At 51.3% G+C, this 115343-nt stretch carries 104 protein-coding genes, 3 tRNA genes, 1 other RNA gene and 1 other annotated feature (2 of these 109 running past the window's edge); of the genes, 97 read left to right on the top strand and 11 right to left on the bottom strand.

Going from position 1 to position 115343, the window contains the following annotated elements; all coding sequences use genetic code 11:
- The 5 genes from dnaG to rnpB all read left to right on the top strand — a co-directional run.
- Nucleotides 1-1053, top strand: the 3' portion of a protein-coding gene (gene dnaG / locus L6H98_RS16240) for a DNA primase (protein WP_236416674.1). Its footprint begins 768 nt before the window's first position; the window shows 1053 of its 1821 coding nt (coding positions 769-1821); its start codon lies beyond the left edge, outside the window; the stop codon is at nucleotides 1051-1053.
- A 44-nt stretch (nucleotides 1054-1097) separates the two neighbouring features.
- Complete coding sequence (gene rpoD, locus L6H98_RS16235; protein ID WP_236416673.1) at nucleotides 1098-2225, top strand: RNA polymerase sigma factor RpoD; 1128 nt, start codon at nucleotides 1098-1100, stop codon at nucleotides 2223-2225.
- Between the two features lie 180 nt (nucleotides 2226-2405).
- Nucleotides 2406-3173: a class I SAM-dependent methyltransferase gene (locus L6H98_RS16230; RefSeq protein ID WP_236416672.1), complete on the top strand. Its 768-nt coding sequence runs from the start codon at nucleotides 2406-2408 to the stop codon at nucleotides 3171-3173.
- Nucleotides 3140-4255 (top strand): Nif3-like dinuclear metal center hexameric protein, encoded by a 1116-nt coding sequence (locus L6H98_RS16225; protein WP_236416671.1) that lies wholly within the window; start codon nucleotides 3140-3142, stop codon nucleotides 4253-4255. Before L6H98_RS16230 ends, L6H98_RS16225 begins: the two co-directional genes overlap by 34 nt.
- Before the next feature lie 86 nt (nucleotides 4256-4341).
- An RNA gene (gene rnpB, locus L6H98_RS16220) (RNase P RNA component class A) lies at nucleotides 4342-4750 on the top strand.
- Between the two features lie 225 nt (nucleotides 4751-4975).
- Here the strand turns inward: rnpB and L6H98_RS16215 are convergent.
- Complete coding sequence (locus L6H98_RS16215) at nucleotides 4976-6205, bottom strand: PLP-dependent aminotransferase family protein (RefSeq protein WP_236416670.1); 1230 nt, start codon at nucleotides 6203-6205, stop codon at nucleotides 4976-4978.
- Nucleotides 6206-6307: 102 nt separating this feature from the next.
- On the opposite strand from L6H98_RS16215, the gene L6H98_RS16210 reads away from it, so the two are divergent.
- The gene (locus L6H98_RS16210) at nucleotides 6308-7846 is read left to right on the top strand and encodes a PLP-dependent aminotransferase family protein (protein ID WP_236416669.1); all 1539 of its coding nucleotides are present in this window, start codon (nucleotides 6308-6310) and stop codon (nucleotides 7844-7846) included.
- A gap of 86 nt (nucleotides 7847-7932) precedes the next feature.
- The gene (locus L6H98_RS16205; RefSeq protein ID WP_236416668.1) at nucleotides 7933-8187 is read left to right on the top strand and encodes a hypothetical protein; all 255 of its coding nucleotides are present in this window, start codon (nucleotides 7933-7935) and stop codon (nucleotides 8185-8187) included.
- Between the two features lie 83 nt (nucleotides 8188-8270).
- On the opposite strand, the gene L6H98_RS16200 is transcribed toward L6H98_RS16205, so the two are convergent.
- Nucleotides 8271-10166 (bottom strand): S8 family peptidase, encoded by a 1896-nt coding sequence (locus L6H98_RS16200; protein ID WP_236416666.1) that lies wholly within the window; start codon nucleotides 10164-10166, stop codon nucleotides 8271-8273.
- A 288-nt stretch (nucleotides 10167-10454) separates the two neighbouring features.
- Here L6H98_RS16200 and L6H98_RS16195 point away from each other — a divergent pair, with 288 nt between their 5' ends.
- The 6 genes from L6H98_RS16195 to thiI all read left to right on the top strand — a co-directional run bounded on the left by L6H98_RS16195 (nucleotide 10455) and on the right by thiI (nucleotide 15339).
- Nucleotides 10455-10961: a YpuI family protein gene (locus tag L6H98_RS16195; RefSeq protein ID WP_236416665.1), complete on the top strand. Its 507-nt coding sequence runs from the start codon at nucleotides 10455-10457 to the stop codon at nucleotides 10959-10961.
- Between the two features lie 167 nt (nucleotides 10962-11128).
- On the top strand, nucleotides 11129-11347 hold the full coding sequence (locus L6H98_RS16190; RefSeq protein WP_236416663.1) for a DUF1540 domain-containing protein: 219 nt from the start codon (nucleotides 11129-11131) through the stop codon (nucleotides 11345-11347).
- Between the two features lie 35 nt (nucleotides 11348-11382).
- On the top strand, nucleotides 11383-11793 hold the full coding sequence (locus L6H98_RS16185) for a hypothetical protein (RefSeq protein WP_236416661.1): 411 nt from the start codon (nucleotides 11383-11385) through the stop codon (nucleotides 11791-11793).
- A gap of 206 nt (nucleotides 11794-11999) precedes the next feature.
- A complete protein-coding gene (locus tag L6H98_RS16180; RefSeq protein WP_236416659.1) occupies nucleotides 12000-12776 on the top strand; it encodes a lytic transglycosylase domain-containing protein in 777 nt (258 codons plus the stop codon).
- A gap of 166 nt (nucleotides 12777-12942) precedes the next feature.
- The gene (locus tag L6H98_RS16175) at nucleotides 12943-14091 is read left to right on the top strand and encodes a cysteine desulfurase family protein (protein ID WP_236416657.1); all 1149 of its coding nucleotides are present in this window, start codon (nucleotides 12943-12945) and stop codon (nucleotides 14089-14091) included.
- A 6-nt stretch (nucleotides 14092-14097) separates the two neighbouring features.
- A complete protein-coding gene (gene thiI, locus L6H98_RS16170) occupies nucleotides 14098-15339 on the top strand; it encodes a tRNA uracil 4-sulfurtransferase ThiI (protein WP_236416656.1) in 1242 nt (413 codons plus the stop codon).
- Nucleotides 15340-15512: 173 nt separating this feature from the next.
- Here the strand turns inward: thiI and L6H98_RS16165 are convergent, their stop codons facing one another.
- Nucleotides 15513-16214, bottom strand: a complete 702-nt coding sequence (locus tag L6H98_RS16165; protein WP_236416744.1) for a TerC family protein — start codon at nucleotides 16212-16214, stop codon at nucleotides 15513-15515.
- A 105-nt stretch (nucleotides 16215-16319) separates the two neighbouring features.
- Here L6H98_RS16165 and L6H98_RS16160 point away from each other — a divergent pair, with 105 nt between their 5' ends.
- The 6 genes from L6H98_RS16160 (at nucleotide 16320) to L6H98_RS16135 (ending at nucleotide 22226) form a co-directional block, all read left to right on the top strand.
- On the top strand, nucleotides 16320-16979 hold the full coding sequence (locus L6H98_RS16160; protein ID WP_236416654.1) for a TerC family protein: 660 nt from the start codon (nucleotides 16320-16322) through the stop codon (nucleotides 16977-16979).
- A 323-nt stretch (nucleotides 16980-17302) separates the two neighbouring features.
- Nucleotides 17303-17803 carry a hypothetical protein gene (locus L6H98_RS16155; RefSeq protein WP_236416653.1) on the top strand — a complete coding sequence of 167 codons (501 nt, stop codon included), beginning with the start codon at nucleotides 17303-17305 and terminating at the stop codon, nucleotides 17801-17803.
- A gap of 181 nt (nucleotides 17804-17984) precedes the next feature.
- The gene (gene typA / locus L6H98_RS16150; RefSeq protein ID WP_236416652.1) at nucleotides 17985-19832 is read left to right on the top strand and encodes a translational GTPase TypA; all 1848 of its coding nucleotides are present in this window, start codon (nucleotides 17985-17987) and stop codon (nucleotides 19830-19832) included.
- A 299-nt stretch (nucleotides 19833-20131) separates the two neighbouring features.
- Entirely contained in the window at nucleotides 20132-20428 is a 297-nt protein-coding gene (locus L6H98_RS16145) for a YlaH-like family protein (RefSeq protein ID WP_236416651.1), read from the top strand.
- Nucleotides 20429-20516: 88 nt separating this feature from the next.
- On the top strand, nucleotides 20517-21575 hold the full coding sequence (locus tag L6H98_RS16140) for an LCP family protein (protein ID WP_236416650.1): 1059 nt from the start codon (nucleotides 20517-20519) through the stop codon (nucleotides 21573-21575).
- Between the two features lie 198 nt (nucleotides 21576-21773).
- Nucleotides 21774-22226 carry a pyridoxamine 5'-phosphate oxidase family protein gene (locus tag L6H98_RS16135; protein ID WP_236416649.1) on the top strand — a complete coding sequence of 151 codons (453 nt, stop codon included), beginning with the start codon at nucleotides 21774-21776 and terminating at the stop codon, nucleotides 22224-22226.
- Nucleotides 22227-22233: 7 nt separating this feature from the next.
- On the opposite strand, the gene L6H98_RS16130 is transcribed toward L6H98_RS16135, so the two are convergent.
- A complete protein-coding gene (locus L6H98_RS16130; RefSeq protein WP_236416648.1) occupies nucleotides 22234-22917 on the bottom strand; it encodes a YhcN/YlaJ family sporulation lipoprotein in 684 nt (227 codons plus the stop codon).
- A gap of 152 nt (nucleotides 22918-23069) precedes the next feature.
- Between L6H98_RS16130 and L6H98_RS16125 the strand changes: the two genes are divergently transcribed.
- Together L6H98_RS16125 and L6H98_RS16120 are read left to right on the top strand one after the other, a co-directional pair.
- Nucleotides 23070-24404: a PhoH family protein gene (locus L6H98_RS16125; RefSeq protein WP_236416647.1), complete on the top strand. Its 1335-nt coding sequence runs from the start codon at nucleotides 23070-23072 to the stop codon at nucleotides 24402-24404.
- A gap of 226 nt (nucleotides 24405-24630) precedes the next feature.
- The gene (locus L6H98_RS16120) at nucleotides 24631-25926 is read left to right on the top strand and encodes an extracellular solute-binding protein (protein ID WP_236416646.1); all 1296 of its coding nucleotides are present in this window, start codon (nucleotides 24631-24633) and stop codon (nucleotides 25924-25926) included.
- Here L6H98_RS16120 and L6H98_RS16115 read toward each other — a convergent pair.
- Together L6H98_RS16115 and L6H98_RS16110 are read right to left on the bottom strand one after the other, a co-directional pair.
- Nucleotides 25918-26997, bottom strand: coding sequence for a hypothetical protein (locus tag L6H98_RS16115; protein WP_236416645.1), 1080 nt, complete (start codon nucleotides 26995-26997; stop codon nucleotides 25918-25920). The two genes, L6H98_RS16120 and L6H98_RS16115, sit on opposite strands and share 9 nt — an antisense overlap.
- Nucleotides 26998-27196: 199 nt before the next feature.
- On the bottom strand, nucleotides 27197-27433 hold the full coding sequence (locus L6H98_RS16110) for a DUF2626 domain-containing protein (protein WP_095289941.1): 237 nt from the start codon (nucleotides 27431-27433) through the stop codon (nucleotides 27197-27199).
- A 310-nt stretch (nucleotides 27434-27743) separates the two neighbouring features.
- Between L6H98_RS16110 and L6H98_RS16105 the strand changes: the two genes are divergently transcribed.
- The 37 genes from L6H98_RS16105 (at nucleotide 27744) to L6H98_RS15925 (ending at nucleotide 70915) form a co-directional block, all read left to right on the top strand.
- Nucleotides 27744-28394 carry an RsfA family transcriptional regulator gene (locus L6H98_RS16105; RefSeq protein WP_236416643.1) on the top strand — a complete coding sequence of 217 codons (651 nt, stop codon included), beginning with the start codon at nucleotides 27744-27746 and terminating at the stop codon, nucleotides 28392-28394.
- A gap of 143 nt (nucleotides 28395-28537) precedes the next feature.
- Nucleotides 28538-29485 carry a 2-dehydropantoate 2-reductase gene (locus L6H98_RS16100; protein WP_236416642.1) on the top strand — a complete coding sequence of 316 codons (948 nt, stop codon included), beginning with the start codon at nucleotides 28538-28540 and terminating at the stop codon, nucleotides 29483-29485.
- 17 nt (nucleotides 29486-29502) lie between these two features.
- A complete protein-coding gene (locus tag L6H98_RS16095; RefSeq protein WP_236416641.1) occupies nucleotides 29503-29877 on the top strand; it encodes a DUF3397 domain-containing protein in 375 nt (124 codons plus the stop codon).
- 152 nt (nucleotides 29878-30029) lie between these two features.
- Nucleotides 30030-31736, top strand: coding sequence for a peptide ABC transporter substrate-binding protein (locus tag L6H98_RS16090; RefSeq protein ID WP_236416640.1), 1707 nt, complete (start codon nucleotides 30030-30032; stop codon nucleotides 31734-31736).
- A gap of 191 nt (nucleotides 31737-31927) precedes the next feature.
- Nucleotides 31928-32860, top strand: coding sequence for an ABC transporter permease (locus L6H98_RS16085; protein WP_236416639.1), 933 nt, complete (start codon nucleotides 31928-31930; stop codon nucleotides 32858-32860).
- A gap of 2 nt (nucleotides 32861-32862) precedes the next feature.
- Entirely contained in the window at nucleotides 32863-33777 is a 915-nt protein-coding gene (locus L6H98_RS16080) for an ABC transporter permease (protein WP_236416638.1), read from the top strand.
- A 17-nt stretch (nucleotides 33778-33794) separates the two neighbouring features.
- Complete coding sequence (locus L6H98_RS16075; protein WP_236416637.1) at nucleotides 33795-35564, top strand: ABC transporter ATP-binding protein; 1770 nt, start codon at nucleotides 33795-33797, stop codon at nucleotides 35562-35564.
- 190 nt (nucleotides 35565-35754) lie between these two features.
- On the top strand, nucleotides 35755-37386 hold the full coding sequence (gene bshC / locus L6H98_RS16070; protein ID WP_236416636.1) for a bacillithiol biosynthesis cysteine-adding enzyme BshC: 1632 nt from the start codon (nucleotides 35755-35757) through the stop codon (nucleotides 37384-37386).
- Nucleotides 37387-37438: 52 nt separating this feature from the next.
- Entirely contained in the window at nucleotides 37439-38704 is a 1266-nt protein-coding gene (locus tag L6H98_RS16065; RefSeq protein ID WP_236416635.1) for an adenosylhomocysteinase, read from the top strand.
- Between the two features lie 301 nt (nucleotides 38705-39005).
- Nucleotides 39006-39443: a division/cell wall cluster transcriptional repressor MraZ gene (gene mraZ / locus L6H98_RS16060; protein WP_236416634.1), complete on the top strand. Its 438-nt coding sequence runs from the start codon at nucleotides 39006-39008 to the stop codon at nucleotides 39441-39443.
- A gap of 17 nt (nucleotides 39444-39460) precedes the next feature.
- Nucleotides 39461-40411: a 16S rRNA (cytosine(1402)-N(4))-methyltransferase RsmH gene (gene rsmH / locus L6H98_RS16055; protein ID WP_236416633.1), complete on the top strand. Its 951-nt coding sequence runs from the start codon at nucleotides 39461-39463 to the stop codon at nucleotides 40409-40411.
- 26 nt (nucleotides 40412-40437) lie between these two features.
- Entirely contained in the window at nucleotides 40438-40863 is a 426-nt protein-coding gene (locus tag L6H98_RS16050; protein WP_236416632.1) for a hypothetical protein, read from the top strand.
- Nucleotides 40864-40879: 16 nt separating this feature from the next.
- The gene (locus L6H98_RS16045) at nucleotides 40880-43210 is read left to right on the top strand and encodes a penicillin-binding transpeptidase domain-containing protein (protein WP_236416631.1); all 2331 of its coding nucleotides are present in this window, start codon (nucleotides 40880-40882) and stop codon (nucleotides 43208-43210) included.
- A gap of 93 nt (nucleotides 43211-43303) precedes the next feature.
- Complete coding sequence (locus L6H98_RS16040; RefSeq protein WP_236416630.1) at nucleotides 43304-45268, top strand: stage V sporulation protein D; 1965 nt, start codon at nucleotides 43304-43306, stop codon at nucleotides 45266-45268.
- Between the two features lie 131 nt (nucleotides 45269-45399).
- Nucleotides 45400-46887: a UDP-N-acetylmuramoyl-L-alanyl-D-glutamate--2,6-diaminopimelate ligase gene (locus L6H98_RS16035; protein ID WP_236416629.1), complete on the top strand. Its 1488-nt coding sequence runs from the start codon at nucleotides 45400-45402 to the stop codon at nucleotides 46885-46887.
- Nucleotides 46887-48299, top strand: coding sequence for a UDP-N-acetylmuramoyl-tripeptide--D-alanyl-D-alanine ligase (murF, locus tag L6H98_RS16030; protein WP_290371456.1), 1413 nt, complete (start codon nucleotides 46887-46889; stop codon nucleotides 48297-48299). Before L6H98_RS16035 ends, murF begins: the two co-directional genes overlap by 1 nt.
- Nucleotides 48300-48311: 12 nt before the next feature.
- On the top strand, nucleotides 48312-49280 hold the full coding sequence (gene mraY, locus L6H98_RS16025) for a phospho-N-acetylmuramoyl-pentapeptide-transferase (protein WP_236416625.1): 969 nt from the start codon (nucleotides 48312-48314) through the stop codon (nucleotides 49278-49280).
- 3 nt (nucleotides 49281-49283) lie between these two features.
- Entirely contained in the window at nucleotides 49284-50705 is a 1422-nt protein-coding gene (murD, locus tag L6H98_RS16020; protein ID WP_236416624.1) for a UDP-N-acetylmuramoyl-L-alanine--D-glutamate ligase, read from the top strand.
- A 48-nt stretch (nucleotides 50706-50753) separates the two neighbouring features.
- The gene (spoVE, locus tag L6H98_RS16015; RefSeq protein ID WP_236416622.1) at nucleotides 50754-51851 is read left to right on the top strand and encodes a stage V sporulation protein E; all 1098 of its coding nucleotides are present in this window, start codon (nucleotides 50754-50756) and stop codon (nucleotides 51849-51851) included.
- A 7-nt stretch (nucleotides 51852-51858) separates the two neighbouring features.
- Nucleotides 51859-52968: an undecaprenyldiphospho-muramoylpentapeptide beta-N-acetylglucosaminyltransferase gene (gene murG, locus L6H98_RS16010; RefSeq protein WP_236416621.1), complete on the top strand. Its 1110-nt coding sequence runs from the start codon at nucleotides 51859-51861 to the stop codon at nucleotides 52966-52968.
- 628 nt (nucleotides 52969-53596) lie between these two features.
- The gene (gene murA / locus L6H98_RS16005; RefSeq protein ID WP_236416620.1) at nucleotides 53597-54880 is read left to right on the top strand and encodes a UDP-N-acetylglucosamine 1-carboxyvinyltransferase; all 1284 of its coding nucleotides are present in this window, start codon (nucleotides 53597-53599) and stop codon (nucleotides 54878-54880) included.
- 59 nt (nucleotides 54881-54939) lie between these two features.
- Nucleotides 54940-55707: an FtsQ-type POTRA domain-containing protein gene (locus L6H98_RS16000; protein WP_236416619.1), complete on the top strand. Its 768-nt coding sequence runs from the start codon at nucleotides 54940-54942 to the stop codon at nucleotides 55705-55707.
- A gap of 290 nt (nucleotides 55708-55997) precedes the next feature.
- On the top strand, nucleotides 55998-57275 hold the full coding sequence (gene ftsA, locus L6H98_RS15995) for a cell division protein FtsA (RefSeq protein ID WP_236416618.1): 1278 nt from the start codon (nucleotides 55998-56000) through the stop codon (nucleotides 57273-57275).
- A gap of 148 nt (nucleotides 57276-57423) precedes the next feature.
- Nucleotides 57424-58536 carry a cell division protein FtsZ gene (gene ftsZ, locus L6H98_RS15990; protein ID WP_236416617.1) on the top strand — a complete coding sequence of 371 codons (1113 nt, stop codon included), beginning with the start codon at nucleotides 57424-57426 and terminating at the stop codon, nucleotides 58534-58536.
- Between the two features lie 413 nt (nucleotides 58537-58949).
- Nucleotides 58950-59930: a sigma-E processing peptidase SpoIIGA gene (spoIIGA, locus tag L6H98_RS15985; RefSeq protein ID WP_236416616.1), complete on the top strand. Its 981-nt coding sequence runs from the start codon at nucleotides 58950-58952 to the stop codon at nucleotides 59928-59930.
- A gap of 11 nt (nucleotides 59931-59941) precedes the next feature.
- Nucleotides 59942-60664, top strand: coding sequence for an RNA polymerase sporulation sigma factor SigE (sigE, locus tag L6H98_RS15980; protein WP_236416615.1), 723 nt, complete (start codon nucleotides 59942-59944; stop codon nucleotides 60662-60664).
- Between the two features lie 121 nt (nucleotides 60665-60785).
- Complete coding sequence (sigG, locus tag L6H98_RS15975) at nucleotides 60786-61568, top strand: RNA polymerase sporulation sigma factor SigG (RefSeq protein WP_236416614.1); 783 nt, start codon at nucleotides 60786-60788, stop codon at nucleotides 61566-61568.
- A gap of 189 nt (nucleotides 61569-61757) precedes the next feature.
- Complete coding sequence (locus L6H98_RS15970) at nucleotides 61758-62147, top strand: YlmC/YmxH family sporulation protein (protein WP_236416613.1); 390 nt, start codon at nucleotides 61758-61760, stop codon at nucleotides 62145-62147.
- 59 nt (nucleotides 62148-62206) lie between these two features.
- Complete coding sequence (pgeF, locus tag L6H98_RS15965; protein ID WP_236416743.1) at nucleotides 62207-63103, top strand: peptidoglycan editing factor PgeF; 897 nt, start codon at nucleotides 62207-62209, stop codon at nucleotides 63101-63103.
- 6 nt (nucleotides 63104-63109) lie between these two features.
- Complete coding sequence (locus L6H98_RS15960) at nucleotides 63110-63805, top strand: YggS family pyridoxal phosphate-dependent enzyme (protein ID WP_236416612.1); 696 nt, start codon at nucleotides 63110-63112, stop codon at nucleotides 63803-63805.
- Nucleotides 63802-64269 carry a cell division protein SepF gene (locus L6H98_RS15955; protein ID WP_236416611.1) on the top strand — a complete coding sequence of 156 codons (468 nt, stop codon included), beginning with the start codon at nucleotides 63802-63804 and terminating at the stop codon, nucleotides 64267-64269. Before L6H98_RS15960 ends, L6H98_RS15955 begins: the two co-directional genes overlap by 4 nt.
- 7 nt (nucleotides 64270-64276) lie before the next feature.
- Nucleotides 64277-64543 (top strand): YggT family protein, encoded by a 267-nt coding sequence (locus L6H98_RS15950; protein ID WP_290371453.1) that lies wholly within the window; start codon nucleotides 64277-64279, stop codon nucleotides 64541-64543.
- Between the two features lie 14 nt (nucleotides 64544-64557).
- Nucleotides 64558-65340, top strand: a complete 783-nt coding sequence (locus tag L6H98_RS15945) for a YlmH/Sll1252 family protein (protein ID WP_236416610.1) — start codon at nucleotides 64558-64560, stop codon at nucleotides 65338-65340.
- A gap of 248 nt (nucleotides 65341-65588) precedes the next feature.
- Nucleotides 65589-66098 (top strand): DivIVA domain-containing protein, encoded by a 510-nt coding sequence (locus L6H98_RS15940; protein WP_236416609.1) that lies wholly within the window; start codon nucleotides 65589-65591, stop codon nucleotides 66096-66098.
- Between the two features lie 57 nt (nucleotides 66099-66155).
- Nucleotides 66156-66443, top strand: a binding site (T-box leader).
- A 212-nt stretch (nucleotides 66444-66655) separates the two neighbouring features.
- The gene (locus L6H98_RS15935) at nucleotides 66656-66829 is read left to right on the top strand and encodes a hypothetical protein (RefSeq protein WP_236416608.1); all 174 of its coding nucleotides are present in this window, start codon (nucleotides 66656-66658) and stop codon (nucleotides 66827-66829) included.
- Nucleotides 66830-67287: 458 nt separating this feature from the next.
- Nucleotides 67288-70383, top strand: coding sequence for an isoleucine--tRNA ligase (ileS, locus tag L6H98_RS15930; RefSeq protein WP_236416607.1), 3096 nt, complete (start codon nucleotides 67288-67290; stop codon nucleotides 70381-70383).
- A 160-nt stretch (nucleotides 70384-70543) separates the two neighbouring features.
- Entirely contained in the window at nucleotides 70544-70915 is a 372-nt protein-coding gene (locus tag L6H98_RS15925; RefSeq protein WP_236416606.1) for a DUF5665 domain-containing protein, read from the top strand.
- Nucleotides 70916-70931: 16 nt separating this feature from the next.
- Here L6H98_RS15925 and L6H98_RS15920 read toward each other — a convergent pair whose 3' ends face one another.
- The gene (locus L6H98_RS15920; protein WP_236416605.1) at nucleotides 70932-71669 is read right to left on the bottom strand and encodes a TraR/DksA C4-type zinc finger protein; all 738 of its coding nucleotides are present in this window, start codon (nucleotides 71667-71669) and stop codon (nucleotides 70932-70934) included.
- A gap of 230 nt (nucleotides 71670-71899) precedes the next feature.
- Between L6H98_RS15920 and lspA the strand changes: the two genes are divergently transcribed.
- From lspA to L6H98_RS15880, 8 genes are all read left to right on the top strand, one after another.
- Nucleotides 71900-72394 carry a signal peptidase II gene (lspA, locus tag L6H98_RS15915; protein ID WP_236416604.1) on the top strand — a complete coding sequence of 165 codons (495 nt, stop codon included), beginning with the start codon at nucleotides 71900-71902 and terminating at the stop codon, nucleotides 72392-72394.
- A 91-nt stretch (nucleotides 72395-72485) separates the two neighbouring features.
- On the top strand, nucleotides 72486-73388 hold the full coding sequence (locus L6H98_RS15910) for an RluA family pseudouridine synthase (protein WP_236416740.1): 903 nt from the start codon (nucleotides 72486-72488) through the stop codon (nucleotides 73386-73388).
- A gap of 106 nt (nucleotides 73389-73494) precedes the next feature.
- Nucleotides 73495-74748, top strand: a complete 1254-nt coding sequence (locus tag L6H98_RS15905) for an LL-diaminopimelate aminotransferase (protein ID WP_236416603.1) — start codon at nucleotides 73495-73497, stop codon at nucleotides 74746-74748.
- Nucleotides 74749-74949: 201 nt separating this feature from the next.
- Nucleotides 74950-75843: a decaprenyl-phosphate phosphoribosyltransferase gene (locus L6H98_RS15900; RefSeq protein WP_236416739.1), complete on the top strand. Its 894-nt coding sequence runs from the start codon at nucleotides 74950-74952 to the stop codon at nucleotides 75841-75843.
- Between the two features lie 25 nt (nucleotides 75844-75868).
- Nucleotides 75869-76513 (top strand): HAD family hydrolase, encoded by a 645-nt coding sequence (locus L6H98_RS15895; protein WP_339273835.1) that lies wholly within the window; start codon nucleotides 75869-75871, stop codon nucleotides 76511-76513.
- Nucleotides 76501-76830 carry an EamA family transporter gene (locus tag L6H98_RS15890; RefSeq protein ID WP_236416602.1) on the top strand — a complete coding sequence of 110 codons (330 nt, stop codon included), beginning with the start codon at nucleotides 76501-76503 and terminating at the stop codon, nucleotides 76828-76830. The genes L6H98_RS15895 and L6H98_RS15890 overlap by 13 nt, the downstream gene beginning before the upstream one ends.
- A complete protein-coding gene (locus L6H98_RS15885) occupies nucleotides 76817-77137 on the top strand; it encodes a permease (RefSeq protein WP_236416601.1) in 321 nt (106 codons plus the stop codon). The genes L6H98_RS15890 and L6H98_RS15885 overlap by 14 nt, the downstream gene beginning before the upstream one ends.
- A gap of 30 nt (nucleotides 77138-77167) precedes the next feature.
- Complete coding sequence (locus L6H98_RS15880; protein WP_236416600.1) at nucleotides 77168-78496, top strand: DUF6080 domain-containing protein; 1329 nt, start codon at nucleotides 77168-77170, stop codon at nucleotides 78494-78496.
- A 271-nt stretch (nucleotides 78497-78767) separates the two neighbouring features.
- On the opposite strand, the gene L6H98_RS15875 is transcribed toward L6H98_RS15880, so the two are convergent.
- Nucleotides 78768-81443 carry a YhgE/Pip domain-containing protein gene (locus tag L6H98_RS15875; RefSeq protein WP_236416599.1) on the bottom strand — a complete coding sequence of 892 codons (2676 nt, stop codon included), beginning with the start codon at nucleotides 81441-81443 and terminating at the stop codon, nucleotides 78768-78770.
- Between the two features lie 736 nt (nucleotides 81444-82179).
- Between L6H98_RS15875 and pyrR the strand changes: the two genes are divergently transcribed.
- From pyrR to L6H98_RS15775, 20 genes are all read left to right on the top strand, one after another.
- On the top strand, nucleotides 82180-82743 hold the full coding sequence (gene pyrR / locus L6H98_RS15870; protein WP_236416598.1) for a bifunctional pyr operon transcriptional regulator/uracil phosphoribosyltransferase PyrR: 564 nt from the start codon (nucleotides 82180-82182) through the stop codon (nucleotides 82741-82743).
- Nucleotides 82740-83654 carry an aspartate carbamoyltransferase catalytic subunit gene (locus L6H98_RS15865; protein ID WP_236416597.1) on the top strand — a complete coding sequence of 305 codons (915 nt, stop codon included), beginning with the start codon at nucleotides 82740-82742 and terminating at the stop codon, nucleotides 83652-83654. Before pyrR ends, L6H98_RS15865 begins: the two co-directional genes overlap by 4 nt.
- A 122-nt stretch (nucleotides 83655-83776) precedes the next feature.
- On the top strand, nucleotides 83777-85081 hold the full coding sequence (locus tag L6H98_RS15860) for a dihydroorotase (protein WP_236416596.1): 1305 nt from the start codon (nucleotides 83777-83779) through the stop codon (nucleotides 85079-85081).
- A gap of 306 nt (nucleotides 85082-85387) precedes the next feature.
- A complete protein-coding gene (carA, locus tag L6H98_RS15855; RefSeq protein WP_236416595.1) occupies nucleotides 85388-86530 on the top strand; it encodes a glutamine-hydrolyzing carbamoyl-phosphate synthase small subunit in 1143 nt (380 codons plus the stop codon).
- A 1-nt stretch (nucleotide 86531) separates the two neighbouring features.
- Nucleotides 86532-89750: a carbamoyl-phosphate synthase large subunit gene (carB, locus tag L6H98_RS15850; protein ID WP_236416594.1), complete on the top strand. Its 3219-nt coding sequence runs from the start codon at nucleotides 86532-86534 to the stop codon at nucleotides 89748-89750.
- A 107-nt stretch (nucleotides 89751-89857) separates the two neighbouring features.
- Nucleotides 89858-90598 (top strand): orotidine-5'-phosphate decarboxylase, encoded by a 741-nt coding sequence (gene pyrF / locus L6H98_RS15845; RefSeq protein WP_290371452.1) that lies wholly within the window; start codon nucleotides 89858-89860, stop codon nucleotides 90596-90598.
- A complete protein-coding gene (gene pyrE, locus L6H98_RS15840; RefSeq protein ID WP_236416593.1) occupies nucleotides 90595-91236 on the top strand; it encodes an orotate phosphoribosyltransferase in 642 nt (213 codons plus the stop codon). Before pyrF ends, pyrE begins: the two co-directional genes overlap by 4 nt.
- 262 nt (nucleotides 91237-91498) lie before the next feature.
- Entirely contained in the window at nucleotides 91499-92446 is a 948-nt protein-coding gene (locus L6H98_RS15835; protein ID WP_236416592.1) for an ABC transporter ATP-binding protein, read from the top strand.
- Entirely contained in the window at nucleotides 92409-93521 is a 1113-nt protein-coding gene (locus tag L6H98_RS15830) for an efflux RND transporter periplasmic adaptor subunit (RefSeq protein WP_236416591.1), read from the top strand. The genes L6H98_RS15835 and L6H98_RS15830 overlap by 38 nt, the downstream gene beginning before the upstream one ends.
- Entirely contained in the window at nucleotides 93521-96445 is a 2925-nt protein-coding gene (locus L6H98_RS15825) for an ABC transporter permease (protein WP_236416589.1), read from the top strand. Before L6H98_RS15830 ends, L6H98_RS15825 begins: the two co-directional genes overlap by 1 nt.
- A gap of 1 nt (nucleotide 96446) precedes the next feature.
- Nucleotides 96447-97310: an ABC transporter ATP-binding protein gene (locus L6H98_RS15820; RefSeq protein ID WP_236416587.1), complete on the top strand. Its 864-nt coding sequence runs from the start codon at nucleotides 96447-96449 to the stop codon at nucleotides 97308-97310.
- 20 nt (nucleotides 97311-97330) lie between these two features.
- Complete coding sequence (locus L6H98_RS15815; protein ID WP_236416585.1) at nucleotides 97331-98779, top strand: extracellular solute-binding protein; 1449 nt, start codon at nucleotides 97331-97333, stop codon at nucleotides 98777-98779.
- A 147-nt stretch (nucleotides 98780-98926) separates the two neighbouring features.
- Entirely contained in the window at nucleotides 98927-99091 is a 165-nt protein-coding gene (locus L6H98_RS15810) for a hypothetical protein (RefSeq protein ID WP_236416582.1), read from the top strand.
- 69 nt (nucleotides 99092-99160) lie between these two features.
- Nucleotides 99161-99234: transfer RNA gene (locus tag L6H98_RS15805), tRNA-Met, on the top strand.
- A gap of 57 nt (nucleotides 99235-99291) precedes the next feature.
- Nucleotides 99292-99365 (top strand) — tRNA-Ile (locus L6H98_RS15800).
- A 255-nt stretch (nucleotides 99366-99620) separates the two neighbouring features.
- Entirely contained in the window at nucleotides 99621-99797 is a 177-nt protein-coding gene (locus tag L6H98_RS15795) for a hypothetical protein (protein ID WP_236416580.1), read from the top strand.
- Between the two features lie 182 nt (nucleotides 99798-99979).
- On the top strand, nucleotides 99980-100483 hold the full coding sequence (locus L6H98_RS15790; RefSeq protein WP_236416578.1) for a hypothetical protein: 504 nt from the start codon (nucleotides 99980-99982) through the stop codon (nucleotides 100481-100483).
- Complete coding sequence (locus tag L6H98_RS15785) at nucleotides 100443-100643, top strand: hypothetical protein (RefSeq protein ID WP_236416576.1); 201 nt, start codon at nucleotides 100443-100445, stop codon at nucleotides 100641-100643. Before L6H98_RS15790 ends, L6H98_RS15785 begins: the two co-directional genes overlap by 41 nt.
- Before the next feature lie 110 nt (nucleotides 100644-100753).
- Entirely contained in the window at nucleotides 100754-100864 is a 111-nt protein-coding gene (locus L6H98_RS15780) for a YjcZ family sporulation protein (RefSeq protein ID WP_236416574.1), read from the top strand.
- A gap of 163 nt (nucleotides 100865-101027) precedes the next feature.
- Nucleotides 101028-101357, top strand: coding sequence for a DUF1904 family protein (locus L6H98_RS15775; protein WP_236416573.1), 330 nt, complete (start codon nucleotides 101028-101030; stop codon nucleotides 101355-101357).
- Between the two features lie 104 nt (nucleotides 101358-101461).
- Here L6H98_RS15775 and L6H98_RS15770 read toward each other — a convergent pair whose 3' ends face one another.
- Nucleotides 101462-101944 carry a hypothetical protein gene (locus tag L6H98_RS15770; RefSeq protein WP_236416571.1) on the bottom strand — a complete coding sequence of 161 codons (483 nt, stop codon included), beginning with the start codon at nucleotides 101942-101944 and terminating at the stop codon, nucleotides 101462-101464.
- Nucleotides 101945-102713: 769 nt separating this feature from the next.
- Between L6H98_RS15770 and L6H98_RS15765 the strand changes: the two genes are divergently transcribed.
- Nucleotides 102714-103202 carry a NucA/NucB deoxyribonuclease domain-containing protein gene (locus L6H98_RS15765; RefSeq protein ID WP_236416569.1) on the top strand — a complete coding sequence of 163 codons (489 nt, stop codon included), beginning with the start codon at nucleotides 102714-102716 and terminating at the stop codon, nucleotides 103200-103202.
- A gap of 114 nt (nucleotides 103203-103316) precedes the next feature.
- Here the strand turns inward: L6H98_RS15765 and L6H98_RS15760 are convergent, their stop codons facing one another.
- Complete coding sequence (locus L6H98_RS15760; protein WP_236416567.1) at nucleotides 103317-103553, bottom strand: hypothetical protein; 237 nt, start codon at nucleotides 103551-103553, stop codon at nucleotides 103317-103319.
- Nucleotides 103554-103761: 208 nt separating this feature from the next.
- Here L6H98_RS15760 and L6H98_RS15755 point away from each other — a divergent pair, with 208 nt between their 5' ends.
- The 6 genes from L6H98_RS15755 to L6H98_RS15730 all read left to right on the top strand — a co-directional run bounded on the left by L6H98_RS15755 (nucleotide 103762) and on the right by L6H98_RS15730 (nucleotide 110148).
- Complete coding sequence (locus L6H98_RS15755) at nucleotides 103762-104229, top strand: general stress protein (protein ID WP_236416565.1); 468 nt, start codon at nucleotides 103762-103764, stop codon at nucleotides 104227-104229.
- Between the two features lie 309 nt (nucleotides 104230-104538).
- Nucleotides 104539-104624, top strand: a tRNA-Leu gene (locus L6H98_RS15750).
- A 374-nt stretch (nucleotides 104625-104998) separates the two neighbouring features.
- Complete coding sequence (locus tag L6H98_RS15745; protein ID WP_236416563.1) at nucleotides 104999-107920, top strand: insulinase family protein; 2922 nt, start codon at nucleotides 104999-105001, stop codon at nucleotides 107918-107920.
- Between the two features lie 294 nt (nucleotides 107921-108214).
- Nucleotides 108215-108883, top strand: a complete 669-nt coding sequence (gene ung / locus L6H98_RS15740) for a uracil-DNA glycosylase (RefSeq protein WP_236416561.1) — start codon at nucleotides 108215-108217, stop codon at nucleotides 108881-108883.
- 21 nt (nucleotides 108884-108904) lie between these two features.
- Nucleotides 108905-109324 (top strand): hypothetical protein, encoded by a 420-nt coding sequence (locus L6H98_RS15735; RefSeq protein WP_236416560.1) that lies wholly within the window; start codon nucleotides 108905-108907, stop codon nucleotides 109322-109324.
- A gap of 239 nt (nucleotides 109325-109563) precedes the next feature.
- On the top strand, nucleotides 109564-110148 hold the full coding sequence (locus tag L6H98_RS15730) for a TIGR00730 family Rossman fold protein (RefSeq protein WP_236416559.1): 585 nt from the start codon (nucleotides 109564-109566) through the stop codon (nucleotides 110146-110148).
- Nucleotides 110149-110582: 434 nt separating this feature from the next.
- Here the strand turns inward: L6H98_RS15730 and L6H98_RS15725 are convergent, their stop codons facing one another.
- Entirely contained in the window at nucleotides 110583-110855 is a 273-nt protein-coding gene (locus tag L6H98_RS15725; protein WP_236416557.1) for a hypothetical protein, read from the bottom strand.
- A gap of 208 nt (nucleotides 110856-111063) precedes the next feature.
- On the opposite strand from L6H98_RS15725, the gene L6H98_RS15720 reads away from it, so the two are divergent.
- The 4 genes from L6H98_RS15720 to L6H98_RS15705 all read left to right on the top strand — a co-directional run.
- Nucleotides 111064-111801, top strand: a complete 738-nt coding sequence (locus L6H98_RS15720; protein ID WP_236416555.1) for a glycerophosphodiester phosphodiesterase — start codon at nucleotides 111064-111066, stop codon at nucleotides 111799-111801.
- 297 nt (nucleotides 111802-112098) lie between these two features.
- Nucleotides 112099-113157, top strand: a complete 1059-nt coding sequence (locus L6H98_RS15715) for an iron ABC transporter permease (protein WP_236416554.1) — start codon at nucleotides 112099-112101, stop codon at nucleotides 113155-113157.
- 3 nt (nucleotides 113158-113160) lie between these two features.
- On the top strand, nucleotides 113161-114192 hold the full coding sequence (locus L6H98_RS15710; RefSeq protein ID WP_236416735.1) for an iron ABC transporter permease: 1032 nt from the start codon (nucleotides 113161-113163) through the stop codon (nucleotides 114190-114192).
- Between the two features lie 163 nt (nucleotides 114193-114355).
- A protein-coding gene (locus L6H98_RS15705; protein ID WP_236416552.1) for an ABC transporter ATP-binding protein crosses the window boundary here: on the top strand, nucleotides 114356-115343 show its 5' portion. Its footprint extends 728 nt past the window's final position; 988 of the gene's 1716 nt are visible here — the first part of the coding sequence; it begins with the start codon at nucleotides 114356-114358; the stop codon falls past the right edge of the window.

Raw genomic sequence — 115343 nt, 5'->3', positions numbered from 1 at the left:
AACGGGATTCGCAAACAAAGACAGGCCATCTTGTTCGAGGGATACGGTGACGTGATCTCTGCTTGGGATCAAGACATACAGAACGGCGTAGCCGCAATGGGAACGGCACTGACGGAAAATCAGGCCTTAATGCTTAAAGGCATGTGCGATGAAGTCATCCTCTGTTATGACGGCGACCGGGCTGGACAGGCTGCAGCAATGAAAAACTTTCCGATCCTGGAAGAAGCCGGACTGAGAGTGAAGGTCGCGCTAATTCCGGAAGGATTGGATCCGGACGAGTTCATTCGCAAGCATGGCGGCGAACGGTTCCGGAACCAGATTGTTGAAGGTGCTGTAACAACCACAAAATTTAAGCTTATAAACCTGAAAAAAAACCATATACTGCTAGAAGGCGGCGGGCAGATTGCCTATACGAAGGAAGCGGTGAAGCTCATTGCCCCACTGCCTTCGCCGACAGAGCGCGAGGTATATCTTCGTGAGCTGGCTGCCGAGGTCGACGTTTCATTCGAAACGCTCAAGCAGGAATGCAACGAACAGCGCGAAGCCATGAAAAATAACCCGGAGTTCGGGGATAATAACCCGAAAAGGTGGAATAATGGTAGGCAACAAAATAGGCATGTGCCAACACCTAACCTGTTGCCCGCTTATCATGTGGCTGAGCGGAAATTGCTTGCTTGGATGCTTTTGGATGAAGAAGCGGCCCAGTACGTGAATGAGCATCTTGGTGAAGCTTTTAATTTGGAGGATCATGCAGCGATCGCTGCTTATCTATACGCCTATTATGCACAAGGAAAACCGCCGGATACAAGCCGTTTCATGTCATCGTTGCATGATGACCGCCTGGAGAAAACGGTAAGCTCCATCTCCATGATGGAGGGACCGGGCGAATGGAGCATTCAGGTGCTGGACGATTGCATCAGGGAAATATTGAAATATCCTCGGATGAAGCAGTATGACCTGAAGAAGGAAGAAATGATTGCTGCAGAGCGGGCGGGTGATTCTGTACGCGCGGCACAAATCGCAATTGAAATGATTGCCCTAGAGAGACAGTGAACGTCTGCAGGTTGGATGTTTCTAGGGAGGAGGGAGTCGAAGTTATGGCGAATGATCAGCATACTGAACTAGAAACAGAAATGACGCTGGATCAGGTTAAGGATCAATTGATTGAACAAGGCAAGAAAAGATCGTCATTGAACTACAAAGAAATTATCGAGAAGCTCTCCCCATTTGATCAGGATCCGGAACAAATGGATGAGTTTTACGAACAACTGAGCGATCTTGGCATTGATGTGGTGAATGAAAATAATGAAGAGGTTCGGCCCGGGGAAGAGGGAGAAGGGCGGGATTCGGACGACGAATTCCACTTTGATGATGACCTGAGCTTGCCTCCAGGGATCAAAATCAACGACCCGGTCCGGATGTATCTCAAAGAAATCGGTCGTGTACCTTTGTTGTCTGCGGACGATGAGATTGAACTTGCGAATCGGATCGAGCAAGGGGACGAAGAAGCCAAACGGCGTTTGGCGGAAGCGAATCTCAGACTCGTTGTCAGCATCGCGAAGCGGTATGTAGGACGTGGAATGCTGTTCCTTGATTTGATCCAGGAAGGAAACATGGGGCTGATCAAAGCCGTAGAGAAATTCGACTACAAAAAAGGCTTCAAGTTCAGTACGTATGCGACATGGTGGATTCGCCAGGCCATTACGCGTGCCATTGCCGACCAGGCGAGAACGATTCGTATCCCGGTGCATATGGTTGAAACCATTAATAAGCTGATTCGGGTATCCCGTCAGCTGTTGCAGGAATTGGGCCGCGAACCGACGCCCGAAGAGATTGCAGCCGAGATGGATCTGAGTGTGGAAAAAGTACGCGAAATTACGAAAATTGCTCAGGAACCCGTTTCCCTTGAGACACCGATTGGTGAAGAGGACGATTCTCATCTGGGTGACTTCATCGAGGATCAAGAAGCGCTTGCACCAGCGGATGCGGCCGCTTACGAACTGCTGAAGGAGCAGCTTGAAGACGTTCTGGATACGTTGACCGAGCGTGAAGAGAACGTACTGCGTTTGCGTTTCGGACTTGATGATGGACGGACCAGAACATTGGAAGAAGTGGGCAAAGTATTTGGCGTGACGCGTGAGCGTATTCGTCAGATTGAAGCCAAAGCTCTTCGCAAGCTGCGTCATCCAAGCCGCAGTAAACGTCTTAAAGATTTCCTCGAATAACATGATCATGGGAGACTTTCCGCAAAAGCTGAGGCGAAGGCGGGGTCTCCTTTGTTTTTAATTTTAAAGTCTTCATTTCTTGGTTTTGGAAATTAATCCTTGAAATGTTTGATTGGCTTTTATTTTATCGCTTTTCGCTGCCTAATGCAAATCCAAAACTAATGAATGGTGTAGGTGTTCATGAAACTTTCGAATCGATTACAGTTAATTCACGACCAAATTCCGGAGGGCAGCCGTCTGGCGGATATCGGTTCAGACCATGCATTGCTTCCAGTCGCTGCCGTCCGCAGCGGACGAGCGGCACTGGCCGTTGCGGGGGAGGTCAATCAGGGACCTTATGAAGCTGCCCGCAAGCAGGTGAGCGATGCTGCTCTCGAGGGGCAGATCACGGTGCGCCGGGGAGACGGCCTTGAGGTCATTTCCAAGGGAGAGGTCGACGTTATCACGATTGCGGGTATGGGAGGGGCTTTGATCGCTTCCATTTTGGACCGTGGGTACGACAAACTGGACGAGGTCAGCCTGCTTGTGCTGCAGCCGAACGTAGGCGAGGACATTCTGCGACGCTGGCTGCTTGAACACGGCTGGGTCGTCGTGGCTGAGCGGTTGCTGGAGGAAGACGGAAAAATTTACGAAATCATTACGGCTATGCCGCAATCGCAAAGCCCGATCGCCAATGAAGAAGTATATCGCCCGCGGCCGCTTGGAAACGGGATCGAGTTGACGCAGGATTTATTGCTGCGCATGGGGCCGTATTTGGTCGATCGTCCGAACGAAGTGTTTTTTGCAAAATGGGAAAGCGAGATCGCCAAACTGCAAGGCGTTGCCGATTCCATTGCCAGATCCGATTCCGATACTGCCCGGGACAAGGCTTCCGAGGTGGAACGACTGATTACGAGTCTGAAGGAGGTTCTTACATGTTTGCCAAAGGTCAAACCGTCATTCAACTGATGGAGCAGCTCGCTCCCAAACATCTGGCTGTCCCGGATGATCGAATCGGACTGCAGCTGGGCAGTCTGCAAAAAGAAATCAACCATGTGCTCGTTGCCCTCGACGTCACCAATGAAGTCGTCGATGAAGCCATTCGTATCGGCGCCAACCTGATCATTGCGCACCATGCGATCATCTTTCGTCCTGTCAAATCGTTGAGCACGGATACGCCGATGGGCAAGTTGTACGAGAAATTGATCAAACATGATATTGCGGTGTATATCAGTCATACGAATCTGGATGTGGCGGAAGGCGGCATGAATGACTGGATGGCCGAGGCCATCGGCATCAACAGCAAGGAGTCGCTGGAGGACGTACATACGGACCAGCTGTTCAAATTGGCGGTATTCGTGCCTCGCACGCATCATGAACAAGTGCTGCAGGCGATTCTGGAAGCCGGGGCAGGAAGCATTGGCAAGTACGAGAAGTGCAGCTTTAACACGGAAGGCACAGGCACGTTTGTGCCAGGCGAAGGGACCCAGCCGTTTATCGGTGCACAAGGCCGAATGGAGCGGGTGGAAGAAATGCGGATCGAGACGATCGTGCCGCAAAGCCTGCGCAGCAAGGTCATTCAGGCGATGCTGAAAGCCCATCCTTATGAGGAAGTGGCTTATGACCTGTATCCGATGGATTTAAAGGGCCGTACGTTGGGTCTGGGGCGTTTGGGACCTCTTCAGGAGACAAAGACCTTGGGTGAACTGGTAGAGGTCGTTAAAAAGGAACTGAACGTGCCCCACGTGCGCGTTGTTGGCGACTTGGCTAAACCGATCAAAAAAGCAGCCGTACTTGGAGGTTCAGGAAGCCGTTACGTGCTTACCGCCCGTTTCAAAGGAGCGGACGCTATTGTCACGGGGGATATCGATTATCATACGGCGCACGATGCGCTGATGGCCGGTATGTGCATCATTGACGTAGGCCATAATGCCGAGAAAATCATGAAAGCGAAAACGGCGGACTGGCTGCGGACCCATTTGGAGGAAAAACGCTATTCTACTCAGGTGACCGCTTCCGAAATCAACACGGAAGTATTCCAATTCATGTAAGATAGAGGTTATGGAGGCAGCATTTCCAATAACATTAGGCTTGTATGTCAAAAGGAATCCCTGTATACTATATAATGTTGTTTCGGAAAGCTTGACAGACAATCGCTGGTGGCCTTGTTGCCACGAGAGGAAAGTCCGGGCTCCACAGGGCAGGATGCTGGATAACGTCCAGTCAGCGCGAGTTGAAGGATAGTGCCACAGAAATGGACCGCCGATGGCCGGATCTTCCGGCACAGGCAAGGATGGAACCGAGGTGTAAGAGACCCCGAGGAACGCTGGTGACTTCGTTCCTGGTAAACCCCATCTGGAGCAAGACCTAATGGGACACGGCCTGATCTTCGGATTAGGCAGCCTTAGCCCGAGGTGTGTCTAGGTTGGTCGCTTGAGCCATGCAGCAATGCATGGCCTAGATAGATGATTGTCGCTTATGGTGGGAGGGTAGTTCCCGTCTGAACCACGACGAGCACAGAACCCGGCTTACGGTAAGCTTTCCTAACTGCAACAACGTGGATCATGTAATTTCTTTATTTTTTCTTTTCGCTATGTTGCATCGCTTCGCGTGACGAACGATGCTGAAGCAAGTGATGAGCAGCTCATCGCCATACATGCACAAAGGCGGCAGAATCCGTGATACGGAGACTGCCGCCTTTTTTGTTATGAATATAAATATTTCATCCGGCCAAACTCTTCCAGGAGAATTTGGTCGGATGAAAGAGATGATTATAGCGTAACGGCCGTGTCGGATTGTACAGCCGCATGCCAGCGCTGGATGGCGCGATCCATCCGTTCAACCGCTTCGGGCAGCTGATCGGGATCGGTATGCGTAAAGTTGATGCGCATGCGGTTCGTTTCCGGTGTGCCGGCATAGAAGGAATCGCCCGGCACGATACATACTTTTTCCTGAATGCCGTAGGTGAACAATGTAGCTGCAGACATCGATTCAGGCAGCTCCAACCATAAGAACATGCCTCCCTGCGGGGAGTTCCACGTAATGCCTTCCCATGATTTTTCCGACATCAACGAAGTCATCTTCTGCATCCGCTGTTTATAGTCGTTGGAAATTTGACGAATGTGTCCGTCCAGATCGAAGGACTCCATCAGGGCATGCAACGCTCTTTGGTCAATGCTGCTGGAGTGGAGGTCTGCCCCCTGTTTGGAGCGGGCTGCCATTTTGATCACGTCCGGCGCAGCCAGGATCCAGCCTGTGCGAAGGCCGGGAGCCACCGTTTTCGAGAAGGTGCTGGTATAGATAACGTTGGATGGACTGCCATAACCTTCTGCATCAAGCTCAGCAAGGGCAGGTGCATCCAATTGCTCTGGATTAAAGCGGATCTCACCGTAAGGATCGTCCTCCAGGATCAGCACGCCGTATTTTCGGCAAAGGTCAACCGCCTGCTGCCTGCGAGCACGACTCCACACTTTACCCGCCGGATTGGAGAACGTTGGATTAATGTAGACCAATTTTGGACGATATAGCTTCAGGTTTTCTTCAAGGGATTCGGGAAGCATGCCTTCGTCATCGCAAGCAACGCCATGGGATTGGGCCTGGTAAGATTGGATGACTTGCAGTGCGGCCAAATACGTCGGCGATTCAACAAGCACATGATCACCCGGATCCAGCAGGATGCGGCATACCAGGTCAATGGACTGCTGCGATCCCGTAGTCAGGAGCAGATGGTCCGGCGAAGCCGGAATGCCCTTGGACTGGAGGCGGTCAGCGATCTTGACACGCAGTGGCCGATAGCCTTCGGTTTCCGCGTATTGAAGGGCAGCGGGGCCGTCGGCGAAAACTCGGGCATATGCATCGCGGATGGCTTCCAACGGGAAGGAACTTTGGGCTGGAAGGCCTCCGGCAAGCGAAATCATTCCAGGTGCCTGCGCAGCCTGAAGCATGTCGCGAACGACAGAGGACGGGGTATTTTGTGCCATGTTGGACCAAGGGATATTCATCGTGTTCTCATCTCCTGTTATTCACTGTTATACTTATATTATTCGCTATTATACTCGGTCTGCTGTATAACAGTAAAGCGAGAATCATAACAGTTGGAGGCCATGATGATGCACATTGAATTGAAGCGGGGGAGCAGCACCAAGCTGTACATGCAAATCGCCCTAACGATCGCGGACCGCATCCGATCCGGGCTTATTGCGCCAGGCACCCGCCTGCCGTCCGTAAGGAAATTGACTGCAGACCTTGGCGTCAGCCTGGTTACCGTGTCCAAAGCTTATGCAGAATTGGAGTCCAGTCAACTGATTGTTTGCTCGCAGGGGAAGGGATGTTATGTCAGAGCGCTTGAAAAAGACGAAGCTGAACAAGTCGGAAACGGGGGGCAGCCAAAACACCAAAACGTGCATCGACAGGGTCAGGTCAGCGCAGAGTTGAACTGGCAGTTGGCGTTAGTGGATTATTTGCCGCGTGCCCAGCTCTGGCGCCATTTCGACGCTTCCCCGCAGGTCCGCTACGAGTTTCATATGTCTGCCATCCAGCCTGAGCTGCTGCCCACTCGGGATATTATCGACAGCGCATATCGTTTGTCTTCGGACCATCCGGAACGCATGGCCTACTATGGTTCTTTCCAGGGAGACCGTGAACTTCGGCAAATTTTTACGCAGCATTTTGCGGCAAGAGGGCTGGAAGCATCACCGGAACGGATGTTGATCACAAGCGGAACCCAACAAGGGATCGATCTTGTAGCCCGAACGTTTGTGGGACCCGGAGATGTGGTATATATGGAGGCTCCCACCTATACCGGCGCCATCGATGTTTTTACGAGCCGAGGCGCGAAAATCATCACCGTTCCGATGGATCACGAAGGCATGCGGATCGACTTGCTTACCCGCCTGTGCGATTCTTACCCGCCCAAACTCATATATACGATCCCTACTTTTCACAATCCGACCGGCATTACGATGAGCGCCAAAAGAAAGGCGGAGCTGCTGAATCTGGCCCAGAGCTACCATTGCCTCATTCTGGAGGACGATCCGTTCGCCGATCTGCATTTTCATGCCCCTCCGCCAGCCTCGATCAAATCGTTGGACAGGTCTGGACATGTCGTATACATCAAAAGCTTCAGCAAAGTGCTTTCTCCGGGATGCCGCGTGGCGTGCGCCATCGCCGACGGGAGCGTGCTTACCCGATTGGTGGCGGCCAAATCGACGGCAGACCTCGGCAGTCCGCTGCTTACCCAGAAAGCGCTGCAGTCTTTCATCCAACATCAATATGAACCATATATCCAAGGACTGCGGAAGGAGCTGTACGCCAGGCTGCAGGCTGCAGCGGGCGTTCTCGAAAGGCATGCGCCGGACGGCATGCATTGGATATTGCCCGAAGGGGGGCTAAATTTGTGGCTGCAGTTGCCGGCCGGGATCGACATGCATGAATTACATCGCAAAGCGCACGCGGCAGGTGTTTCCTTTTTGCCGGGCTCTGCCTGTTATGCGGGAGAGATGGATGACGCAAGTCTTCGCATCTGTTTTACCGTAACGGGTCCCGAGCCGCTGCGGGAAGGCCTTCGTATCCTATGCGAGGCGATCCGCGCGATGCTTCCCCATGGGGGAAGGACAACAGCGGACAGGCTGCCGCTGATTTAATTCGTCGGAGTCAGGACATCCATCCAATCCACTTTCGTCCTTCCGCAATACTCTATAGTATCACTTGAAAGGGAGTTGGTTTTGAGATGAGACATTGTTGTCCTGAGCTCGATCCTATCGTTTGTGATCCGATTCAAGTCGTGAATGATTTTTATCACCCGCAAGTACAGCCGATTATTCACCCGGTTGAAGTCATTAATCAGCACCACTGCGTTCCTGTTCCGCATCATGTGTATCCGGTAGTCGTCAAAGAGCAGGGTCCGGTATACGTGTCCAGCCGCCGCAGCAAAAAAGCAGGGAAGAACAAAGGCAAAGCCCGTACGTCTTCCCGCAAACGCTAAAGCAGCGTTAAGGCCCCGGGGAACCATTACGCATACCAAAAAGCAGCATTACGCCCCCGGGGCGCTGCTGCTTTTATTTTTGCCTATTTCGAAGACTCCGTGTATTTTTTCAAAATATTGTCCATCTGCTCGCGTACATGCTGCGGCCAGAATTGCAAAGGGGCGCTTTTGCCTGCAGCGGCTTGCAGCGCTTTATAAACATCGATCTGCCCATAACCGTAGTATTTGTCATGTCCCGGGTCGCCGAGGTCGATGACGCTTTGGCGCATCAGATCCATCACTTCCGTATTGGTCAAGTCGGGGTTGAGCGAACGGATCAACCCGGCAAGAGCCGCCACATGCGGGCTGGCCATGGATGTGCCTGACAGCGCGGCATACTGGTTCTTGGGATAGGTGCTGGCAATGCTAGTGCCAGGAGCCATGACATCGACGTAATCTCCGTAATTGGAGTAGGAAGCTTTGTTCATATCCGGATCGGTGGCGGATACGGCAAACACCTCGGGATAAGCGGCAGGGTATCCTGGACGCTCGGTATTGTCGTTCCCTGTGGCCGCAATCAGCACGACGTCACGGTCATAAGCATACTTGATCGCATCATGAAGGAACTGTGCGTCTGCGTAATTGCCCAGACTCATGTTGATGACTTTGGCGCCGTGATCGGTTGCCCAAATGATGCCCTCGGCGACGGCATAAGTAGTGCCCGAACCCGAGTTGTCCAGCACTTTGACAGGCAAAATTTTGTTGTACCAGCTCATGCCTGCCACACCTTCGTTGTTGTTGACGGTGGCTCCGATGATTCCGGCTACGTGAGTGCCATGACCTACATCGTCCAGAGGGCGGCTGGAAGGGTCGATCACGTTGTATCCTTCAAGCACCCGGCCTTTCAGGTCGGGATGGTCCAGGTCCACGCCCGTGTCCACAACGCCAATAATGACGTCTTTGCTTCCTTTCGTAATGTTCCACCCTCGATTGGTTTCGATGACGGGCAGGTTCCATTGATAATCGGAAAACAAAATATCGTTCGGAACCGGTACATCCGTTTGTTCAACGGCGGTTTCGTTGGTTAAATACATGTAGTGGGGTTCCATGTACAAGGGATTCCACTTGCGCTCGAAATAGTCATGAAGCTGTTTGTAGCTCATTTGCTCGGAGCGGAAGACATAGGTATACCCCAGTTTGCGTGCTTTCGAGGCATGAAGGTCAGCACGGATGATGCGCATGTCTCGTTCTCCCGGGTCCTGCCTGAACCGGACCACGATTTCATTTTCATAAAAATGGCTGGCATTGGCATTGTCGTGTCCCGTTTTCACGGTGATTTCGTTCAACGTATCGGGGTGTACCGATTCAACGCGGAATTTGCCTTCGCGTGGATAGGGAATCATACGCAGGTTTCTGCGCTGGTGCTGTTCCACCGAGTTCAGGATCTGTTGATTAAACAGGGCGATCACGGAATTTTTGCCTTCTTTGGAGGGCAGCGCCATGACAAAATATTTATCATTTCCTACGGAAAAGGATGACGATTCAAAGCTTTTGCGGTCCATTACCGCTTTTTTGGCCAGGCTCATGGAATGCTCCAGCTTTTGATGCTCCAATGTGCTCCCATCCTGCGGCTTTTTGCCGTAATGCTTTTGGATGGATCCTTTGGCGTCGACAATATCCACAGACCGAATATGTGCATGTGAAAGCTGCAATTCGTTCATGTACCGGGCCAGATCCGCTTCGGACATTTTGGCGGTTTTATCCAGCAAAGCGGCTAAATGCTGCTTGGCATCCATGCGTGTCAGCATATCGGTTGCTTTAACATCCTGTACTTTGAGGCGCTGTTTACTGGCTTGTTCCTGGTGCTCGCGTGGGGCCTGGGGAAGCGCTTGATTCCTTTGGTTCGTGTCCGGGCGATACATTGTGGGAAGAAGCAGAACCAAGGTCAGTGCGCCAACGCCTGCGGCAAGGGTCCAATTTTTCCATTTCGGTCTCGACATGGGGGAAACCATACCTCCTCTGTTGGTCTGGACAGCAATCATCGCATCATGCCGATTCCATGTTGTCCGCGCTTGGTGTTATCGTTAGGAGAAGGACATATTTTTATGCAGAACAGCCCAGAAATGATGCAGAAATGTCGTTGTGAAAGGCTGGAAATAATAAGGAAGATTAAGGGATACCTTTTGGCACCTTTTTATGGTAGGATAGTAGCTGAGAATTCACGGTCAAACGAAACGTTTTTGTGGCCGATTTATATGTAAGGACTTATCTAAGGGGGAGCTATCTTTATGACAGCAGCCAATGTACAAAAAATTTGTGAGTCAACGAGGGAAAAGTTAAAACCAGCTATTGATCGGATCGAACAATTTTTGAATCAACATTCCTTGCCTGAATTGGATCAGAATCAGACGGAAGAATCGACGGCGTTTTACAAAGGATTTTTATCGGATCTCCGTCATCTGCTCGTTTTTTCTGAAGTTTCTTACGAAAAACTTGGCGTTGTGCTGCGTCGTGCCAACTTCGATGTCGAATTTGCCGAAAAGGCTCTTTATCATACGTACCACCAATGCATCAATAGCTTCTTCTATCCCAAAAACGAATGTTATTCCGAAGATGGAAGATATGCCTATACCGGGCAAGACGCGATCCGTTTCCGTGACAAGCCCGTTCGCGCCGTGCGTGACGTCGTTTTGGAAATTTCCAAAACCTACGAAGAATTGCGCGATGATCTGGCTTATTACGAGAGCGATTATTTGACTCAGCGCCGGATGCAAAATCAGCGTAATCACGCTTAGCATTGTGGCATACCCGATACACATGAAGAACTAACCGCCGATTTTCGGCGGTTTTTTTGTGCGTTGTCTCATGTTTGCCTTGGCATCGGCATGACATCATCTGGCATTCCGCAGGCGGAATAGCCGAATCAGGCAGCGGGGACAATAGCTTCGAGGTGATAAAACAAATGAGTGACAACAAGCCAATCGTCAAATGTAGCGTATCGAATTGCCACTTTTGGGGAGAAAACAATTTCTGTCATGCAGACGCGATCATGATTGACATCGATCAGCATGCCAGAAGTCATTATGCTGAGGAATTCGCCGGCGAGATGTTTGATTCCGAGCACCAAGATCAAGCCAGCACTTCTTCGGCCACTTGCTGTCATACATTTAGGCCTAAATAAGCTCTCATTCCATTCATCTACGGAGGTGTACTGAAATGAAAGATGAACATGACCGCAATGATGAAGTTTCATCCAAGCCTAAAAGCGATGACACGGTAGATCGGAAACGTGTTGATTTCCCGAGACGTGCACATCGTGAAGAGTATGGTGCAGAGGTGGCTCCGCCTACCTCATACCGGAGAGAAGAAGTCAAACGCAAGGAAGCCGTTCCGGTAAAACACGAGGCAGATCGTATTGCGGAATCCAGCGGGAAGGTATCCGGATATGTCGGTTTGGCCTGCGGGATCGCTTCGCTGTTTATGTGGTCCATCGTATTGGGGCCGGCCGCTGCAGTGTTGGGGTATTATGCTTATGCGAACGGACATAAAACGTCTGGAGCATGGTCGATGGGGCTTGGCATTGTCGCCACGTTGAGTTACTTTTTCATGATTCCGTTTGCCCGTTAAAACGCAGGCTTGGAGAACTGCATTGCTCCTTCCTGATTAACGCAGAGCAAACCCTTCTTCCGATATCGGAAGAAGGGTTTTTCGTGTTTACGCAAAAGACAGGAGGTTTGGAATAATTTTTCTGAAAACGATGGCAGTATTTTGTAAAACCATGTAGAATGTAGGCAGAAAGTTGATGCTATATGACACGGGAGTGGAGAGAATACATGCAGATTGATTCAAGCGCATCACGGAAACTGTTGGAGACGCAATTGTCCAATGTTCTGAGTCAAACGATCGGATCGGAAGGAACGTCGGATACCGTCTCCGATTTTGCCGAATTGATGGACGGGCTGCTTGGGAAGGGAACGAGTGCTTCCCCAGCTTCGATGCCTTCGGCCAATTCTACGCAAGCTCCGCTTGCGAACAGATCTCTTGACGGTTTGCTCTGGCTGCAATTGGGAAGTGCGTATGCTGCGGATGCGGGTACCTACGAAAACACATACGCCTCCGCCAACAGTCCGGAAGTTTCATTAAATGCGTCGACGAATGTGAGTTCGGCCGATTCCGGTTCCGGTTCTTCCGTGCCTACCGATTTCGAATCGCTGATCGCGGCCGCAAGCGCCAAATACGGAGTGCCTGAATCCTTGATCAAAGCGGTGATCGATACGGAATCCTCATTCAATCCGAATGTCGTTTCCTCGGCCGGCGCAAAAGGATTGATGCAGCTTATGGACGGAACGGCAGCCGGACTGGGAGTCAGCGATCCGTTCGACCCTGCGCAGAACATCGATGCCGGAACGAAGTATCTTTCGCTTCAGCTGCAACGTTTCGGCGGTCAGGTGAACATGGCGCTTGCCGCCTACAACGCAGGGCCAGGACGCGTGACGAAGCTGGGCGTGTCCACCGACAGCGAGCTGATGAGCGTGATCGGCCGCTTGCCAGCCGAGACGCAGGCGTACATTGCGAAGGTGGAAAAGGCGCGCCAAAAATACATCGCATAGATGTTCTCATAACAGGCCGCAGAAGGCTGGTTCCGAAAGATCAAGGCGGGAAGTGTTGGCAATTGCGCCATTTTCCTGCTTGGTCTTTTTGTGTTGGGACAGGTTCGTGTTACAATGCAGACTGTAGAAAAATAGCCATAATGAGAAAAGGGAGGTTCGCCCTCATTTGAAATATTTCGATTACGCGGCAACCACCCCGCCTTATGAAGAAGTGGTGCAAACGATCGCAGAGATCATGGGAGCCCATTACGGGAATCCTTCCTCCATCCATGGTTTTGGTGAAAAGGCCCATCAGCTGCTTCGCCGGGCAAGAACGGTCTGTGCCGATGCCTTGGGCGTCAAAGCAGACGAGATCGTGCTTACCTCCGGAGCCACGGAAAGCAACAATCTTGCGATTAAAGGCTCGGCGCTGCACTATGCTTCGCGCGGCAAACATATCATTGCCACGGCAACGGAGCACGCGTCGGTATATGAAAGCTTTTTGCAATTACAGGATTGGGGCTGGGAGGTCAGCTGGATCCCGGTGGATTCGGCAGGAAAAGTAAATCCTCGGCACATTCTGGACGCGCTCCGACCGGATACGGTGCTGGTCAGCTTGATGCATGTCAACAACGAAACGGGAACCATTCAGCCCGTGGCCGAAGTGGGCAGGCTGCTCAAAAAGCAGGCGCCGCGCGTATTGTTCCATGTGGACGGGGTTCAGGGTTTTGGAAAAATCGAAGCCGTCCCTGCGACATGGGGAGTCGATCTATACAGTCTGTCCGCCCACAAAATCCGCGGCCCCAAAGGGGCGGGCCTTTTGTATGTCCGCAGCGGCGTGGAACTGACTCCGCTTCTGTCCGGAGGCTCGCAGGAACGGGGATTACGGGCGGGGACTGAAAATGTGGCGCTGTTTGTCGGCATGGCCAAAGCGATGCGCCTTGCGTCCGAACGTCAGGCTGATTTTGCCAAACGAACGACCGTGCTGAGGGATCGGATCATGGAGACGATCGAAAGCATTCCGGAATTTGTGCTGAACAGTGGCAAGGATGGAGCACCTCATATCGTTCATTTTTCATACCCGGGCATGAAAGCGGAAGTTGCTCTGCACACTTTGGAGCAGCTCGGAGTAACCGTGTCTACGCAATCGGCTTGTTCCTCGCGTTCAGCCGAACCGAGCAGAGTGCTGCTGGCCATGGGCCGAGATCATGCGACGGCTGCCGGAGGATTGCGTATCAGTTTGGGAGACGAACATACAGAAGAAGACGTGGCCGTGCTTGCACAGGCCCTGAAACAGATGGTGGCGCAGCTGCGTCCATTGGAAAGGCGGATGTAATAACCGATGAAATACGATATGCTGCTTCTCCGTTTCGGAGAATTCATGCTGAAAGGGAAGAACCGTTCCCGTTTCGAAAATACGATTATCAATCAGGTGCGCTCGCTGCTTAAGCCCTACCCGGCTGCACAGCTCCGCAAAGAATTCGGCAGATTGTACGTGGATCTGGGGGGCGAGCCTCACACCGAGCTGATTGATGCGCTCAAGAAGGTGTTCGGCGTAGTGTCGATCAGTCCGGTCATTGTGACCTCTTCCGAAAAGGATGAAATTGTGACGGCCGCCGTTGCCTTCATGCATGAACGCTCAGAAGTGTTTAAAGAAGGCACAACGTTTAAAGTGACCTCCCGACGCGCCTGGAAAGCTTTTCCCCATTCTTCGCATGAGATGAATCACATCGTGGGTTCGCCCGTCCTGCGGGAATTCCCGCAGCTCCGTGTCGACGTGCGCAATCCTGATATCGAGCTTCGCGTGGAGATCCGGGATCAGGGGACCTATATCTTCAACGAAGTGATCCCGGCAGTGGGAGGGTTTCCGCTTGGTTCGAACGGCAAGGGAATGCTGCTGTTATCCGGCGGCATTGACAGTCCGGTCGCTGCCTGGTCCTCTATGAGACGTGGGCTGGAGGTGGAGTGCGTTCACTTCTATAGTTACCCGTTTACAAGCGAGCGGGCCAAAGAAAAAGTCATTGAACTGGCAGCCGCCCTGGCAGGACATGCGGGAAGCATTAAGCTGCATCTGGTGCCTTTCACCAAAATTCAGACCTCATTTACCCAGGTCGGACAGGACAAGTTGATCATTACGTTGATGCGTCGCTCCATGCTGCGCATCGCCACTAAACTGGCAGAGCGCGAAGGAGCGCTTGCGCTGATTACGGGAGACAGCTTGGGACAAGTAGCCAGCCAAACGCTGCCAAGCATGAACGTCATCGGGCGGGCCACCGATTTGCCCCTGCTCAGGCCGCTGGTCATGATGGACAAGGAGGAAATTATCGGTTTATCCAAAAAAATCGGAACGTACGATATTTCCATTTTGCCTTATGAAGATTGCTGCACGTTGTTTGTGCCCAAATCGCCGACGACGAATCCGAATTTGCGAATTGTGGAGCGAATCGAAGAGTCGTTGACGGAGCTTCCGGAATGGGTGGATGAGGCTGTGGCCCAGACGGAAACGTTAGTGCTGCGTGCCGGCGAACCGCTTCCATTCGGTTCTGCGGACACGTCGTCCGATATCAAGGAAGAGTGGTTCTGACCGTTAGGGTAGAACTGCCCGACGCATCGACATAACGAACGTTATGTTATCCGAGTCGAATGATGTAAAATAAAGCAGCACGAAAAAAAGGACTGATCGACATGATGTCGACCAGTCCTTTTTGCGTCCATTCTACAAATGCTGCCAACGTTCTTTGCAAATGTGTTTTGATGTCAGGAATAGGAATGCTGTCTTTCATCCTCCCGTTTGGGTCCTTTTGACCGTTTGCGGTATCCTGCGAAGACAATGGCTGCGATCACAATGATGATGAACAGCACCCTGAGTACGGCGTGCTCCGCAAAGAACGCTTCAAGCCGGCGTTCCTCCGTGATCATGCTGGAAGCCGTATAACCAAGCACGATGGCTCCGAGATAGATGATCCAAGGGAATCGGTTGATCAGCTTGATGAACAGCGTACTGCCCCAAACGACAATGGGCACGCTGATCAGCAAACCCATAATGACGAGCACCAGATGCTGCTGGGCGGCACCGGCTACCGCAATCACGTTGTCCAGACCCATGGCGGCATCGGCGATGATAATGGTTCGGACGGCAGTCCATAAGGAGCTTCCGGCTTTGATGTCGGCATGCTCCTCGCCTTGGTCTGCCAGCAATTTATAAGCGATCCAGATGAGCATCAGTCCGCCGATCAGCAGCAGCCAAGGAATTTGCAGCAGCCATAATACAACAATCGTTGCCAAAATACGTATCAGAAGGGCTCCGCCCGTTCCGTAAAGAATCGCCTTTTTTTGCACGGAAGGGTGCAAATTTCGAGCAGCGAGCCCAATGACGATGGCATTATCGCCCGCCAGAATCAGATCGATAAACACAACATTCAACAATGCAAGCCAAAATGCGGGACTAAACAGCTCCATCATCGTCACTCCTTCGATTAATCCATCCCTAAGCTTAAGCTTGTTCAATCGATAAGAATAGCATGGACAACTTTAACATACAAGTTAAGTGGGGGGATGAGAGACGTGGATACATTGTGGATGCTGATGGAAATATTGATGATCAATCTGGTATTAAGCGGAGATAATGCGGTAGTCATAGCCATGGCCAGCAAAGACCTTCCATTGAATCAGCGTAAACAGGCAGTATGGTGGGGCGCGTTCGGCGCTGTCATTCTACGCTGTGCATTGACTTTTGTGGCGGTCATGCTGTTAGGCATTCCTTTCATTCAAGCAGCAGGAGGGCTGCTGCTGTTGTGGATCTCGGTGAAGCTGCTCCTGCAAAATGAAGATGAAGTGGAAGTCAAGGGGGCCTCGACGACATGGAAGGCCATTCAAACGATTCTGGTTGCCGATTTTGTCATGAGCCTGGACAATGTGCTCGCCATCGCGGCGATCTCGGACGGTGATCTGGCGCTTACGGTTATCGGGATCGCGATCAGCATTCCGATCGTAATCTGGGGCAGCGGCCTGATTGTGGGGTTGTTGAAACGATATCCGATATTGGTATTTGCGGGTTCAGGCATTCTGGCCTATACCGCCGGAGAAATGGTGATGAGCGATCCGAAGCTGGGACAGTGGTTACACGGATTGACTGCAGAAGCACATACGCTGCTGCCGGTCGCCATGGCTTGCCTTGTTATTGCGATTGGAGGAGCTCACCGCTTTGTACGGAAAAATGTATAGTTCCTCATGTCATTCTGCCGTAGAGCAGAATAAAATATATGCTGCCCTGTGTCCTCGGTATATCGTAGGAAAGCCAAGCCGCCCAACACGGGCGGCTTTCTAAATGTATAAAAATCGATTGTAAAAGGGATCCTGATCCATATGGATAAAATTTGAAAAGGATGAGGAATGAACACAAAAGAGGCCACCATTAGCGACATGCGGTATAGTTTTTTGCGCAAACATGAGCTACACTTATAGTAAGCTGCGTGCTTTGGTCACGTATGGAACATCGGTTGCTCTACATTTCTACATGCATCAAACGGGACAAGAGGTGATATTGGTTGAAAAAGCGAAACGAAAAAGCGATCGGTATATTCATTGTTGCTGCAGGTCTCATTATTTTATTAGGGCAGTTGGGGGTTTTTGGATTCATTGGCCGGCATTTCTGGCCGCTGCTCATTTTGTTGCCGGGAATCGCGCTGCATGCCATGTATTACATGCGCCTAGCCCCAGCTTGGTCACTCGTTCCGGCAGGGACCCTGACGGTGTATGGCCTATTGTTTGGAGTTACAAATACGTGGGGTGCGGGGTTGATGGGAAGACTGTGGCCCGTCCTGCTGCTCGGCATTGCGATCGGATTGCTGGAGTATGCGATGGTTGATCGCCGCAGACCGCCGGAAGTGCTCACGGCTGCTTTTATCCTGGGCGGTATATCCATCATATTGCTGGCATTCACTTTGCTGCATTCCGGAATCATCTATGTGCTTGCCATGCTTCTCATCCTTGGTGGAATATGGTTGCTGCTCGGTCGCGGGAACGGAAGGCAGCGAAAAGGCTGGTAGCCATTCACAGGGATGGCGAAGGCGAAATATCTTGATTTTTACTTATGATCAACTATAATAAAAGGGTTAGGACACGCGTCGGGACATCACCGACGCTTATTTTGTGAGTAACCTGCGAACCTGTGGGAAGTTTAGTAGATAAGATAAAGAATTGAATTTGGAAAGGATATGGATACAAACCATGCATTCAAGAGAACACATTCGCAATATTGCGATTATTGCCCACGTCGACCACGGGAAAACGACGCTTGTCGACAAATTGCTGCAACAGTCCGGTATTTTCCGTGACCATGAAACGTTACAGGAGCGCGCCATGGACTCCAACGACTTGGAGCGCGAACGCGGTATTACGATTTTGGCCAAAAACACAGCCATTACTTATAAAGACTATCTCATCAACATCGTGGACACGCCTGGACACGCCGACTTTGGCGGCGAGGTAGAGCGGATCATGAAAATGGTCGATGGCGTACTGCTCGTTGTAGATGCTTACGAAGGCTGCATGCCGCAAACGAAATTCGTTTTGCGCAAAGCGCTGGAGCACAACTTGACGCCGATCGTCATCGTGAACAAAATCGACCGTCCTGCCGCACGTCCGGCGGAAGTCATCGATGAAGTGCTTGACCTGTTCATCGAGCTGGGCGCGAACGACGATCAACTGGAGTTCCCGGTTGTTTATGCTTCGGCATTGAACGGTACATCCAGCATGGAAGATGACCCTGCCAAGCAAGATGACAATATGATGGCGATTTACGATACGATCGTAAGCCACATTCCTTACCCAACGGAGAACGTGGAAGAGCCACTGCAATTCCTCGTTACACTGATGGATTATAACGAATACCTGGGCCGTATCGCGATCGGCCGCGTGAACCGCGGAGTGATCAAGCAAGGCCAAGCGGTTACCGTCATTATGCGTGACGGCAAGAGCAAATCTGCGCGAATCGAGAAACTGTTCGGTTTCCAAGGCCTCAAACGTGTTGAGATCGAAGAAGCCGGAGCAGGGGATATCGTTGCGATCGCAGGGATCAAGGACATCAATATCGGTGAAACGATCGCAGATCCAAACCAACCTGAAGCGCTGCCGGTTCTGAAAATCGATGAGCCGACCCTGCAAATGACGTTCCTCGTGAACAACAGTCCTTTTGCCGGCCGCGAAGGTAAATGGGTGACTTCCCGTAAACTGCGTGAACGTCTGCTCAAAGAATTGGAAACCGACGTGTCCCTTCGCGTTGAAGATACCGACAGTCCGGATGCATTTGTCGTTTCCGGACGCGGTGAGCTTCACCTGGGGATTCTGATCGAAAACATGCGCCGCGAAGGATATGAGCTTCAAGTATCCAAACCGGAAGTTATCGTCAAAGAAATCGACGGCAAAAAAATGGAGCCGGTTGAACGCCTGTTGATCGACATTCCGGAAGACAGCATGGGTGCCGTTATGGAAAGCCTGGGCTCGCGCAAAGCGGAAATGGTGAACATGGTCAACACGGGCAACGGTCAAGTTCGCCTCGAATTCTTGATTCCTGCACGCGGCCTGATCGGATACCGTACCAACTTCCTGACGCTGACTCGCGGTTATGGCGTAATGAACCATGCGTTCGACAGCTATGCTCCACTGATCGGCGGTCAAGTGGGCGGCCGTCACCAAGGCGTATTGATCTCGACGGAGAATGGTACAACGACGTTCTACGGCATGATCGGCGTCGAAGATCGCGGAACGCTCTTCCTGGAGCCGGGAACCGAGGTTTACGAAGGCATGATCGTCGGTGAGCACACGCGTGACAACGACATCGTGGTTAACATTTGCAAAGAAAAACAATTGACCAACGTCCGTTCCGCAACCAAAGACGATACCGTTAAAATGAAGACGCCAATGATCTTCTCCCTGGAGCAGGCACTTGAATATTTGAACGATGACGAGTATTGTGAAATTACGCCGAAATCTGTTCGTCTGCGCAAAAAGATCTTGAATAAGAGCGAGCGCGAGCGTGCCGAGAAACAACGCAAAATGGCACAAAATAACGCTTAAGCCTGACCAAAATAAAATAATAAGTTAATGTTTGATGGTGGGTTCAAAAAGAAGGTGCTTCTTCCTGCAAAAGTAGTGAAGGGGGCGGGATCGATTCTGTAGAAGCAAAGCGTCCGCCTTTATCACCGGATTTTCTCCTTATGTATGTTGATCAAAAAAATCCGGTGATAACGAAGGTCGGAAGAACGACCCGCAACCGGAACGGCCACTTGGCAGGCAGATGCACCGGGTTTTGACTCATCAGCAATGTGTTTAACTTATATCACCCAAGCATGATTTGCGAAAGGAGCTGGCTATGCATGCAAGCATGGTTCGCGTCACACCCGATCGTAGCCTACATCGTCATCTTTGTGCTGATTACTTACGTGTATAACAAGGTGTTTCGGGTTCGTCAGAAATTACCGCTCGTTAAGGAAATCTTTCTGTATATTTTGATGGCGATGGGCACATTCATGCTTCTTGTTTTTCAGATCGACAAGCTGCCGATCATCCAGTGCCTGCTTGTGGCCGTAGGATTGATGCTGCTTGTGCGGATCAGGTATTTTATCGAAGGCCGACAAAAGAAAAAAGCGGAATCCACCGCACGTAATTCATGACATATGCCCGTATATACTTCCGTTTTCCTTCGGGGAAACGGTTGTCTTTTTAAAGGCAAAAAACAGATGTGATAAAGGTGTTGAGGATATGAACTCGAATTCGAACGGGCTTCCTCCGCGAAGGAAGGCAGCCGGAACAACAAGCCCTTCCGGATCGAATAACGGAAAGAAAAAGCCGCCCAAGAAGAAACGGAAACGTACCTTTGCCAAAGTTGTATTGAGCTTGCTCTTCATCTGCATCATTGCAGGAGGAGGGTACTTGTATTGGATCTATAATCAAGTTGCCCACACCGGAATTGACAAACCTGTGCCTTCCGGCATGGAAGCTCAAAGCAAACCGTTGACGATGCTTCTGCTGGGTACCGATAATCGCCCGGAGACCGGAACCTATCTGTCAGACGTGGTGATGGTTGCAGCGATGAATCCGGCTACCAAAACGGCCACCATTGTTTCCCTGCCTCGCGATACACGCATCGTCCTGGATGGATATAAAAGCAACAAACTGAATGCTTATTATCCAAGATTCAAGGCACAGGAAAAAACAAGCGGCAAAAAGGCCGAGGACCAGATGAAGGACATGATGAGCAAATATCTGGATGTCGATATCAATTACGCAACAGTCTTGAATTTCCAGGCATTTCGGGATGGCGTGGATGCGGTTGGCGGCGTGGATGTCACGGTGGACAAAAACATGTGTTACCGCGATACGGCAGATGGAACGGATATTAATCTCGTGGCAGGCCCGCAACATTTGGATGGCAAAAAGGCTCTGGATTTTGTACGTTACCGGAAATCGAATTGCAGCCCGAAAACGGCGGAATCGAATGATTTTGACCGCAATCAACGTCAAAACCAGGTGCTGAATTCCATGCTTGACCAGCTGAAATCGTTAGGTGGCATAACGAAGATTAGCAAAGTGATCGGTGCGATCGATAACAACATGACCACCGACGTGGAATCCGACCAGATGAAAAATCTGATTGCAACCTACTGGAATATTTCCAAAGAAGACGTGCATTACACGCCGGTGACCGGCGAATGGAAAAGCCCTTATGTTTATATCAATGAGACGGAGCTGGCCAATGCCAAACAAGCCTTGAAAGATACCCTTGAAGGCAAGGTGACCGCCGCTTCGAAATCGGAATAGACTGCACGGTAGGGATTGGAAGCTTGATCTATCATATGTTATAATATCTTTAATCATCAAGCTCCAAAGCACTTGCAACATGCACATCTGCATCATTTGAAGTGGCCTAACGTGATTCTATTAGCACGGGCTCTATAGGAATAAATCTACAATGAAATGAACAAAGCATGGCATGATGAGGTTGGGGAGGCTGGTTCGATGTCTGAAGCTGTCACACAATTGACTGAATCCCTTTTGCAGCAATTCAAAAGCGAGACGTTTGTGCTGCTGGCTACCGTTGATGCGGAATCCGGCGGACCCACGTCAAGCGTAATCTCCTGGATTTATGCGGAGAATGCTTCTACGCTTCGTATTGCCCTTGACCATCGTTCCCGTCTGGTGAACAATATCATCCGCAACCCGGCGATTACCGTTACCGTTTTTGGAGAAAGCACGATATACGCCATCAACGGTCGTGCCTCGGTGAGACAAGATCCGCTGCAAGAGGTTCCGTTCAACATGTGCTGTTTCGACATTTCCATCGAAGCGGTACGTAATGCTCTTTTTTATGGAGCCGAATTGGCCTCCGTACCTCAATATGTCAAAATATATGATCAAAGAGCTGCAGAGAAACTCGATCAGCAGGTCTTTGCTGCCATGAAAAAAGCCTAGTGAGAGATCACTGGGCTTTTTGTTGCTTTCTGTCAGAAGAATGCAGTTGCTGCATATGTCGTTCCGTATTGACGTTTTCATTCGGATTTTGGCGTACTTTGACGTCTTTGGGCAATTGGGGTATGATTCGGCCGACGATGTCCGAAAGCTCTGATGCAAAACCGGATACCGGATTGCCTTTGCGGATATGCTCTCCGATTTCTTTGATTCGTTCGGAGACGTCCGCATCTGCGGTTACGATGGAATCGACGCCCTCCGGATCTTTGCGCAATGCTTCGGCCACGGAATATTTAATCGTACCGACCCGTGCCCGATCAAGCTTGCCATCCACATCGATGCCGACAATGGCCGTATTGCCGAAAATGACGCAATTGGCATCACGTACGCCTTCGACCTTCTTGGCCAACGTTTTCAGATGAGTGATGCGTTGTTCATGGGGCATTTTGCCCGTTTGGTTTACGTTTTCGGCCTCACGAACGGTTTGGCCTGACCTTTCATTGGCACGGTGCGTGTTTGCGGATTCCATCCGACGATTTTCAGTATTCAGACTGTGGGTTCCTCCCTGGAGATCTTGCCGAGTTGCTGCATGTTCACGGGTATTCGTGTTTTTCTCCTGCGAAGCACTGCGTGTGGTTGTGCTGCAACCTGTAAGTATAAAGATCAGAAGCAGCGCGCAAATCCAACCTTTCATGAATGTTCATCCTTTCCTGTAGTTTTTCAGAATGGTTGACAATTATTTTGTCCTACACGAATACATTTATGTATGGGAGGATGATTGTCCATGCCGCTGCTGAAAGATCAACCGATCTACGCCTTTAACGACGCCGCTTTGGAGGGGATTGAATGAAAAAGATTTTTGTATTGGATACCAACGTGCTTTTGCATGACCCCAATGCCATATTTGCCTTTGAGGAACATGAGGTCATCATTCCCGCGGTTGTGCTTGAGGAGATTGACTCCAAAAAAAGAAATGCTGACGAAATTGGCCGTAATGCCAGAAACGTGTCCAGGTTGCTGGATGGTTTGCGCGAGTTAGGACACTTGCATAGCGGGGTGCCGCTTGGCAGCGGAGGCAGTCTCAAAGTGGAACTGAATCATCGCAGCTTCGTTAAGGTACAGGAAATGTTCGGCGAGATATCCAACGATAATCGGATTTTGGCGGTTGCGCTGAATTATCAGCTCGAAGAAAACGAAAAGGAGAATGCAGAGACTCAGGTGGTCCTGGTCAGCAAAGACGTGCTTGTTCGCATCAAGGCCGATGTACTCGGACTGGTCACTCAGGATTACTTGTCGGATCGGACAGCGGGGCCGAGCGAGCTTTATTCGGGTTATACAACGCTTAAAGTCCATCCGTCGGTAATCGATGAGTTTTACACATATCGTTTCTTGCCGATTAAGCCGCTGCAGTTGCCTTATATGCTATATCCCAACGAGTTTGTGATTCTCAAGGACGAGATGGGAACCAACAAATCGGCGTTGCTTAAAGTGAACGGAGAAGGAACCCGGCTTGAACCGCTGTATTTGAGCAATGATAATGTGTGGGGAATTGTGGCGCGAAATGCACAACAGCGCATGGCCCTGGAATTGCTTTTGAACGACGATATTCCTCTGGTAACCATTACCGGCAAGGCGGGAACAGGGAAGACGCTGCTCGCTTTGGCAGCCGGATTGCTCAAGGTGGAGGATGACCATAAATACAAAAAGCTGTTGATTGCTCGTCCCGTTGTTCCCATGGGCAAGGATATCGGTTATTTGCCGGGAGAAAAGGAAGAGAAGCTGCGTCCATGGATGCAGCCGATCTATGATAATTTGGAATTTCTGTTCGATACCAAAAAAGCCGGCGATATCGACAAAATATTGATGGGGCTTGGCAGCATTCAAGTTGAGGCGTTAACGTATATTCGCGGGCGGTCCATTCCCGGACAGTTCATCATTGTGGATGAAGCACAGAACTTGTCGAGGCATGAAGTGAAAACGATCGTATCACGCGTCGGCGAAGGCAGCAAAATCATATTGATGGGGGATCCGGAACAGATTGACCACCCCTATCTTGATTCGGCAAGCAATGGACTGACGTATGTAGTAGAACGGTTCAAACAGGAGGGAATCAGCGGGCACATCATGCTTGAAAAAGGAGAGCGCTCCAAGCTGGCCCAACTCGCTGCTGATCTGCTGTAATCGGATGACATGGAACTATTTCCCGGAAAATGATTGGTCCAAACCGGCTTCTAGAGCCGGTTTTTTGCTGAAAAAAGATCGAATGGATATTGGACAGAACGCGTTATGCTCAAAGTATGGCAAAAAGCCGGAAGGCTGTTTTTTAGCATCAATAGGACAATAGCATCATTTTTTTGTTACAATGAATGTTGCAGGAAAAACTAGGCATTGAGGGGGAGAATATTTAATGAAGCGGAGACATCAAGTGGTTTTGTTCGCCGTACTGCTGCTGTCGCTGACTATTTTGTCCCCGAGCTTTGATTTTCGAGGTACGCCATTGAATCCGGAAAAGAAACAGGAGGAAGATTCTTTTCCAGGGTCCTCATCCAGAAACGAGGAGCAGCAAGCACCGGTAGAAATCGTTGTTTCCATGTCTTCAGAGGATTTCAAGCCATTTCAAGAAATCGCCAAGCAGGTTGCGGAATTGCAGCATGTAGAGATTCAGCTCCGAAATGTAGAACCAGATACATATAAACAGGTTTTAAATCAAGAGTTTGCGCTGGGAGAAGGCGGAGACGTCATTTTGATGGACAATGCAGAGGTGCAGCATTATGCCAAACGGGGGAATTTATATCCTCTAAATGGCACGTCTTTGGCCAAATCGGCGGGAGACACCGTTCTGCGCTTTAGGAAGAGTGCCGAGTGGAATGGCTATCAATGGGCAATGCCTTTTGATTTTGATGCATATGTTGTGGTATCCAGACCGTTCCTTATCAACAAAGCAGGACTGGATTCCCCCTTGCTTACCGCGGAGCAATGGAATGCATTTGTAAAAGGAAGGGGGGCATCGAGCCAGGAAAAGCTGCTCGGATTGGATGCAAGCGATCCATTTGCGATCAGTGCGTGGCTGAATCAGATCCATCCAAAGCTTGTTCCGACTCGGATGAATCCTGCCAACTGGGCCGAACCCAACAAAGAAGAACGGGAAGCGCTGCAATTATTAAACACGATGCCAAAATATGTTGCAGCTTTCGATGGAAACGAAACTTCAGCAACTGCAGCGAATCCGGATCAGCTTCCGATGGTTGTCACATCATTGGCACAGTGGAAGAAAGGGAGCGAAGCGTCCAAGAAGGGGGGCGGAATCCTGGGAAGCCAGGATTCCAAGGCGTCCGTCACGCTGGCCGGACTTGCCATGGTTCATTCCAGAAGCTTCGTAATTACAGCCGGTTCATCCGTTTCCGAACATGCCAGCAAATGGATTGAAGGCATGACATCCGTTATCATTCAAGCCGAATGGTCCAGCCGTACAGGCCGAATGCCTGCCAGGCAGGAGCAATTGGATGCAGAAATGGAAATGCTCGAAAACCAATTTAAGTTAACGAACGGAGAAACATGGGGCAAGGGAGAAAGCATGCACGAAATCGGCGAATCCCAGCTGCACGATTACAGTACGAGTATGGAACAGCTGTTCCGGGGAAAACTAAAGGCCGAACAGTACGTGAAACGTATTTTGGAAATTCACGCGAACGGGTCAGAATGAGATGGCGAGCTTCACTTCAAGAACACCTTTGCTGGTCGATACCTCCGTGGCTTTGACGAAGGATAGAATCTTCTGGGGATAGAAACCAAGATCGAATTCACGTTCCAACATGCGGCGGGTTGTATCGGGCAGTTCGAACTGGTTAAATACCAGTTTGTTCACATGAAATCGGATGGAATTTTGTGGCTCGTTTTCAACCGTGTAATGACCCTCGATGCTTAACTGCAGTTCGTCACGCTGTCCCGCGGCCGTAATCTTGTTCTCGTCAAACTGAAAAGCAAAGTTTTCAAAAATCGGATCTTGTTCGCGCAAAAATGCATTAAGTTCATCCTGCCCGATTCGAATCGTGTACGTCGTTCCTGTTGTGGAGATCCCCCCATTTTGCTCCTGGATGAACTGCGGCAGATTTTGCATGGCCGCTGCGAGCGCCTTGAAGTAACGTTTGACTTCATAAATGCCGATGTTTTCCCAGTAATTCGTCAATTCCTCCATCAGCTTCTGAATGGCCGCAGCATTATCGCTTTTGGCCAACTCGCCATCCACCTCGTTTTGAAGCGCGGCAACGCGTTTCCGCTGGTTCTGCAAACCGGCTTTTAAAACGTTTAATTCGTCGGTGGTTTCGGAAATCCGCAGGGAGGTTTGCAGCATGCTGTCATACCTTTCCTGGTACTTGTCAAGAACCGCCCGATCCCTGCCAATAATGATCTGATAATAATCATATAATACGAATAAATCCTTAAGCGATCTGGCACCCAAGACGGCCATAAGCAGGCTATCGCGTTCCCCCATATAATAGGACCTGACCACTTCCCCGGCCCGATCCTGTTGAATATGTATCTCGTTTTCCTGTTCCCGAAGCTGAACCTGCAGTAGTTGTTGCTCCTGGCCGAGCTGCTGCTGCCGTTCCTCGATCCGTTCAATCTCATGGTCAATCTCGACGATCGAAAGGCTTTTTTGCAGCAGGGCGCGAGTTTCCTCAGGGGAGTAATCTTCTCCATAAACATAGGTCGATGTAAGTTGTATGCATAACAAGGCACAGACCAGGGCAGCAATGGCGGATCGACCCTTCACCAGTTCATTCTCCTCTCTGTGTGAATAGTTTCATCGTACAAGCTTCAAGTCCTGAGAACAATATATGAAACCGAAAGCGGAATTATCCTCAATAAAAGCTGGCTGCTTCGTAGCGATGGTATGGAAATATTCCAAACGTACGTCAACAAACGGCAAAAAAGCAATCCGGCAGCAGCCGGATTGCTTGCATGATGGCGGATTAAAGCGGCAGTCCCATCTGGAATACGGTCCAATAGCTGAAACCGGTGAACGTTACGATCATATATCCCCAGAAGAGCAAGATGTATGTTCTCTCGGTAAATTTCAAATATCCCAAAATGACGAAAAACGCAGTCTGCAGGAAAAACAGCAAAGCCATTTCAACGAGATCTCCAGCAAAGGCCATGAGGCCAATGGTCAGCGTGAAGAAGCCGAGTACCCGAAACATGCGTGCCACGGTTAGTCCTCCTCTCTATGTACGTTCATAGATATACTTCCTCAACATTATACCGTTAAAGGAAAATCGTGTAAACCTAAACGGGGGTAAAAGGGGATTCTTTTCCGTCGGTGACAAGTTATATTTCACCCTGTTTTCATATGTTACGTATGGAGGCTAATAAATGTGGAAATACATTTTAGTATGAAATCAATTCTATGAACTCTATGAGAGGCATATGAATGAGTAAAGCAGCTTTTATGTCTGAATTCACACGACGGGCATCGGCTGGTGAATGGTTATTATGGATGTTGTTAGGAGGGTATATAGCATGACTGCAGTTAGACAGGATGCGTGGAGTACAGAAGATGATTTGATCTTGGCGGAGGTGACATTGCGGCATATTCGCGAAGGCAGTACCCAGCTTGCAGCTTTTGAGGAAGTGGGCGAAAAAATCGGCAGGACTTCTGCCGCTTGCGGATTTCGCTGGAACAGCTGTGTGCGCAAGAAATACGAGTCTGCCATCAGCAATGCCAAGGCGCAGCGCCAGAAACGGAGCTATCTCCGGAAACAGCCTGCCGTGCATGGCCCGCAAGTGGCCGCATTAGCGCCGATGGATACGGAAGAGAATGCGTATCAGACGGATGGAGTATCCGAAGAATCCCTATCGATGGATGCAGTCATTCGTTACTTGAGGCAATGGAAAGGGACAGTCCAGGAAACCAGCCGCCAGTTGAAGATGTTGGAGAAGGAACTGCGCGAAAAAGAAGACGAGTTAATGGAGCTTCGATTGGAGAACGACAGGCTGTCCAAAGAAGTCAGTGAAGTACAGACCGATTATCGTGTGGTGAACGACGATTACAAAGCATTGATCCAGATCATGGATCGTGCGCGCAGGCTTGCTTTTTTGTCCGAAGAAGAAGAAGAAATCAAGACTCGCTTCAAAATGGATGCCAATGGAAATTTGGAGCGGATTGAGTAGTTCGTGAATGATTCTGGACTACTCATTTGAACCAGCCCGTCACATCTCCGTTACAAACGGCGGATCAGACGGGTTTTTTGTTTCGTATTTTTGTTCTATTATAGATAGAAGAAAGGCATGATGAACGAAAAAAGAGGTGTCGCATGATTATTGATATTATCGGGGCTGGGGCACTAGGCCTGCTGTTTGGAACCAAGCTCCAAGCCGTACGGCACCAAGTCCGGTTTTGGACAAGAACGGAAGAGCAGTCGAAGCAGCTGCGCGCTCAAGGAATTCGGGCCCTCGAATCTGGCGGCGCCGTGCACGTGCTTTCACCGGAAAACGTCCAAGCACAGCCGATTTCCGGGCTTCTTGATGAATGGAATCGTGCTCCGGGCGATTGGCTGTTTCTAATGGTCAAGCAGACGGGAATGGATGAAGCGATTCAAAGCATGGACGGTCTACAAACCAAGCCGGTGAACGCAGTTTGTTTTCAGAACGGATTGGGACATATCGAAAAACTGGAAAAGGCGTTTCCTTCTTGGCGAATATTCAGCGCAGTCACGACCGAAGGGGCAAAACGCGATGGCGGGGATGTGCATCGTGCAGGGCATGGCCAAACTTGGATTGGCGAAAGCAAGGATGCCCGTGGAAATCAGTCGGCGAATGTCGGCCGAAGTTCGGCGGCGGATGTAGCCCTGATGCTGTGCCAGGCAGGATTTGACGGGATTGCGTCGAATCAAATCGAGAGGATGGTTCACAGAAAATGGATGATCAATGCGGTCATCAATCCGCTAACGGCATTGTGGAGAATACCGAACGGTGAACTGCTGTCGCGTGAGGAACGCATTGCTGTCATGCGCCAGCTGTATGATGAGGGAATGAACATTCTTGCTGCAGCAGGAATCGAAACGGACCCGGACTGGTGGGAACAGATCCTTTCCGTATGTCGATCGACGGCTTCCAATACCTCTTCGATGCTGGCAGATGTTCAATCCGGGCGCCGCACTGAAATTGAATCGATCAACGGCCAGTTCGTCATGCTTGCCCAGCGTTGCGGTTTGCCGGCTCCGATGCATGAAACGATGTATCGCCTGATTGAAGGCATGTAAACGGAAGGAGTGAGTTGATGGGAATTTTCATCGGATTGAGCGTGCTGCCCTTTTTCCCGTTTATCATTACGTATTTGGCCATGGTTGCATGGAAGAAGAACAAGCGGGCTGCTTTCAAAGTCGCAATGGACGTAACGACTCTATTTTTGATTTTTTCGGTCTCGGCATTATTCAATTTGACATTTGATACGCAATTTGGATTTTATTTGACCCTTCTCCTCATACTAATCGCGCTGGGACTGATCGGAGGAGCCCAAAATAGGCTTAAGGGCAGGGTCGACGGGGTTCGAATGTTCCGGGTCGTTTGGCGCATGGCTTTCGTCGTGATGAGTTTCTCTTATATTCTATTTACTGTATTTGGGCTTTTTAGATATTTTATCAATATCATGTGAGCATACATAACACAAAAACTTCGAAAACGGTGTCGAATTTGTCGAAAAGTGAAAAAAAACATTACTTTCTGAAAAAGTAATGTAGATTTTTTTGACCGGTGGTTGTATAATCTATAAACATAAACCACATCAATTTAGGGGGAAAGTGTTAGATGAAAAGGAAAAGTCTATTAGTCCTTTTGACGCTGATTTTGGCGTTCGGTACCGTACTTGCAGCGTGCGGATCGAAAAATGAAGGCACAAGCAGCAACAACAACACAGAAACTGGTTCTGCAGGCGAAGAAGCCGGTCTTGCAAAAGACCAAGTGCTCAAAATTAACCTGACAGCTGAACCTCCTACGTTGGACCCGGCACAAGCAAAAGACAGCCAAACCAACACGGTTCTGAAATTCTTGTATGAAGGCCTCGTTCGCATTGACGCTGACGGCAAAGAAGCTGCAGGCGTTGCTAAAGACTGGAAGGTTTCTGAAGACGGCCTGAAATATGTGTTTAACTTGGACCCTGAAGCGAAATGGAGCAACGGCGATCCAATCACTGCGGAAGACTTCGTTCGTTCTTGGGAACGCGCTTTGAAACCGGAAACAGCATCTCCTTACGCTTATCAGCTTTACTACATTAAAGGCGCTGAAGGTTTCAACCGCAGCACTGACGAAACGTTCAAAGGCGAAAAAATCACTGATTTCTCCCAAGTTGGTGTGAAAGCTACCGATGAGCATACACTGGAAGTAACTTTGGAAAACCCAACGCCTTACTTCTTGGGTTTGACAGCATTCTATACGTACTACCCAGTACACAAGTCTGCTGATACAAACGACAAGTTCTTTACGGATTACAAAAACATGATCGTTAACGGTCCGTTCACAATGGATTCTTTCCTTAAAGGTCAAAAAATCGTTGTGAAGAAAAACGAATCTTACCATGCTGCAAGCGACATCAAACTGTCTGAAATCAACATGTCCCTGACTAGCAGCAGCGCTTCCGAACTGCAAGCTTACAAATCCGGTCAATTGGATTACACGGGTGCACCTAACGGTGAAGTTCCTACGGATCAAATCCCGTCTGTAAAAGCTGAACTGCCGGACGAGTTCAAAGCTACAGGTATTGCAAGTACGTATTACTATTTGTTTAACGTAAATGAAGCACCTTTCAACAACAAAAAAATCCGTCAAGCTTTCGCGATGTCGATCAACCGTCAACTGATCGTTGACAAAGTAACGCAAGGCGGACAAATTCCGGCATTCGGTTTCGTTCCTCCAGGTATCCGCGGTGAAAACGGCGAATTCCGTGACGAACACAAAGACGACTACTTCAAAGAAGACGTAGAACAAGCTAAAAAATTGCTTGAAGAAGGTATGAAAGAAGAAGGCTACACAACTTTGCCGCAAGTTACTTTGATCTACAACACAAGTGACGGTCATGCGAAAATTGCTCTGGCGATCGCTGATATGTGGAAACAAAACCTTGGCGTTGACGTGAAAACGGAAAACCAAGAGTGGGGCGTATTCCTTGAGAACCGCCAAAACCAAAACTTCCAAATCGCTCGTGCGGGATGGTCTGCGGACTATAACGATCCGTACAACTTCTTGGAAATGTGGACAACTGGCAACACAAACAATGATCCTAAATACAGCAACGAACAGTTCGATAAAGACGTTAAAGCAACTGTGAAAGAAACTGATCCTGCTAAGCGTATGGCTGCATTTGCTGACGCTGAAAAAGTCCTGGTTCAGGATGACATGGCGGTTCTGCCAATCTACTATTACACTAACGTATCTTTGACTAAGCCTTACCTGAAAGGCGTACAACTTGATTTTAGTGGAGCGATCGACTTCACTCGCGCATATTTGGAAGCGAAGTAAAGTTGTTCTGAAGTCTATATGAATGCTTCGGGATATATATGTGGTTTTCCATATATATCCCGATTTTTTTGTATGTGAGCCGATTTTCCTTATAATTCTTGAAATTTCCGATAACTGGATTGGACAAGACGCATTGTCTAATTCTACAATCGATTTGTATACAAAATATTGTTTTTGGAGGTGTGCAAGGGTTGGTTAAGTATGTTTTGAAAAAACTGCTATTCGTGCTGCTATCGCTTTTCATACTGGCATCGGCAACATTCTTCTTGATGAAAGCCATTCCGGGAGACCCTTTTACCTCCGAGAAAAAGGTGTCTCCTGAAATCCGGGCATTGCTCGAACAGAAATACGGATTGGACAAATCCCTGTTTGAGCAGTATTTGAAGTACATGGGCGGGATCGTGCAGGGTGATTTCGGCGTTTCCATGAAATACCTGAATCAGGACGTTTCCGATATGATCGTTCAAACGTTTTCGGCTTCGTTGCGTCTCGGCATCTTTGCGATCATCATTTCGATCGTCGTGGGGGTACTGCTAGGTTTGTTGGCGGCAGTCTACCACCGCAAGCTGATCGACGATATTACGATGGTACTTGCCGTCATCGGGATCGCCGTGCCGAGCTTTTTGCTGGCGTCGCTGATCCAGTACGTGTTTGCCTACAAGTTGGGATGGTTCAACGTCATGGGCTTCGATGGCCCGCTTGACTACGTTCTCCCGGTAGCCGCGCTTTCGGCATCCCCGATCGCGTTCATTGCCCGTTTGACTCGTTCTAGCATGTTGGAAGTATTGCATGCGGATTATATCAAAACAGCGAAAGCCAAAGGTTTGAAATGGCCTGCTATCATGTTCAGACACGTTGTGCGTAACGGCATTTTGCCGGTCGTAACTTATGTGGGTCCAATGACTGCAAACATCATCACCGGTTCGGTCGTTATCGAGCAAATCTTTAACATCGGCGGTATTGGTAAAGTGTTTGTCGAAAGTATTACAAACCGTGACTATACGATGATTATGGGGATCACGATCTTTTACGGCGTTCTGTTGATGCTCGCTCGTTTCTTGACAGATATCGCCTATGTACTGGTTGATCCTAGAATTAAGCTGGAAAGCAAGAAGGGGGCATAACGTTGTCTGGCTCAAATAATAAAAATGCACAAACGGCGAATGCTGCCCCGGCGGTAAAATCGCAGGAAAGCGTATCGCTGTGGAAAGACGCGATGTACAGGCTGGCAAGCAACAAAGTTGCGATGATCAGCTTGGGCGTTCTCATCCTTGTTGTTCTTTTTTCGATCATTGGTCCAACTTCGATCTTTACAAGCTACAACTATTACTCCAATGATTTGTTGAACGCCAATATGGCGCCAAGCGCAGAGCATTGGTTCGGCACGGACGAACTCGGCCGTGATATTTGGGTAAGAACTTGGGTCGGTGCACGGGTATCCCTGACGGTCGGCCTGGCGGCTGCCTTGATTGACCTTGTGATCGGGGTCATTTATGGTGCGATCATGGGTTTTTACGGCGGACGCGTAGACGGAATCATGAACAAGTTCTCCGAAATTTTGTACTCTCTTCCTTATATGTTGGTTGTTATCCTGCTGCTGGTCGTTCTGGAGCCAAGCTTGACAACCATTATTATCGCCTTGACGATTACGGGCTGGATCAGCATGTCCTGGATCGTTCGCGGGGAGATCATGCAGCTGAAAAACAGAGATTTTATTCTCGCTGCACGCTCGATGGGTGCAAGCACGGGACGCCAGTTGTTCCGTCATTTGCTGCCTAATGCGGTTGGCCCGATTATCGTTACATTGACATTGTCTATCCCGAATGCGATCTTTGCGGAAGCTTTCCTGAGCTTCCTTGGTCTGGGTGTATCCGCTCCGAGATCTTCCCTGGGATCGATGATCAATGACGCTCTTACAGGCTGGACGCTGTATCCTTGGCGGATGTGGTTCCCTGCCGGTCTGATGGTATTGACGATGCTTGCTTTCAACTTGCTCGGCGACGGACTCCGGGATGCGCTGGATCCGAAATTACGTAAATAGAAATAGGAGGTGGGATTATGGAGACGATTTTAACAGTCAAAGATCTGAGCGTTTCGTTTAAAACGCGCTCGGGGGTATTTGATGCCGTAAAAAATGTTAGTTTCGAATTAGGCAAAGGAGAAACGCTGGGAATCGTTGGTGAGTCCGGTAGTGGTAAAAGCGTTACCGCTCAGACCATCATGAAGCTGATCCCCTCCCCGCCTTCCATCGTTAAAAATGGAGAGATCGTTTTTCAAGGTCAGAGCCTTTTGAATAAAACGGATAAAGAAATGGAAGCGATTCGCGGTAAAGATATCGGTATGATTTTCCAAGATCCGATGACATCGCTCAACCCAACGATCAAAGTCGGTAAACAAATTACCGAGGTGCTTCGCAAGCATCAGAACATGTCCAAAAAGGAAGCGGAAGCCCGCGCCCTGGAAATGCTCAAGCTTGTCGGCATCAAAAACCCGGAAATCCGGATGGGGCACTATCCGCACCAATTTTCAGGTGGTATGCGTCAGCGTGTAATGATCGCCATTGCCTTGGCTTGCCGCCCATCCTTGCTGATCGCGGACGAACCAACTACAGCGCTTGACGTAACGATCCAGGCTCAAATTCTGGATGTTATGAAAGACATGCAGCAAAAGCTCGGCACTTCCATCATGCTGATTACGCATGACCTTGGCGTCGTAGCAGGTATGTGTGACCGTGTCGTGGTCATGAAAGAAGGCGAGGTTGTCGAAACAGGTACAACCGATGAAATTTTCAGCAATCCTCAGCATCCATACACGATTAAATTGCTGAACGCTCTGCCGCGTTTGGATGAGCCTAAAAAGGAAAAACCGACTCCGGTAGGCATTGTTAAAGGGGCAAATAAACCTCTCGTGCAGGTTAAAAACCTCAAACAATACTTCAATCTGGGCAAAGGCAACATCCTGAAAGCCGTTAATGATGTGAGCTTTGACATTTTCGAAGGGGAAACGCTGGGCGTTGTAGGCGAGTCGGGTTGCGGTAAGTCGACAACCGGCCGTACGATTCTGCGTTTGTACGAACCATCGGGCGGAAACGTAAACTTCAACGGAACGGATATTTATAAGCTGTCTCCTCGGAAGATGAAAGAAATGCGCAAAGACATGCAAATGATCTTCCAAGATCCATATGCATCGTTGAACCCGCGTTTCAATGTCATGGATATTATCGGTGAATCTTTGGATATCCACGGTTTGGCTTCCAGCCGAGCAGAACGGAAAAAACGGGTAGAGGAGCTGCTTGACCTGGTCGGGTTGAATCCAAGCCATGCGCTGCGTTACCCGCACGAATTCTCGGGTGGTCAAAGACAACGGATCGGGATTGCACGCGCCTTGGCCGTTGACCCTAAATTCATTATCTGTGACGAGCCGTTGTCGGCGTTGGACGTTTCGATTCAGGCTCAGGTCGTCAAATTGCTGGAAGAACTTCAGCAGCGTCTTGGCCTGACTTACCTGTTCATTGCGCATGATCTTTCCATGGTTAAACATATCAGTGACCGCGTTGCGGTAATGTACATGGGGAAAGTGGTGGAACTAGCAGAAAGCGAAGAGCTTTACTCCAATCCGGTGCACCCTTACACCAAAACGCTGCTGTCGGCGATTCCGGTTCCGGATCCCGAGGTGGAACGCAGCAAACGCCGCATTTTGCTGCCGGACGAACAATCCGGACCGATTCAGAATGCTTCGGGCGGTCCTGTAAACGATCCTTACAATCTGCAAAATGCCCAATTGATCGAAGTATCCAAAGGGCACTGGGTAGCAGAACCGTACGTATAATATGTCATCAAGCCAGATGCCATTATCGATTTAATCAAACCGCCGAGCGATCGGCGGTTTTTTGTTTTCAATTGTTATCATAGTTAAAGCTGGAATTTAAGGAAACAAGGCATACTTTCTTTTGACGTAGAGGCCTACTTTTGAGTACAATCAAGAAAGGCTCTTTGAAGCAGAATAGGAGGCAGACCTCATGAAAGGAATACCCGAGGCGCTCCGCAGCGGATCACGGCTGGCTGAAGATTATATTTGTTCGCGTGATGCTGTGAGAGCCCTTTATGAATATGACGTTCACTTTGATTCCAATCTCTCGGCGCGTGCCCAATGGCTGGATGAAACCGAAAACGCGCGAGTGCATCGTCAGAATCTGGTGGAATACTTGAGTATATATAATCGGCGTTTGAACGCTCACCCGGAAGTTCGTCAATCGCTGGAACGATTGAGCCAGCAAGGTGCGTTGGTTGTGACGGGCGGACAGCAGAGCGGTCTTTTTACAGGTCCGTTGTTCGTTATTTACAAGGCTGCCAGTGTGATTGCGGCTGCACGAGAAGCCGAAGCCAAGCTCGGGCGTCCTGTCGTGCCTGTTTTCTGGATTGCGGGTGAAGACCATGACTGGGACGAGGTGAATCACACGTTCTTGCCCGACCGCAATGGGAACATCGTCAAAGTAAAGCTGCACGGGCGATTTAGCGGACGGGATTCGGTGAGCAGCGTTCATGTGGATGCAGACCAATGGAAGAATGCCATCGAGCAGGTGGAACAGCTCTTGCCTGATACAGTACATAAACCGGGACTGGTTAAACTGCTTAGGGACATTCACGAATCCAGCTCCAATCTCAGCGATGCGTTTGCCAGAATGTTGTCCGCCCTGTTCGGAGGAAGCGGGCTTGTTCTTATGGATGCGGCAGAGCAGGGACTGCGGGCGTTGGAACAACCGGTGTTTGCGAACATGATTCGCAAGAACGATGTGCTGCGACACGCTTATTTGCAAGGAGCTTCCCAGGTTGTGGGGGCTGGCTATGACATGCCGGCAGAAGTTGCCGAAGACGGGGCAAATTTGTTCTACATCCATCAGGGTGCACGCCTGTTGTTAACTTACAAGGATGGCTTATTCGGCGATCGGAAGGGACTGGTGTCCTTCACGGAAGACCGGTTGCTTCAGGAGCTCGCCGAACATCCCGAGCGTTTCAGCAACAACGTGCTGACAAGGCCGTTAATGCAAGATTCTGTGCTGCCGGTTCTGGCCGTTATTTTGGGACATGGAGAGATCGCATATTGGGGATTGACCCGTGAAGCCTTCAGACAGTTTGGTTTGCAAATGCCCATTCTGTTGCCGCGTCTTTCTTTTACCATTTTGGAAGACATCCACCACAAACATATGCAGCAATACGGTCTTTCGTTTCAGGATGTTCAGTATCGTCTTGAAGAGCGCAAGCAGCAATGGCTGGACGACCAGGAAACGTTGGCTGTGGAGGAAGAGTTTGCAAAAGCACAACAGGCTATAGAAACCGTGTACCGGCCGCTGCTGGACCGATTGGCGGAAATCCAAGCCGGACTTGGGCGAATCGGCGAAACCAATTTGCGCAAGATTGGAGAACAGGTCCAATATATGCAGCAGCAGACGCATCGGGCCATTGCGGAGAAACATGAGGCGGGGCTGCGTCACTGGAATGGTATCCAGGCTTCCCTTTTCCCAACGAACAAACCGCAGGAGAGGGTCCACAACGTTCTATTTTACTTGAACCTGTATGGAACGGAGTGGATCGAGCGTTTGATTGGAAGCCAGTCCGAATTCACCGGGCAGCACCAGGTCATCCGGTTGTAATCGAAAGCTCGAAAATGTATAGAAGCAATCACATGTCTAGGAGGATGAAGGTATGACTACACCTGCTTTGCAGAACAGCATTGTTGCTGATATGGCGCTTGCGCCGGAAGGTCATCTTAAAATCGATTGGGTAGAAGCGCACATGCCGGTGTTGAATCGCATTCGCCGTCAGTTTGAACAGGATCTTCCTTTCAAGGGACTTAAGGTATCCATCTGTCTTCACCTTGAAGCCAAAACGGCGTATTTGGCCAAGGTCATTCAAGCGGGGGGAGCGGAAGTCACCATTACCCACAGTAATCCGCTTTCGACACAGGATGATGTATGCGCCGCACTCGTTGAGGACGGAGTAACCGTTTATGCAAAGCACAATCCAGGCGCGGAGGAGTTTAAAGCACTGCAGATTCGTGCGCTTGAAGCCAAGCCGGACCTGATTATCGACGATGGCGGCGATTTTGCTACCATTCTCGCATCCGAACGGCCAGACCTGGCCGCAACGATTCGCGGCGGGGCAGAGGAAACGACAACGGGCATTATTCGTCTGAAAGCGTTGGCGAAAGAAGGCGAACTGAAATTTCCGATGGTTGCGGTGAATGACGCCTATTGCAAATACTTGTTCGATAACCGGTACGGTACGGGACAGTCTGCATTTGACGGAATCATCCGTACGACCAACCTGGTTGTTGCGGGAAAAACGGTCGTTGTTGCGGGGTATGGCTGGTGCGGCAAAGGCGTGGCCATGCGTGCCAAAGGACTGGGCGCGAACGTCATCGTCACCGAGATTGATCCCATCAAGGCCGTGGAAGCGCATATGGACGGGTTCCGGGTCATGCCTATGCTGGAAGCTGCCAAGCTTGGCGATTTCTTCATCGCGGTAACGGGCAACAAAGACGTTATTACAGGCGAGCATTACGATGTCATGAAAGACGGAGCCATTCTTAGCAACGCAGGCCACTTTGACGTGGAAGTAAACAAGCCAGAGCTGGCCAAGCGATCGGATTCGATTCGTACCGTGCGCCGCAACATCGAGGAGTACCGCTTCAAGGATGGACGCAAAATGTACCTTCTGGCCGAAGGACGACTTGTCAACCTGGGCGCGGCGGACGGACACCCGGCCGAAATCATGGACACAACGTTTGCGCTTCAAGCTCTTGGCCTGCGCTATGTAAGCGAGAATTATGCGGATTTGGGCAAAAACGTGGTTAACGTGCCTTATGAAATTGACCGCCAAGTCGCCAGCTACAAGCTGGAGAGCCTTGACATCGCGATCGACGCCTTGTCGCCGGAGCAGGAGAAGTATTTGGACAGCTGGAAGTTCTGATTCCGGGCCGGGATATCGATCATGGCGCGAGACACCAGAAATTACTTGCAGAACATCTGGTTCGAAAGATATAAAATGATGTAGATGTGGCATGTACGGCATCGTACAGTCATTGCCCGGGAAACGCCTTTGGTCCTGAGTACGGGATCAAGGGCGTTTTTTATGTTTTTTTCATGATTACGAATATTTGGGGAAATCAAGATAGGAAAGAAGGGTTTTGATTTTTTTTTGCGAATCTATTATGCTTAGGTGGTGGAAAGTGGGGCAAAGTGGGGAGAATGGGTGAGGAGTGAGTGGGCCAATGTTTATGGGGGAATTCCAACATAGCATTGATGACAAGGGCCGGATCATTATCCCGGCCAAATTCCGCGAATCCTTAGGGCCTTCTTTCGTTGTCACACGTGGGTTAGACCAGTGTCTTTTCGTGTATCCCATGGATGAATGGGGAATCATGGAACAGAAGCTCAAGGCGCTGCCTTTGATGAAATCCGATGCGCGCGCGTTTACCCGGTTTTTTTTCTCGGGGGCTACCGAATGCGAATTGGACAAACAGGGCAGGGTAAATTTGCCTGGCAACCTCAGGGAGTATGCCAAGCTGGACAAGGACTGCGTGGTTCTGGGCGTGTCAAACCGGGTGGAGATTTGGAGCAAAGGCATATGGGAGAACTATTTCAATCAATCCGAAGAAGCATTCAACGACATCGCCGAGAAGCTGGTCGATTTTAATTTTGATTTATGAAGCAGGAGGGGTGCAGGTTGTTTCACCACATTACCGTACTCAAAGAAGAAGCAACAGAAGGATTAAACATCAAGCAGGACGGGATATACGTGGACTGCACTTTAGGCGGTGCCGGGCATAGTTCCGTGATTGCATCCAAGCTGGGTCCAGAAGGGCGACTCATAGCGCTCGACCAGGACGACTGGGCATTGGACAATGCGCGCGAGAAACTGGCCGTATACGGAGAGCGGGTGACGCTCGTCAAAACCAATTTCCGTGATCTGGAGCAGGTACTGAAAGATTTGAACGTACCCATGAAAGACGGCGTACCGCAAGTGGACGGCATTTTGTACGATTTGGGGGTATCTTCCCCGCAGTTTGATGAGGGGGAGCGCGGGTTCAGCTATAACCACGATGCCCCGCTCGATATGCGCATGGACCAAGATGCGTATCTGACGGCCAAAGAGATCATCAATGAATGGCCCGAAGAGGAGATTGCCCGGATTTTGTACACCTATGGCGAGGAAAAGTTCTCAAGACGGATCGCCAGGGTTATCGTGGAGAAGCGAAGTCAGTCTCCGATCGAAACGACGGGCGAGCTCGTCGAATTGATCAAAGAAGGAATTCCCGCCGCGGCTCGCCGCACAGGCGGCCATCCGGCCAAACGCAGTTTTCAGGCATTGCGGATTGCCGTCAATGATGAGCTGGGAGCCTTCGAGGAAGCGTTGCACCAGGCTGTTCGCTGTCTGGCGCCTGGCGGACGTGTATCTGTCATCACCTTCCATTCGCTTGAAGATCGGATATGCAAACAAATTTTCAGCAGTTATTTGGAGAAATGCACATGCCCTCCGGATTTCCCGTTGTGCGTGTGCGGCGGCCAAGGCGTACTTCGTTTGGTCAACCGCAAACCTCTGGTTCCAACGGAAGCGGAACTGGCCGATAATCCACGTGCTCGTTCAGCCAAGCTGCGCGTAGCCGAGAAATTGTAAACCAATAGCGAAGGAGGAGCTTCAGCATGGCATATACACGTGGCAATCTGGCAGTGAAGGAGAAGGCGTCCGAACAGCGCGTGTCACAGCAGCGCTACAAGGAAACGACCAAAGTGGTGACGCGCCGTTCAAGCATCCCCGGTCGAGAGAAGCTTTTGTACATGGCGACCCTGCTCGTCTGCATCATTGTAGGCGGTGCTTTGATGTGGCGATATGCGCACATTTACGATTTGAACAGACAAGCGCAAACAGCTGCTTCGGAAATCAAAAAAAATGAAAAAACGATCGCCGATCTGGAGGTCGAAAAAGAGAGACTTAACAATCTGGTCATCGAAAATGCGCGCAAACTCGGGTATGTCGAAGCTACCGACAAAGACGTTATTTACGTGCCCCGTTCAACGAGCAGGGCGAGTGACACGGATGCAGGCAAGTCGTCGGATTCCGCAGAGTAAATAAAGAGGTGTGCCGATGATTAAAAAAATTAAAATGCGAACGCTGCTTATAGGGGGATGTATAACCCTCTTTTTTCTTGTACTGATCATTCGAATTTTTTTCATTCAAGTGGTGAACGGTGATACATGGCAGGCTGAAGCCTCTTCGCTGATCGACCGGGAGCAGACCATAAAGGCATCCCGCGGCACGATTATGGACCGGAATGGCAACGTTCTGGCCACCGATGCGCCTGCCTATATCGTTTCCGTCAATCCCAAATTGATCAATAAACTCGGGATCGAAGATGTAGTAACGACCGAGCTGTCCAAAATTTTGGGCAAAAAAGAAAGTGAAATGCGCACTTTGGTGACCGCGAAAAAGCCGAACAGCGACGAGTTTTACGAGCAGCGTGAAGTGCGGAGCGAAGGGTTCAAGATCGGTCCGGAGCTTAATGCAAAGGTAGAAGCCTTGCGTAATGAACTGCAGGAAACATATAAAGCGAAGAATGCAATCGTGACGACGCAGGTATCCAAGCGATACTACCCCGAGGAAAATCTGGCTTCCCATTTGCTGGGTTACATGAACCTTGAAGGGAAAGCAGTCAACGGGCTTGAAGTCTCTTACGATGATAAGCTGACCGGTACCGACGGGTATTTGCATTATCAGAAGGACGCCAAGGGCGTGCAGCTTCCCAATTCGAAGGAGAACTACCAGCCTCCGCAAAACGGGCACAACCTGAAACTGACCATTGACGACACGATCCAATTTTACATTCAGGAAGCGATGAAAGAGGCAGTTGCAAAGTATAACCCGCTCAGCATGACTGTTATTGCGGCCGATCCGAACACGATGGAAATACTGGGCATGGCCAACTGGCCGGATTTTAATCCGAATACGTATTGGAATGCCTCGGATCAAAGAAACTTTGTCAATCACGCCGTCCAGTCGATTTACGAGCCGGGTTCTACGTTCAAAATTGTCACGCTTGCGGGCGCCGTGGAAGAAAAACTGTTCGATCCCAATGCGACCTTTGAGTCCAAACGGATCGTCATCGGCGGATATCCCATCAGTGACAATGGGCACGCTTATGGGCGCATTTCATACCTGGAAGGGGTCAAACGTTCAAGTAACGTCGCTTTCGTCAATCTGGGTTACAGCATGCTCGGCGGCGATCGGTTGCGGAAATACATTGATAATTTCGGTTTTGGCGTCAAAACAGGCATCGACCTGCCCAATGAGTCGGCATCACCGATCAAACCGCTCGTGTACAAAGCGGATATCGCGGCTGCTGCTTATGGACATGGACTTATACAAGTGACGCCAATCCAGCAAGTGGCGGCGATCTCGGCGATCGCCAATGGCGGCAAGCTGCTGGAGCCGCATCTGGTTAAAGAAATCATCAATCCGAATGACGGCACTTCCGAAGTGATCAAACCGAAGGAAGTGCGCCAAGTCATTTCGGCGGAGTCTTCCAAACTGGTGAGCAGTTACTTGGAACAGGTTGTTGCAGATCAGATTATCGGAACCGGACGAAACGCCTACATTGAAGGGTATCGTGTCGCAGGCAAGACGGGTACGGCCAGAAAAGTCATCAACGGGCAGTACAGCAAAACGAAAGATGTCGTATCGTTTATCGGATTTGCGCCTGTCAATAATCCGAAAATCGCCGTACTGGTCGTCATCGACCAGCCTGAAGGAGCCAATATCGGCGGCGGTGCCGCTGCAGCACCTGTTTTCAAAAAAATCGTGAGCCAAACTTTGCAGTACATGGGCGTACCGAAAGATACGGCAAAAACGAAATCGAAAACCGATGTCCCTGTCGTTCAAGCCAAAGCCCCTGATCTGACAGGAAAAGCGGCGAAACAAGCCAGAACGACTCTGCTCAATTCGGGCATCGCCTATGTAACGCTGGGCCAAGGAGAGAACGTGATTCGACAGTACCCCGCTGCGGGCGCCTCGATGAATCCGGGACAGCGTGTCTATCTGCTTACCGAAGAGAGCAGCAAAATGAAAGTACCTGATCTGACGGGCGAATCGCTCAGAGACGCCATGGAAGTGCTGTCGCTCATGAAGGTGGGCGTTACGGTCAAAGGCGAAGGGTATGTCGTTGAACAGAAAGAGCAAGTGGCAGGAGAACAGCGAACGGTGCAGCTCACGCTGCAATCGGCCAAAGCAGCAGTCACCGGGATCGAGGACGAAGCACCGGAATCTTCGGGTACGCCAACATCGTCCGAAAACGACGACGCGAGCGATTCGGAGCAGGCGGACCAAGAGAAGGAAACGCAGACGCAAACGACGGATTCGTCTCAAACCGAGAATGGAGATGCAGCGTCCGATTCGCAGTCCACGGATACCTCGCTGCCATAACGATATGGACAGCCCGTTCTAACCCCCGGTTGTCCCGAATATTCATGAATGGAACGCAGATCATGATTTTGGGACGACTGGGGGGAACTTCTATTGAAAGGCACAAGCATTCAGCTGCGGCGCAGGTTGCTGTGGGCATTGCTCATTTTGGTAGTGTTGTTTTCGGCCTTGGTAATCAGGCTTGCATATGTACAATTGGGACAAGGGCCGGAACTCGCGGAAAAGGCGGAAGAGTCATGGCGGCGTAACATCCCGTACACGGCCAAACGAGGGGAAATTCTGGACCGGAATGGTACTGCGCTTGCATACAATGTCACCACGCCGACGATTATGGCCATCCCTGTGCAAGTCAAGGAACCCGAGACAACGGCCAAGGCGCTGGCCCCTTTGCTGGGCATGACGGAAGAAAAGGTGCTGGCAACTATCACGAAGAGAGATATGATCGTACGACTACAGCCCGGCGGCCGCAAAATTACGATGGAGAAAGCACAACGCATCCGTGATTTGAAGCTTCCGGGCATCGTCGTTGCGGAGGATAACAAACGTTTTTACCCTTATGACGATTTGGCGGCGCATATTCTTGGCTTTACCGGGATTGATAATCAGGGATTGACCGGGGTCGAGAAGAAGTATGATGACAAACTCAATGGGCTGAACGGGAGCGTTTCCTACTTGTCCGATGCGGCCGGCAGGCTGATGCCGGGTTCATCCGAGAAGTATGTGGAGCCCAAGGACGGATTGGACCTGAAACTGACGATTGATCACTCGATTCAATCCATCATGGAGCGCGAATTGGACCAGGCGATGGTTAAATTCCAGGCCAATTCGGCGCTGGCCATCGCGATGAATCCAAAAACGGGCGAGGTGCTTGCGATGGCGAGCCGTCCGGGTTACGAGCCGGCTAACTATCAGCAATATGCCTCCGAGATCTACAACCGCAATCTTCCGATCTGGATGACCTACGAGCCGGGATCGACCTTCAAGATTATTACACTTGCGGCAGCGTTGGAAGAGAAAAAGGTCAATTTGCAGCAGGACCAATTCTATGATCCAGGTTATGTCGAGGTCGGCGGAGCCCGGCTTCGCTGCTGGAAAAAGGGTGGCCACGGAAGCCAGACATTCCTTCAAGTCGTCGAAAACTCCTGCAACCCGGGTTTTGTGGCCCTTGGCCAGAAGCTTGGGAAAGAATCCTTGTTCTCGTACATCAAAAATTTCGGGTTCGGCAGCAAAACCGGCATCGATCTCAGCGGGGAAGAAAACGGAATTTTGTTCAAGCTATCGCGGGTAGGCCCTGTCGAATTGGCCACGACGGCGTTTGGCCAAGGCGTCTCGGTAACGCCGATCCAGCAAGTGGCCGCCGTGTCGGCCGCCATCAATGGCGGCAAGTTATACAAGCCTTATGTGACCAAAGCGTGGGTTCATCCGGATACAGGCGAAGTCATCGAGGAATCGAAACCCCAACTGGTGCGGCAGGTGATTTCGGAGAGCACGTCGAAGCAGGTGCGCGAAGCGCTGGAGAGCGTGGTTGCCAAGGGCACGGGAAGACCGGCGTTCATTGACGGTTACCGGGTCGGCGGCAAAACGGGAACGGCCCAAAAGGTCGTAAACGGACGTTATTCAACAAGCGAGCATATCGTATCCTTTATCGGATTCGCCCCTGCCGACGATCCTCAAATCGTTGTTTACACGGCAGTGGACAATCCCAAAGGCATTCAGTTCGGGGGCGTGGTTGCTGCGCCGATCGTGCAGAACATTCTGGAGGACGCGCTGCATTACATGAACGTCGCTCCTCGTAAGGACCAGGTGGCAAAGGAATACAAGTACGGCGAAACGAAAATCGTTACCGTACCCGATCTGACGGGGGCAACGGCGGAGGATCTTTACGAGGATTTGAACATGAACTTTATGCTGGCGAAGTCCGGCAGCGGAAAGTATGTCATTAATCAGGCGCCGAAGCCCGGGTCCCGGGTAGAGCAAGGTTCAACGATCCGGATTTACATGAGCGATGTGTTGAAGGATGCACATCAGCATGCCGAGGAGGAGGGAGGCACGCCGTAACGCGTGCTCCTTCTCCTCAACCGCAACAAAATTCGCCGAACTGCGTTTCATTAAATGGCCTTATTGACGATATTAGTATAATAAAGACATCATGTTAGAGCAGATTAATTTGGAGAAGTGAGGTTATTCATGTGCTTTTAAACCAATTTGCAGCAAAACTGAAAACCGCTCGCCTCATCGGCGAGCCTCATACAGAATGTCAAAACCTGCAGACAGATTCCCGTCAGGTCAAGCCGGGCGATCTGTTTATCTGTCTGCCGGGACATACGGTCGACGGTCATGATTATGCGGAAAAAGCCGTGAGCGCGGGTGCGGTCGCACTTGTCGTGGAACGCGAGCTGAATCTGCCGGTTCCGCAGCTGCTCGTCAAGGACAGCCGTTTCGCCATGGCCGTGCTGGCCGATTTCTTTTTCGGGTCCCCAAGCCGCAAGATGAACATGATCGGGGTAACCGGAACGAACGGCAAAACGACGACCACTTATCTGATCGAAAAGATCATGAGCGATTACGGACAAAAGACAGGACTGATCGGCACCATCCAGATGCGTTATGACGGTCGCACATACCCGATGTCCGGCACTACGCCGGAAGCGCTGGATCTGCAGCGCAGCCTGCATGACATGGTGCAGACGGGGACGACCTGCTGCGTGATGGAAGTGTCTTCTCATGCACTGGAACAAGGCCGCGTAAAAGGAACCGACTTCCGCACGGCGGTATTCACCAACCTGACGCAGGATCATCTGGACTACCACCATTCCATGGAAGAGTACCGTTCCGCCAAAGGACTGTTCTTTGCCCGCCTGGGCAACGAATTCAGCGCGGATGATTCCCGCCGCAAATACGCGGTCATCAATGCGGACGACGCCTCTGCGGACTATTTCAAATCGGTAACGGCGGCCGAAGTCATTACATATGGCATGGGAGAGGACGCGGACGTTCGAGCCTCCGAGATCAAAATAACGGCGCAAGGCACGTCATTCCATGTGGACACCTTTGCGGGCAGCACGGATATCCGTTTGCGCATGGTGGGCAAATTCAACGTTTACAACGCCATGGCGGCCATAGCTGCAGCGCTTGTGGAGAACGTACCCTTGGAAGAGATCAAGCGCAGCCTGGAGACGGTTCCTGGCGTGGACGGCCGCGTGGAAGCCGTCGCCGAAGGCCAGCCGTTTGCGGTGATCGTGGATTATGCGCATACGCCGGACGGACTTGAAAACGTGCTTCGCACCGTGAAGGAGTTCGCCGAAGGCCGCGTAATTACCGTGTTCGGCTGCGGGGGAGACCGCGATCGGACGAAACGTCCGCTCATGGGGAAAATTGCGGCAAAATACAGCGATCTTGTGTTTGTTACCTCAGATAACCCTCGCACGGAAGATCCGGAACTTATTCTTAAAGACATCGAGCAGGGACTCATCGAAGAATCCGTTCCGTCCGACCGGTATATCATGATCGTTGATCGCCGTCAGGCGATTCATGAGGCTATTGAAAAGGCAAGCCCTGCCGATGTAGTATTGATTGCGGGCAAAGGGCATGAAAACTATCAGATTATCGGCACGACCAAAACCGATTTTGATGACCGGATCATTGCCAAAGAAGCGATAAGGGGAAAATCCAATTGATAAAGAGAACTATGGCACAACTGGCCGAAATGTGCGGAGGCACTTTAGTCGCCCCTGCTGCATATGCCAATATGGCTGCCCAAGGCGTTTATACGGATTCGCGTAAGCGGGCTGAAGGAAGTTTGTTCATTCCGCTTGTCGGCGACAGATTTGACGGACATGAATTTGCGCAATCCTGTATGGAGAACGGCGCTGCCGGTACACTGTGGCAAAAAGACCATGGCGAACCGCCGCAGGGAGCCGTCATCGTCGTCGACGATACCCTTGAGGCGCTACAGGCGCTTGCGTCGGCTTATTTGGCCGAAAGCAAAGCCTCGGTTGTCGGCATTACGGGCAGCAACGGCAAAACAACGACAAAGGACATCGTCGACGCGCTTCTGTCCACCACGTTCAAGGTGCACAAAACGCAAGGCAACTTTAACAATCATATCGGTCTGCCGCTCACCGTGCTTGCGATGGAGCCGGACACCGAGATCATTATTTTGGAAATGGGCATGAGCGGACGAGGGGAGATCGAGACATTGTCCCGCATTGCCCGCCCCGACGTTGCGATTATTACGAACATCGGCGAATCCCATCTCCTGCAGCTCGGTTCCAGGCTGGAGATTGCCAGGGCCAAAGTGGAGATCGTGGCTGGCATGAAACCTGGCGGCTTGCTGATCCGAAACGGGGATGAGCCGCTAATCACGCAAGTGCTAGCAGAGGAAACAACGATCAAACCGGCAGGCTTGAACCAGTTTACATTTGGTCTTCAGCCGGACAATGACGATTATGCGACAGGCATCATGAATGCGCCCGGCGGGGTTGTTTTCACGAGCAAACAATCCGGCGAGGCCGCGCTGAGCTTGCCGCTGCTCGGCACGCATAATGTCGTGAACTGTATGGCTGCCCTGGCGGTCGCTCGCCATTTCGGAGTGTCTGCCGACCGCATTGCGCAGGGATTGTCCGGGCTGAAGCTTACAGGCATGCGGATTGAGATCGTTCAAGGCGCCAGCGGACTCACCATGCTGAACGATGCTTACAATGCAAGCCCGACCTCCATGAAAGCAGCGCTGGATGTCATTGAAGGCCTGAATGGATACAAATCCAAGGTCGCCGTGCTTGGCGACATGCTGGAGCTTGGGCCTCAAGAGCAGCAGCTTCATTATGATATAGGCAAGTATATTTCGCCGGAGAAATTGGACCTGGTGCTTGCATACGGGCCGTTGTCCGCCCACATTGCGGAAGGGGCCAGGGAAAACATGCCGCCCGAAGCGGTGCATGCTTTTGACAACAAAGAAGAAATGACCCGTTACCTGCTAGAGAAACTCCATCCCAGAGACGTTGTCTTGTTCAAGGCCTCACGGGGCATGAAGCTTGAGGACGTGGTCGAAGCACTGAAAACAGCACCATTACAGAACCGAGTAGACTAGAGGGGTGAACCCATGGATTTTCAAGTATTACTGTTAACAATCGGCGTTTCATTCATTTTGGCGGTGATTGCCGCACCGCTCTTGATTCCACTGCTGAGACGGATGAAATTCGGCCAGCAGGTACGGGAAGATGGCCCGCAGAGCCATCTGAAGAAAAGCGGAACGCCGACAATGGGCGGGGTTGTAATCATTTTGGCGTTCACGCTGGCTTTCCTGAAATTTTCGGCTGTCAAAAATACGGATTTTTACGTTCTGCTCGTAGCTACGCTTGGCTTTGGACTCATCGGATTTTTGGATGATTACATCAAAATCGTGTTCAAGCGCTCGCTGGGCCTGACGCCGGGGCAGAAGATGTTCGGGCAGCTGTTATTCAGCGCGATCATGTGTTACCTGCTTATTCAAAACGGGCATAGCACCGCCATATCGATTCCGGGCACTTCGGTATCTTTCGACTGGACGGGATGGTTCTACTATCCATTTGTCGTAATCATGATGCTGGCCATTACCAATGCCGTGAACTTTACCGATGGCTTGGACGGTCTGCTATCCGGCGTAAGTGCCATTGCTTTCGGGGCATTTGCCATTGTGGCGATGCAGGCGACTTCCATGCCGGCAGCCGTATGTGCCGCGGCTATGATCGGGGCTGTGCTGGGCTTCCTCGTTTACAATGCCCATCCCGCCAAAGTATTCATGGGTGATACCGGATCGCTGGGCATTGGCGGAGCGATAGGAGCGGTTGCCATCGTCACGAAGACGGAGCTGTTGTTCGTCATTATCGGCGGCGTGTTTGTCATCGAGATTTTGTCCGTCGTCATCCAGGTCATCTCGTTCAAAACCCGGGGCAAGCGCGTATTCAAAATGAGTCCCATCCACCATCACTTCGAACTGAGCGGCTGGTCGGAATGGCGCGTCGTCATTACCTTCTGGGCTGTTGGCGCCATATTGGCAGCTGTCGGACTTTATCTCAACAAGGGGTTGTAAAACATGAAGCATCCTGATGAATATCGCGAAAAACGGGTTGTCGTGCTCGGACTGGCCAAAAGCGGCGTGCAGGTCGCCAAGGTACTGGAACGCGCCGGCGCCAAAGTGACGGTCAATGACAAAAAGGAGAGGGAACAGTGTCCCGAAGCATCCGAATTGGAGGCTTTGGGAATTTCTGTTGTATGCGGGGGACATCCCGATAACCTCATTAACGAGGATGTTCAGCTTGTGGTCAAAAATCCGGGAATCCCGTACCAGGCACCACCCGTCCAGAAAGCGCTCGAGCTTGGGATTGAGGTCGTTACCGAAGTCGAGGTTGCTTACCATCTCTGCGAGGCACCGATCATCGGAATTACGGGCTCCAACGGCAAAACAACGACAACGACATGGGTTGGAAAAATGCTGGAGCATGCCGGCCTGAAACCGATTGTGGCTGGAAATATCGGTACACCGCTCTGCGAAGCGGCGGAACAGGCCGATCAGGACAATTGGATGGTGGCTGAGCTGAGCAGCTTCCAGCTTAAAGGCACGGTGGATTTCCGTCCGCGCATTGCGTGTCTGCTCAATGTGGCCGAGACCCATCTGGATTACCACGGAGACATGGACGATTACGTTGCCTCCAAAGCCAAGCTATTCGCCAACCAGCAGTCCGGGGATACCGCGGTGCTCAATTGGGATGACCCCGTATGCCGCGGCCTCGTACCCTACATCAAGGGCAGATTGGTTCCCTTCTCCGTGACGGAGAAGCTGGACATCGGGGTTTACGCCGATCCGCCATACGTGGACGGTGAGGAGGATGATGTTCAGCGCCAGGCGATCTACGCTGACGGCAGCGGCAATCACCATGTCATCATTGACGTGTCCGACATCGGCCTTCCTGGCCGGTTCAACGTGGAGAATGCACTGGCCGCCATCGCGATTGCGGTGTCTGCCGGGGCCGATCCGTCTTCATTGCTCGTACCTCTGTCCGAATTCAAGGGTGTCGAGCACCGTTTGGAGTATGTCCTGGAGCATCAAGGAGCCGCGTATTACAACAATTCGAAAGCGACCAACTCCAAAGCTACCGTCAATGCGCTGGGCTCTTTCAAACAACCCGTCGTGCTGATCGCCGGTGGATTGGACCGCGGGTCGGACATGATGGAACTGCTGCCTTTATTTCAGGAAAAGGTCAAAGCGGTGGTGGCCCTTGGCGAGACACGGGAGAAGATTGCCCGGGTTGCGGAACTGGCCGGGTTAAAGGAAATCAAGGTCGTCGATAATGAGGAGGATGCCGCCCTGACGCTAACCGCTGCAGTACAGGAAGCGAAGAAGCTTGCGGCTCCGGGCGATGTGGTTCTTCTGTCGCCTTCTTGCGCCAGCTGGGACATGTTTGCTTCTTACGAAGAGCGGGGACGCATTTTTAAAGAGGCGGTGCATAACTTGTAAGTAGGGGGGTGGAAAAGCCCCTACTTCGATGCAAGGGGTGGCCTCCTGATGAAACAGACGCGACCGGCGCCGGACATCTGGCTCCTGATTTGTATTTTGGCTTTGCTTGCCATCGGCATTATTATGGTTTATAGTGCGGGATCGGTACTTGCATTCCATGATTATGGCGATTCCTTTTACTTTGTCAAACGACAGCTGCTGTTTGCGGGACTTGGACTCGCGGCGATGTTTGTTACGGCTAACGTGGACTATCGTGTGTGGAGGAAGTATGCCAAGCCGATATTGATTGCCTGTTTCGTGATGCTGATTGCGGTGCTGATTCCCGGGATCGGCGTTGTTCGCGGCGGAGCCAGGAGCTGGCTGGGCATCGGCTCGTTCGGCATCCAGCCGTCGGAGTTCATGAAGCTGGGCATGATTTTGTTTTTGGCGCACTGGCTCGGTAAGGATACGGGCAAACTCAAAACCTTTACGACAGGATTGCTTCCGCCCCTCGGATTGATGGGGCTCGCTTTTGGGATTATCATGCTGCAGCCTGATTTGGGGACAGGCACCGTCATGATGGGAGCCTCCATGTTGATCGTGTTCACTGCCGGAGCAAGAATGAAACATTTGCTGCTCTTAGCCCTCGGCGGCGTGGCCGGTTTTGTGGCATTGATCGCTGCAGCCCCCTATCGGCTGAAACGAATTACGGCATTTCTTGACCCGTGGTCAGACCCGTTAGGTGCAGGATATCAGATCATTCAATCCCTTTATGCGATTGGCCCTGGCGGGTTGGCAGGTCTGGGACTCGGGATGAGCCGGCAGAAGTACAGTTACGTCCCGGAACCGCAGACTGATTTTATTTTTTCCATTTTGGCCGAAGAGCTTGGATTCATCGGTGGAATGATTGTGCTGCTCCTCTTCCTTGTGCTGATTTGGCGGGGCATGCGCGTCGCGATGACGATTCCCGATGCTTTCGGCAGCCTGCTCGGCGTCGGCATTGTCGGCATGGTTGCTGTTCAGGTCATCATCAACATCGGCGTGGTGATCGGTTTAATGCCGGTCACGGGCATTACGCTTCCACTGATCAGTTACGGCGGTTCTTCTTTAACCCTCATGCTGACAGCTCTCGGCATTTTATTGAATTTATCCCGTTATGCGAGGTGAACATACGATGCGAGTCGTATTAAGCGGCGGCGGAACCGGAGGTCATATCTATCCGGCCGTGGCCATTGCTAGGCAGATCGAGGCGGAAAATCCGGACTCGGAATTTTTATATATCGGCGGTACCAGAGGCTTGGAGAGCAAACTGGTACCCCAGGAAAATATCCCGTTTCAGTCCATTGACATTACGGGCTTCCGTCGTAAGTTATCCATGGACAATCTGAAAACCGTGATGCGCTTCCTACAAGGCGTCAGGAAATCCAAAAAAATGCTGAAGGAGTTCAAACCCGACGTGGTGATCGGCACAGGCGGATATGTGTGCGGACCGGTCGTTTATGCCGCAGCCAAATTGGGCATTCCGAGCGTCATTCACGAGCAGAACGCCATTCCGGGTCTGACCAACAAGTTCCTGACCCGCTACGTGGATACGGTGGCGGTCAGCTTTGAAGGCGCGGACAAGGCTTTTCCGGGGGCCAAGCGGGTCGTTTACACCGGAAATCCCCGGGCAACGACCGTGGCCAAGGCCAGCCGTGACCGGGGATTTGCCACGTTGGGCGTACCGATGGACAGCAGGGTTGTCCTTGTTGTGGGAGGCAGCCGCGGAGCCAAGGCGATCAATAAGGCAATGGTCGACATGGCTCCGATGCTGGAGCGGTTGAAGGATGTGCACGTCGTGTACGTCACCGGCGAATCGTACTTTGATGAAACGCGGGAAGCCATTCGCAGCACGCTTGGCACGATGCCGAATCATTTGCATGTATTGCCATACGTACACAACATGCCGGAAGTGCTGGCGTGCACTTCGCTGATCGTCAATCGGGCAGGCGCATCGTTTCTGGCCGAGATTACTTCGCTCGGCATACCTTCCATCCTGATTCCGTCTCCGAACGTGACGAACAATCATCAGGAAGCCAATGCCCGCATGCTGGAACGAGGCGGAGCTTCGGTGACCATGCTTGAGAAGGATTTGTCCGGCAAGGCGCTTTATGAGGCCATCGAGGGCATCATGAACAACGAGGAAGCCCGCAAACGCATGGCGGCATCCTCCCTTTCGCTCGGCAAACCGGATGCAGCCGAAGTGCTGGTAGACGAAATTCGAAGACTTGCGGTGCATCGGTAAAGTGCTTTATGGGCGATTGTCACACACTGGCAGGGACTTACATAAGATACCCTATAAATCGTGACAATCGTTCTATGGCGCGGCAGCACAGCCTGCGGGAAAAGAAGCTGGTTCTCCGATCGGTTTCGAAACAAGGGTGATGGTCTGCATGAGTTTGGAGCCCCATCCGGCATCATGCGGACACGGTCCTTGAAAACGAAACGCTTGCAACTGGCACCATATGGAACATCGGCGGATCCTGCGGGTACGCCGGTCCTACCGGGGAACAGTGAGCAAATGTTCAATCCCGTTCGGCCTGTTGCACAGATGGCAGATTCCTTGGGGGAGCCGAAGGGAAATGGAGGATCTGGGCTCGACTGCAGCTCCCGGAACTGTCGGGGGATGTCGTGAAATGAATGCAGGTGCCCATGGATCGGATGTGTCACGGATATTTCATACCGCTTGAATAGAAGCTGGGGCGTGGGAGACGGTACATTATGTTTCCAAGTGCAATTCCCGGCCATGCAACGGCATAGGACGTTATCACCCTGATACAGCAAATTCGGAGCAATACATCATCTCAAACCGGCATTGAACTTGTTTCGGAAGTTTTCGCAGCGGGTGAGCGGTAAACCCCGGAGGTGATACATTGGACAAATTGGTGATTGAAGGCGGGAAACCCCTCTCAGGAACCATACGCATCCATGGAGCAAAAAATGCCGCTTTACCGATTATGGCCGCAAGTTTGTTGGCAGACGGCAAAGTAACCCTGCACAACGTTCCGCACTTGCTGGACATTCAAGTGATGCTGTATATCCTGGAGCGGCTTGGATGCACATGTCGGCATGAACAGGAGATCGTGACCATTGACACATCGTCCATTCAGTCATTCGACGTGCCTGAGGACCTGATGAAGCAGATGCGCTCATCCATCTTCTTGATGGGGCCATTATTGGCCAAGTTTGGGCAAGTCTCCGTGTACCAGCCAGGCGGCTGTGCCATAGGAGAGCGGAAGATTGACCTTCATCTCAGAGGCCTTGAAGCATTGGGGGCTTCGATTGAAGAACTGGATCAGCAAATCGTCTGTCAAGCACAGAAACTGGTGGGTACGGATATTCAGCTTGATTTTCCCAGTGTAGGGGCCACCGAAAACATCATGATGGCCGCAGTGTTGGCAGAAGGTACTACGACGATCTACAATGCGGCGCGAGAGCCCGAAATTCAAGATTTGCAGCATTTCCTCAATGCCATGGGGGCACGCATTATCGGTGCGGGAACCGATACGATTACCATTAACGGCGTGGAGAAGCTGGAGCCATGCACATATGAAATTATCCCGGATCGAATCGTTGCAGGCACGGTGATGATCGCAGCCGCAGCGACCCGTGGCAATGTGACGCTTACGCACTGCAACCCGGCGCACCTTACTTCGCTTATTCATGTGCTCAAGCGCGTTGGTGTTCAAATCACGGTCTGCAATGATATAATGACGGTGAGCAGCATGAGCCGTCCAAAATCAGTGGACCGCATCGTGACTTCGCCGTATCCTTCGTTTCCTACAGATCTGCAGTCCCAGATCATGGTCCTGCTTAGCTTGGCGGATGGATTTAGTGTAATGAGGGAAACGGTGTTCGAGGGCCGCTTCAAACATGTTGATGAGTTGAATGTGATGGGAGCCGACATTTCCGTGGATTTGAACGCGGCTTTCATCCGCGGGGTACCTAGGCTTTATGGGGCTACCGTGGAAGCAACCGATCTGCGCGCCGGAGCGGCACTTGTCATTGCCGGATTGGCTGCGCAAGGGAAGACGGTTGTGGAGCAGGTTCATCATATCGATCGAGGATATGATCGGATTGAGAAGCTGTTCCAGAGTCTGGGGGCTACGGTTGAACGACAGTCTCCGGTCTCGAAACAGCTGGATTTTGCCAATTAACGTCCTTTGAGTCCCCTTCTTATAGGGGAGGGGACTCGAGGCTTTGTGGAGCGCGATCTATGCCAAAAAGTCAAATTCCGGTTCTGAAAACGAACCGGCCTAAACGAAATACGAGCCGTAAGCTTGTTTTTGTGTTATTGCTATTATTCGTAGTCCTTCTTGCCGTTCTTTTTTTTCGTTCTTCCGTTAGCCGGATTTCGGCGATTGAAATTACGGGAAATGTATACACTTCGACCTCGGAGCTTCTTGAGCAAACCGGATTGAAGGTCGGCGACCAGTTTTTTGGGACAAGTTCCGGTGAAGTGGTCCAGAGGCTGAAAGCGAACAAGGCCATACAAGGAGCGACGGTGGACAAGCAGTTTCCGGGCACCATTCATATCAAGGTCCAGGAGTACCCGACTGTTGCGTATGAACTTGATGCGAGCGGTGCGCTGAAGGCCATTCTGGCCAGCGGGACAAGCCTTGCCGTACCTGCAAACACCGGGGTAGCCGTTGAGAAGCCGATCCTCACGCAGTGGAAAGCCGATGATCCGCTCAAAGCGGAACTCAGCGAAGTGTTATCGAAAATTCCGAATGAGTTGACCACGGATATTTCGGAAATCATTCCGAATCCGACGCCATCTTTTCCCGACCAGATTCGGATGTATACCAAAACGCAATTCGAAGTGGTTACGACGGTTTCCATGCTTGCGGACAAAGTGGAGTATTTGAACCAGGTGATCGAGACCGAACGGCCAGGGAAAATTACGATGCTGGAGGCGGACACATACGTGCCTTTCATTGCGGAAGACCCGGATGAAAATGCCGAACCAGGAGCGGGTCAATAACGAAACGAAGCTCTCCTGATTAGATGTGCAAAGCCTGACGGAATGCCGTTTCAGACTGGTCCGGTTTGTGAAAGTTGTGCTTTCTGTGAAGGGGAAAAAATGATACACTTTAGCTTATGGCACTGGAATAGCCTCCTTCTTTTTTCTTCAAGGTTTTATGTATTGACACCCAGATGTTGGCATCCAAAAAAATTGTAGAAAAAAGAGGGAAAGCCTAAAGTGTGTTGAATATGTTTTAAGAGTGTTTATACGTTCGTAATCTATTATTGGAGTCAGGAGGTGCCAGAGACTTGAGCAACAATGACATCATTGTTAGTTTGGACATCGGTACATCCAAAATTCGCGCTATTATTGGGGAAATTAATAATGGAACCTTTAATATTATTGGAGTTGGATCTGCCGACTCGGAGGGAATTCGCAAAGGTGTAATCGTAGATATCGACCAGACGGTGCAATCGATCCGCAATGCGGTGGAACATGCGGAGCGTATGGTAGGTATTCAAATATCCGAAGTATATGTTGGAATCTCGGGAAATCATATTGGGTTGATGAGCAGCCACGGCGTCGTGGCCGTTTCGAACGAAGATCGTGAAATCGGGGAAGAAGACATGGAACGGGTGTTGAAAGCAGCCGAAGTCATTGCGGTCCCGCCAGAGCGTGAAATTATCGATGTTGTGGCGAAGCAGTATATCGTAGATGGTCTGGAGGGCATACAGGACCCGCGCGGTATGATTGGCGTTCGCCTTGAAGTTGAGGCAACGATTATTACGGGGGCAAAAACCGCGATACATAATCTTTTGCGCTGTGTGGAGAAAGCGGGCCTTAAGGTAAGCGACCTCGTGCTGATGTCTCTGGGCGCAGGTCAGTTAGCATTGTCCAAAGATGAGAAATCGATGGGTTCCGTGCTTGTTGACATTGGCGCAGGGGCAACAACGATTGCCGTTTTCGAGGAAGATAGCCTCGTGGCTACTTCAACGCTTCCGATTGGCGGCGAGTTTGTAACCAATGATATCGCCTATGGGCTTCGCACGTTGACGGATCAGGCTGAAAAGGTCAAGTTGAAATACGGTTGTGCTTGGCTGGATGATGCTGCCGCCGACGTTATGTTCAAGGTAACCCGCATTGGCAGCAATGTGGACAAGGAGTTTTCGCAGGAGGATCTTGCCGCAATTATTGAGCCAAGGGTTCAAGAAATTTTCCAGATGATCGCTCAGGAAGTGAAACGCCTTGGTTACATGGAACTTCCCGGAGGTTATATATTAACGGGAGGAACCGTGTCCATGCCTGGAGTGCTGCAGGTAGCTCAGCATGAACTGGCTGCATCGGTTCGAATCGCGGTTCCGGATTATATCGGTGTCCGCGACCCCGGATATACTAGCGGTGTGGGCATATTGCATAATGTGATCCGCAGCTTGCGCGTTCGTCCGTCTGTGAGCAGCAGCGGTGGCGGCAGCAGCACGGGCAGCAAGAAGCCGGCCAACCGCGCAAAGCCGAGCGCAGCTCCGGAAGCTGAACAAAAACCGGGCTTCATCGAACGGCTGAAAAACATGTTCAGCGAATTTATATAACAGGTTGAATCCATTTCATACTCTTTAAGCCGTCTGAATGCGCTGGTAAATTCACAGAAACGCTTTCGTTCGTCGATATATGAAATTGATTCGGTTCAATACCAATTGGACGGGCCATCCATGCACATTGAGGGGGAGATGGAATAATATGTTGGAATTTGATTTCGAGATGGAGAGCTTGGCTCAAATAAAGGTTATCGGTGTGGGCGGCGGCGGAAGCAATGCTGTCAACCGGATGATCGAAAATGGAGTGCAAGGCGTAGAATTCATTACGGTGAATACGGATGCGCAGGCGTTGCACTTGGCGAAATCCGAACATAAATTGCAGATTGGCGACAAGTTGACGCGAGGTCTTGGTGCCGGTGCCAACCCGGAGGTAGGTAAAAAAGCTGCCGAGGAATCCCGCGATCTGATCATGAACACCTTGAAAGGTGCGGACATGGTTTTTGTAACTGCCGGAATGGGCGGAGGTACAGGAACAGGCGCGGCACCGGTCATTGCCGAAATCGCCAAGGAATGCGGGGCCCTTACGGTAGGCGTAGTGACCCGACCATTTACGTTCGAAGGACGGAAACGTTCCAGCCATGCGGAGCAAGGCATTGAAGCTCTTAAGGAAAAGGTCGATACGCTGATCGTTATTCCGAACGATCGTTTGCTTGAAATCGTCGACAAAAAAACGCCGATGCTCGAAGCGTTCCGTCAAGCGGATAACGTGCTTCGTCAAGCCGTTCAGGGCATTTCTGACCTGATTGCCGTTCCAGGATTGATCAACCTTGACTTCGCGGACGTCAAAACGATCATGACGGAACGCGGATCGGCCCTGATGGGGATCGGCGAAGCAACAGGAGAGAACCGCGCGGCTGAAGCTGCACGTAAGGCGATCATGAGCCCATTGCTTGAAACTTCGATTGAAGGCGCACGCGGCGTAATCATGAACATTACGGGCGGAATCAATCTTTCCCTGTATGAAGTGAACGAAGCAGCGGAAATTGTTACTTCGGCTTCGGACCCTGAAGTGAACATGATCTTTGGTGCGATCATTGACGAAAACATGAAAGAGGAAATCAAAGTCGTTGTCATTGCAACCGGTTTTGAAGACAATCCGGTATCACCGCCTCCAGGCCGCAAACCAACGCCAACGAGCGAACCGGCGGAGAATCGTTCTCCGAACCTGCGTCCGTTTGGGAATCAGCCAAGTGCCGATCAGCTGGACATTCCGACATTTTTGCGCAATCGTACGCGTAATAACAATAACGATTGATCGTTCATGGAAAGCGACAGAACCCGGTCTCCTGATGGAGAAACCGGGTTCTTTGCCGTTCACAATATCAGCATGACTGAACTTCAAGTCACCTTCTCCTTCATACTGCAACCCGGTTCTCTTCAATTCGCGGCCCGGTTCCTCGACAAGTGCCTCGATAACTATTTCCTTTAGGAAGATTGTACCATACCCCAATGAACAAATTCTGAACAACCCACATAGCGCACGTTCCGACAAAAAAAGTTGAAGCCATTCCACCATGTTTAGACAGACTTTGAGAAAGGGGTTCCCTATACTTGTGAGTATGTTCCATATGGAAACTGTGCTGCAAAATTGATAGATAAGCAACCACGGCGATCGAAGTCAGTTAATTTCGATAATTTCGATATGTGGTGAGCGGGCAGGTGGATCGTGTGGTTGTATACGTAGATCTCATTTTTTTGACCAACCTGTGCATCGACGGTGCGCTCATCGGGCTGACAGCATGGATGAGAAAGAGCAGGCTGGTCTGGTGGAGATGGTTGTTGTCCGCCGTTGTGGGGGCACTGTACGTGGTCATGATGTTCGTGCCTGAGCTCGCGTTTCTGTTCACGTTCCTGATCAAATTCACATTGTCCCTGATTATGTTGTTTATCGCGTTTGGCTTCAAAGGTCTGCAGGCTTTCTGCAAAACGTTGGGAACCTTTTATGTCATCAATTTTGTGGCTGCCGGGGGGATTCTGGGCGTGCACTACATGCTTCAGAGCTCGGGTGAGCTGTTCAACGGAATCTGGTTTACGGCATCTGGCGGAATGTCGTTTGATTTGAAAATCGCGTTTTGGTTTACGTTTATCGTATTTTTTGCGGTGCTGGCGTTGTTCAAAGCCGTGCAGAACTCGAAGCGTAAAGCAGAACGGATGACTACGTATCTCGGGCAGGTCGATGTGTACATTGATGAAGCGATCGTTTCTTGTACAGGCCTTTTGGATACGGGAAACCAACTTGCCGACCCGCTCACCCGTCAACCCGTTATGGTGATGGAAGTATCGCAATGGCAGCAATGGCTGCCGGATTCCTGGAAGGACAGATTGAAACATGAGGCGCCGGACAACCTTATTATGGACATGAATCAGGAGCAATTTCACTGGCAGGATCGATTGAGGCTTGTACCCTATCGGGGCATCAATAAGGGGACTGCGTTTATGCTGGCAATCAAGCCGGATCGGGTGAAGGTAACGATGGGTGGGATCTGTTATGAAACAACCAGAGTCCTGATAGGTTTGGATGGGGGAACGTTATCGTCCGAAGGAAAATATCAGGCGGTCATTCACCCTGACCTCGTGCAGGATTCCAGCGGTGGAGCGCCGATCGCCGGCACTGCAGGAACAACAGAAAAGCCGCTGAATGTGGTATAGGAGGAACGTGCATGCTTTTGAAATGGAAACTGGTAGCGCAGCTTCAATATTATCGTTTTTTATTTTTGCTTGGACTCAAGAGCGAGGAAATCTATTACATTGGCGGAAGCGAGGCGTTACCGCCTCCGTTAACGCGTGAGGAAGAAGAGTATCTGCTGCAAAAGCTCTCTTCGGGCGACGCTGCGATCCGCGCGATGCTGATCGAACGAAACTTGCGGCTGGTGGTGTACATTGCGCGCAAATTCGAAAATACGGGCATCAACATTGAAGACCTGGTATCCATCGGGGCCATCGGGTTAATCAAAGCCGTGAATACGTTTGACCCGGAGAAAAAAATCAAGCTGGCGACGTATGCTTCGCGTTGTATCGAAAATGAGATTTTGATGTATTTACGGCGCAACAGCAAAATCCGGACAGAGGTTTCGTTTGATGAACCGCTCAATATCGATTGGGATGGAAATGAGCTGCTCCTGTCTGACGTGCTTGGCACTGAGAATGATACAATCTACCGAAACATCGAAGAGCAGGTCGATCGGAAGCTTTTGCATAAAGCGCTCGACAAATTGACCGATCGCGAGCGAATGATCATGGAGCTGCGGTTCGGGCTGCAGGACGGGGAAGAGAAAACGCAGAAGGATGTGGCCGATCTGCTGGGAATCTCCCAATCCTATATTTCCCGCCTGGAGAAACGGATCATCAAGAGGCTGCGCAAAGAGTTCAACAAGATGGTTTGAAGCGCCGCAGATCCGGTTTGTTTAATTTATGGGTATTACTGGCAAGCATGCCAGCTGCGAATAAAAAAGCCTGCCCCGGAGATAATGTACATTAATGTTTCTCCTTGGGAGGTAAATCACGATGACCCGAAACAAAGTCGAGATTTGTGGCGTGGACACTGCAAAATTGCCTGTCCTCACCAACGTAGAAATGCGGGAATTGTTTCATTCCCTTCAGCAGCACCATGATCGCTCAGCAAGAGAGAAATTGGTGAATGGCAATCTGCGCCTCGTGCTCAGCGTCATTCAGCGTTTCAACAATCGGGGGGAGTTTGTCGATGATCTGTTCCAGGTTGGCTGCATAGGCCTGATGAAAGCCATTGATAATTTTGATTTATCCCAAAATGTCAAATTTTCAACATACGCAGTGCCGATGATCATCGGTGAAATTCGTCGATACCTGCGCGACAACAACCCGATTCGCGTATCCCGTTCCCTCCGGGACATTGCTTATAAAGCGCTCCAAGTCCGGGATAGCCTGACGAACAAAAACTCTCGCGAACCGACCATTTTCGAAATTTCCGAAGCGCTGAACGTGCCCAAAGAAGACGTGGTATTTGCCCTTGATGCCATTCAGGACCCGGTATCGCTCTTCGAACCCATTTATCACGACGGAGGCGACCCCATCTATGTGATGGATCAGATCAGCGACGACAAAAACAAGGACGTTTCCTGGATCGAGGAAATCGCTTTGCGCGAGGCGATGCATCGGCTGGGACAACGGGAGAAAATGATTTTGTCCATGCGTTTTTTCGAAGGGAAAACCCAAATGGAAGTGGCGGATGAAATCGGGATTTCCCAGGCACAGGTCTCGCGTTTGGAGAAGTCGGCCATTCAGCAGATGCAAAAACACGTGAAGTCATAAACGATACGAGATAGGGCGATGATCCGGGATAACCCGGAGTCGCTCTTTTATTTTGGGGTGCATGGTAATACGGAGATGTTTCGCTGTGCGGCCGCCTGCCTAAAAACAGGACATTTTTCCCCGCCCGTACATATAGTGTATAGAATGAAAGAACGGGCAGGAGCGGAAGCAGACTGGAGGCGGAACCCGATGAAAGGAAATGTGGGCGCCCAGACGGGCAGAGGCATGAAGATTTCCGATTTTCAAACCAAAGAGGTCATCAATATTACCGATGGCAAACGATTGGGTCAGATCAGCGATTTGGAACTGGATTTAAGGCAGGGGAGGATCGAGGCCATCGTGGTGCCGGGGTATACCCGCTTCATGGGATTGTTTGGAGGGGGCACGGACCTAATCATTCCATGGCGAAACATCGTCAAGATCGGCTCCGACGTCATATTGGTGAAGATGGATGAAGTCAAGGAGCCTTCATACGATGAAGGGGAACGCGAGGCTCGCATGTATGATGCGCAGATCAGCCGCGCAGAACGAATGGATCGAACGGAACGTCTGGAGCGAAGTCAGCGCCGGTCGATCTGAACGAGACAGGACAGGGGTTCATTTGGTACACTGGAGCTTGCGAGGTGAAAAATATGAAGATGGAACCTTTTGTGTTGGAACAGGAACAGATGCTTAAGAGTGGGGGCCCGGAAAATGCAGCGGCTCCCGAGCCGTTGTTGATATATGTGAAGCCGTGGAGAGAGCAATATGACGGTTTGAGTGCAGGATTTACGACGAGGCAGGGAGGGAACGGAAGTGCTCCTTATGGAAGCCTGAATTGTGCGTATCACGTCGGTGACGATCCGGTAACGGTTCTCAACAATCGAAAGCGGATTGCATCCAAGCTGGGCTTTTCGGAAAGTGCCTGGACGTGCGGAGAGCAGGTTCATGGCAAACGGGTTGCCGTCGTTCGGGCTGAAGACCGGGGGCGGGGGTGGATGGATCGCGAATCTGCCTTTCAAGATACGGACGGCTTGGTTACGGATGTGCCGGGTGTCCTGCTGACCTCCTTCTACGCGGACTGCGTGCCATTATATTTCTACGATCCCGTACGAGGTGCAGTAGGGCTTGCTCATGCCGGCTGGAAAGGGACGGTAGCGGGCATTGCCGAATCCGTGATCGAGAAAATGGAGCAGGAGTACGGCAGCCAAAGGCATCATATCCGAACCGCGATCGGCCCTTCCATCGGCGATTGCTGTTACGAGGTGGATGAGGCTGTCATGAAACATGTGCGGGTTTGGCTTGACGGGGCCGAGGGTAATGAGGGGTATGGGGCAAATGGCAACCTGATCTTCCATTCGGCCGGCAATGGCAAAACGATGTTAAACTTGAAAGAATGCAATCGACACATTATGATGAAAGCAGGAATATTGCCGGATCATATCGAATGTACTACTTGGTGTACAAGCTGCAACCCGGACATTTTCTTCTCTTACCGGAAAGAAAACGGAACTACCGGGCGCATGGCTAGCTGGATTGGGCTGGAAGAGAGGTGACCCTCTGTGTCTTTGGAGGAACGTATACAACAGGTAAATCAGAAGATCGAAGCCGCGTGTCGGCGCAGCGGCCGCAATCGCGAGGATGTTAACGTGATTGCCGTCACGAAGTACGTTTCGCTGGAAACGACGGGAGCTGTGCTGGACCGCGGGCTTGAGCATATCGGAGAAAATCGCTGGCAGGATGCGCAGGCCAAATGGGAAGCCTATGGGCAGCAGGGAACTTGGCATTTTATCGGCCACCTGCAGACGAACAAGGTCAAGGACGTTGTCGGAAAATTTCGTTACATACATTCGCTGGACCGGTTATCGCTGGCGAAGGAATTGAACAAAAAGGCGGCTGCGCTGGGCATTGGCGTGGAAACGTTTTTGCAGGTCAACATTTCGGGTGAAGAGAGCAAGTATGGTTTGCAGCCTGAAGACGCAGCCGGCTTTTTACGTGAAATAGGCTCATTGGATCATATCAAGGTTATCGGTTTAATGACGATGGCCCCTCATGAAGAGGACCCGGAGCTGACTCGTCCCGTATTTCGCGGATTGCGGGAACTGCGAGACCGTTTGAATGGACAGGCCCTGACACAAGAACCGCTGACTGAATTATCCATGGGCATGTCCAATGATTTTGAAGTGGCGATTGAAGAGGGAGCAACCTGGGTTCGACTGGGATCGATTCTCGTAGGGAAAGAGGAGGGTTCACGATGAGCGTAATGAATAAATTCATGAATTTCTTTGGACTCCAGGAAGAAGAAGAGATTGTGGAACGTGAACGTTTGGCTGCACAAGAAGAATCCGAGCCGGATCACCATGAACCTGAAACCTCCGAGCTGGATAAACGTAGAACACAAAGGGGCAATAATGTGGTAAGCATTCATTCCCAGAAAAATGTGAAAGTTGTTTTGTATGAACCGCGCTCCTATGACGAGGCTCAAGAAATTGCCGATCATCTGCGTTCGCATCGTACGGTCGTCGTTAATTTGCAGCGTGTTCGCCAGGACCAGGCTTTGCGCGTCATTGATTTTTTGAGCGGAACGGTGTACGCCTTGGGCGGCGGTATTTCCAAAATCGGCGGTAACATTTTTCTCTGCACGCCAGACACGGTAGAGATCCAGGGTACCATTACGGAAATTCTGGCTGAGAGCGAACAAGATTATAACAGGATGAGGTGAGCCTTTTTTGAGTCTAATTTATAGTGTCGTATCCATCGCGTTCCAAATTTACCTCTACATGATTATTGCGTATGTGCTTTTGTCGTGGCTTCCCAATGCTCGGGAGAGCGCTGTCGGAGAATGGCTTGCCAAACTCGTTGAACCTTTCCTGAGCCCGTTCAGGCGGTTTATTCCGCCGTTATTCGGAATGCTGGACATTTCGCCGATCGTGGCCTTGATTACACTTCAATTGGCGGAAGTGGGCTTGAAGTCCATTCTTCTCCGTTTTATGTAAGGTAGGAACCGACCATGGGTAATGGAATATATGAACATTTTACGCCGGATGAACGGGATTTCGTGGATAAGGCAGCGGAATGGGTGGAACGTGCCGGGGAAAGGCATGACACCCGGCTGACGGATTTTTTGGATCCCAGGCAGATGTTTATACTGCAAACGCTAGTCAATCGGCGGACGGATGTCCAAGTGCGTTTTGACGGCGGATACGCGTCCGCCGAACGAAAGCGTGCTCTGATCGCCCCGGATTACCGCTACCTTGACGATGAAGATATGAATATGCAGGTGCTCAGCATTTCGTCCGATGACTCCAAAATTGCCGAATTGGAGCACGGCGACTACATGGGAGCTTTGCTCGGGCTTGGCATGAAACGCGGCAAAATCGGGGATATCCAAGTGCTGGAAGACGGGTGCCACGCTGTGGTAGCGTCGGAAACCAGCGCTTTTTTATCGCTGCAAATGAATCAGGTGCATCGGGTGCACGTATTTACCGAGCTGCTGCCGCTGGATCAATTGCGATGGTCGGAAACGAAGCTTGAGATTCTGGACATCACCGTTGCTTCTTTGCGGCTGGACGGCATTTGCGCGGACGTATACCGGATGAGCCGAAGCAAGGCGCTGCTCCCGATCAAAGCGGGTCGCTGCCGCGTGAACTGGAAAGTGGAAGAAGACCCGTCCAAGCTTCTCAACGCAGGGGATGTCGTTTCCGTTCGCGGATTTGGTCGGTTTAAGGTACTGGAACTGGATGGCATGACCAAAAAAGGACGCTGTCGCGTAAAAATCGGCAAATTTGCATAGCTCGTTGCAGGAAATCTCTTATTCTTGTCGAAATAACTAAACTAAAGGTGAAATAAATATTTGGGGTTTCCGATAAACAATGAGGATGGATGGGATGCTGTATGGCCCTCCGGGTTCACCGTATCTCATTCCATGATGCAAACGTAGGAATCTTCCAAGAAGCCGGTTGCCTGGCTTCTTTGTAAGAAACCTATATATGCTGCAAACTTTCTCGGCACGAGAAGGAACTTTTACAGGAGGTGGACAGCTTGCCATTAACGCCGCTGGACATACACAACAAGGAATTCTCCCGACGGTTGCGCGGGTACGACGAGGATGAAGTCAACGAATTTCTTGATCAAGTCATCAAAGATTACGAAGGCGTCATCCGCGAAAACAAGGAACTGACCAATCAGTTGCTGTCCGTTCAGGAGAAGCTGGACCATTTTGCCACGATTGAGGAGACGCTTAGCAAAACGATCATTATCGCCCAGGAAGCAGCGGACGATGTGAAGAACAACGCCAAGAAGGAAGCTCAGCTGATCGTGAAGGAAGCGGAGAAAAACGCCGACCGAATCGTCAACGAGGCTTTGGCGAAATCGCGCAAGGTTTCTTTGGAAGTGGAAGAGCTGAAAAAGCAGGCATCCATTTACCGCGCCCGTTTCCGTACGCTGGTCGAGGCCCAATTGGAACTGTTGTCTCAGGACGGTTGGGAAGCGCTGGAGAGCCGGGAACAAGAAGTCCTTGAACGCGAACGGGAAATGAAGGAAATTTATTAAACGCCCGCCCGGTTGACTTTTATCGGTAAAGAGGCTATAACTATATTCATAATGAATAGTGATTCCATGACGGGTTCAGTACGTTATGATTGCATCCCTCAGAGAGTTGGCGTTTGGTGCAAGCCAATGGATGGGTTATAGCCGAATATCATCCCGGAGAAGCGACGCTGAAGCGGTTTAATGTATCCGTGCGTAAGCGAAGCCGTTAGCCGAACGTTATATCGGCACCCTGTATACTGAGCAGGGCATAAGTGCTGTTGATGACAAAGCATACCCAAGACATTTGGTTATGGTTTGTGATGAACAGAATTAGGGTGGTAACGCGAGCACAACCTCGTCCCTTTCCGGGACGGGGTTTTTTGGTGTTTAAAAAAGGCGATCGCCCATGAGGCCCGCAGGGACCTCAGGCAGAGAGCCCACCGCCGATGGAGCGAAGCCATCGGCCCAAAGGCCTCGCCAAGGCGAGCGCCCATGAGGCCCGCAGGGACTTCAGGCAGAGAGCCCAGCGCCGATGGGGCGAAGCCATCGGCCCAAAGGCCCCGCCAAGGCGAGCGCCCATGAGGCCCGCAGGGACCTCAGGCAGGGAGCCCACCGCCGATGGAGCGAAGCAATCGGCCAGAGCCTCCGCCAAGGCGATCGCCCATGAGGCCCGCAGGGACCTCAGGCAGGGAGCCGACCGCCGATGGGGCGAAGCCATCGGCCAAAGGGCCCGCCAAGGCGAACGCCCATGAGGCCCGCAGGGACCTCAGGCAGGGAGCCCAGCGCCGATGGAGCGAAGCCATCGGCCAAAGGGCCCCGCCAAGGCGAGCGTCCATGAGGCCCGCAGGGACCTCAGGCAGAGAGCCCAGCGCCGATGGAGCGAAGCCATCGGCCCAAAGGCCTCGCCAAGGCGATCGCCCATGAGGCCCGCAGGGACCTCAGGCAGAGAGCCCACCGCCGATGGAGCGAAGCCATCGGCCAAAGGGCCCCATGCGGCGAAGTCGAGGCCCTGGGGCGTTCCTGAAAAGGAACAGCCGCATAAGGGCCGACTCCCCGCACGCAGCATCACCCACGCGCCGCATGCTCGCCCCCGACAAACCATGCCGGGTGTCCAGAGGGCGGAGCGCCTATGGGGTCCCCCTTGGGAAGGGGGATTTAGGGGGATTGAAACGGTCCACAATTAACCAATGTCGAAAGGAAAGATATCATCATGCAAAGAGTTGACGTCAAGGAGAAGGCCCGCGCAAGAGAACTGCGCATGCTGAACAAATGGAAGGAAGAAAACACCTTCAAAAGATCGATCGAAAACCGCGAAGGGAAGCCGAATTTCGTTTTTTATGAAGGTCCGCCTACTGCAAACGGAAAGCCGCATATCGGACACGTGCTCGGGCGCGTCATCAAAGACTTTATCGGCCGTTACAATACGATGAAGGGATATCGCGTCGTGCGCAAAGCGGGCTGGGATACACATGGTTTGCCGGTGGAGCTGGGCGTGCAGAAGAAACTGGGCATCTCTCATAAATGGGAAATCGAAGATTATGGCGTGGAAAAGTTCATCAATGAATGCAAAGCCAGCGTTTTTGAATATGAGCAACAATGGAGAGACCTGACCGAAGGCATCGCCTACTGGACGGACATGGATAACCCTTATATCACGCTCGACAACAACTATATCGAAAGCGTGTGGAACATCCTTGCGACCATTCACGAGAAAGGGCTGCTGTATCGCGGTCATCGCGTAAGCCCGTATTGTCCTTCTTGTCAGACAACGCTGAGCTCCCATGAGGTTGCCCAAGGATACAAGGATGTTAAAGACCTCAGTGCTACTGCCAAATTCAAGCTGGATGACAGCGGAGAATTTGTACTGGCATGGACGACAACGCCATGGACGCTGCCATCCCACGTTGCGCTTGCGGTGAATCCGGACATGGAATATTCCCGCGTAAGCCAGAATGGTGAAGTGTACATCATGGCGACTAACCTGGTCGAGAAAGTCATGAAAGACGCAAAAGGTGAATATGAAGTCATTGGCACACTGAAAGGTTCCGACCTGGTTGGCAAAACCTATGATCCTCCATTCAACTACATTAAAGCAGAGAAAACCAATATCATCCTGGGCGCAGGCTTCGTAACCGATGCAAGCGGTACAGGGATCGTACACATGGCGCCTGCTCATGGCGAGGACGACTATCGCGTTTGCCGCGAGAACGGCATCAGTTTTGTGAACATGGTTGATCTGGAGGGTAAATTCGTAGCTCAGGTTACTGATTTTGCCGGACGTTTCGTCAAAGATTGCGATGTGGACATCGTGAGATACCTGTCTGAAAAAGGGCGCCTGTTCAGCAAAGAAAAATACGAGCACAGCTATCCATTCTGCTGGCGTTGCGATACACCTCTGCTGTACTACGCCATGGACAGCTGGTTTATCCAAACGACTGCGATCAGAGACCAATTGATCGCCAACAACAGTGAAGTGGAGTGGTATCCGGGTCATGTTCGCGAAGGACGTTTCGGCAAATTCCTCGAAGATCTGGTGGATTGGAACATCAGCCGTGACCGGTACTGGGGAACACCGCTGAACATCTGGGTGTGCGAGGAGACCGGCGAACAGTTTGCTCCGCACAGCATTGCCGAACTGCGTGCTCGCGCGATCGGGGATGTACCGGAAAACCTGGAATTGCACAAGCCTTACGTCGATGAAGTGAAGGTACTCAGCTCTTGCGGAAAATATGAAATGAAACGTACGCCGGAAGTGATCGACGTTTGGTTCGACAGCGGCTCCATGCCATTTGCGCAGCAGCATTATCCGTTTGAGAATCAAGATATCTTTGCGCAGCAGTTCCCTGCAGACATGATCTGCGAAGGGATCGACCAGACGCGCGGCTGGTTCTACAGCCTGCTGGCGGTTTCCACATTGCTGACAGGCAAAGCGCCATACAAAGCGGTTATGGCAACCGGACACGTACTGGATGAGAATGGGCAAAAAATGTCCAAATCCAAGGGCAATGTCATCGATCCATGGGATGTCATCGAAGAGTTCGGTACCGATGCATTCCGTTGGGCCCTGCTCTCGGACAGCGCGCCATGGAACAGCAAACGTTTCTCCAAAGGCATCGTGGCGGAAGCCAAATCCAAAATGGTCGATACGTTGGTGAATACCCATGCATTCTTGACGCTGTATGCGACGATTGACGGATTCGATCCGCAAGAACATCCGTTCAAAGTGTCTGCCCACAATCTGGATCGCTGGATTCTGTCCAGATTGAACAGCCTGATCCTTGTTGTTGAAAAGGCGCTGAACGTTAACGATTATCTGAACTCCTCCAAAGCGATCGAAGCGTTTGTCGATGAGCTCAGCAACTGGTATATCCGCCGTTCCCGCGATCGTTTCTGGGGCAGCGGACTGACTGAGGATAAATTGGATGCATACCGCACGCTGACTGAGGTGCTCGTGACAACAGCCAAATTGGTGGCTCCATTTACGCCGATGCTGGCGGAAGACATCTATCTGAATTTGAGCAACGGCGAAAGCGTGCATATGGATGACTATCCGGCAGCGAACGAGTCTTTGATCGATTTGGAATTGGAACGGGATATGGAGACGGCTCGCCGGGTAGTTGAGTTGGCACGCAATGTGCGTAACGAGACCGGCGTGAAAACGCGTCAACCGTTGTCCGAACTGATCGTTTCTCTGGACAAAGGCTTCAATCTCTCCGACTATGAGGATATCATCAAGGAAGAGATCAACGTAAAAACGATCCGGGCTGAGCATAACGACGCCGATTTCGTTGACTTCACGTTGAAGCTGAACCTGAAAGTAGCCGGCAAGAAATATGGCAAAAACGTTGGATTCTTGCAAAACCTGTTCAAAGGCATGACGCCGGATGAGACGCGCAAAGTGGTAACAGAGGGCCGATTCAATGTCGTTTCTCCGGATGGGGAAGAATTGCAAGTGACCGAAGAAGAGCTGCTGGTTGAAAAACAAGCCAAAACCGGCTTTGCTTCCGCTTCAGGATATGGATTGACGGTTGCACTCAATACCGAAATCACGCCTGAGCTGGAACAGGAAGGCCTGGTTCGCGAAGTGGTGCGCGTGGTTCAGGATACACGCAAAAAACTCGATCTGCCGATCGAGAAAAGAGTGCGCCTGACGCTGGACGTCGATGCCGAATTGCAGGCAGCCATCGAAGCTTTCGATCATGTGCTGCGTGAAAACGTGCTCGTGACGGACGTGGCTTTTGGTTCCAGTGAGTCCATGGAACGTGTCGAAGCTGCCGGTAAAAACATCGGTGTAGCGATCGAGTAGTTGGAGTACCCGAACATATCATACGAAAAACATGCACACGAGCCGCGGAGTCAGGGTTACCCTGTTTCCCGGCTCGTTTGATTTTAAGGCAAATGGGCAATGACTATATGGTGTACATTGCCATTATGGTATAAACCCCATACAGAAATGAGCGGAAATCATGACTGAACCAAAGAATAAACCGTCAACCGAAGCACAGGCGAAGACAACATCTTCCGTTCCGCCTACATTGGACTCGAACGAACAAATAAAGGAGCTGTTCACCCTGACGAGCCGAATCGCTCAGGAACTGGAACGTTCCCGCATTTCGCAATATACGGAGCTGCTGTATCGCCCCTGGAAGCTGATTGGGCTTAATCTGTTATCCGGAGCTGCCAGAGGAGTGGGCATTGCGATCGGCTTTACTTTTTTTGCAGCGACGATCATTTATTTATTACAGATGCTTGGTGCATTGAACCTGCCAATCGTGGGGGATTATATAGCCGATATTGTTCGTATCGTTCAGCGTCAGCTTGAATTGAATACGTATTAGGAATTAACGGGCAGCCTCAATATAAATCATCGGAAAATTCGACATCCGGTTCAAGCAATCCTTCGCCTTCGCCTCGTTCAAGGTATTCCTTGTATTGCCGGTTTCGTACGATGGATACGTCATGCCCGTAAATATCGGTGGCCACAAAGCTTTCATACGCTTCAACGCAGCCTTCGACTTCATCTGTAGCTTCGATCGACATCACATCATAGCTGTCGATGTCCGAGCCTTCGGCCATGGCCGGAGTATTGGATGTTCCCCAGCTCTCGACGATTTGCCATGCGTCTTCCCCATCGAAACCGTTTTGGTCCTCGCGCTCATCCAAACTTGTTCGGCCAAAGGGAGGTTCCAAAAATTGTTCTTCGACAGGTCGGTCGCTGGAGACATGGCCGGGTTGATGGTCGACGCAATACTGGGTATAAGGCACGGCTTGAAGACGCTCAAAGGAAATCGGCTGCCTGCAAACGACACAGATGCCGTATCTCCCTTCGTCCATGGATTGCAAAGCGGAAGCAATTCGTTCCACCTGAAATTCATCATGTTCCAGCAAGGAGATGTCTTTTGCACGTTCGTACATTTCTGTGCCTACGTCTCCCGGGTGATTATCGATGGGGGAAAGCTCGCCGGTCTGCAATTTCATTGAATCGCCTAGCCCATAATGTTCGTTCTCGGCAAGCCGATGTTCGATGTGCCGTTTCTCGGTGATCAGTTGGGTACGCAAGGAATGTAACTGTTCCGGTGATAGATGTGCCATGGTATTCCCCTTTCCGCAGCGATATGTTGAACCTGCTAAGCCGAATGTGTACTCCGTTGTAGGATGTGCCATTTCGGGCAGGAATACAGAAGGAAAATGTTATCCTTTTTGCCATGAAGCCGCCTTTCGCACGGGCCGTGGACGATTTCCAAACAGCTGTGCTACAATGGACAAGTCTGGCGCAAAGCCTGGTATCGTATGGAAAAGACAAGATCGGAGTGACAAAAAACGTGGTGTACTATATCCTCGCTTTTATCGTTTTTTTGGTGGATCAGGGCGTAAAATACCTGGTCGCGACACAAATGAACATCGGCGACGAAATTCCGGTCATCGGCAATTTCTTCGTTATTACCTCTCACCGCAATGCCGGCGCGGCGTTTGGCATTTTGCAAAACCAACGCTGGTTTTTTATCGTGGTGACCATTGTTGTAGTTGTTGCTCTGGTATGGTATTTGCAAAAAGTAAAAAACAGTCCGCACAAATTGCTGCCTGTAGCACTTAGTCTGGTGCTTGGGGGGGCGATCGGCAACTTCCTGGACCGGGCATTGACCGGTGAAGTCGTTGACTTTGTTCAGCTTAATTTTGGAAGTTATACGTTTCCCATCTTTAACATTGCCGACTCGGCCATATGTATCGGGGTGGCCTTGATCGTGCTTGAAACGCTGCTTGAAGGACGCAGAGAGAAAGCCGCTGCAAAGATTGAAGGGAATGAAACGCATGAGTAACCGTTTTGATGACGCAGCAAAAAGTCAGGAAGACGTCTCCGCTTTGGGAAAATACGGCCAGGAAGACGATCTTCTTCAAGGCAAAGAACGAATGGAATGGACTGTAGCTCCCGAGCATAAAAAGGAGCGCATTGACAAATATATTACGGAGTCGCTGGAGGACGTATCCCGCTCTCAAGTCCAATTGTGGATCGGTGATGGATTGGTTACGGTCAATGGCAGCGCGACGAAAGCGAATGCCAAGTTGTCCGAAGGCGACGTCGTGGTGCTTGAGATTCCGGAGCCTGCCGCGGTGGAGATTGCTGCCGAGGACATTCCGCTGGAAGTCGTATATGAAGACAGCGATGTCATCGTGGTCAACAAACCGCGCGGCCTCGTCGTTCATCCTGCACCCGGCCATCTGTCCGGGACGCTCGTGAACGCGTTGATGTACCACTGCAAGGACTTGTCAGGCATTAACGGCGAGCTTCGTCCCGGAATCGTGCATCGGATCGACAAAGACACATCGGGACTGCTCATGGCGGCCAAAAACGATCGTGCGCATGCTTCCCTGGCTGCACAGCTAAAGGAACACAGCGTAAATCGGCGTTACATTGCGCTTGTGCACGGCCATCTCAGCCACGATCAAGGCACGATTGATGCCCCGATTGGCCGTGACCCTCATGATCGGAAAATGTATACCGTCACGGAACGAAACAGCAAGCATGCAGTGACTCACTTCACTGTTACAGAGCGCATCAATGATTATACGTTGCTTGAACTGAAGCTGGAAACGGGACGTACGCATCAGATCCGGGTGCACATGAAATTCATCGGGCATCCGTTGGTCGGCGATCCGGTATACGGTCGCAACAAAGGTATTAAAATGCAAGGACAGGCATTGCATGCGGCAGTGCTTGGATTCGTGCATCCGACGAGCGGGGAATATATGGAATTCACGGCTCCGCTGCCGCAGGACATGGAGGATGTTCTCGCCTCATTGCGCAGCCGTTAGGACGCTGAAAGTACAAATGTTCGGGTGTTTTGTCCATGGATAAGACCATGTAAATGCTTCATAGTGGAATAGAAACTTGCGTCAAAACGAGGAGATGAATATCGCTATGAGTATCGACAAATATCAAGAAACCTACATCCAGACCAACTTCGCTGACCGCATCGGTGGCGCTAACTATGGCAAAGACACGAACATTTATAAATTCGAAAAAATCAAACGCGCCAAAGCTTCCGCCAAAAAGGATTTTCCGGATGTTGAACTGATTGACCTCGGCGTTGGCGAGCCTGACGAGATGGCAGATGCAGGCATCGTTGCCGCATTGGCTGAAGAAGCAGCCAAACCGGAGAACCGCGGTTATGCAGACAACGGTATTCCTGAATTCAAGGAAGCCGCTGCGGCCTACCTGAAAAACGTTTTTAACGTGGACGGCATCGATGCCGCAACGGAAATCGTGCACTCGATCGGTTCCAAGCCGGCTTTGGCCATGATGCCTTCCTGCTTTATTAATCCTGGCGACGTGACCATCATGACGGTTCCGGGCTATCCGGTTATGGGTACACACACGAAGTACCTCGGGGGAGAAGTGTATAACGTTCAATTGACGAAAGAGAACAACTTCCTGCCTGACCTGTCCTCCATTCCGGAAGATATCGCTAAACGCGCGAAACTGCTTTACTTGAACTATCCAAACAATCCTACGGGTGCAGCCGCAACGGTTGAGTTTTTCACTGAAGTGGTCGAGTGGGCCCAAAAATACAGCGTTGTCGTCGTACATGATGCTCCGTATGCAGCATTGACTTACGACGGAAACAAACCGTTCAGCTTCCTGTCCGTACCTGGAGCGAAGGATGTTGGCGTGGAGCTGCATTCCTTGTCCAAATCCTACAACATGACAGGCTGGAGAATCGGGTTTGTGGCAGGCAATCCGCTTGTTGTCAAAGCGTTCAGCGACGTAAAAGACAACAACGATTCCGGTCAGTTCATCGCGATCCAAAAGGCTGCGGCCTATGGCTTGAGCCATCCGGAAATTACCGAGAAAATCGCGGAGAAATATTCCCGCCGTCACGATTTGCTCGTGTCCGCGTTGAACGAACTTGGCTTCAAAGCAGAGAAACCGAAAGGCTCCTTCTTCCTGTATGTCGAAGCTCCTAAGGGTGTTGTCGGCGGACGCCGTTTCGAATCCGGCGAGGATTTCTCCCAGTTCCTGATTCGCGAAAAACTGATTTCGTCGGTGCCTTGGGATGATGCCGGCAACTTCGTGCGTTTCTCGGTTACCTTCATCGCTCAAGGCGAAGAAGAAGAGAAGCGTGTCATTGCTGAAATCAAACGCCGCCTGAGCGACGTGAAGTTCGAATTTTAAAATGTCAAATCATTCGTTGATATGAAAAGAGACCGAAAAGGTCTCTTTTTTGTTTTGTCTCGCAATTTCTTAGTTTTGTCTTTACAAAAAGTACCAAGTGATTTATTATTTATTTTTCGTTTATTATTTGTGTAGTAAAATGAATGTTAATGGAGTTTTTTGGGAAGGGAGACGATGAGGTTGTTATCATCACGTCCAAATATTTCATCATCTGCAAGCAAAACGGACGAAAGCGTGGTGGCGGGGTATATCCGCCTGCTGCGCCCAAAGCAATGGACGAAAAATTTGCTGCTTTTTGCCGCTTTGGTTTTTTCTTTTGAGGAAATTCGAACAGAAACGGTCATCGCCACACTCGTCGGTTTTTTCCTGTTCAGTCTGGTGGCAGGCTGCGTATATATTTTGAACGATTACGTGGACCGCGAACGGGATCGCCAGCATCCCGTGAAAAGAAACCGCCCGATCGCATCGGGACAAGTGAGCCCCCGTCAGGCGCTTGGGTTTGGAATCGGGTTGCTGGTCTTGTCCGTAGGCTCGGCAATGATGTTAAACCCATTATTCGGCGTGTTGTGCATCGTCTATTTTGCGCTTAATGTATCGTATTCGTTTGTGCTCAAACATATAGTGATCATGGATGTCATGACGATTGCCGCCGGGTTTGTGCTGCGTGCGATTGCCGGGGGTGTGCTGATTCATGTTCCTTTTACGCCATGGTTTCTGATCTGTACGATGCTGTTGTCGCTATTTTTGGCTATCGGTAAACGGCGTCACGAACTCGTACTGCTGGAAGGCAATACGGGATCGCATCGTAAGGTTTTGGATCATTATTCTGTTACGCTGCTCGATCAATTCAACACGATTGTGACTACGGCGACCATTATCAGTTATTCGCTGTTTACGTTCACGTCCAACCGGACGATTCATTTGATGTGGACGATCCCGCTTGTCATTTACGGCATGTTCCGTTATCTATATTTGGTTCATATGAAGAACAAAGGCGGCTCTCCCGACCGTGTTTTGTTTGAGGATAAGCCTATATTGATCACCGTCATTCTGTATGTGGCTGCGGTTATCGTTATATTTTCCATTTTTGAATAACCATCCGTAACAAGGAGGAACAAGGTTGAGTTTGAAAAGCACGAAAATTGCCATTTTCGATATTGATAAAACGATTATACGCAGCGATTCCATGTTCCAGTTTGTAAGTTATGGCATTCGCCGTTTTCCGGCACTGGCGTTGCAGCTTCCGATGATCGGACTACATACCATGCTCTACAAAGCGGGATTGATGAAAGTAGAGCGGGTCAAGCGCTCTTATTTTAAAGGAATTGAACGGATGTCCGAGGCTGATCTGGAGCATTTCTTTGAAAGTCGGCTCCGCACAGCGATGTTCGCTGAGGCCAATATGGAGATGATGCAGCGCAAGAAAGAAGGGTACCATGTGCTGCTCGTGACGGCATCTCCCCATGCCTACATGAAGTATTTTCAGACCTTATCTTGGGTCGATCATGTGATCGGTACCGAACTTGCGCGCCGGCCCGATGGGACAGGGTACAAGTGTTCTATCGAGGGAAGCAATTGCAAGGGAGAAGAGAAAGTGCGCCGCATCCTGTCCTATCTGGAGGAACAAGGGATGACCATTGATTATGAACATTCATGCTCCTATTCTGATTCACTTTCAGACCTGCCCGTGATGAATTTGGTGGCTCGGCGATATTTCATCAACAGGAGCGTGCCAGATATGGAGGAACTATCATGGGGAAAATGACAGGACGCCATACAGGCAAAATGTTCATGCTGTTTTCGGCGTTCCTGACGGCAACGGGCCAGCTCTTCTGGAAGTGGGGGCTGGAGGAGTGGATCTACCTTGGGTTTGGATTCGCGTGTTACGGATTGGGAGCGGTGCTGATGATCAAGGCTTTCTCGCTGGAAAAACTGTCGGTCGCCTATCCCCTGATGTGTACGAGTTATGTATTCGCACTGCTGTACGGCCATTTTTTGCTGGGGGAGGACATTACGCTGCAGAAACTTGCTGCCGTCCTGCTGCTTGGAATCGGGGTGACGTTAACCAGTGTGGAACGATAGCTGGATGGCGGTTGTGCTTGTTGTCATGACGCTTTGCGGAGCGATTGGCGGAGCCGGGCTCAAAGCATACGCCGACAGTCGCAAACGGCTGCATGTGTTAGGAGGACTTGGATTTTACGGGGTTGGGGCGTTGCTTAACATTTTGCTGCTGCGCTTCCTTCCGCTGACCGTAGTTCTTCCGGCTAATGCGCTGACGTATGTATGGACACTTTTGATTGCCCGATGGGTGTTCAAAGAAAATGTAGGACCGCTGCGCTGGGTGGGTGTCGCTTGCATCATGGGCGGGTTGTGCTTTTTGGTGTTTTAAAGACCAGACGAAAAAACAGGATGTGAAATAATGAATTTTCTGGATTACATATTTTCCGACCGCAGGGCGAACCGTGCAGCGCTTCTGTTATTTATTGGTTTTGCTCTTTTTTACGGACTGATCAACATTCCTTACGTCAATTATATGGCCGAAAATGCCGGACTTCTTGGAGATCGGAGCCCGTTTAACACAAGGGATTTTCCGCTGAACCTGTTCAATTTTGATCCATCCATGTATTACGGCATGAACAGTTCTTCCGTCATTCATCCGTTGATTTCTTACTTAACGGTTGTATTGGGGGGAGGCGCAGCGCTGCTGGGCGGCAATGGATTCTTTCTTGTGCTGCAGTCGCTTGTCAATGCTTTGTCCGTCATGCTTGTGTTTTTGTTCCTTGCCCGCAAAGGGAAGGAATTAACGGTTCCGCTGCTTGTAGCGCTGATGTTCGGATTCAGCTCGTACCTCATGTTTACTGCATTGATTCCGGATTCTTATCCGTATGTGCAGCTTTTCATCTTGATTTCGGTAGTTTACTTGCAATATTCTCGAGAGCGGGAAGAGGTTAGCTACTCCGCGAATGCAGCGATGGCTGCCGTCAATTTTGGCCTGACGTCCACCAATATCGTTCCTTTTGCGGCCAGTTTGTTCGTTAATATGCGAGCTTGGCGGAATCGAGGGAGCTTCAAAAAATACGTTGGCATCATGGTTTTGGCTGTCGGCATGATTGCCGCGCTGACCGTCATCCAGTACGTGGCATTCGGCGGACGGAGCTGGGTTAGCAACTGGCTGCTCGGTATCCAGAACGGGGGAACCAGCTATGCAACGCCATTCCAGTTTGCTGCACATTGGAAGGCGCTTGGGCTTCTGACCATCAACCCGATGCTGTCCCCGAAAGTTCATTTATTGGACCCGGGCATGATGGCGTTTGTATCGGATTTGTCCCGACCAACGCCTCTGTATTCCCTGTTCGTCGGCCTGTTCATTCTGGTGCTTGCGCTTGCAGGCTTTATCGCGGGCGTTCGGAAGAGAGAAGTGTGGACGCTGGTTCCGTACGTTTTGTTTGCATTTTTGCTGCACATCGTAGTGGGCTTTGGGCTTGCAGTATTCCAATACGACATGTACCTGTATGCAGGACATTACCTGTTTGCGTTTTTCTTGTTGGCCGGAGGATTCGTCATTGGTCTTCGTCCTGGCATAGGTAAATCCGCGCTTACCGTTTTGCTCGCCGTGTCCGTTCTGGTGATGGCCGCCAATAATGTGTACCGCCACTTCGAGACGTTGACGACGATTAAGCAATCTTACGAGCAGCTGGATTCAACTTCCACGATGAACGAATTCATTTCGGCACCGAACCAATTGTGAAAAAATGAATGAAGTTATATAAACCGCAAAAAACAAACACACGTTAACGGAGAGGCAGAACTAATCTGGAGAAGCAAAGCGTTCGCATTTATCACCGGATTTTCCCCTTAGAAAGGGGGATCCAAAAAAATCTGGGGATAACAGCGATCGGAAGATGGTACTGCACTCGCAGTGCTCTAGTGTGAATGATTAGTGCGGTTTATATAGATTAAAAAAAGACCATGAATCCATGAAGGATTTATGGTCTTTGTTGTGGTTCTGCTTGAGCATCTCAAGCGATGATTTTCGTTTTTTTGGCATTCTCCGCAGATCGTCGGGTCAGGCTGCTTAGCGGCCGCTTCAACGCCAGAGCGATAACGAGGCTAATCGCGATGAATATGCATAACCACAGAATATCCTTCCACGCGGTCTCCCACAAAATGCCGCCAACAGCCTCGCGCAGCAAACTGATGGCATACGTGAACGGCATGAAAGGATTGAGGGCCTGAAAGAACGGAGAGGTCATGCTGATCGGGAACGTGCCGCCCGAACTGGAAAACTGGAATACCATGAAAATGATCGCAATGCCTTTCCCGATATTGCCAAAGACGGACAACAAGGTATACGTGATCGTGACGAAAACGGCACTCACCAGCATGGCAAACAGCACAAACCACCATTTATCGGCCACATAGGTGCCGAGCAGCCAGATGTCGCCCAGCGTGACGCAAACGGCTTGAAGCAAACCTACCGTCAGGAATGTCGCCAGACGTCCCAGGTAGAGCTGATATCCCCTGAACTTTCCATCCGGATTTTCGGCTTCCGCCCGCAGCAGTGAAATAAGCAATGTAGATCCGACCCATAACGACAATACGCCGTAAAAAGGGGACATGGCCGAACCGTAGTTGGGAATCGGGTATAACTGGTTTTCCTTGATGTGTACCGGGCTCGCAAGAAAGGCGCTCTCTGCTTCAATGTCACCCCGCAGCAATTTGGCCAGCTCCGCAAAATGGTTGTCCCGTTCCACTTCCCTGAGCTTGTCGGCGGCCTGCCTGATGGCATGCTCCAATGCCGGCAGATCGGTGCGTACCAGTTCGGCTGCGCGTTTCACGCCTGTCTGTACTTCGGGCAGCTGATTTTTCACAAAGTCTGCTGCTCTGCCGATTTGTTTCTCCGCCTCGGGCAGATCGTTTTGCACAAAGCGGGCAGCTTCATCCAATTTGGCTTTGACTTTGGGCAAGTCATTCCGGATGATCGGGGCCACCGCATTCAAGGCGCGAATGAATGCATTGCTCTTGCTCCGCAAGGTTTGTGAGATCTCATGGACCTTGGCTTGAATTTCCGGCAAATTCTGCTGCAGTTTTCTCAATTCACTCTGGCCAAGCGTAATGCCTTCTTTGGCTGTTGCAAGTATGCCCGCAACATCTGGTAAGGCGTCCTGCGCGGTTTGAAGGGCAGCCGCGGATGAAGATAACATCGTTCTCAAATGATCCGATCCGGCGGCCAGTGCCGGCGCGATTACATTGTCATAAGCCTTCAACGCTTCGCCGATGCCGTTTCCGACATCCCTCGATAATTCGTGCAATTGGGCGACGACGTCGGCAGGCGGGGTAGCGTTGCGCCGCAATGCGTCACTCACGATTCCGGCCAGACGAATCTGCAGCTGCAGCTTGTCCGATACCGCGTTCAGTTTGGAAATCTGGTTACTCAACGGGTGAGAGGGCAGAAAATCATTGATTTTGCTGAGCAGTGCGGACGTATTGTCCGTCATTCTAAGCGCGATCCCCAATCTTGATGCGAGATGATCCAATTCATCGGCCGTGGGCAGCTTGCTCAGGTCCGTGCTTTGCAAGCGCTCGAACACATCTCCTGCCGCATCGCTAATCTGCTGCACCAGCAGCAGGTTTTGTCTGATGGCCGGGGCAATGCTGTTCATTGCTTTTTCGCTTGAAGCGATGAATTGGTTGACTCCTTCCGTTAATGCCTTTCCGTTTTCTGCAATTTGGGCAACGTTGTCCAAATTTTGCTCCGCTGTCGTTACGATATTCAGCGCCTTGTCCGATTGCTCCAACGCAGTCTGAATGATGCTCCCCACCTTATCGAAATGCTGGTCCACATCATGCACGAAGCCAGCGGCTTTTTGAAGCTCGGGAATTCGTTCCTGGATGGCCAGAATTTCCGAGGCGGCGGATTGAATTTGAGGCCAATGCTGCTGAACCTTTACTACATATTGCGCAGCCTCGTTGATTTCCGGCAGCTTTTGCTGGAGCTCGACGATTTTCTGCGCCTTCTGCACGATCTCGGGCATCGCTTGATCCACTTCGAGAATTTTCTGACCCGCATTTTCGATTTGCGGGAGGTTGTTCTCCAGCGTAAAAATGCCATTCTCCATTTTTCGCAGCGTTGGCAACTGTTCATTGATCTGCACTCCGGCTTCTTTCAGCTTGGTGAGAACGGCCTCGCTGACGGCTTCGGTGAAATTTTCATTGATTTGAGTCGTGATTGCCGACACGCCTGAACCTGTAATTTTGGGCGCGATGGCGTTGATCTTTTCATTCACCGTATATATGACCTCCGGGCGTTCAAGCTTTCCGTCGACAATGCTGGTTATTTTGGCGGAAAAGTCTTGGGGAATCAGCAGACTGGCGTAATATTCTCCGGTCTGTACGCCGTGAGAAGCCTTCTCCTCGTCAACAAACACCCACCCGAGTTTTTTGTTTTGCTTCAGGCTCGAAATGAGCTCGTCTCCGATATTGAGCGTTTGGCCTGCGACGGACGCACCCTGATCTTCGGAGGTAACGGCGATTTTGATCCCTTGGGTATTGCTGTAGGGGTCCCAGACGGATTTGACATTAACCCAATCGTACACGCCGGGAAGCAATATGATGGCCACAATCAGAAAGATGCCGGTGGGCACCTTGAGGATGTGGAGCCAGTCTGTTTTGTAAATGTGCCAAATATTTCGCATAATGCCCTCCTGAACGTAAGTATGCAGCAAACATGAAGCAGTTCCTGTAATGGATGGAAGAATGATTTTACCATCCATCATTGTACCCGGGAAGCGTTGAAAGGGAATGATGCACATGGCGTACTTACATGTTTTACATACCCTCTTATATCGGATTCCATTCATGAGAAGTAAAGGAGTCGTGCAGCTTACCCGACTATATCCTGCCCGTTTTTCTTTTTTTGCCCGCGATGGGGAGGAATAAGAAAAGGAAACGGATTATTTTGCCTGAAAGTCTTTCCACATTTCCTATGGATAAATATGCAGGATTATTGTATAATTATTAATGATATGAGATGTGCTGTGCACGGATGTTATTCAGCCAGATTGCTGATGATAAGGGGAACGCAGCAGAATCTTTTCGCCTGCGATGGTGAGGTGTTGACAGGAGGTTTCCTTTCTGTCATAATTCATGAAGATCGACGGACATACGGTACGAAAGTGCACTGTGAGGCGCTTTACTGTATGAACGACATGAATAGCACCTTTAAATCAGTCCCGTGAGACTGGCAAGGTAACGTGAACGATACATCGTCTTTTTGCTGCGGCAAAATAGGACGGTGCATCCCGAGAGTAAACTTTCTTCAGCGCGCGCTGAAGTTCGGAGACTCCTTGCCAACGACACGGCAAGGAGTCTTTTTTGTTCTCCTCGTCACGGGGCCATGATCTGAAGGGAAATCCTGAGGAGGCTGAACGCATGAGCACAGAAACGCATGTCATTATGGATGAAACGGCGATCCGCCGCGCTTTGACACGGATTGCCCATGAGATTTTGGAAAAAAACAAAGGAATCGAAGGTTGTGTAGTTGTAGGCATTCGGACTCGCGGGGTTTACCTCGCTGAACGCATTGCTGCCAAGATTGAGGAGATTGAGGGAACGAAGGTCCCCTGGGGAGAACTGGATGTGACCCCTTACCGCGATGACCGCTCGGATGAGAATAGAGCGCAGCGCAAGGAGGTCTTGAAAATGATTCCGGAGTCTCTGTCCATCCAAGACAAAAAGGTCATTTTGTTCGACGATGTGCTGTATACCGGCCGCACCATTCGCGCAGCGATGGACGCCCTGATGGATTGCGGAAGGCCGCAGAACATCCAGCTGGCCGTACTCGCTGACCGCGGGCACCGGGAGCTTCCGATCCGCCCTGATTTCATCGGCAAAAACGTGCCGACGTCCAAATCGGAGGAGATCGAAGTTGCGTTGAAGGAAACGGATGGGCAGGACGAGGTCAAAATCATTCAGAACCGGGGGGAGCAAGCATGACGATTACGCAGCCAGCATTGAAGGACCGGAGTTTGCTTGGACTGAAGGATCTTGACCGGAGCGAGATCGAGTCGATTCTGAACCGGGCGGCGCACTGGGAGTCGCAGACGAACAAACTGGTGCCCGTACTGGAATCCCGATTCGTAGCCAACATGTTTTTCGAGAACAGCACGCGTACCCGCTTCTCGTTCGAAATGGCCGAGAAACGCTTGGGCGCCCAGGTGATGAACTTCACCGCAGCGGCATCCAGCGTGGAGAAGGGTGAATCGATCTACGATACGGTACGAACGCTGGAATCGATGGGCATCGACGCAGGCGTGATTCGGTTGAAACCGGCTGGCGTACTGCAGCAGCTGGCTCAAAAGGTAAATGTGCCGCTGGTTAATGCCGGAGACGGAAACAACGAACATCCGACGCAGGCGCTGCTGGATCTGTACACGATGCGCAAAACGTTCGGCGAGTTGAAAGGTTTGCGCGTATCGATTATCGGAGATATCCTTCACAGCCGGGTCGCCCGCTCAAACCTGTGGGCTTTGCAAAAATTCGGTGCGGACGTGCGCTTCTGCGCTCCGCAAACGATGCAGGCACCGGAACTGGCCGAGCACGCTCCATACGTAAGTCTGGAGGAAGCGCTGGATGCGGATGTCGTCATGATGCTGCGAGTGCAGCTGGAACGCCACCAACATGGTCTGATTACCTCGGCTGAGGATTATCGCGAACACTACGGATTGACGGAAGAACGGGCTGCCCGCCTGAAGCCGGGCACGATCATTATGCACCCTGCTCCTGTAAACCGGAACGTCGAAATCGACGATGCGGTGGTGGAGAGCGAGGCATCGCGGATTTTCCCGCAGATGGCCAATGGCGTACCGATCCGCATGGCGGTCATGGAACGCGCAATGAAGCTGTAACATCGGCAGGGGAATTGCCGGGAGGCGATGACGGACGTTCTTAGAGAGCAACGAGAGGGTACACGATAAAATATTCGCCTCGCTTGCCGAAAAGCGAGGCAGAATCGAAGCGGAGGAATATCATGATGCAAGTTATAAAAAACGCGAGCATGTTGAATCAACAAGGGGAATTGGAACGGAAAAGCATCATTATTAAAGAAGGAAAAATCGCGAAGATCGCTGATGTTGAAGATGCGGCGATCATGCAGGCGGAACGCGAAGCAGATGCAGTAACCGACGCTGCGGGCAAACTGGTCATTCCCGGCCTGATCGACATGCACGTCCATCTGCGCGAACCTGGATTCGAACATAAAGAGACGATCGAAACGGGAGCGCGCTCGGCGGCAAAAGGCGGATATACCACGATTGCTTGTATGCCGAACACCAAACCGGTTACCGATAATCCGGACACGGTGAAGCTGGTGTTGGATAAAGCGAAGGAAGCCGGATTGGTGAAGGTGCTGCCCTACGCTGCGATCACCAAAAACGAGCTCGGCCGCGAGCTTACCGATTTTGCTGCCCTGAAGGAAGCCGGAGCCATCGGATTTACCGATGATGGCGTAGGCGTGCAGAATGCCCAGATGATGAAGGACGCCATGACGCTTGCGGCAAGCATGGATATGCCTGTCATCGCTCACTGCGAAGACGACTCGCTGGTCGTGGGCGGATACGTTACGGAAGGCGAATTCTCGAAACGCCACGGCATCAAAGGCATTCCGAACGAGTCGGAAGCCATTCACGTCGGCCGCGATATTTTGCTCGCTGAGGCAACCGGAGTACACTACCATGTCTGCCATGTCAGCACAGAGCAATCGGTAAGGCTGATTCGCCTGGCGAAGTCAATCGGCATTAACGTGACTGCGGAAGTATGCCCGCACCATCTGGTGCTGTCGGACGAAGATATCCCGGGCATGGACGCGAACTGGAAAATGAATCCGCCGCTGCGCTCGCCGCGCGACGTGCAAGCATGCATCGAAGGGCTGCTGGACGGCACGATCGACATGATCGTCACGGATCATGCGCCGCACAGCGAGGACGAGAAAGCGAAAGGCATGCAGCTTGCACCGTTCGGCATCGTTGGATTCGAGACGGCATTCCCGCTGCTGTACACCAAGTTTGTGGAGACGGGACTGTGGACCCTCGATTTCCTGGTGAAACGCATGACGGCCGATCCGGCACGGGTGTTCCGCTTGGATACGGGCAAACTGGAAGAGGGAGCTCCGGCGGATATCGCGATGATCGACCTGAGCGAAGAACAAGCGGTAGATCCCGCGACGTTTGCCACAAAGGGAAGAAACACGCCGTTTACGGGTTGGAAGCTGAAAGGCTGGCCGGTACAAACATGGGTAGACGGAAAAAGCGTGTGGAGCAGCGAAATCCAGCAATAACAAGCGGTTGAGTAACTCAAATCAAATCGAGGCTGATGTAAGCCGAGATTCGAATAGATAAGAGACAAAAAGCCGAAAGCATGGCTTTGAAACAGGTGCTCAGACGGATGCACGGAGCGGACAGAAAAGACCTGAAGAAGCGAAGCGTTTGCCTTTATCACCGGATTCCAACATTCAGCAATAATTCAGAGGAATCCGGGGATAACAGCAATCGGAAGGTTTTCTGGCCGCGGAGCCGCACCAAACAAAACACCTGGTTCAACGGAAATGCATTTCGGCGGTATAACTAAAGAGGAGTGAAATGGGATGCAGGCACAGGCAAGATTATTGTTGGAAGACGGCACACTGTTCACCGGAAGAGCGTTCGGAGCTGAAGGGGAAACAACGGGTGAAGTCGTTTTTAATACGGGAATTACAGGCTACCAAGAGGTGCTGTCGGATCCTTCGTATTGCGGTCAAATTGTAACGATGACATATCCGCTGATCGGAAACTACGGCATTACGCGCGATGACTTCGAGTCGATTCGCCCGTTCGTGCACGGTTTTGTCGTGCGCCGTCATGAGCCGGTGCCTAGCAACTGGCGTGCGGAATACAGCCTGGACGATCTGTTGAAAGAGTACGGAATCGTAGGCATCAGCGACATCGATACACGCATGTTGACTCGCCGGATTCGCCACCAAGGCACGATGAAAGGAATTCTCACAACAGGATCGAAGCCTGTGGAAGAGTTGCTGGAAATGATGAAAGACACAAGCATCGCCGAACTGCGTAACCAAGTTCCCATGACCTCTACCAAACATGTTTACAGCAGCCCGGGCACGGCAGAACGGATCGTGCTGGTAGACTACGGCGCCAAAACGGGCATTCTGCGCGAGCTGAGCAAGCGCAACTGCGATGTGGTCGTTGTACCGCATGACGTGACTGCAGACGAGATTCGCCGTTTGAATCCGGACGGCATCCAGCTTTCCAACGGCCCTGGGGACCCGAAAGACGTGCCTCACGCCGTGAAAATGATTAGCGAACTGCTTGGCGAATATCCGATCTTCGGCATCTGCCTGGGTCACCAACTCTTCGCACTGGCAGCCGGGGCGGATACCGAGAAACTGAAATTCGGCCACCGCGGCGGAAACCATCCGGTCAAAGAGCTGGAAAGCGGACGCTGCTTCATCACCTCCCAGAACCATGGTTATACCGTGAATGAAGAGTCCGTCAAGAATACCGAGCTTGAAGTGACACATATCAACAACAATGACAAAACGATTGAAGGCCTGAAACATAAAACATTCCCGGCGTTCTCGGTTCAATACCATCCGGAGGCAGCGCCAGGACCTTACGATAACAGCTATCTGTTCGACCGTTTCATTGAAATGATCCGCGAACACAAAATCAACCATCCGCAGAAACCGCGTCAAGCTGTTTTGGCAGCCGCAGTGAAAGGAGCACAATAACATGCCACTTAACAAGGACCTCAAAAAAATTCTGGTGATCGGATCCGGTCCAATCGTCATCGGGCAAGCCGCCGAGTTCGACTATGCCGGCACGCAGGCCTGCCAGGCGCTGAAAGAAGAAGGCGTGGAAGTTGTACTCATCAACAGCAACCCGGCAACGATCATGACGGATACCAACATGGCGGATAAAGTATACATCGAGCCAATCACGTTGGACTTCGTTACGCAAATCATTCGCCAAGAGCGTCCCGACGGATTGCTGCCAACGCTGGGCGGTCAAACCGGCCTGAACATGGCGGTTGAGCTGGCGCGCGCAGGCGTGCTGGAACGCGAAAACGTGAAATTGCTCGGCACGCAGCTGACTTCCATCGAAAAAGCGGAAGACCGCGACCTGTTCCGCGATCTGATGCGCGAACTGGAGCAGCCCGTGCCGGAAAGCACCATCGTTACGACATTGCAGGAGTCGCTCGACTTTGCCAACGAAATCGGATATCCGATCATCGTGCGTCCGGCATACACGCTGGGCGGAACGGGCGGCGGCATATGCGCCACGGAAGAAGAATTGCGCGAAACGGTGGCGGCAGGTCTGCGCTACAGTCCGATTGGACAGTGTCTGGTCGAGAAAAGCATCGCCGGCATGAAAGAAGTCGAGTATGAAGTTATGCGCGACCGCAACGATAACTGCATCGTGGTCTGCAACATGGAAAACTTCGACCCGGTAGGCGTGCATACGGGCGACAGCATCGTCGTGGCGCCAAGCCAAACGTTGTCGGACCGCGAATATCAAATGCTGCGTTCCGCTTCCCTGAAAATCATCCGTGCCTTGAACATCGAAGGCGGATGTAACGTACAGTTTGCCCTTGATCCGCATAGCTTCCAATACTATGTCATCGAGGTTAACCCGCGGGTAAGCCGTTCTTCGGCCCTGGCTTCCAAAGCAACCGGCTATCCAATCGCCAAAATGGCAGCCAAAATCGCCCTTGGATACACGCTGGACGAAATCGTTAACCCGGTAACGGGCCAAACCTATGCATGCTTCGAGCCGACGCTGGACTATATCGTCAGCAAAATTCCGCGCTGGCCGTTCGATAAATTCACTTCGGCGAACCGCAAACTGGGGACCCAAATGAAAGCGACCGGTGAAGTTATGGCCATCGGCCGGACTTTTGAAGAGTCGATGCACAAAGCGATCCGTTCCCTGGAAATCGGGGTGCACCGCATTTACTTGAAGGATGCAGAGACGTTGGACGACGAAACGTTGAAAACGCGTTTGGTCAAAGCCGACGATGAGCGCATGTTCCTCATTGCCGAAGCATTCCGCAGAGGATACAGCCTGCAGGAGCTGCAAGATCTGACCAAAATCGACTGGTGGTTCCTCGACAAGCTCGAAGGGCTTGTAAAATTCGAGGACCGCATCCGGGAAGAAGCCGAGTTGACTTCGGAAACATTGTATCAAGCGAAACGTCTGGGCTTCACGGACCGCGCCATCGCCGAGCTGCGCGCACAAGGACAACCGGGAGGCTCCCTGACGGTTGAATCCGAAGTGAGAACGCGCCGCCTGGAAGAAAACCTGCGTCCGGTCTACAAAATGGTAGATACTTGCGCAGCCGAATTCGAAGCGACGACGCCATACTACTACTCCACGTACGAGACCGAAAATGAAGTGCTGCCTTCGGACAAGAAAAAAGTGGTGGTGCTCGGTTCCGGTCCAATCCGGATCGGTCAAGGCATCGAATTCGATTACTCGACGGTACACGCCGTATGGGCGCTGCAAAAAGCAGGTTACGAGGCAGTCATCATCAATAACAATCCAGAGACCGTATCGACGGATTTCAATACATCCGATCGTCTCTACTTCGAACCGCTGTTCTTCGAAGACGTCATGAACGTGATCGAGCAGGAGCAGCCGGTGGGCGTTATCGTGCAGTTCGGCGGCCAAACGGCGATCAACCTGGCGGCACCGCTGCGTGCAGCAGGCGTGACCATCCTTGGAACCGATCTGGAAAGCATCGACGAAGCGGAAGACCGCAAAAAATTCGAGCGTCTCTTGTCCCGTCTGGACATTGCTCAGCCTAAAGGAACGACGGTTACTTCGGTGGGTGAAGCCGTTGAAGCTGCCAAAGGCCTCGGATATCCGGTATTGGTGCGTCCATCTTATGTACTGGGCGGCCGCGCGATGGAGATCGTATACTCCGATACGGAACTGCTGACTTACATGGAGCAAGCGGTGAAAATCAATCCGGAGCATCCGGTGCTGATCGACCGTTACATGCTGGGCAAAGAGGTTGAGGTGGACGCCATTTGCGACGGAGAAACGGTGCTTGTACCGGGAATCATGGAGCATATCGAGCGCGCAGGCGTTCACTCCGGCGACTCCATTGCGGTATATCCTCCGCAGCATCTGTCCGACGAGCTGAAAGCCAGCATCGTGGACATCACGATCAAAATCGCCAAAGAACTGAAAACGGTCGGTCTGGTCAATATTCAGTTTGTCATCCATGATGGCCAAGTATACGTGATCGAGGTAAACCCGCGTTCCTCCCGTACCGTGCCTTTCTTGAGCAAAGTAACGAACATTCCGATGGCGAACCTGGCAACGCAAGCCATCCTGGGCGTGAAATTGAAGGACCTCGGTTACCAGGACGGACTGTGGCCTGAGTCAAACCACGTATCGGTTAAAGTTCCGGTCTTCTCCTTTGCGAAACTGCGCCGCGTGGAGCCGACACTCGGACCGGAAATGAAATCGACGGGCGAAGTCATGGGACGCGATCCGCAATATGCCAAAGCACTGTTCAAAGGACTGATCGGAGCGGGCATGAAAATCCCGGCGACCGGTGCCATCGTTGTAACGGTGTCGGACAAAGACAAGGACGAAGCGGTGTCCCTGATGAGCGGCTTCTACCGCCTCGGCTACAAAATCATTGCTACCGGAGGGACTGCCGCTGCGCTTGAAGCGGCGAATATTCCGGTAACGACCGTCAAAAAATTGAGCGAAGGATCGCCGAACATTCTCGACATGATCCGCAGCGGCGAAGCGAACTTTGTGTTCAACACGCTGACCAAAGGCAAAACGCCTGAGCGCGACGGATTCCGCATCCGCCGCGAAGCGGTAGAGAATGGCATCGTATGTATGACATCGCTGGATACGATTCGTGCCCTGCTGAGAATGCTGGAAACGATCAACTTCTCCTCCGAAGCCATGCCGGTTTTCGCCGATTAATTGAAGAACCTGCTGATGAAGGACATCAGCCAGCCTGCGGGCTGGCGGGATGTCCTTTATATCGGGCAAAAATCGATAAAATCAACGATGCGGAAGGAGCGGGACCAATGAAACATCCGAATTACGAAACGATGGCCGGCCGCCTGATGGTGGCACTGGATTATCCCGAGGCGGAACAAGCGAAGGGTTTGATCAAGGCACTGGAAGGCATTCCGTGTTATTTGAAGGTAGGCATGCAGCTGTTCTATGCGGCAGGACCGGAATTCATCCGGGAACTGAAGGCAAAAGGGTACAAAGTATTTCTGGACGTCAAAATGCACGATATTCCGAATACCGTTCGCGGAGGTGCGGAAAGCATCACGCGCCTGGGCGTAGACATGTTCAACGTTCATGCTGCCGGAGGCGCAAGCATGATGCGCGCAGCGCGTGAAGGTGCGGAAGCCGCGCTGGCTGCGGACCCTGCCCTGCGCAGACCGGAAATCATTGCCGTGACCCAGCTGACGAGCACGAGCCAGACCGTCATGAATGATGAGATCGGCATTCCGGGTACCGTGGAAGGCACCGTGGTTCGTTATGCCGGACTGGCCAGCGAAGCAGGGCTTGACGGCGTGGTGGCATCGCCGCTCGAGGTGCCGGCCATTCGGGCGGCCTGCGGACCCGATTTCCATACCGTTACCCCTGGCATTCGCCCCGCGGGAAGCAGCCTGGGAGACCAGACGCGTGTGCTTACTCCGGGCGAGGCCATCGGGCGAGGCAGCCATTACATCGTTGTGGGCAGGCCGATTACGGGTGCTGCCGACCCGCGCGAAGCGGCAGAAACCATTTTGAAGGAGATGTTGAACGCATGATCGCACTATCCGAAATCCCGAACCATATTGCAGCACAGCTGTTGAAAATCAAAGCCGTGGCACTGCGTCCGCAGCAGCCGTTTACTTGGACATCCGGCATCAAATCGCCGATCTATTGCGATAACCGCTTGACCATGTCTTATCCGGAGATTCGCGACGATATCGCGGAAGGTTTTGCGGCGATCATCCGCGAACAGTATCCGGACGCCGAAGTGATCGCCGGAACGGCAACCGCAGGCATTCCGCATGCGGCATGGGTCGCGCAGAAGCTGAATCTGCCGATGGCTTACATTCGCGACAAAGCGAAAGGGCACGGCAAGGAAAACCTGATCGAAGGATTGATCTCCGAAGGGCAGAAGGTCGTTGTCATTGAAGACCTGATCTCCACGGGCGGAAGCTCTCTGAAAGCCGCCCAGGCTGTGAAGGAAGCAGGGGCGGAACCGCTGGCCGTGCTCGCCATTTTCAGCTATCAGCTGGATAAGGGCATCAAGGCGTTCGAAGAAGCGGGCGTTCCGCTTCAGACCCTGTCCAACTACACGGCGCTGATGGACGTGGCTTTGGCTCAGGGCACCATTCAGGAGAGCGACTTCGAGCTGCTCAAGGCATGGCGTGAAGATCCTACTTCATTTGGAAAATAATGAAACGTAAGTTCGGGAACGTTTTTCCCGCGCAACGGTTTCAAAATTGTAATAGTTGCAGCGCTGCAGCCGTTTTTGCGCTAAATTCACCAGGCATCTCCTTTAAGGGGATGCTTTTTTCGTTTTCGCATCAAAATATTAACTTTTTCGGCGAAACGTTGTAAAAAGCTTGTAACTTTTAGCCGATAGCAGTCGTTTATAATGCAGTGTAGTATGGAATAGATTTCTAGTTCAGGTTCTTACTGAAACAGGGACAGAGAGGATGAGCGTGATTGCTGGCATGAAGAAATTATTTTCCAAGATCAAACCAGCCAAAAGCCAATCAGGCGAAAAGAGTGCACTGAAGGGGGAAGAGCAGCATGATCAGGCCGAGTCGGGAGGCCAGGCATACATAACGGATTTACAGAAACCGACGGATCGTTCCGAATTCAATGGAGAGGACATAACTTCCGCTGAAGCTGAAGCTGCTGCGGCTGCCGCTGTCTCTGAACCGAAAAAAACCAAGCCTGCCAAGAAAGCGCTGCTGCCTCCCTATGACGGCCCGGTGCTTGAGGTTCGCAACGTGCATCGCAGCTTCCAGACGGGAAGCCGCATCATTCACGTGCTTAAAGGCATTGACATGGAAGTCAGACCTCAGCAGCTCGTCATGCTGAAGGGACGTTCGGGTTCCGGCAAAACTACGCTGCTGAACATGCTGGGCGGACTGGATCAGCCATCGAGCGGGGAGATTTTGTTTTCCGGACAGCCGCTGCAGGACTGGGGGGACCGGAGAAGGACCGCATTGCGGCGCAGGGAAATCGGTTTTATTTTTCAGGCTTACGCGCTGATGCCCTTGCTGTCGGCTTGGGAAAACGTGGAGTTATCGCTGCGCATGGCCGAAGTGCCTCGTTCCGAATGGAAGGACCGGGTAGGCCATTGCTTGGATTTGGTTGGTTTGACCAAAAGGGCAAAGCATCGTCCTTTCGAAATGTCGGGAGGCGAGCAGCAGCGGGTGGCGATCGCAAAGGCGATTGCGCACAGGCCCAGGCTGCTGCTTGCGGATGAACCTACGGCCGAGCTGGATTCGAAGATGGGAGCACAGGTCATGGCCGTATTTCGCAACATTATAGAAGTAGAGCAGGTAACCATCTGCATGACAACACACGATCCTACAATTTTGGAGGTTGCGGACCATGTTTACGAAATGGCGGATGGCAGATTTCTCAAGTAAGGCTGCCGCTCCGAAAAAGGGGAAACGAACAGCGCTGATCCTGCTAGGGGCAATTGTCGCTGTATCCATGTCCGGCTGCTCTTTGCTGCCGGCCGAAAGCGAGGAGGAGGTGCTTCCTCCGATCACGCCGCCGACGATTTCCAAAAAGCCGGAATATGAGGTCCGGACGGAAACGCTGGAACGGTCGGTGAGCGGCAGCGGCAAAATGATGAGCCAGCGCGAAGAAAAGGTATATTTTACGTTGGATGGCATGCATGTCAAGGAATTGAACGTCAAGCCCGGAGATAAGGTGAAGAAAGGGCAATTGCTTGCCGAACTTGACGTTGCGAGCGTGGAGAAGGAAATTCGCTCGAAGAAGCTGCAGATCCGCAAAGCGGAAGTGCAGATGAAGGAAACGCTGCGCAAGAAGGACGAGATGGACCCGGTCGAGTTTGAGGAGGCCACCATTGCGTTCGAGGAACTTCGGCAGGAGCTGGCCGACCTGGAAGAACAGATCGGCAAAGCGACGCTGACCGCACCGTTTGCAGGCACGGTCATTGCGGTTCAGGTGGAAAAAGGGGCGGCCGTGAAGGCGTATGATCCGATTGCCACGATTGCGGATACGTCCAATCTCGTCGTGGCCGCGACGTTTGCGAAGGAAGACCTGGAGAAGATTTCGGTAGGCATGAAGTCCACGGTGGACATCAATGGCGCGGGCAAGGTGAACGGCAAGATCAAAGTGATGCCGGTAGCCCAAAGCGCCGACTCCGGAAACAACAACTCCGGCTCGGGCGAGGGCGGAACGCCGCCGGCCAAGGAAACGCTCGACAAGTACGTCATCGTTTCGCTCGCCAAAATGCCCAAAGGGGTTGAACGCGGAACGCCGCTGACCGTATCGATTGTGACAGAGCGGACCGAGAACGCCATCGTCATCCCGATATCTGCCCTGCGGTCCATCGGTTCACGAACCTACGTGCAGGTTGTGGAAAGTGACGGCAGCAAACGCGAGGTGGATGTTGAAGTCGGGCAGCAGACCTCCACGGACGTACAGATCGTCAAAGGGCTCACCGTAGGACAGAAAGTAGTGGGACGCTAATGGGGCTGCCATTGTTACGACTGTTGTTCCGCAAAATGTGGAATACCCGCTGGATGACGTTCAGCACGCTCGTTGGTTTGATCGTGGCGGTTGCGTTCACCGTCAGCATTCCGATGTATGCCGACGGGGCGCTGAAGCGGGTCGTAGCCCAAACGCTGCAGGATAACAGCGAAGGATTGCCTGCTGGTTCCTTGCTGATGAGTTATCAGGCGCCAGGGGGAACCAAGACGGACACCCTTGGGCTTGAGGAAGTGGATCGCTACATACGCGAGGATGTGCCTCGTGATGTCGGATTTCCGTTCAACACGTACGTGAACATTCGTTCCATTCGCGGTACGGAAGTGAGTCCCGAGGATCCGACGAAAGTGGATGCCAGCCGCTCGCGCAGCATGACAATCGGCACGATGAGCGGGCTGGACCAACAGGTGAATTATTCTGCCGGCATGAAGCCGGGCAATCAGGTCAAGGATGGCCTCATCGAAGCGGCGATGCTTGAAGAGGGCATGTACCGGAACGACCTTCACGTGGGAGACATACTCGAGTACCCGATATATAGCGGGCTCGATATTACGCTGCGCGTAAAAATTACGGGCTCCTTCAAACCGGATGACGAAACCAGCCCTTACTGGGTTCAGGGTTTCGACAGCATGATGAACGGGCTGTACGTGGACGAAGCCGCATTCAATGAAGTGTTGTTGAAGGAACAAGGCATCCCGCTTCAAAATTCGCGCTGGTATTATGCATTCGACCTGAAGGAAATCCAGACCAGCCAGCTGCCCGGTTTGACGTCCATGCTGGAACGGCTGGATATCGAGCTGTACCAACGCTTGAAGGACACCAAGGTTGACATTACCTTCGGCGATCTGCTCAAGCAGTTCCGCAGCCAAAGCCTGCAGCTGCAGACGATGCTGTTTACGCTTGCGGCACCGATGATCGCCATGGTGTTCTATTTTATCGCGATGAACGCCAGGCAGTCGCTGCAGAAGCAGGAAAGCGACATTGCCGTGCTGCGAAGCCGGGGGGCTTCTGCACGGCAAATCTTCTCGCTGTACCTGCTTGAAGGCATGTTCCTTGGCGTGATCGCGCTTGTGATCGGTCCCATGTTGGGATATTTCATGGCCAAAAGCATCGGGTCTGCCAGCGGATTCCTGTCTTTCGTGGACCGGAAATCCATCCCGATCGGCGTGTCCAAGGAAGCGATTTTGCTGGGCTTGGCAGCCGTGCTGGTTGCGATCATTGCTTCATTGATCCCGGCAATCACCTATGCCAGAGCAACGATCGTGTCGGCCAAACGCCGTCAGGCACGCACGGATCGTGCGCCGGTGTGGCAGCGATGGTTCCTGGACATTGCCCTGCTTGGGCTGGCGGGATACGGTTATTATTTGTTCTATGAACGGCAGATGCTTACGTTTCAAACAGGCATGACGACAGACCAGCTGCAGGTGCAGCCGTTTCTGTTCTTTGTGCCCGCACTGGCGATATTTGCCCTGGGGCTGTTCTTTCTGCGGTTGTTCCCGTGGATTCTCAAGCTGATTCAGCTGATCGGCCGCAAGCTGCTCCCGGTACCGTTGTATCTGACCCTGACTCAGCTCTCGCGTTCGTCGGCATCGTATTATCCGCTGATGATCCTGCTTGTGCTGACGCTGGGCCTCGGCGTGTACAACTCGGCTGCTGCCCGGACCATTGACCTGAACTCTACCGAACGGACGCTGTACCGCTATGGTACGGACGTGATCATGCAAACCGTATGGGAAGGAACGCCTGAAGTGAACCCTTCCGGCTCCGGTCCAAATGGAGGCGCCGGCGGAGGACAACAAGGCGGAGGCAGCGGAGGGCAGAACGGAGGCGGCGCTTCCGGCGGCAATGGTGCAGGAGGAGGCCAAGGCGGAGGAGGCGGTGGGGGTGGCGCTCAACAGCCGACCAAAGTGATATACTCCGAACCGCCATTTGAAGTGTTCCGCAGGCTGGATGGCGTTGAGGGCGCCGCCAGGGTGCTGCAAACGAAGGGCAATGTGATCGTTTCTGGCAAATCGGGAGGCCAGGGCATGCTGGTCGGCATCGACAACGTCGATTTTGCCAAGGTAGCCTGGTTCCGCAACGATCTCTTCCCGGCGCATCCGTACAAGTATCTCGATTTGCTCGGGAAGTATGAAGGCGCGGTTCTTGTATCCTCCAAGTTTGCGGACAAATACAAGCTCAAAACCGGGGACCTGGTATCGATCGGCGTTCAGGGGCAGGCCATCGAATTCGTTATTTTTGGCATCATCCCTTACTGGCCTGCCCAATACCCGGATCAGATGCCGTTCTTCATTGCGAATCTGGATTACATCTATGATCAGGTACCGCTGATTCCATATGAAGTTTGGCTGAAAATGGAACCTGATGCCAAGGTAGGCCCGTTGATGGAGAAGCTTGCAGCGGAAGGCATCGAATTGTCTTCTGTGCGCGACGTGCGCACCGAACTCGTAACCCAGGGCAAACATCCGTCCCGCGGCGGCGTTTTCGGCATTCTCAGTCTCGGTTTTCTCGTATCCGTCATCATATCCCTGATCGGATACATCCTGTATTGGTTCTTTAACCTGTCGGGACGCGTCGTGCAGTTCGGCGTCCTGCGGGCAATGGGGCTATCGCGGGCCCAGTTGAGCGGCATGCTGCTCCTGGAGCAGGTTTTCACCGCAGGGCTGTCCATCGCTCTGGGCATCGGCATCGGTCAAGTGGCGAGCCGATTGTTCCTGCCTTTCCTGCAAACGACCGACAACGTATCTGCGCAGGTTCCGCCTTTCCGCATCGTGTTTGAAGAGAGCGACATGCTCCAGCTGTATGGCGTGACGGTAGTCATGCTGATTATTGGAGCAAGCATGCTGCTCTGGCAGATTCGCAGGCTGCGCGTACATCAGGCGGTCAAAATGGGAGAGGAGAGGTAACGTGATCCAGTGTGAAGGACTTGTTAAAATTTTTAAATCCAGCGACGTGGAAGTCGTTGCCCTTCAAGGTCTGAATTTGACGGTGAACCCGGGAGAGATGATGGCGATCATCGGAAATAGCGGAAGCGGAAAATCGACGCTGCTCAACATTCTCGGCGGCCTTGACCGGCCGACAGCCGGTACGGCCATCGTCGGCGACTGGGATTTGCTGAAAATGACGGATGCGCAGCTCGTGGAATACAAAAGGCATACCGTCGGATTTATTTGGCAGAACAACGGCCGCAATCTGCTGCCGTATCTCACGGCCCTGGAAAACGTGGAAACGCCGATGATTCTAGGTGGAAAGCGGGATCGCGCATACGCCAAACAGCTGCTGGAATGGGTCGGGCTCAAGGATCGGATGCATAACAAGCTCCATCAATTGTCGGGTGGGGAGCAGCAGCGGGTTGCGATTGCGATTTCATTGTCCAATCGGCCGAAGCTGCTGCTCGCCGACGAGCCGACCGGTTCAGTCGATTCCGAGACATCGGATACGATTATGAATATTTTTCGCAAAATGAACAAGGAATTAGGCGTCACCATCGTGATCGTAACGCATGACCTGACGCTTGCGGGCAAGGTCGACCGGATCGTTGCCATTCGTGACGGATTAACGAGTACCGAATTTGTGAAACGCAACGAAAATCTGGATGACGAGCATAACTTGCCTGGTTCGGGAACGCCGAGCATTCATGAAGCTTTTGTCATTATTGACCGGGCCGGGCGGCTTCAGGTACCGAAGGAATACCTCGAGGCGTTATCGATCGACAACCGGGCGACGTTGGAATTTGACGGCGAGCGTATCGTGATTACGCCGCCAAGATAATCATGAGGGGGAATTGGGGAATGAAAATGTGGGGAAAACGTGTGCTGGGCATATTGGCTACAGCCAGTCTGGCATTGCCGCTGCTTGCAGGTTGCACGGCAAGCGAATCGAAGGACAACGAGCAGCGCGTATTGCGTGTGGCCACCTTGTGGGGCAATACAGACGATAGCTATTTTCGCCAGCAGTTTACGGATGCCTTTGAGCTGACACATCCGAATATTACGATTGAGGTTGTACCAGCCGTTGAGCAGGGCAGCATGTACGGTTACGGCAACACGGATGAGCAGCAGGAAGTTCCGGATACGATGGAGAGCATCAAAAAAATCATGACCGGAGACAATCCGGTGGACGTGGTTGTGGCCGATACGTCAACGATCAGGTCGTTGATCCAGGAGAACATGCTGAAACAACTTGATCCGCTTATGCAAGAGGATAAGTTCGACACGAGCGATATCGTACCGAGCGTGCTGGAGGGCATCAAAGACATCGGAGATCAGAGCATCTATGCGTTGACGCCAACGTTTTCCTCGTCCGCCCTCTTCTACAATAAGGCGATCTTCCAGAAGGCAGGCGTAGAGCCGCCGACGGATAACATGACTTGGGACGACATCTTTAACCTGGCGACTCGCGTTACCAGCGGCGAAGGCAAGGACCATGTGTTTGGATTTGCGTTCAGCACATGGCAAGGAGGATCGCCCTACTATTCGATGCAACAGTACTATAGCGCGCTTCAACTGAAAATTTTCGACGATAAGGCGGAGAAAATGACGGTCGATTCGCCTCAGTGGGAAAAAGTATGGAGCAAGATCAGCAAGCTCGCCATTGACAAGGTTACCCCGAAAGGGGATGAGCAGATGGACCAAAGCAGTGGCGAAAGATACAATCCGCTGCAGGGCGATCTGTTCCTCAGCAGCAAAACGGCCATGGCTTTAGGCGATTATAGTTACATCAACCAGTTGATCGATGCCAACAAAAACGCCGATAAAATGGAAGGGTTCACGAAAGTGGATTGGGAGGTCGTCACACCGCCCGTGCATCCCGAAGCGCCAGGAATCGGCGGCAACATCTATCTCAGCAATTTGATGGCGATCAACAGTTCGGCGCAAAATCCGGATGATGCCTGGGAACTGATCAAATACATGAACAGCGAGGATTGGGCAAAAATCAAAGCGCGCAGCGCCTATGAGATGGTTTCCCGCAAGAGTTTCATCAAGCCGAAGGACGGCATGGATTACAACATTCAGGCCTTCTATACGTTAAAACCGATTCCGCCGACCAATACGAATCTGGACAAAATGTACCAGAAGATGCCGAATCTGTGGCAAGTTAGCGATAAAGGCATGGAGTACTTCAACCAAGTGCTGGATAACAAAAAAACACCGAAGGAAGCACTTGCCGAATGGGCTGCTAAGGGTAACGAAATGCTGGCAAAGTTGAAAAAGGACCCAAAAGCGACATTTAACCCATAAGAAGTCATGTTTTAATTTGCTTCATCTTGAAGCTGCCGGAGATTTGGTCTCCGGCAGCTTTTTTTGACTTTAAGCATGCAGGATATAAAATTGGAGCAAGCGGGGTATTCTACATATTGAGCAATGGATTGGAAAGGAGGGTGACCTATGCATTGGATATATTTTAGCAAGCTTTACGCCACCAAATTTCAAGCAGGCTGTTTGGCCAAGCGGCTTGAACATGATGGTTGGTTATATGGATATAGCGACCCGTCAGAGATCGAGATTTTCCGTTCCAAAAAAGGGAGATATGGTGTTCGATTTATTCCCTGACATTACCCCTTGACGTATAGGATATAAATGGTGTATATTAATTAAGTCGCTATTTTGATTTTTTACTGACGCGGGGTGGAGCAGCCCGGTAGCTCGTCGGGCTCATAACCCGAAGGCCGCAGGTTCAAATCCTGCCCCCGCAATCAAGTTTCACTCGATGTTTAAACAGCCATCATGTGAACGTTATACTTTTTTGGTGAGGGTCCTTAGCTCAGTTGGTTAGAGCGGTCGGCTCATAACCGATTGGTCACAGGTTCGAGTCCTGTAGGACCCATTTCCTCAAAGCCCTTGCGCAGCAAGGGTTTTTTTCTGTCTACTAACATATCTTCCTGGATCTGCTTTTCGTCATTATACCGAACGTTCCCTCACGCGATAGCCTTATTTTTCGTATTCCGTGATTGTCCATAGCTTTCTCGAATCTAGCATATTATTATCATCCTAAGCAATTGCATGGAATGTGAAACCGATATGAAACTTATGTCGTATATATATAGAATAAAAATCCAAATAGGAAAGAGGCAGGGGCATCGTGAAAAAAATGTTAGCGATTATGATTTATCCTTTCGCCATGATTATGGGAGCATTGGCCGGAGGAACGGCTGAGCTCGGAAGCCCGGAAGGCATCCGGTTTATGCGGGACGTCACAACAGATCGGAGCTATGACGGACAAGAGATATATGATAGAATTGAGCATAGAAAAGCATAATTACATATCAACCTGAACTGTAAAGGCAATGGGATTGAGGCATTTTCTCGGCTTGCGGACCATTGCTCTTGAAGGAGTTGCAGTACGTGACCCAATCGGCGCGTGCTTGCCTTTAAGCCGGTTCGTACCTCTTTATGGGGTATGAACCGGCTTTTTAATGACGAAGAATGGGGGAGTTGGGCTTGAAAATTGTCATCGGTCAACCGAAGCTTGAGGATGGGCTTCTGCAGTTGGAAAAGGAGCTCATGGACAACGATGCGGATATTTTGCTGTTTCCGGAGGGGTATTTGAACCAGAACGTGGACCAAGCACGTGAGCTGGCGGCAAGGTACGGAACCATGATCGTGTCCGGACATCGCAGGCTGAATGAACGTCCGAAGGATCGTTCCATCGTCATTGACCCAAAAGGCAAGATCGTGTTGGAAAAGGCGAAATATACGCCAGCTGAGGCCGTAGAGGAGCAAGGATGGAGGATCAGTACATTGCTATGCGATGAGCTGGTACTTCAGGGGTTTGAGAATGAAGAAATAGGGAAGGTGGACATCCTGATGCATTCCATCGGGGTGGGCATGTTCAGTGAAGAGCAGTATGAAGAATGGCTGGAAGCCGCTCGCGGCATTGCGGTGAAGAACGGATGCCCTCGTTATGGGGTCAAGCCATGGAGACGGCTTCTATCGCGATTCTGAAGTGTCCATCCCGATCGCGTATTGCATTGCTCCGGATGGGACGGTGCTGTTGGCCGCTCGAAACGATACGCGTACTCGCACGGTCATTCTAAACAGCGATGGAGGAAGAGGTCGGATCCGGACGGGAACCGGCAAGAAAGCAGATGTCGCCGTGGAGTAGCGAGACAAACTCCTTGATTTTGGGCGCTGTAGATTGGGATATGGCCCGGTCATTCCAATTGAATTCGCATATCTTATGGCATACCTTGAAATTCAAAGGAGGCCAATCAAATGAGTCAAGTTGGATACGGTTGTGGAAATGGCGGAGTATGGACTTCCACAAGTGCAATTCTGGTGTTGTTCATCCTTCTCGTAATCATCACAAAATCCTTCTGGGTATAAGCTGGATACCCCTGAAATCCTTGTGATTCGGCTGGGCTCCGCCGCTTGACGGCGGAGCTTGGCGCGAAACATGGGGAATGAGCGGCATGCGGGTCATTTGACAACCGAAAAGAATGTGCTTAAAATCACATAAGAGACTATATCAGAGATTGAAGGGATTTGCATGCCGTTTATTCGCTTTAGAGGATTTACAGGTAATCAATTGGAGGAAGTCGTACCCCGAATTACCGAGCAGATGGCTTTTGTATTCAATATTCCGGAAGAGAGAGTAAAGGCGGAACGGTATGATGTACAAGCACTTACGCCTTCGCCGGCGTCCGTCGAAATTTTGATGTTTCAGCGGCATCAGGATGTTCACAACCGTATGGCATCCAGCATACATGGGATCCTGGCTGAGGCCGGAGTGCCTGATGCGCATATCTTTTTTAACATTTTATCTCCTTCGCTATATTACAAACAGGGTAAACCGTTGTTGGACTATCCGTTGGACTAAGCTGAAGCGGTCAACCGTGGATGCGCGAACATAGGGCTTCAGCATGTATGGACGAGCAGCGCAAGCTGCTCGTCTTTTGGTGTGGTGGATATGACAAGAGTTCGTTAAAACTGCCGTCTGTCTTCCTGTTTGATTTCGAATCGGGATGCCCTCGATGCACGTTTCGCATAGATGTTTTCCTTTTCCTGGATCAAAAGCACAAACGCGATCGCAAAGACAAGCGTGGTCCACGATAATGCGGCCGAACTCCATAATGTGGACGCGGCCCCCCAATGTACCGTTGCCAAAAAGGTGATAGGCAATCCGACAACGGTGGCGGTATGACTGGAAAAAGAGAGCAGGCTGTTCGCCTTGGCGATTTCGGTTTCCAAAGCATGACCTGCCGATAATGGCAGAGCATGAAGCAATGCGGATTCCCACCCTTCCAGCAGGGATAACAGAAAGGCAGCGGCGAACAGGAGGGGAAGATGCTGCTTCAAGTAGGGGAGGCCGGCTGCAATTGCAGACAGCAGCAATGTTTTGGTTGCAAGCATACCGATCAAGAGTCGTGAAGAAGCAAAGTGCTTGATTCGCGATGAAACAGACAAGCCGGCGAAACTCCGTGCTGCCACCTGCATAATGGGAAACAAAAAAGCCCAGAGCAAGGAGGCTGTCAGTCCATAAATCATGATGGTGATGACTGTAATGTATATTACATGAACAAAAGAAAGTAGAGTTTTCGCCGCCCAATAAGGATAAAATGCAATGTTCATAAGAATAAGACCCTTTCTCAGATACCGGATGTCGGCAACAAGCCCGTCATTTTATAATAAGATGCCATGTAGCGCCATTCCACAAATAAAATTATCATTTTTTGCTCATTGAACGGCAAAAAGCAGCGATTCCTGGACGGAATGCTGCTTTATCGCTTTATGTTTTAACCGACGGAAAGGGTGAAAGCCACAATCAGCATGATCAAACTTGTCATTCGGACAAAAATCATATGTGAGCTTTCGGGCTCCGATTCCCCTCGCGTGATCCAGCCATAACGCAAATACCAGCCCACTTTAGGGAAACAGAAATTAATGATGCATAATGTCATAAAGATAAAAAAGAGGGTTCGCATACCGTTCATCCTTCCTCATGGACATGATCCGATTCCCTTAATGACTAGGCGTCAGTATTCGATAGAATAGTCAGGATCGTGCTGTCGGTAACGAGTAAGATGTTTGTGTTGTCTAACGTAATGATATGTTACCACATCGAGCCGGGTTTTGAATCGGTTGGAATAAACGAATTCGCTTGAATGATACATATTAAGGATTGTTTGGCGAACGGACGTTCTGTTATAATGCAAAGGGAATGAGAGGAGGCAGCATGAGCAGAACGCACAGAAAAAAACGAAGAAACAAAGGATTCGGCAGCTTAAAAAAGAAGGGTTTGACGCTTCTTACTTTGATGGTGGTGCTGTTCTTTGCCTGGTTTAAGGGAGAGATCCCGCTGGATTTGCCTGCATGGCTTGATCAGGGCACCACTCAGGGTGTGGATCACACGATTACGTTTCCGTCCGAACGCTACCCCGAGACTGCAGCGCATATTAAATCCGCCATTAAAGCAGGGCATTCCGATGTCTGCACCATCGATCGGGACGGAGCCGAAGCCAATCGGGAATTGTCGCTTAAGGGCGTGCCGGTCAAAAAAGGGTATGATCGCGACGAATGGCCGATGGCCATGTGCGCCGAAGGCGGCGCGAATGCGGATATCCAATATATTACGCCAAAGGATAACCGTGGAGCAGGATCTTGGGTCGGGAATCAACTCAGTACATATCCGGACGGGACCCGGGTTCGATTCGTAGTCAAATAATATTCAAAAGAGCTGATTTCAAGGAGACAAGCCCCTTGCGAATCAGCTTTTTTCCTGAAATTTTTGGATGAAGAAAAAAACGTCCCGAAAGTGCCGGAGTGTTCTGGTCCATCGTTACAGGTCGGCAGCTGTCATCTGCAGGCCGTTCAGATGGTGTGACCGGATGCTCAATATCCGGGTAACCTGTTCCACTTCGTCAAAGGGAATCCACAGGTTTCCCTGCACAGTTCTAAGGGTCAATATGGATGAGTCGGCCGAACGCTCGGGAGTTCCGGTAACGGTTTGCCCGCTCGTATTGCGAACCACGATTTGCTGTTTGCGGCGAATGGCAATATCTACCTCTTTTTTCATAAGACATTACTCCTGAACATGGGATATGAAAACATATTCTTTAATATCAATGGTTAATTGGGCTTCTTTATGTAGTCTATCAGAACTAGGTATCGATTTCCAGAAATGCATGCCGTGAATTCACCGGAAAATGAAAGACATGAAGCGCAAAACGGGTAAATGAACATAAAGAACTCATAATGAGATAGCGGTCCGAGGAGGAATGGATATGACTCAATTGCTGATTGGCATGGCAAGCACAGAAAATGAAGCGATACTGATGCTCAACAGGTTAAAGCTTGTCGGGATCGCGAAGGATCGTCTTGGCGTCGTGGCGAAGGAACAACTGGATTTGGAACGGGTAAGCGAGCAAACCGAATTGCCTAAGCCTTTGAAAGGAGGCGGCACAGACGGTGCGTTTGGAGCGCTCAAAGGAGTATTGGCCGCGTTGGATGAGCGCAAGGACCAGATTCAGACGGTGGGGCAAGCTGTCCGGCGTTTGGCAGGCAATCAAATTGGCGAAGGCACGGACGATCTGGTGCTGATGCTGACCGAAGCGGGCATATCCGAGACGAAAGCGCAGATGTATGAAACTTTTTTGCTTGACGGTGGCTTAATCGTTGTAGTGGAGTGTGATGACTCCGAGTTGGATGAAGTTATTCCGATTCTAAGTATGGAGGAAAAACCGCAGGCTTGAAAGCTTGTATTCTTTTTAGTTTAATTTAAGGCGCATTTTAGGTTCTTTTAATGTTGGCGATGTATTCTTTACTCACACCTCCCTTAATATAGATGGTTGATCTGAAAATTCGAGACCGCAACTCGGATTTTCCAGAGGGACTGCCGGCTTTGTCCGGCAGTCCCGTTTCCATGTCATGAGACAAATATGGGGCGATGGTTGTGCACTCACGTTTATTCATTACAATTATAAAAAATATGTTGCATAATGATTAATAACATGATATTATATTTCTTGTCGCCTCAAGTAATTAAAGAAGGACATACATATGCCGGGGTGGCGGAATTGGCAGACGCACAGGACTTAAAATCCTGCGGTAGGTGACTACCGTACCGGTTCGATCCCGGTCCTCGGCATCCATTAAAAAAAGGAAATCCCTTAATACATAAGGGATTTCCTTTTTTTGTATTTTGAATGAACTCTCCCGATTCAAAGGGAACGAGTGCATTATTTCTTCTTTGGGGGGCGGATTGGGGACGAACTTTAGGATCGAAGCAAGCAGTATGCAAAATTGCCCGATGCAATAGCTGTACGGAAGTATAATCTCATAATCGCAATCCTCCAAACATAGGATCTAAGACGGCGTTCTGTCGGGAAAAAACCTCGGTTAGGAAGACGGCGAGTGATCGTGTATAATGAGGAAATAGTCATTAATTACCTTTATCTTGCGGGATAAATTACAGAGATTTTTACAGGCACAAACCATTTCTGATGATGGAGGACTCGGTATATGTTGAAAAATCTTCAGGCTTACCAAGTATTGCAGGAGCGCAGGATCGAGGAACTCAAAGCGGACGCCTATCTGTTGGAACATACGAAGTCAGGCGCCAGAATTTTGCTGCTGTCCAACGAGGATGACAATAAGGTGTTTAATATCGGGTTCAGAACGCCGCCGAGCGACGATACGGGCGTACCGCACATTTTGGAGCATTCGGTGCTCTGCGGGTCGAAGAAATTTCCGGCCAAAGATTCCTTTGTAGAATTGTTGAAAGGCTCACTCAATACATTCTTGAACGCTATGACGTATCCGGACAAAACGGTATATCCGATTGCGAGCCGAAACGCGCATGATTTTCACAATCTGATGGACATCTATCTGGATGCGGTACTGAACACCAACATTTATGAAAACGAAAAAATATTTTTGCAGGAAGGCTGGAATTACAACCTGGCTTCCCCCGAAGACGAGTTAACGTACAACGGGGTCGTATACAACGAAATGAAGGGTGCTTTCTCGTCGCCGGAACGCGTCGTGCGCCGTGCGGTGCTGAATTCCCTGTTCCCGGATACGACATACTCCAACGAGTCAGGCGGCATTCCCGATGCCATTCCGGACCTTACATACCAGGGTTTGCTGGATTTCCACACCAAGTACTACCATCCGTCCAACAGTTACATCTATTTGTATGGCGACATGGATATGGAGGAAAAGTTGAACTGGCTGGATGAAGCCTATCTGAGCCATTATGATCGGACAGAGCCGGATTCGGCCATCGGCCTGCAATCCCCTTTTGCAGAACGCGTGGACGTCGTGACGAGTTATTCTGCCGGCAGCACCGAATCGGAAACCGACAACAGCTTCCTGACATACAATGCGGTCATTGGAACGACGTTGGACAAAGAATTGAACATTTCGCTCGAAATTTTGTTGTACGCACTCCTTAACGCGCCAGGCGCTGTTCTCAAGCAGGCCCTTCTGGACAAGGGCATCGCGAAGGATGTATACGGTTCATACGATGACAGCTTGTACCAGCCTGTGCTGACGATTGGACTCAAAAAGAGTAATCTGGAGAGCAAACAGGTGTTCCTCGATACGGTGCGCGAGGTGCTTGAACGCGTTGTGCGGGACGGGATCGATCCAAAGGCACTGCTCGCGGGAATCAATTCCTATGAGTTCAACCATCGCGAGGCCGATTTCGGCAGAATGCCGAAAGGACTCATCTACGGTCTCCAGACATTGCAGAGCTGGTTGTACGATGATCAGGCGCCGTTCATGTACCTTGAAGCCAATGAGGTGTATGACGCACTGAGAACAAAGATGAAGGAAGGATACTTTGAACAACTGATTCAGCGCTATTTGCTGGACAATACGCATGTTTCTTTCGTTGCGGTGACACCCGACAAAGGGTTGAATTTGCGCAAGGAGGAAGCGCTCAAGGCGAAGCTGAAGGCGCTGCAGGCCGGACTGAGCGAGACGGAAGTTCAAGAGCTGGTACAGCGGACACAGGCGCTCGCAGACTACCAGAATGCACCGTCGACGAAAGAACAGCAGCAAGCGATCCCGACGTTGTCGATCGAGGATATTGAACCGAAAGCCTCTGTCCTGCATCAGACGCTGAAACAGGCAGACGGCACCACGATCGTTCACCATAATTTGTACACCAACGGGATCGGATACCTGAAACTGTTGTTTGACGTCAAATCGGTGCCGGAACGTCTCCTGCCCTACGTCGGCCTGCTGAAAAGCGTGCTTGGTTACGTCAATACGGCGAACCACACGTTTAGCGATCTGTCTAACGAAATCCATATTCATTCCGGCGGCATTTCGGCCAATGTAAGCGCGAGCGCCGATGCGAAGCAGTTTAACGCCTATAAGGCAAACTTTGAATTCAGCGCAAAGGTGCTGTACAGCAAATTGGGATTTGCCTTTGACATGATCGAGGAAATCATTCTGACCTCCAAGTTCGATGACTCCAAACGTCTGTACGAAATCATCTCCCAGTTGAAGGGCCAGCTGCAGCGCAGCTTGATCAACAGCGGCCATTCCGCCGCCATGGGCAGATCCTCGGCCAAACACTCTGCGGTAGCCTCGTTCCGGGAAGCCGTGGGCGGCATTTCTTTCTATCAGTGGCTGGAGGAGGTTCAGGCCCATTACGAGGAACGGAAAGAGGAGCTTGCCGACCGTTTCAGGGAACTGACCGGCATTATTTTCAGGCCGGAAAACCTGCTCGTGAGCTATACGGCGGATGACGAAGGTTATGCCGGACTGGAGCAGCGCGTGTCCCAACTGAAAGGAAAACTGTTCACCCATGATGTGCCCAAGGAAGATCCGTCGTTCAAGCCGGTGAATCATAAGGAGGGGTTCAAGTCTCCTTCGGAGGTGCAGTATGTGGTGCAGACGGGCAATTTCATCGCAAAAGGGTATCGGTACACCGGATCGCTGCGCGTGCTGCAGGGCATTCTTTCCCTGGATTATCTCTGGACGAATATCAGGGCCAAAGGCGGCGCTTACGGCTGCATGACGGGGTTCAGACGGAATGGCGACAGTTACATGGCCTCCTATCGTGATCCCAATCTGGAGAAAACGTTCAAGGTGTATGAGGAAATGCCGCAATACTTGCAGCAGTTCAAAGCGGATGAGCGCGAGATGACGCGGTACATTATCGGTGCTATTCAGGACCTGGATACGCCGCGTACGCCTCATGGCGAAGGCGTGTTCTCCCTGGAGTGTTATTTGTCCAACGTGACGGAAGAAGACCTTCAGCGGGAACGCGACGAAGTGCTGGGCACAACGGAAAGCGACATCGTCGGTTTTGCGCCGCTCGTATCGGCGATCCTGGCAGACGAGTATCGCTGTGTCATCGGCAATGAGAATAAAATTGAAGAACAGCGCGGGTTATTTGATGAAACGCTTGATCTGATACGATATTAAGCTTCAACAGGCTTTTGCACGGTGGAGCTAAAGGACGGATCAAGTCAAGGGATTTCTCGGGGTGGATTTATTTCGCTTCGGGGAATCCCTTTTTCCATTGATTTTTCGGGGGGGAATACACGATGCATATGTCAACAATCCGATGCTGTATCCTTCTTTCTGGCTAGCTGTCTTCCATTATGTTAAAATGGTGGATAGTTTATGTGCCGTTGGATCAAACAAACGGCTGCGCAGGCAGCAGGACCCGGTGTGGACTGCACGGATATGCATTCATCAAGGAAAGGAGTCCATGCAATGTTTGGAAACGATTGGGATACGGTGCTTCAACAAGAGATTGAGGCGGACTATTTCAACGATATTCGTTACGCGCTTGCGGCGGAGTATAAGACACAGACCGTTTACCCGTCCAAGGAAAACCTGTTTTCCGCGCTAAAACTGACCCCGTACCATAAGGTCAAAGCGGTCATTATTGGCCAGGATCCGTATCATGGGGCGGGTCAGGCTCACGGATTAAGCTTTTCGGTCATGCCGGATGTGCGCATCCCGCCGTCTTTGCAGAACATTTACAAAGAACTTCACGCCGATCTCGGCTTGCCCATTCCGAAGCATGGGTATTTGGTGCACTGGGCGGAGCAAGGCGTATTACTGCTCAATGCGGTGCTTACGGTGCGTGAAGGTCAACCCAACTCCCACCAAGGTCTTGGATGGCAGCGTTTCACGGATGCGGTAATCCGTGCCTTGAACGAGCGTTCAGAGCCTATGGTATTCATGCTGTGGGGCAGTCATGCCCAAAAAAAAGGAGCTTTCATCAACCGTGACCGGCATTTGGTGCTGCAATCCGCACATCCTAGCCCGCTCGCCGCCCACCGCGGCTTTTTCGGGAGCAGGCCGTTCTCCAAGGCAAATGAGTTCTTAAGCTCCCATGGCGTCGCGCCGATCGACTGGAGCATACCGCAAATATAGAACGACAGAGAGGTGAGGGCATTGCGGCATTGGGAGGGACGGAAGGTAGCAGTATATCGCGCATCCGGCATACGCGAGCCACTGAAAGGAACGCTGGTGGAATGGGATGAAGAAGCGGAGTGTGTTCGAATTGGACCCAAGCGAATCAAGGTATCGTTCGATAACATCGCCATGATCAGGCCGCTGCCCGAAGAAAGCCTTCCTTTGAAAAAAGCCCGTTCCGACGTGCATAAAGTCGGCTATGTGATGAAGAAGGCATTGCAGTTCGACAATGCCATTTATTTCAAATCACGGGTCATGATCTGGCATCGCGCCAAAATCGTCGCCTACTCGACAACGATCCTTCGCCATGACGAGGACCAGGTCGTCATTGCCGATGGACGGAAGCTTCGCAAGGACAAGCATCTTTTCGTTGTTCGTTCAAGGCGGGGCATCCGCTAAATGGCATCACTTGGCGTGTTAGAAATTTAATATGTATTTCATGTAAAGATCATATGGATTTAATCTTCGGCCTTTATATTAAATGTAACAACCCCTTCTAAATGATGTGCAAAGACTGAAAGCCCGGCCGGCTGCAAACGGTCGGGTATTTTTTTGCCAGGAAAAGCCGAACGGAGATAACATGGGAATGACAATAAAGTTGTATACTAAAACAATGGAGAAGAAAAGGAGTGACATCCGTGAAGCGTATATGCGTATTTGCAGGGTCCAACCCTGGTAGACAACCGGAATATACCGAGCAGGCCGTGCAATTGGGCAAATTGATCGCAAGCAGGGGGTATGCGCTTGTTTATGGCGGATCACGAATGGGTTTGATGGGAGCCGTCGCGAATGCCGTGCTGGAACAAGGCGGAGAAGTCATCGGCGTCATGCCGACAGGTCTGTTTCGCGGTGAAATCGTACATAGCGGATTGACCGAGCTCGTTGAAGTAGGGACGATGCACGAACGGAAAGCGACGATGGCCGAACTGTCGGACGGCTTCATTGCGCTTCCGGGAGGCATGGGCACGTTCGAGGAACTGTTCGAGGTGTTGTGCTGGGCACAGATCGGCATTCATCGCAAACCTGTCGGACTGTTGAATGTGAACGGATATTACGAACCGCTGATGAAAATGGTGGAGCATAGCGTGCACGAAGGATTTTCGAATACGTCCCATTTGAGCTTGTGGAGCCTTGAATCGGATCCGGCCGACCTGCTTGCCCGCATGGAAGCTTACGTTCCCGCACCATTGACTCAGAAATGGTCGGAGCTTGGTGTCGATTAAATAAAGTCACCGTTTGTTCACGCCATAGCTTCCGCTTCGCCCAATCAAGTTCAGGACTGACACATAGACTATAGTGTACTTTCGAAGAGGGGAGTGTGTCACTCATGAGCGAAATCAAAGGTACGGACTATGGTTGCTGTGGCTACGGAGACTGGACGTCGACAGGAGCAATTCTCGTCCTGTTCATCCTGCTGGTCATCATTTGTCGCACCTTCATCTGTTAGGGATCACACATTTCGTCAGGGGTATGATCGCAGGCCCCATACATCAGCCTTTCCGTTGAGGCGCCGGTTCGCTGCCGGCTCTCAGGGAACGGTTTTTTTGTTGTTTCGCGAAAAATGGATCAAATCAATGGAAGGTGTCCTGCCCCCGGTTTTTACACGTTTGACGGAAGCAGGACAAATACAAGAGTCGTTCAGCCCGGCTGCATCGATTCATACCACAATGGCCGTTTGGCCGGGGTGGTATAAGGTTTTCCAAGCAATGTATAGACCGAGGATGGCCGCGAGCAGGGAGAGAATGGCGGCAACGACAGCGAGTTTATCCAGCGTATGGTCGGCTTCGGCCATTGTATTTGGCATGGTTGTCGTTGGAGCGGAATAGCTTTTGGTGCGTACGGTAGGTCTGGAGAGCCTGGACGCCGACTTTGACGGGGAGGCATGCGGGCGGGAAGGTGAGCTCCGATTTTTTGGGCTGGAGTACTTCAAAAGTCAACCTCCTTATGGCGGAGTGTACTGCTTTTCTATGGTTTATACCATGTTATGTGGATTTGCAGATTGAGTTCGCAAAAATGAGTGTTTCCCCAAGCCCGCTGAATGACTTCATTATACGTTCTGTTAATACCCGTGTGACAAATCGTCAGTATAGTAGCAATGGGGTGGCAAGGAATGAAAATTTCGAAGGAGCGATTGCGAAATGGTCGAGATTATTGCGCATAGGGGAGCATCTGCTGTATGTCCCGAAAATACGATGGTGGCGTTTGACCGGGCACTGCAACTTGGAGCGACAGGCATCGAGACAGATGTTCAGATGTCAAGCGACGGCAGGCTGGTGCTCATTCATGATGAGACGTTAAATCGGACGGCCGGGGCAGAGGGCTGGGTGAAGGACGCTGCATATGAGCATTTGCGTTCGCTTGATGCGGGCTCCTGGTTTGATGAGCAGTTTGCAGGGGAGCGGATTCCTTCGATTGAAGAGTTGCTCGACCTGATTCGGGGAAAAAATACGTTGCTCAACCTGGAGCTGAAAAACGGTATTGTCGGTTACCGGGGCATGGAGGAAAAGGTTGTGCATGCCGTCAGGGAATGGGGATTGGAAGAACAGGTCATTATCTCCAGTTTCAATCATGCTTCCTTGGTCAAATGCAAGCGTCTTGCGCCGGAGATTCGTACGGCCTTGCTTTACATGGAAAAATTGTACCGTCCGTACGATTACGCGGCCAAGCTGGAAGCTTCGGCCCTCCATCCGTACAAATGGGCCGTAACGCGGGAAGAGGTGGCTGCGGCTCTGGCGCACGGAATTACGGTTCATCCATTCACCGTAAATGACCCGGCCGAAATCCGGGCCATGATGGATATGGGTGTACAGGCCATCATTACGGATGTGCCGGACGTCATGGCTGCGCTGATGGGAACGTATGCGCCTACACAATAATTTGGAAACTATGATGCATAAGAGAAGCACGGAACTGGAATTGTTCCGTGCTTTTACATGTGTTTGCTCATGGTTTGGAAACAATAAGCCGGAAGCGGCTTCTTTTTTTTGTACGCAATACTCATTTATACATCAAACTTGTCCGATTTATCCATTGCCAGAGTGACATCGTTGACATACAATGATGTATGGGAATGAGAATCAATATCAATATCATTAAAAGTTCGGCATATGTAGAGAGGTGATTGTTATGTACATAAGGTCTGCAAGCTTCGCTCATAACAAGGGTGGACGAGCATGAGTACAAAAGCTTCAGTCGAAAGTCGCGGCACAAAGGATTCACCGACGGCAAAAATACACACTCGCCCGTGGACGGCCACGCTTATACTGACAGGGGGCATCCTGCTGCTTATATTCGGCATGGCGTTATCCATTTCGTTCGGTGCAGCCGATATCAAACTCGGCATGGTGTGGCAGGCCATCTTTCATTTCAATCCCGACCTGACACCGCATCAGATCATATGGGAAATTCGATTTCCACGCATTCTCGGGGGTGCCATGGTTGGAGCCTGCTTCGCCGTAGCCGGCGCCATCATGCAGGGCATGACCCGCAACCCGCTCGCGGATTCGGGCTTGCTCGGCCTGAACGCCGGCGCAGGTTTCGCGCTGGCGATTTGTTTTGCTTTTTTTCCGGGACTGTCTTACATGTACATCATCATGTATTCGTTCATCGGTGCGGGGTTGGGCGTTCTGCTGGTGTACGGTTTCGGTGCTGCTTCAAAATCAGGACTTACACCGATTCGCCTCGTTCTGGCAGGGGCGGCGGTAGCCGCCATGCTGTCCGCGCTGAGCGAAGGCATTGCGTTGTATTTCAAAATCGGGCAAGACTTGGCCTTCTGGACAGCGGGCGGCGTGGCCGGAACAAAGTGGTCCCATTTGCAGGTCATGCTGCCTTGGGTAGTGGCTGCCCTTATTGGTTCATTCCTCATTTCCCGGTCCATTACGCTGCTTAGCCTGGGGGAAGACATCGCGGTCGGACTTGGTCAGCGTACCGGTTTGGTCAAATTGATCGGCTTGATTATCGTGCTCATTCTCGCTGGCACAGCCGTATCCGTCGTGGGTGCAGTCGGTTTCGTTGGCTTGATCATCCCGCATCTCACGCGAAAACTGGTCGGGGTCGATTATCGCTGGATTATCCCTTGTTCGGCCGTGTTGGGCAGCTTGCTGCTTGTGTTCGCCGATCTGGCTGCCCGCATGATCAACCCGCCTCACGAGACACCGATCGGTGCGCTTATTGCCTTGATCGGAGTTCCGTTCTTCCTGTATCTGGCACGCAATGAAAGGAGGTCTCTGTAAATGATGACTTCCTCAACCAGGGTAGGTGCAGAGCGCAGAAAGAAAACCAAGAATACGATCGTCATCATTGTGCTTGCTGCTTTGATTGTTGCTTCGTTCATAATCAGCATGAACACAGGGCATATCCGGTTAACGCCGTTTGAAGTGCTGCAAACCTTGTTCGGCGGCGGTACGGATAAACAAGAATTGATTTTGTTCGAATTCCGCTTGCCGCGAATCGTCATTGCTGTGCTGGTGGGTGCCGGGCTTGCGTTGTCCGGTGCCATTTTGCAGGGGGTGTCCCGCAATGCGCTGGCAGACCCGGGGATTCTTGGCATTAACGCCGGGGCCGGCCTGGTCGTCATGTTATTTGTTTCCTTTTTCCCGACAACGACGGCTGCTCCTATTTTCCTGCTGCCGGTTCTTGCCTTAATCGGCTCCGCTTTCTCTGCATTCCTGATTTACGTGCTTTCCTACAAAAAAGGAGAGGGCATCGTGCCGACCCGCATGCTGTTGACCGGGATTGGTGTTGCTGCAGGGATCAGCGCGGCAATGATCGTGCTTACACTTCGTTTGAGCCCGGAGAAATACCAATTTGTGGCTACATGGATGGCCGGCAGCATTTGGGGCTCCAACTGGAAGTTCGTCACGGCGCTGCTGCCGTTTATTCTCATTCTTGTGCCTGTCGTACTGTATAAGGCGCGGGTGTTGAATGTCCTGAATCTTGGCGATCAGACCGCGACCGGTTTGGGCGCACCCGTCGAACGGGAACGGCTGGTTCTGCTTGCTGCCGCAGTCGGTCTTGCCGGTTCGTGCGTATCCGTCAGCGGCGGGATCGGCTTCGTCGGTTTGATCGGACCGCATCTGGCTCGTCGTCTCGTCGGTCCCAAACACCAGTTTTTGCTGCCTGCCTCGGCACTGATCGGCTCATTGCTCGTCTTGGTGGCTGACACGCTGGGACGCGTCATGCTGGAGACGTCCGAAATTCCGGCGGGTATCCTGGTGGCTATTCTGGGTGCGCCGTATTTCCTGTATCTGCTCAGCAGAACGAGATAGGAGCGTCTACTGACGCGCATTTCAAGAAAACAAACTGCACATAGCAGAAGCTTTTCTTACAATGATCAGGAAGATCACGCTCTGAAAGTGCACTCTTTCCGAACGGATAAAAAATTCATCCATTGCCCTTGCGATGTGGTAGCGATAAGGAGGACCTTCGTCCATGCTACGCCGTTTCTTTGCCTATTACAGGCCCTATAAAAAGCTGTTTATCCTGGATTTTACTTGCGCCATTCTCGTTGCTGCCCTTGAGCTGGCGTTTCCGCTAGCCGTGAACAAAGTGGTCGACGAGCTGCTGCCCGGCGGGCGCTGGGACTGGATTCTTTGGGCATGCTTAGGCTTGCTGGCCGTCTATCTGCTGAGTGCCTTCATGAACTATGTCGTGACGTATTGGGGGCACAAGCTCGGCATCAACATCGAGACCGACATGCGCAAAGCGTTGTTCAACCATGTACAAAAGCTGTCCTTCCGGTTTTTCGACAATACCAAAACAGGTCACCTCGTATCCCGCATGACCAACGATTTGATGGATATCGGAGAGATCGCCCATCACGGTCCTGAGGACGTATTCATCGCGATCATGACTCTGGTAGGAGCGTTCGGCATCATGTTCAGCATCAATGCGAAGCTTGCCGTGCTGACGTTTATCATCATTCCGCTCATCATTTATTTATCCATGTATTTCGGAAGCAAAATGTCGAAGGCGTTTCGCCGGATGTTCGGGGACATTGCGGATTTCAATGCGCGTGTAGAGAACAACGTTACGGGAATTCGCGTCGTTCAAGCGTTTGCCAACGAAGAGCATGAAATGGCGCAATTCGCCGTGAATAACGGCCGCTTCCGCCAAACGAAACTGCTCGCTTACAAAATCATGGCCTGGAACTCCTCCATCAGCTATGTGTTGATGAAGCTGGTATCGCTGTTCGTGCTTGTATGCGGTACATGGTTTGTATTGAACGACAGCATGAGTTATGGCGAATTCATCGCGTTTATCATGTTGTCCAACGTGTTCCTGACACCGATCCAGAAGATCAACTCCGTCATTGAGACGTACCCGAAAGGAATCGCTGGGTTCCGGCGTTACATGGAGCTGCTGGACACGGAGCCTGACGTTCAGGACCAACCGGGCGCGTCCAGCGTGCCGCATTTAC

Source organism: Paenibacillus sp. JJ-223, from assembly GCF_927798175.1.
Classification (GTDB): Bacteria; Bacillota; Bacilli; order Paenibacillales; family Paenibacillaceae; genus Paenibacillus; species Paenibacillus hubeiensis.
The sequence above is the reverse complement of the archived record's forward strand: the minus strand, read 5'-3'. Positions and strand labels throughout refer to the sequence as shown.

Bases quoted from the DNA above. Each gene is read 5' to 3' on its own strand.
- rpoD (WP_236416673.1), top strand. From the start codon at position 1,098: ATGGCGAATGATCAGCATACTGAACTAGAAACAGAAATGACGCTGGAT.
- L6H98_RS16230 (WP_236416672.1), top strand. From the start codon at position 2,406: ATGAAACTTTCGAATCGATTACAGTTAATTCACGACCAAATTCCGGAG.
- L6H98_RS16225 (WP_236416671.1), top strand. From the start codon at position 3,140: ATGTTTGCCAAAGGTCAAACCGTCATTCAACTGATGGAGCAGCTCGCT.
- L6H98_RS16215 (WP_236416670.1), bottom strand. From the start codon at position 6,205: ATGAATATCCCTTGGTCCAACATGGCACAAAATACCCCGTCCTCTGTC.
- L6H98_RS16210 (WP_236416669.1), top strand. From the start codon at position 6,308: ATGATGATGCACATTGAATTGAAGCGGGGGAGCAGCACCAAGCTGTAC.
- L6H98_RS16205 (WP_236416668.1), top strand. From the start codon at position 7,933: ATGAGACATTGTTGTCCTGAGCTCGATCCTATCGTTTGTGATCCGATT.
- L6H98_RS16200 (WP_236416666.1), bottom strand. From the start codon at position 10,166: ATGTCGAGACCGAAATGGAAAAATTGGACCCTTGCCGCAGGCGTTGGC.
- L6H98_RS16195 (WP_236416665.1), top strand. From the start codon at position 10,455: ATGACAGCAGCCAATGTACAAAAAATTTGTGAGTCAACGAGGGAAAAG.
- L6H98_RS16190 (WP_236416663.1), top strand. From the start codon at position 11,129: ATGAGTGACAACAAGCCAATCGTCAAATGTAGCGTATCGAATTGCCAC.
- L6H98_RS16185 (WP_236416661.1), top strand. From the start codon at position 11,383: ATGAAAGATGAACATGACCGCAATGATGAAGTTTCATCCAAGCCTAAA.
- L6H98_RS16180 (WP_236416659.1), top strand. From the start codon at position 12,000: ATGCAGATTGATTCAAGCGCATCACGGAAACTGTTGGAGACGCAATTG.
- thiI (WP_236416656.1), top strand. From the start codon at position 14,098: ATGAAATACGATATGCTGCTTCTCCGTTTCGGAGAATTCATGCTGAAA.
- L6H98_RS16165 (WP_236416744.1), bottom strand. From the start codon at position 16,214: ATGGAGCTGTTTAGTCCCGCATTTTGGCTTGCATTGTTGAATGTTGTG.
- typA (WP_236416652.1), top strand. From the start codon at position 17,985: ATGCATTCAAGAGAACACATTCGCAATATTGCGATTATTGCCCACGTC.
- L6H98_RS16145 (WP_236416651.1), top strand. From the start codon at position 20,132: ATGCAAGCATGGTTCGCGTCACACCCGATCGTAGCCTACATCGTCATC.
- L6H98_RS16140 (WP_236416650.1), top strand. From the start codon at position 20,517: ATGAACTCGAATTCGAACGGGCTTCCTCCGCGAAGGAAGGCAGCCGGA.
- L6H98_RS16135 (WP_236416649.1), top strand. From the start codon at position 21,774: ATGTCTGAAGCTGTCACACAATTGACTGAATCCCTTTTGCAGCAATTC.
- L6H98_RS16130 (WP_236416648.1), bottom strand. From the start codon at position 22,917: ATGAAAGGTTGGATTTGCGCGCTGCTTCTGATCTTTATACTTACAGGT.
- L6H98_RS16125 (WP_236416647.1), top strand. From the start codon at position 23,070: ATGAAAAAGATTTTTGTATTGGATACCAACGTGCTTTTGCATGACCCC.
- L6H98_RS16120 (WP_236416646.1), top strand. From the start codon at position 24,631: ATGAAGCGGAGACATCAAGTGGTTTTGTTCGCCGTACTGCTGCTGTCG.
- L6H98_RS16105 (WP_236416643.1), top strand. From the start codon at position 27,744: ATGACTGCAGTTAGACAGGATGCGTGGAGTACAGAAGATGATTTGATC.
- L6H98_RS16100 (WP_236416642.1), top strand. From the start codon at position 28,538: ATGATTATTGATATTATCGGGGCTGGGGCACTAGGCCTGCTGTTTGGA.
- L6H98_RS16095 (WP_236416641.1), top strand. From the start codon at position 29,503: ATGGGAATTTTCATCGGATTGAGCGTGCTGCCCTTTTTCCCGTTTATC.
- L6H98_RS16090 (WP_236416640.1), top strand. From the start codon at position 30,030: ATGAAAAGGAAAAGTCTATTAGTCCTTTTGACGCTGATTTTGGCGTTC.
- L6H98_RS16075 (WP_236416637.1), top strand. From the start codon at position 33,795: ATGGAGACGATTTTAACAGTCAAAGATCTGAGCGTTTCGTTTAAAACG.
- bshC (WP_236416636.1), top strand. From the start codon at position 35,755: ATGAAAGGAATACCCGAGGCGCTCCGCAGCGGATCACGGCTGGCTGAA.
- L6H98_RS16065 (WP_236416635.1), top strand. From the start codon at position 37,439: ATGACTACACCTGCTTTGCAGAACAGCATTGTTGCTGATATGGCGCTT.
- mraZ (WP_236416634.1), top strand. From the start codon at position 39,006: ATGTTTATGGGGGAATTCCAACATAGCATTGATGACAAGGGCCGGATC.
- L6H98_RS16050 (WP_236416632.1), top strand. From the start codon at position 40,438: ATGGCATATACACGTGGCAATCTGGCAGTGAAGGAGAAGGCGTCCGAA.
- L6H98_RS16045 (WP_236416631.1), top strand. From the start codon at position 40,880: ATGATTAAAAAAATTAAAATGCGAACGCTGCTTATAGGGGGATGTATA.
- mraY (WP_236416625.1), top strand. From the start codon at position 48,312: ATGGATTTTCAAGTATTACTGTTAACAATCGGCGTTTCATTCATTTTG.
- murD (WP_236416624.1), top strand. From the start codon at position 49,284: ATGAAGCATCCTGATGAATATCGCGAAAAACGGGTTGTCGTGCTCGGA.
- spoVE (WP_236416622.1), top strand. From the start codon at position 50,754: ATGAAACAGACGCGACCGGCGCCGGACATCTGGCTCCTGATTTGTATT.
- murG (WP_236416621.1), top strand. From the start codon at position 51,859: ATGCGAGTCGTATTAAGCGGCGGCGGAACCGGAGGTCATATCTATCCG.
- L6H98_RS16000 (WP_236416619.1), top strand. From the start codon at position 54,940: ATGCCAAAAAGTCAAATTCCGGTTCTGAAAACGAACCGGCCTAAACGA.
- ftsZ (WP_236416617.1), top strand. From the start codon at position 57,424: ATGTTGGAATTTGATTTCGAGATGGAGAGCTTGGCTCAAATAAAGGTT.
- sigE (WP_236416615.1), top strand. From the start codon at position 59,942: ATGCTTTTGAAATGGAAACTGGTAGCGCAGCTTCAATATTATCGTTTT.
- sigG (WP_236416614.1), top strand. From the start codon at position 60,786: ATGACCCGAAACAAAGTCGAGATTTGTGGCGTGGACACTGCAAAATTG.
- L6H98_RS15970 (WP_236416613.1), top strand. From the start codon at position 61,758: ATGAAAGGAAATGTGGGCGCCCAGACGGGCAGAGGCATGAAGATTTCC.
- pgeF (WP_236416743.1), top strand. From the start codon at position 62,207: ATGGAACCTTTTGTGTTGGAACAGGAACAGATGCTTAAGAGTGGGGGC.
- L6H98_RS15955 (WP_236416611.1), top strand. From the start codon at position 63,802: ATGAGCGTAATGAATAAATTCATGAATTTCTTTGGACTCCAGGAAGAA.
- L6H98_RS15945 (WP_236416610.1), top strand. From the start codon at position 64,558: ATGGGTAATGGAATATATGAACATTTTACGCCGGATGAACGGGATTTC.
- L6H98_RS15935 (WP_236416608.1), top strand. From the start codon at position 66,656: ATGAGGCCCGCAGGGACCTCAGGCAGGGAGCCCACCGCCGATGGAGCG.
- ileS (WP_236416607.1), top strand. From the start codon at position 67,288: ATGCAAAGAGTTGACGTCAAGGAGAAGGCCCGCGCAAGAGAACTGCGC.
- L6H98_RS15925 (WP_236416606.1), top strand. From the start codon at position 70,544: ATGACTGAACCAAAGAATAAACCGTCAACCGAAGCACAGGCGAAGACA.
- L6H98_RS15920 (WP_236416605.1), bottom strand. From the start codon at position 71,669: ATGGCACATCTATCACCGGAACAGTTACATTCCTTGCGTACCCAACTG.
- L6H98_RS15910 (WP_236416740.1), top strand. From the start codon at position 72,486: ATGGAATGGACTGTAGCTCCCGAGCATAAAAAGGAGCGCATTGACAAA.
- L6H98_RS15905 (WP_236416603.1), top strand. From the start codon at position 73,495: ATGAGTATCGACAAATATCAAGAAACCTACATCCAGACCAACTTCGCT.
- L6H98_RS15890 (WP_236416602.1), top strand. From the start codon at position 76,501: ATGGGGAAAATGACAGGACGCCATACAGGCAAAATGTTCATGCTGTTT.
- L6H98_RS15880 (WP_236416600.1), top strand. From the start codon at position 77,168: ATGAATTTTCTGGATTACATATTTTCCGACCGCAGGGCGAACCGTGCA.
- L6H98_RS15875 (WP_236416599.1), bottom strand. From the start codon at position 81,443: ATGCGAAATATTTGGCACATTTACAAAACAGACTGGCTCCACATCCTC.
- pyrR (WP_236416598.1), top strand. From the start codon at position 82,180: ATGAGCACAGAAACGCATGTCATTATGGATGAAACGGCGATCCGCCGC.
- L6H98_RS15865 (WP_236416597.1), top strand. From the start codon at position 82,740: ATGACGATTACGCAGCCAGCATTGAAGGACCGGAGTTTGCTTGGACTG.
- L6H98_RS15860 (WP_236416596.1), top strand. From the start codon at position 83,777: ATGATGCAAGTTATAAAAAACGCGAGCATGTTGAATCAACAAGGGGAA.
- carA (WP_236416595.1), top strand. From the start codon at position 85,388: ATGCAGGCACAGGCAAGATTATTGTTGGAAGACGGCACACTGTTCACC.
- carB (WP_236416594.1), top strand. From the start codon at position 86,532: ATGCCACTTAACAAGGACCTCAAAAAAATTCTGGTGATCGGATCCGGT.
- pyrF (WP_290371452.1), top strand. From the start codon at position 89,858: ATGAAACATCCGAATTACGAAACGATGGCCGGCCGCCTGATGGTGGCA.
- pyrE (WP_236416593.1), top strand. From the start codon at position 90,595: ATGATCGCACTATCCGAAATCCCGAACCATATTGCAGCACAGCTGTTG.
- L6H98_RS15835 (WP_236416592.1), top strand. From the start codon at position 91,499: ATGAGCGTGATTGCTGGCATGAAGAAATTATTTTCCAAGATCAAACCA.
- L6H98_RS15830 (WP_236416591.1), top strand. From the start codon at position 92,409: ATGTTTACGAAATGGCGGATGGCAGATTTCTCAAGTAAGGCTGCCGCT.
- L6H98_RS15825 (WP_236416589.1), top strand. From the start codon at position 93,521: ATGGGGCTGCCATTGTTACGACTGTTGTTCCGCAAAATGTGGAATACC.
- L6H98_RS15815 (WP_236416585.1), top strand. From the start codon at position 97,331: ATGAAAATGTGGGGAAAACGTGTGCTGGGCATATTGGCTACAGCCAGT.
- L6H98_RS15810 (WP_236416582.1), top strand. From the start codon at position 98,927: ATGCATTGGATATATTTTAGCAAGCTTTACGCCACCAAATTTCAAGCA.
- L6H98_RS15785 (WP_236416576.1), top strand. From the start codon at position 100,443: ATGGGGTCAAGCCATGGAGACGGCTTCTATCGCGATTCTGAAGTGTCC.
- L6H98_RS15780 (WP_236416574.1), top strand. From the start codon at position 100,754: ATGAGTCAAGTTGGATACGGTTGTGGAAATGGCGGAGTATGGACTTCC.
- L6H98_RS15775 (WP_236416573.1), top strand. From the start codon at position 101,028: ATGCCGTTTATTCGCTTTAGAGGATTTACAGGTAATCAATTGGAGGAA.
- L6H98_RS15765 (WP_236416569.1), top strand. From the start codon at position 102,714: ATGAGCAGAACGCACAGAAAAAAACGAAGAAACAAAGGATTCGGCAGC.
- L6H98_RS15760 (WP_236416567.1), bottom strand. From the start codon at position 103,553: ATGAAAAAAGAGGTAGATATTGCCATTCGCCGCAAACAGCAAATCGTG.
- L6H98_RS15755 (WP_236416565.1), top strand. From the start codon at position 103,762: ATGACTCAATTGCTGATTGGCATGGCAAGCACAGAAAATGAAGCGATA.
- L6H98_RS15745 (WP_236416563.1), top strand. From the start codon at position 104,999: ATGTTGAAAAATCTTCAGGCTTACCAAGTATTGCAGGAGCGCAGGATC.
- ung (WP_236416561.1), top strand. From the start codon at position 108,215: ATGTTTGGAAACGATTGGGATACGGTGCTTCAACAAGAGATTGAGGCG.
- L6H98_RS15720 (WP_236416555.1), top strand. From the start codon at position 111,064: ATGGTCGAGATTATTGCGCATAGGGGAGCATCTGCTGTATGTCCCGAA.
- L6H98_RS15715 (WP_236416554.1), top strand. From the start codon at position 112,099: ATGAGTACAAAAGCTTCAGTCGAAAGTCGCGGCACAAAGGATTCACCG.
- L6H98_RS15710 (WP_236416735.1), top strand. From the start codon at position 113,161: ATGACTTCCTCAACCAGGGTAGGTGCAGAGCGCAGAAAGAAAACCAAG.